The 114,914-nt window shown below is 30.8% G+C and carries 104 protein-coding genes, 1 pseudogene and 2 riboswitches; of the genes and pseudogenes, 33 read left to right on the forward strand and 72 right to left on the reverse strand.

Going from position 1 to position 114,914, the window contains the following annotated elements:
- Positions 1-218: 218 nt before the first annotated feature.
- Entirely contained in the window at positions 219-635 is a 417-nt protein-coding gene (locus tag Ctaglu_RS13645) for a hypothetical protein (protein ID WP_233439785.1), read from the reverse strand.
- A 139-nt stretch (positions 636-774) separates the two neighbouring features.
- Here Ctaglu_RS13645 and Ctaglu_RS13650 point away from each other — a divergent pair, with 139 nt between their 5' ends.
- Positions 775-1,797, forward strand: a complete 1,023-nt coding sequence (locus Ctaglu_RS13650) for an ABC transporter substrate-binding protein (RefSeq protein ID WP_125002584.1) — start codon at positions 775-777, stop codon at positions 1,795-1,797.
- 600 nt (positions 1,798-2,397) lie between these two features.
- On the opposite strand, the gene Ctaglu_RS13655 is transcribed toward Ctaglu_RS13650, so the two are convergent.
- A complete protein-coding gene (locus tag Ctaglu_RS13655) occupies positions 2,398-6,678 on the reverse strand; it encodes a 2-hydroxyacyl-CoA dehydratase (RefSeq protein WP_125002586.1) in 4,281 nt (1,426 codons plus the stop codon).
- 711 nt (positions 6,679-7,389) lie between these two features.
- On the opposite strand from Ctaglu_RS13655, the gene Ctaglu_RS13660 reads away from it, so the two are divergent.
- The 3 genes from Ctaglu_RS13660 to Ctaglu_RS13670 all read left to right on the forward strand — a co-directional run bounded on the left by Ctaglu_RS13660 (position 7,390) and on the right by Ctaglu_RS13670 (position 9,562).
- Entirely contained in the window at positions 7,390-8,166 is a 777-nt protein-coding gene (locus Ctaglu_RS13660) for an ABC transporter ATP-binding protein (protein WP_125002589.1), read from the forward strand.
- A complete protein-coding gene (locus Ctaglu_RS13665; protein WP_125002590.1) occupies positions 8,147-8,947 on the forward strand; it encodes an ABC transporter permease in 801 nt (266 codons plus the stop codon). Before Ctaglu_RS13660 ends, Ctaglu_RS13665 begins: the two co-directional genes overlap by 20 nt.
- Before the next feature lie 258 nt (positions 8,948-9,205).
- Entirely contained in the window at positions 9,206-9,562 is a 357-nt protein-coding gene (locus Ctaglu_RS13670) for a tetratricopeptide repeat protein (RefSeq protein WP_125002592.1), read from the forward strand.
- A 32-nt stretch (positions 9,563-9,594) separates the two neighbouring features.
- On the opposite strand, the gene Ctaglu_RS13675 is transcribed toward Ctaglu_RS13670, so the two are convergent.
- The 3 genes from Ctaglu_RS13675 to Ctaglu_RS13685 are packed head-to-tail and all read right to left on the reverse strand — an operon-like array spanning position 9,595 to position 12,931.
- Complete coding sequence (locus Ctaglu_RS13675) at positions 9,595-10,761, reverse strand: transglutaminase domain-containing protein (RefSeq protein ID WP_125002594.1); 1,167 nt, start codon at positions 10,759-10,761, stop codon at positions 9,595-9,597.
- Positions 10,762-10,820: 59 nt separating this feature from the next.
- The gene (recX, locus tag Ctaglu_RS13680) at positions 10,821-11,678 is read right to left on the reverse strand and encodes a recombination regulator RecX (RefSeq protein WP_125002596.1); all 858 of its coding nucleotides are present in this window, start codon (positions 11,676-11,678) and stop codon (positions 10,821-10,823) included.
- Positions 11,679-11,680: 2 nt separating this feature from the next.
- A complete protein-coding gene (locus Ctaglu_RS13685; protein WP_125002598.1) occupies positions 11,681-12,931 on the reverse strand; it encodes a M16 family metallopeptidase in 1,251 nt (416 codons plus the stop codon).
- A gap of 392 nt (positions 12,932-13,323) precedes the next feature.
- Here Ctaglu_RS13685 and Ctaglu_RS13690 point away from each other — a divergent pair, with 392 nt between their 5' ends.
- On the forward strand, positions 13,324-13,848 hold the full coding sequence (locus Ctaglu_RS13690) for a QueT transporter family protein (RefSeq protein ID WP_125002600.1): 525 nt from the start codon (positions 13,324-13,326) through the stop codon (positions 13,846-13,848).
- A gap of 118 nt (positions 13,849-13,966) precedes the next feature.
- On the forward strand, positions 13,967-15,544 hold the full coding sequence (locus tag Ctaglu_RS13695) for a DEAD/DEAH box helicase (RefSeq protein WP_125002773.1): 1,578 nt from the start codon (positions 13,967-13,969) through the stop codon (positions 15,542-15,544).
- A 220-nt stretch (positions 15,545-15,764) separates the two neighbouring features.
- On the opposite strand, the gene Ctaglu_RS13700 is transcribed toward Ctaglu_RS13695, so the two are convergent.
- From Ctaglu_RS13700 to hcp, 19 genes are all read right to left on the reverse strand, one after another.
- Positions 15,765-16,469, reverse strand: a complete 705-nt coding sequence (locus tag Ctaglu_RS13700) for an MgtC/SapB family protein (RefSeq protein WP_125002602.1) — start codon at positions 16,467-16,469, stop codon at positions 15,765-15,767.
- Between the two features lie 64 nt (positions 16,470-16,533).
- Positions 16,534-17,100 carry a glycerol-3-phosphate responsive antiterminator gene (locus Ctaglu_RS13705; RefSeq protein WP_125002604.1) on the reverse strand — a complete coding sequence of 189 codons (567 nt, stop codon included), beginning with the start codon at positions 17,098-17,100 and terminating at the stop codon, positions 16,534-16,536.
- 24 nt (positions 17,101-17,124) lie between these two features.
- A complete protein-coding gene (locus Ctaglu_RS13710) occupies positions 17,125-17,616 on the reverse strand; it encodes a UPF0158 family protein (RefSeq protein WP_185732715.1) in 492 nt (163 codons plus the stop codon).
- A 156-nt stretch (positions 17,617-17,772) separates the two neighbouring features.
- Entirely contained in the window at positions 17,773-18,015 is a 243-nt protein-coding gene (locus tag Ctaglu_RS13715) for a DUF1292 domain-containing protein (RefSeq protein WP_125002608.1), read from the reverse strand.
- A gap of 147 nt (positions 18,016-18,162) precedes the next feature.
- On the reverse strand, positions 18,163-19,161 hold the full coding sequence (locus Ctaglu_RS13720) for a biotin--[acetyl-CoA-carboxylase] ligase (protein ID WP_373861679.1): 999 nt from the start codon (positions 19,159-19,161) through the stop codon (positions 18,163-18,165).
- A gap of 45 nt (positions 19,162-19,206) precedes the next feature.
- Positions 19,207-20,076, reverse strand: coding sequence for a radical SAM protein (locus Ctaglu_RS13725; RefSeq protein WP_125002610.1), 870 nt, complete (start codon positions 20,074-20,076; stop codon positions 19,207-19,209).
- A 370-nt stretch (positions 20,077-20,446) separates the two neighbouring features.
- Positions 20,447-21,076, reverse strand: a complete 630-nt coding sequence (locus Ctaglu_RS13730; RefSeq protein WP_125002612.1) for an HD domain-containing protein — start codon at positions 21,074-21,076, stop codon at positions 20,447-20,449.
- A gap of 136 nt (positions 21,077-21,212) precedes the next feature.
- Entirely contained in the window at positions 21,213-21,389 is a 177-nt protein-coding gene (locus Ctaglu_RS25235; RefSeq protein ID WP_185732716.1) for a hypothetical protein, read from the reverse strand.
- 24 nt (positions 21,390-21,413) lie between these two features.
- The gene (locus Ctaglu_RS13735; RefSeq protein ID WP_125002614.1) at positions 21,414-21,650 is read right to left on the reverse strand and encodes a DUF1292 domain-containing protein; all 237 of its coding nucleotides are present in this window, start codon (positions 21,648-21,650) and stop codon (positions 21,414-21,416) included.
- A 213-nt stretch (positions 21,651-21,863) separates the two neighbouring features.
- Positions 21,864-24,305 (reverse strand): PEP/pyruvate-binding domain-containing protein, encoded by a 2,442-nt coding sequence (locus Ctaglu_RS13740; protein WP_125002616.1) that lies wholly within the window; start codon positions 24,303-24,305, stop codon positions 21,864-21,866.
- Positions 24,306-24,502: 197 nt separating this feature from the next.
- Positions 24,503-25,837, reverse strand: coding sequence for a CCA tRNA nucleotidyltransferase (locus Ctaglu_RS13745; RefSeq protein WP_125002618.1), 1,335 nt, complete (start codon positions 25,835-25,837; stop codon positions 24,503-24,505).
- A 109-nt stretch (positions 25,838-25,946) separates the two neighbouring features.
- Complete coding sequence (locus Ctaglu_RS13750; RefSeq protein ID WP_125002620.1) at positions 25,947-26,810, reverse strand: DUF6414 family protein; 864 nt, start codon at positions 26,808-26,810, stop codon at positions 25,947-25,949.
- 90 nt (positions 26,811-26,900) lie between these two features.
- Positions 26,901-28,103 carry a Y-family DNA polymerase gene (locus Ctaglu_RS13755; protein ID WP_125002622.1) on the reverse strand — a complete coding sequence of 401 codons (1,203 nt, stop codon included), beginning with the start codon at positions 28,101-28,103 and terminating at the stop codon, positions 26,901-26,903.
- Positions 28,104-28,235: 132 nt separating this feature from the next.
- Positions 28,236-29,945, reverse strand: coding sequence for a phosphoenolpyruvate--protein phosphotransferase (gene ptsP / locus Ctaglu_RS13760; RefSeq protein ID WP_125002624.1), 1,710 nt, complete (start codon positions 29,943-29,945; stop codon positions 28,236-28,238).
- Positions 29,946-30,006: 61 nt separating this feature from the next.
- Complete coding sequence (locus tag Ctaglu_RS13765; RefSeq protein ID WP_125002626.1) at positions 30,007-30,267, reverse strand: HPr family phosphocarrier protein; 261 nt, start codon at positions 30,265-30,267, stop codon at positions 30,007-30,009.
- Positions 30,268-30,280: 13 nt separating this feature from the next.
- Positions 30,281-30,808, reverse strand: coding sequence for a PTS sugar transporter subunit IIA (locus Ctaglu_RS13770; RefSeq protein ID WP_233439786.1), 528 nt, complete (start codon positions 30,806-30,808; stop codon positions 30,281-30,283).
- Between the two features lie 248 nt (positions 30,809-31,056).
- Complete coding sequence (locus tag Ctaglu_RS13775; RefSeq protein ID WP_125002628.1) at positions 31,057-31,893, reverse strand: PRD domain-containing protein; 837 nt, start codon at positions 31,891-31,893, stop codon at positions 31,057-31,059.
- Between the two features lie 416 nt (positions 31,894-32,309).
- On the reverse strand, positions 32,310-32,468 hold the full coding sequence (locus Ctaglu_RS13780) for a polynucleotide phosphorylase (RefSeq protein ID WP_125002630.1): 159 nt from the start codon (positions 32,466-32,468) through the stop codon (positions 32,310-32,312).
- 115 nt (positions 32,469-32,583) lie between these two features.
- A complete protein-coding gene (gene hcp, locus Ctaglu_RS13785; RefSeq protein ID WP_125002632.1) occupies positions 32,584-34,227 on the reverse strand; it encodes a hydroxylamine reductase in 1,644 nt (547 codons plus the stop codon).
- 333 nt (positions 34,228-34,560) lie between these two features.
- On the opposite strand from hcp, the gene Ctaglu_RS13790 reads away from it, so the two are divergent.
- Both Ctaglu_RS13790 and Ctaglu_RS13795 read left to right on the forward strand, forming a co-directional pair.
- Positions 34,561-35,097 (forward strand): ECF transporter S component, encoded by a 537-nt coding sequence (locus tag Ctaglu_RS13790; protein ID WP_125002634.1) that lies wholly within the window; start codon positions 34,561-34,563, stop codon positions 35,095-35,097.
- A gap of 246 nt (positions 35,098-35,343) precedes the next feature.
- Complete coding sequence (locus Ctaglu_RS13795) at positions 35,344-36,951, forward strand: Na/Pi cotransporter family protein (RefSeq protein WP_125002636.1); 1,608 nt, start codon at positions 35,344-35,346, stop codon at positions 36,949-36,951.
- Between the two features lie 37 nt (positions 36,952-36,988).
- Here Ctaglu_RS13795 and Ctaglu_RS13800 read toward each other — a convergent pair whose 3' ends face one another.
- Positions 36,989-37,723, reverse strand: a complete 735-nt coding sequence (locus Ctaglu_RS13800; protein ID WP_125002638.1) for a lysophospholipid acyltransferase family protein — start codon at positions 37,721-37,723, stop codon at positions 36,989-36,991.
- A 306-nt stretch (positions 37,724-38,029) separates the two neighbouring features.
- Between Ctaglu_RS13800 and Ctaglu_RS13805 the strand changes: the two genes are divergently transcribed.
- Both Ctaglu_RS13805 and Ctaglu_RS13810 read left to right on the forward strand, forming a co-directional pair.
- Positions 38,030-38,521, forward strand: coding sequence for a YtxH domain-containing protein (locus Ctaglu_RS13805; protein ID WP_125002641.1), 492 nt, complete (start codon positions 38,030-38,032; stop codon positions 38,519-38,521).
- A 26-nt stretch (positions 38,522-38,547) separates the two neighbouring features.
- Positions 38,548-38,889: a hypothetical protein gene (locus tag Ctaglu_RS13810; RefSeq protein WP_125002643.1), complete on the forward strand. Its 342-nt coding sequence runs from the start codon at positions 38,548-38,550 to the stop codon at positions 38,887-38,889.
- Positions 38,890-38,918: 29 nt separating this feature from the next.
- Here Ctaglu_RS13810 and Ctaglu_RS13815 read toward each other — a convergent pair whose 3' ends face one another.
- The 3 genes from Ctaglu_RS13815 to Ctaglu_RS13825 form a co-directional block, all read right to left on the reverse strand.
- A complete protein-coding gene (locus Ctaglu_RS13815; RefSeq protein WP_125002645.1) occupies positions 38,919-40,244 on the reverse strand; it encodes a replication-associated recombination protein A in 1,326 nt (441 codons plus the stop codon).
- A gap of 128 nt (positions 40,245-40,372) precedes the next feature.
- Entirely contained in the window at positions 40,373-41,473 is a 1,101-nt protein-coding gene (locus Ctaglu_RS13820) for a toxic anion resistance protein (RefSeq protein WP_125002647.1), read from the reverse strand.
- 100 nt (positions 41,474-41,573) lie between these two features.
- Positions 41,574-43,220 carry a YceG family protein gene (locus tag Ctaglu_RS13825; protein WP_125002649.1) on the reverse strand — a complete coding sequence of 549 codons (1,647 nt, stop codon included), beginning with the start codon at positions 43,218-43,220 and terminating at the stop codon, positions 41,574-41,576.
- Positions 43,221-43,623: 403 nt separating this feature from the next.
- On the opposite strand from Ctaglu_RS13825, the gene rsxC reads away from it, so the two are divergent.
- Genes rsxC through Ctaglu_RS13855 form a run of 6 tightly spaced genes read left to right on the forward strand, consistent with a single transcriptional unit; the run spans position 43,624 to position 48,606 of the window.
- On the forward strand, positions 43,624-44,946 hold the full coding sequence (gene rsxC, locus Ctaglu_RS13830) for an electron transport complex subunit RsxC (RefSeq protein WP_125002651.1): 1,323 nt from the start codon (positions 43,624-43,626) through the stop codon (positions 44,944-44,946).
- A 15-nt stretch (positions 44,947-44,961) separates the two neighbouring features.
- Complete coding sequence (locus Ctaglu_RS13835) at positions 44,962-45,882, forward strand: RnfABCDGE type electron transport complex subunit D (protein WP_125002653.1); 921 nt, start codon at positions 44,962-44,964, stop codon at positions 45,880-45,882.
- Positions 45,883-46,455, forward strand: coding sequence for an RnfABCDGE type electron transport complex subunit G (locus tag Ctaglu_RS13840; protein ID WP_125002655.1), 573 nt, complete (start codon positions 45,883-45,885; stop codon positions 46,453-46,455).
- A complete protein-coding gene (locus Ctaglu_RS13845; protein WP_125002657.1) occupies positions 46,455-47,147 on the forward strand; it encodes an RnfABCDGE type electron transport complex subunit E in 693 nt (230 codons plus the stop codon). The genes Ctaglu_RS13840 and Ctaglu_RS13845 overlap by 1 nt, the downstream gene beginning before the upstream one ends.
- Positions 47,148-47,181: 34 nt before the next feature.
- Positions 47,182-47,769, forward strand: coding sequence for an electron transport complex subunit RsxA (gene rsxA, locus Ctaglu_RS13850; RefSeq protein ID WP_125002659.1), 588 nt, complete (start codon positions 47,182-47,184; stop codon positions 47,767-47,769).
- Entirely contained in the window at positions 47,770-48,606 is an 837-nt protein-coding gene (locus Ctaglu_RS13855) for an RnfABCDGE type electron transport complex subunit B (RefSeq protein ID WP_125002661.1), read from the forward strand.
- A gap of 576 nt (positions 48,607-49,182) precedes the next feature.
- On the opposite strand, the gene Ctaglu_RS13860 is transcribed toward Ctaglu_RS13855, so the two are convergent.
- The 4 genes from Ctaglu_RS13860 to Ctaglu_RS13875 all read right to left on the reverse strand — a co-directional run bounded on the left by Ctaglu_RS13860 (position 49,183) and on the right by Ctaglu_RS13875 (position 51,641).
- Positions 49,183-49,695 (reverse strand): Gx transporter family protein, encoded by a 513-nt coding sequence (locus Ctaglu_RS13860; protein ID WP_125002663.1) that lies wholly within the window; start codon positions 49,693-49,695, stop codon positions 49,183-49,185.
- Positions 49,696-49,719: 24 nt separating this feature from the next.
- A complete protein-coding gene (locus Ctaglu_RS13865) occupies positions 49,720-50,106 on the reverse strand; it encodes a NusG domain II-containing protein (RefSeq protein ID WP_125002665.1) in 387 nt (128 codons plus the stop codon).
- Positions 50,093-51,100, reverse strand: coding sequence for an FAD:protein FMN transferase (locus Ctaglu_RS13870; RefSeq protein ID WP_125002668.1), 1,008 nt, complete (start codon positions 51,098-51,100; stop codon positions 50,093-50,095). Before Ctaglu_RS13870 ends, Ctaglu_RS13865 begins: the two co-directional genes overlap by 14 nt.
- A 334-nt stretch (positions 51,101-51,434) precedes the next feature.
- Complete coding sequence (locus tag Ctaglu_RS13875) at positions 51,435-51,641, reverse strand: hypothetical protein (protein ID WP_125002670.1); 207 nt, start codon at positions 51,639-51,641, stop codon at positions 51,435-51,437.
- Between the two features lie 317 nt (positions 51,642-51,958).
- On the opposite strand from Ctaglu_RS13875, the gene Ctaglu_RS13880 reads away from it, so the two are divergent.
- The 8 genes from Ctaglu_RS13880 (at position 51,959) to Ctaglu_RS13915 (ending at position 61,868) form a co-directional block, all read left to right on the forward strand.
- On the forward strand, positions 51,959-53,791 hold the full coding sequence (locus Ctaglu_RS13880; RefSeq protein WP_125002672.1) for a peptide ABC transporter substrate-binding protein: 1,833 nt from the start codon (positions 51,959-51,961) through the stop codon (positions 53,789-53,791).
- A 118-nt stretch (positions 53,792-53,909) separates the two neighbouring features.
- Positions 53,910-54,839, forward strand: coding sequence for an ABC transporter permease (locus Ctaglu_RS13885; RefSeq protein ID WP_125002674.1), 930 nt, complete (start codon positions 53,910-53,912; stop codon positions 54,837-54,839).
- Positions 54,840-54,843: 4 nt separating this feature from the next.
- Complete coding sequence (locus Ctaglu_RS13890) at positions 54,844-56,127, forward strand: ABC transporter permease (protein ID WP_125002676.1); 1,284 nt, start codon at positions 54,844-54,846, stop codon at positions 56,125-56,127.
- Positions 56,128-56,139: 12 nt separating this feature from the next.
- Positions 56,140-57,192, forward strand: coding sequence for an ABC transporter ATP-binding protein (locus tag Ctaglu_RS13895; protein ID WP_125002678.1), 1,053 nt, complete (start codon positions 56,140-56,142; stop codon positions 57,190-57,192).
- A gap of 1 nt (position 57,193) precedes the next feature.
- A complete protein-coding gene (locus Ctaglu_RS13900; protein ID WP_125002680.1) occupies positions 57,194-58,168 on the forward strand; it encodes an ABC transporter ATP-binding protein in 975 nt (324 codons plus the stop codon).
- 261 nt (positions 58,169-58,429) lie between these two features.
- Positions 58,430-59,917 carry an exo-beta-N-acetylmuramidase NamZ domain-containing protein gene (locus tag Ctaglu_RS13905; RefSeq protein ID WP_185732717.1) on the forward strand — a complete coding sequence of 496 codons (1,488 nt, stop codon included), beginning with the start codon at positions 58,430-58,432 and terminating at the stop codon, positions 59,915-59,917.
- A 572-nt stretch (positions 59,918-60,489) separates the two neighbouring features.
- A complete protein-coding gene (locus Ctaglu_RS13910; protein ID WP_125002682.1) occupies positions 60,490-61,071 on the forward strand; it encodes a 5-formyltetrahydrofolate cyclo-ligase in 582 nt (193 codons plus the stop codon).
- Positions 61,072-61,139: 68 nt separating this feature from the next.
- A complete protein-coding gene (locus Ctaglu_RS13915) occupies positions 61,140-61,868 on the forward strand; it encodes an HAD-IB family hydrolase (RefSeq protein ID WP_125002684.1) in 729 nt (242 codons plus the stop codon).
- A 138-nt stretch (positions 61,869-62,006) separates the two neighbouring features.
- Here the strand turns inward: Ctaglu_RS13915 and Ctaglu_RS13920 are convergent, their stop codons facing one another.
- From Ctaglu_RS13920 to ribD, 6 genes are all read right to left on the reverse strand, one after another.
- Complete coding sequence (locus Ctaglu_RS13920) at positions 62,007-62,309, reverse strand: hypothetical protein (RefSeq protein ID WP_125002686.1); 303 nt, start codon at positions 62,307-62,309, stop codon at positions 62,007-62,009.
- An 89-nt stretch (positions 62,310-62,398) separates the two neighbouring features.
- The gene (locus Ctaglu_RS13925) at positions 62,399-63,313 is read right to left on the reverse strand and encodes a CobW family GTP-binding protein (RefSeq protein ID WP_373861680.1); all 915 of its coding nucleotides are present in this window, start codon (positions 63,311-63,313) and stop codon (positions 62,399-62,401) included.
- Positions 63,314-63,615: 302 nt separating this feature from the next.
- The gene (gene ribH / locus Ctaglu_RS13930) at positions 63,616-64,077 is read right to left on the reverse strand and encodes a 6,7-dimethyl-8-ribityllumazine synthase (protein WP_125002690.1); all 462 of its coding nucleotides are present in this window, start codon (positions 64,075-64,077) and stop codon (positions 63,616-63,618) included.
- Between the two features lie 45 nt (positions 64,078-64,122).
- Positions 64,123-65,325, reverse strand: a complete 1,203-nt coding sequence (locus Ctaglu_RS13935; protein WP_125002692.1) for a bifunctional 3,4-dihydroxy-2-butanone-4-phosphate synthase/GTP cyclohydrolase II — start codon at positions 65,323-65,325, stop codon at positions 64,123-64,125.
- 49 nt (positions 65,326-65,374) lie between these two features.
- Positions 65,375-66,022 (reverse strand): riboflavin synthase, encoded by a 648-nt coding sequence (gene ribE, locus Ctaglu_RS13940; RefSeq protein ID WP_125002693.1) that lies wholly within the window; start codon positions 66,020-66,022, stop codon positions 65,375-65,377.
- A 24-nt stretch (positions 66,023-66,046) separates the two neighbouring features.
- Positions 66,047-67,144, reverse strand: coding sequence for a bifunctional diaminohydroxyphosphoribosylaminopyrimidine deaminase/5-amino-6-(5-phosphoribosylamino)uracil reductase RibD (gene ribD, locus Ctaglu_RS13945; protein WP_125002695.1), 1,098 nt, complete (start codon positions 67,142-67,144; stop codon positions 66,047-66,049).
- A gap of 254 nt (positions 67,145-67,398) precedes the next feature.
- Positions 67,399-67,511: riboswitch (FMN riboswitch) on the reverse strand.
- Between the two features lie 260 nt (positions 67,512-67,771).
- Between ribD and Ctaglu_RS13950 the strand changes: the two genes are divergently transcribed.
- The 3 genes from Ctaglu_RS13950 to Ctaglu_RS13960 are packed head-to-tail and all read left to right on the forward strand — an operon-like array spanning position 67,772 to position 70,043.
- Positions 67,772-68,572 (forward strand): amino acid ABC transporter substrate-binding protein, encoded by an 801-nt coding sequence (locus Ctaglu_RS13950; RefSeq protein WP_125002697.1) that lies wholly within the window; start codon positions 67,772-67,774, stop codon positions 68,570-68,572.
- A 37-nt stretch (positions 68,573-68,609) separates the two neighbouring features.
- Positions 68,610-69,251, forward strand: coding sequence for an amino acid ABC transporter permease (locus Ctaglu_RS13955; RefSeq protein WP_125002699.1), 642 nt, complete (start codon positions 68,610-68,612; stop codon positions 69,249-69,251).
- 51 nt (positions 69,252-69,302) lie between these two features.
- Positions 69,303-70,043: an amino acid ABC transporter ATP-binding protein gene (locus Ctaglu_RS13960; RefSeq protein ID WP_125002701.1), complete on the forward strand. Its 741-nt coding sequence runs from the start codon at positions 69,303-69,305 to the stop codon at positions 70,041-70,043.
- 87 nt (positions 70,044-70,130) lie between these two features.
- Here Ctaglu_RS13960 and megL read toward each other — a convergent pair whose 3' ends face one another.
- The 5 genes from megL to Ctaglu_RS13985 all read right to left on the reverse strand — a co-directional run bounded on the left by megL (position 70,131) and on the right by Ctaglu_RS13985 (position 76,259).
- The gene (megL, locus tag Ctaglu_RS13965; RefSeq protein WP_125002703.1) at positions 70,131-71,333 is read right to left on the reverse strand and encodes a methionine gamma-lyase; all 1,203 of its coding nucleotides are present in this window, start codon (positions 71,331-71,333) and stop codon (positions 70,131-70,133) included.
- 328 nt (positions 71,334-71,661) lie between these two features.
- The gene (locus Ctaglu_RS13970; RefSeq protein ID WP_125002705.1) at positions 71,662-73,233 is read right to left on the reverse strand and encodes a sigma 54-interacting transcriptional regulator; all 1,572 of its coding nucleotides are present in this window, start codon (positions 73,231-73,233) and stop codon (positions 71,662-71,664) included.
- A 189-nt stretch (positions 73,234-73,422) separates the two neighbouring features.
- The gene (locus Ctaglu_RS13975) at positions 73,423-75,402 is read right to left on the reverse strand and encodes a DUF4153 domain-containing protein (RefSeq protein WP_125002707.1); all 1,980 of its coding nucleotides are present in this window, start codon (positions 75,400-75,402) and stop codon (positions 73,423-73,425) included.
- Positions 75,403-75,454: 52 nt separating this feature from the next.
- Complete coding sequence (locus Ctaglu_RS13980; RefSeq protein ID WP_125002709.1) at positions 75,455-75,664, reverse strand: helix-turn-helix domain-containing protein; 210 nt, start codon at positions 75,662-75,664, stop codon at positions 75,455-75,457.
- A gap of 100 nt (positions 75,665-75,764) precedes the next feature.
- A complete protein-coding gene (locus tag Ctaglu_RS13985) occupies positions 75,765-76,259 on the reverse strand; it encodes a DUF2975 domain-containing protein (RefSeq protein ID WP_125002711.1) in 495 nt (164 codons plus the stop codon).
- 224 nt (positions 76,260-76,483) lie between these two features.
- Here Ctaglu_RS13985 and Ctaglu_RS13990 point away from each other — a divergent pair, with 224 nt between their 5' ends.
- Together Ctaglu_RS13990 and Ctaglu_RS13995 are read left to right on the forward strand one after the other, a co-directional pair.
- Positions 76,484-77,068, forward strand: coding sequence for a phosphatase PAP2 family protein (locus tag Ctaglu_RS13990; RefSeq protein WP_125002713.1), 585 nt, complete (start codon positions 76,484-76,486; stop codon positions 77,066-77,068).
- Positions 77,069-77,196: 128 nt separating this feature from the next.
- A pseudogene (locus tag Ctaglu_RS13995) lies at positions 77,197-77,858 on the forward strand (sulfite exporter TauE/SafE family protein).
- Positions 77,859-77,929: 71 nt separating this feature from the next.
- On the opposite strand, the gene Ctaglu_RS14005 reads toward Ctaglu_RS13995, so the two are convergent.
- The 14 genes from Ctaglu_RS14005 to Ctaglu_RS14070 form a co-directional block, all read right to left on the reverse strand.
- On the reverse strand, positions 77,930-79,729 hold the full coding sequence (locus tag Ctaglu_RS14005) for an ABC transporter ATP-binding protein (protein ID WP_233439788.1): 1,800 nt from the start codon (positions 79,727-79,729) through the stop codon (positions 77,930-77,932).
- 88 nt (positions 79,730-79,817) lie between these two features.
- The gene (locus Ctaglu_RS14010) at positions 79,818-81,575 is read right to left on the reverse strand and encodes an ABC transporter ATP-binding protein (protein WP_125002717.1); all 1,758 of its coding nucleotides are present in this window, start codon (positions 81,573-81,575) and stop codon (positions 79,818-79,820) included.
- A gap of 108 nt (positions 81,576-81,683) precedes the next feature.
- Positions 81,684-82,751, reverse strand: a complete 1,068-nt coding sequence (locus Ctaglu_RS14015; protein WP_125002719.1) for a serine hydrolase domain-containing protein — start codon at positions 82,749-82,751, stop codon at positions 81,684-81,686.
- Positions 82,752-82,774: 23 nt separating this feature from the next.
- Positions 82,775-83,614, reverse strand: a complete 840-nt coding sequence (locus Ctaglu_RS14020) for a class I SAM-dependent methyltransferase (protein ID WP_125002721.1) — start codon at positions 83,612-83,614, stop codon at positions 82,775-82,777.
- Between the two features lie 41 nt (positions 83,615-83,655).
- Positions 83,656-84,882 (reverse strand): alpha/beta hydrolase, encoded by a 1,227-nt coding sequence (locus Ctaglu_RS14025; RefSeq protein WP_125002723.1) that lies wholly within the window; start codon positions 84,880-84,882, stop codon positions 83,656-83,658.
- A gap of 138 nt (positions 84,883-85,020) precedes the next feature.
- Complete coding sequence (locus Ctaglu_RS14030; protein WP_125002725.1) at positions 85,021-88,110, reverse strand: GNAT family N-acetyltransferase; 3,090 nt, start codon at positions 88,108-88,110, stop codon at positions 85,021-85,023.
- Between the two features lie 1,010 nt (positions 88,111-89,120).
- Positions 89,121-89,462 (reverse strand): hypothetical protein, encoded by a 342-nt coding sequence (locus Ctaglu_RS14035; RefSeq protein WP_125002727.1) that lies wholly within the window; start codon positions 89,460-89,462, stop codon positions 89,121-89,123.
- 274 nt (positions 89,463-89,736) lie between these two features.
- On the reverse strand, positions 89,737-90,258 hold the full coding sequence (locus Ctaglu_RS14040; protein ID WP_125002729.1) for an ECF transporter S component: 522 nt from the start codon (positions 90,256-90,258) through the stop codon (positions 89,737-89,739).
- Positions 90,259-90,447: 189 nt separating this feature from the next.
- Positions 90,448-91,980: a glucose-specific PTS transporter subunit IIBC gene (gene ptsG, locus Ctaglu_RS14045; RefSeq protein WP_207669480.1), complete on the reverse strand. Its 1,533-nt coding sequence runs from the start codon at positions 91,978-91,980 to the stop codon at positions 90,448-90,450.
- 198 nt (positions 91,981-92,178) lie between these two features.
- The gene (locus Ctaglu_RS14050) at positions 92,179-92,442 is read right to left on the reverse strand and encodes an EAL domain-containing protein (protein ID WP_307720491.1); all 264 of its coding nucleotides are present in this window, start codon (positions 92,440-92,442) and stop codon (positions 92,179-92,181) included.
- A 144-nt stretch (positions 92,443-92,586) separates the two neighbouring features.
- Positions 92,587-93,606, reverse strand: a complete 1,020-nt coding sequence (locus tag Ctaglu_RS14055; RefSeq protein WP_125002733.1) for a hypothetical protein — start codon at positions 93,604-93,606, stop codon at positions 92,587-92,589.
- On the reverse strand, positions 93,596-94,171 hold the full coding sequence (locus tag Ctaglu_RS14060) for a sigma-70 family RNA polymerase sigma factor (protein ID WP_307720489.1): 576 nt from the start codon (positions 94,169-94,171) through the stop codon (positions 93,596-93,598). Before Ctaglu_RS14060 ends, Ctaglu_RS14055 begins: the two co-directional genes overlap by 11 nt.
- 441 nt (positions 94,172-94,612) lie before the next feature.
- On the reverse strand, positions 94,613-95,755 hold the full coding sequence (thiI, locus tag Ctaglu_RS14065; RefSeq protein ID WP_125002735.1) for a tRNA uracil 4-sulfurtransferase ThiI: 1,143 nt from the start codon (positions 95,753-95,755) through the stop codon (positions 94,613-94,615).
- 38 nt (positions 95,756-95,793) lie between these two features.
- A complete protein-coding gene (locus Ctaglu_RS14070; protein ID WP_125002737.1) occupies positions 95,794-96,939 on the reverse strand; it encodes a cysteine desulfurase family protein in 1,146 nt (381 codons plus the stop codon).
- Positions 96,940-97,176: 237 nt separating this feature from the next.
- Between Ctaglu_RS14070 and Ctaglu_RS14075 the strand changes: the two genes are divergently transcribed.
- Both Ctaglu_RS14075 and Ctaglu_RS14080 read left to right on the forward strand, forming a co-directional pair.
- Positions 97,177-98,229, forward strand: coding sequence for an HD-GYP domain-containing protein (locus tag Ctaglu_RS14075; protein WP_125002739.1), 1,053 nt, complete (start codon positions 97,177-97,179; stop codon positions 98,227-98,229).
- Positions 98,230-98,296: 67 nt separating this feature from the next.
- A complete protein-coding gene (locus Ctaglu_RS14080; protein ID WP_307720490.1) occupies positions 98,297-99,199 on the forward strand; it encodes a DMT family transporter in 903 nt (300 codons plus the stop codon).
- A 56-nt stretch (positions 99,200-99,255) separates the two neighbouring features.
- Here the strand turns inward: Ctaglu_RS14080 and Ctaglu_RS14085 are convergent, their stop codons facing one another.
- From Ctaglu_RS14085 to Ctaglu_RS14110, 6 genes are read right to left on the reverse strand one after another with little or no spacing between them, the layout of a single operon-like run.
- Positions 99,256-99,852 (reverse strand): metallophosphoesterase family protein, encoded by a 597-nt coding sequence (locus Ctaglu_RS14085; protein ID WP_233439790.1) that lies wholly within the window; start codon positions 99,850-99,852, stop codon positions 99,256-99,258.
- A gap of 42 nt (positions 99,853-99,894) precedes the next feature.
- Complete coding sequence (locus Ctaglu_RS14090) at positions 99,895-100,125, reverse strand: hypothetical protein (RefSeq protein WP_125002741.1); 231 nt, start codon at positions 100,123-100,125, stop codon at positions 99,895-99,897.
- Positions 100,115-100,849: a BMP family ABC transporter substrate-binding protein gene (locus Ctaglu_RS14095; RefSeq protein WP_125002745.1), complete on the reverse strand. Its 735-nt coding sequence runs from the start codon at positions 100,847-100,849 to the stop codon at positions 100,115-100,117. The genes Ctaglu_RS14090 and Ctaglu_RS14095 overlap by 11 nt, the downstream gene beginning before the upstream one ends.
- Before the next feature lie 10 nt (positions 100,850-100,859).
- The gene (locus Ctaglu_RS14100) at positions 100,860-101,069 is read right to left on the reverse strand and encodes a hypothetical protein (RefSeq protein WP_125002747.1); all 210 of its coding nucleotides are present in this window, start codon (positions 101,067-101,069) and stop codon (positions 100,860-100,862) included.
- A 35-nt stretch (positions 101,070-101,104) separates the two neighbouring features.
- Positions 101,105-101,983: a PH domain-containing protein gene (locus Ctaglu_RS14105; RefSeq protein ID WP_125002749.1), complete on the reverse strand. Its 879-nt coding sequence runs from the start codon at positions 101,981-101,983 to the stop codon at positions 101,105-101,107.
- Positions 101,980-102,438, reverse strand: coding sequence for a PH domain-containing protein (locus Ctaglu_RS14110; RefSeq protein ID WP_185732718.1), 459 nt, complete (start codon positions 102,436-102,438; stop codon positions 101,980-101,982). The genes Ctaglu_RS14105 and Ctaglu_RS14110 overlap by 4 nt, the downstream gene beginning before the upstream one ends.
- 336 nt (positions 102,439-102,774) lie before the next feature.
- Here Ctaglu_RS14110 and Ctaglu_RS14115 point away from each other — a divergent pair, with 336 nt between their 5' ends.
- Positions 102,775-103,215: a CBS domain-containing protein gene (locus Ctaglu_RS14115; protein ID WP_125002753.1), complete on the forward strand. Its 441-nt coding sequence runs from the start codon at positions 102,775-102,777 to the stop codon at positions 103,213-103,215.
- A 62-nt stretch (positions 103,216-103,277) separates the two neighbouring features.
- Here the strand turns inward: Ctaglu_RS14115 and nagB are convergent, their stop codons facing one another.
- Genes nagB through Ctaglu_RS14135 form a run of 4 tightly spaced genes read right to left on the reverse strand, consistent with a single transcriptional unit; the run spans position 103,278 to position 106,894 of the window.
- Positions 103,278-104,003: a glucosamine-6-phosphate deaminase gene (nagB, locus tag Ctaglu_RS14120; RefSeq protein ID WP_125002755.1), complete on the reverse strand. Its 726-nt coding sequence runs from the start codon at positions 104,001-104,003 to the stop codon at positions 103,278-103,280.
- 32 nt (positions 104,004-104,035) lie between these two features.
- Positions 104,036-105,211 carry an N-acetylglucosamine-6-phosphate deacetylase gene (gene nagA / locus Ctaglu_RS14125; protein ID WP_125002791.1) on the reverse strand — a complete coding sequence of 392 codons (1,176 nt, stop codon included), beginning with the start codon at positions 105,209-105,211 and terminating at the stop codon, positions 104,036-104,038.
- Between the two features lie 22 nt (positions 105,212-105,233).
- The gene (murQ, locus tag Ctaglu_RS14130) at positions 105,234-106,109 is read right to left on the reverse strand and encodes an N-acetylmuramic acid 6-phosphate etherase (RefSeq protein WP_125002756.1); all 876 of its coding nucleotides are present in this window, start codon (positions 106,107-106,109) and stop codon (positions 105,234-105,236) included.
- 53 nt (positions 106,110-106,162) lie between these two features.
- On the reverse strand, positions 106,163-106,894 hold the full coding sequence (locus Ctaglu_RS14135) for a GntR family transcriptional regulator (RefSeq protein ID WP_125002758.1): 732 nt from the start codon (positions 106,892-106,894) through the stop codon (positions 106,163-106,165).
- A 322-nt stretch (positions 106,895-107,216) separates the two neighbouring features.
- Here Ctaglu_RS14135 and glcT point away from each other — a divergent pair, with 322 nt between their 5' ends.
- Positions 107,217-108,065: a glucose PTS transporter transcription antiterminator GlcT gene (gene glcT / locus Ctaglu_RS14140; RefSeq protein ID WP_125002760.1), complete on the forward strand. Its 849-nt coding sequence runs from the start codon at positions 107,217-107,219 to the stop codon at positions 108,063-108,065.
- A gap of 100 nt (positions 108,066-108,165) precedes the next feature.
- On the opposite strand, the gene Ctaglu_RS14145 is transcribed toward glcT, so the two are convergent.
- The 5 genes from Ctaglu_RS14145 to Ctaglu_RS14165 all read right to left on the reverse strand — a co-directional run bounded on the left by Ctaglu_RS14145 (position 108,166) and on the right by Ctaglu_RS14165 (position 114,199).
- Complete coding sequence (locus tag Ctaglu_RS14145; protein WP_125002762.1) at positions 108,166-110,304, reverse strand: heavy metal translocating P-type ATPase; 2,139 nt, start codon at positions 110,302-110,304, stop codon at positions 108,166-108,168.
- Positions 110,305-110,359: 55 nt separating this feature from the next.
- Positions 110,360-110,722, reverse strand: a complete 363-nt coding sequence (locus Ctaglu_RS14150) for an ArsR/SmtB family transcription factor (RefSeq protein WP_125002763.1) — start codon at positions 110,720-110,722, stop codon at positions 110,360-110,362.
- 209 nt (positions 110,723-110,931) lie between these two features.
- Complete coding sequence (locus Ctaglu_RS26375; protein ID WP_125002765.1) at positions 110,932-111,792, reverse strand: methyl-accepting chemotaxis protein; 861 nt, start codon at positions 111,790-111,792, stop codon at positions 110,932-110,934.
- 95 nt (positions 111,793-111,887) lie between these two features.
- Positions 111,888-112,640 carry a 5'/3'-nucleotidase SurE gene (gene surE, locus Ctaglu_RS14160; RefSeq protein ID WP_125002767.1) on the reverse strand — a complete coding sequence of 251 codons (753 nt, stop codon included), beginning with the start codon at positions 112,638-112,640 and terminating at the stop codon, positions 111,888-111,890.
- Positions 112,641-112,909: 269 nt separating this feature from the next.
- Positions 112,910-114,199 (reverse strand): hypothetical protein, encoded by a 1,290-nt coding sequence (locus Ctaglu_RS14165; protein WP_125002769.1) that lies wholly within the window; start codon positions 114,197-114,199, stop codon positions 112,910-112,912.
- Between the two features lie 450 nt (positions 114,200-114,649).
- A riboswitch (glycine riboswitch) is annotated at positions 114,650-114,747 on the forward strand.
- The last annotated feature ends 167 nt before the right edge of the window (positions 114,748-114,914 follow it).

The raw sequence follows: 114,914 nt of genomic DNA on the forward strand, positions 1-114,914 counted from the left end.
AAAATAAAGCATTTAGTAGGGGTGTATTAAACTTACCCAAAATTATGGTTTTAGAAAAATAAAGCACCAACGGTTAGTTGGTGCTAATGTTTCACTTATTTTGGGACATTTTCAAAAATGCTTGACAGACAATATATTTTAATTTGATATGATATTTAAACACTTTTTTTGATATGAAAGCAAAAATAAGAGCACTCAACCTTAATGGTTCAATGCTCTTAATATATCTCTTTTACAGCTTTTAATTTTACAATATCTGACCAATTACTAGCAGTGATAAGTTCTACATTACTTAAGTCTTTTCTTATACCCTTAACGTCACCTTTAATCTCTGCTACTTCGTGCTTTAGATTCTCTTGTTCCGCAGAGATAACATCAGTTTTATGTTCTAACGCTCTTAATATTTGCGTATGCTCTTCCTGTGTTGTTTTTACGGATTTGACATCTTGTTGTATTGATATGACATCAGTTTGCACTGATTTTATATCAGTTTGCACTGATTTTATATCAGTTTGCATTGATTTTATATCGGTTTTCACTAATTTCATATCAGTTTGCATTGATTTTATGTCAGTTTGCATTGATTTTATGTCAGTTTGCATTGATTTTAAAATTTCTAAAATCTCTTTATCCATATATTATCACCACCTAAAGTATATTATATCAAAATATTTATTTAATATCTATAGGAAAATATATACTTTATTTTATAAACACATTTCTTATAACCCTCATATTATATAACCATAACAACTTTATAATATGGAGGTATCCATGAAGCTTAAAAAAATCTCGTTTTTTTCCCTACTCTTATCTCTTGCCTTAATAACCACTCTATTTTCCGGATGTAAAAAGGCCAATAATGAAGCACTGGCAAAGGTGAAATTAAATGAAGTAGTTCGCTCTATTTTCTATGCTCCTATGTATGCAGCTATTTCGGAGGGTCTCTTTAAAGAAGAGGGTATCGAAATTGACCTTTCTACGGGCCAAGGAGCAGACAAAACTATGCAACAAGTTTTAAGCAATGCTGTAGATATAGGTTTCTGTGGACCTGAACAAGTTATTTACATCTACAATCAAAAGCGGGCAGACTATCCCGTAATTTTTGCACAACTAACACAGAAAGACGGGGCTTTCTTAGTAGCTAGAAATGCTGAAACAAACTTTAACTGGGAATCCTTAAAAGGTAAAACCTTAATAGGTGGAAGACCTGGTGGAGTACCTGAAATGGCTCTAGAATATGTTTTAAAAAATCATGGTATTAAACCCGACGAAGATATAAAACTTATTACTAACCTGGCTTTCACAGCTACTGCTGGAGCTTTTAAGGGAGGCACAGGCGATTATGTTACTTTATTTGAGCCTACTGCTAGTATGATGAGCAAAGATAATTCTGGACATATTGTAGCCTCCATAGGAGAGTCCGCTGGAACCATGCCTTATACTTGCTTTTTTGCTACAAAATCTTATATAGAGAAAAATCCAGTAATAATAGAAAAAGTCACTAGAGCAATTTATAAAGGTCAAAAATGGGTAAGTACCCATTCTGACGCAGAAGTATGTAGTTCAATTAAGTCTTTCTTCCCTGGTGCAGATGAGACTGCCCTTGTTGAATCTATTAAAAATTATAGAAAAACAAATGCTTTTTCACCAAATCCAATATTAAAACCCGATGACTTAACTAGACTTATGGACATAATCCAATCTTACAAAGCAGATTTAATCCCACAAAGACCTGCCTTTGATAAAATTGTAAATAATACCTTTGCGCAAAAGGTAGTAAAAGATCTAAAATAAAATTTAAAGCTATACACTGAAGGTTCGAAATTTAGGATGCTCGGATAGTTGATAATTCATTAACAGAATCTAAGTTTATTTCATGAACTAAAATTCTGTAAAACTCATTATATACTATCTTTCACACTCCTAAATTCCGAACCTTCATAATTATAATTTGCTTATACATATTTATTTAAATTTCCGTTGTAATCAAACTTTCTGTAATCCTCCCAGGAGACATAACAATTATTCATTGTTATGTCTCCAACCCCAAGAAATCTCCAGGGGGTCTGCTTAAATTATGTAAGCGTAAAATTTGTCCAAAGTGATTTGTAATACGATGCGAAGAAACTAATAAAATTTAAAATTAGGTATTTTTCTTAGATTATGCTAACAAAAGTATATATTGCGCAGAATGCATTCGAACAAGCCTTAGTAATTCAAAACTTATTTTATTTGCAGGTGCGTAAAGAAAAATGCATGTTTGAGCGATAGCGAGTTTGCATTTTTTAGCAACTGCGAATAAAATAAATTTTAGAATTACTTAGCGATGTGAGAGCATTTCCAGCAATATATACTTTCGTTATAGCATAATATAAGAAAAATTTCATACTTTCTTTAATCTATCTTTTTATCACTAGCCACTTCTTCATGAGCATCTTCAACCTTTACTTCATTCTCAAGATTTTTTAAAGCAACAGACATCATGAGCTTTATTCTATTAATTTGATTTACTTCACTAGCACCTGGGTCATAATCTATAGCAGTTATATTTGCACCTGGGTACCGTCTTTTTAATTCTTTAATCATTCCTTTACCTGTCACATGATTAGGAAGACAAGCAAAAGGTTGCATGCACACTATATTTTTTGTACCACTTTCAATAAGCTCTACCATTTCACCAGTCAAAAACCAGCCTTCACCTGTTTGATTACCCAAAGATAAAATAGGTGCTGCACCCTCTGCCAATTCATATATAGTTTTTGGTGCGTGAAATCTTTTACTATGGCCAAGCACTAATTTCATATGTTTTCTAAAACTTTCTATATATCGGATTGCCATATTATTTAATATTTTATCCTTCTTGCTCTTGCCCAAATATTCGTATTTAAACTTAGCATCAAAAGCACAGTATAGGAAAAAGTCTATTAAATCAGGCATAACTGCCTCTCCGCCTTCATTTTCAATAACATCTATAATGTTATTGTTAGCTGTAGGATGGAACTTAACTAAAATCTCTCCTACTAGCCCTATCTGAGGCTTTTTAATGTTTTTAATTTCTAAATTATCAAAATCAGCCACTATAGAAGAAATATTGTTTTTAAACTCTTGGCTTTTACCCCTTATTACTGCCTCTTTACATATTTTTACCCATTTTTGATAAAGTAAATTAGCTGAACCAAGTATCTGCTCGTATGGTCTAACCTTGTAGAGCACCCTCATTAGCAAATCTCCGTACACCAAGGACATTATTGATTTTTTAACCAATGAATGCGAAAATTTAAAACCTGGGTTTGACTCAAGACCAGCAGCATTTAAGGATACTACTGGAATTTTCGGGAATCCTGCTTCCTTTAATGCTTTCCTAAGGAATCCAATATAATTTGTAGCTCTGCATCCTCCCCCAGTTTGAGAAATTATAACAGAGGTGTTTTCTATATCATATTTACCTGATTTTAATGCAGCAATTATTTGTCCCACTACAATTATTGTTGGATAGCAAGCATCATTATTTACATACTTTAATCCTTCTTCTACAGCCTGAGTATCTACTGAAGGTAAAATTTCTAAATTGTATCCTGAGCAGTTAAAAGCTTCCTGTACAAATTGAAAATGTATTGGAGACATTTGTGGAGATAAAAGCGTGTGTGTTTTTCTCATTTCTTTAGTGAATATAACCCTGCTGTGAACCTCGCCCTCTTTTTTTGGCAAAATTCCACTTTTATCTCTTTCATTAAGTGCGGCCTTTAAGGACCTTATTCTAATCCTCGCTGCTCCCAAATTATTTCCTTCATCAATTTTCAAAGTTGTATATATCTTGCCACTACTGCCTAAAATCTCTTGAACTTGGTCCGATGTAACTGCATCAAGTCCACAACCAAAAGAATTTAGCTGAATAAGCTCAATATTTGGCTCGCACGCTACAAAACTAGCTGCAGCATATAATCTTGAATGGTATACCCACTGGTCTACTATTCTTAAAGGTCTTTCAACTATACCTAAATGAGCCACAGAATCCTCTGTAAGTACAGGCATATCAAAATCAGTTATTACACTAGGTATACCATGATTGATTTCTGGATCTATATGATAAGGTCTACCAGCTAAAACTATACCTTTCTTTCCAGTCCGCCTAATATATTCTACTACTTCCTCGCCCTTATTTTGAATGTCCAATTTTACCTTTTCAGTTTCAGCCCATGCCTTTTCAGCAGCTTTCACAATTTCATCTTTATGGATGGCAAAACATGCTAACTCATCAGTTAACCTACTAACTAATTTTTTGTTATTGTCTAAAGAAATAAAAGGACTTAAAAACCTAATATTTTTTTCCTTCAATATATCCATATTATTTTTTATTACTTCAGGATATGAAGTTACGATTGGACAATTATAATGATCATCTGCTCCCGCCTGTTCTTTTTTTTCATAAGGAATACAAGGATAGAATATAGTGTCTATCCCATTATTTATAAGACTCATTATATGTCCATGAACTATTTTAGCAGGATAACAAGCCGATTCTGATGGTATAGTATCTATTCCCATTTCATATATCTGCTTAGATGATCTTTGGGACAATTCTACCCTAAATCCTAAAGCTGTAAAGAAAGTAAACCAGAATGGGTAATTTTCATATATGTTAAGTACCCTTGGAATACCTATTGTACCTCTAAATGCTCTATCCTTCTTTAGTGGAATATAATTAAATATTCTTTTATATTTATAGTCATAGACATTAGGAATGTCTTCTTTTTTACCACTGTGACCTAGTGCTTTTTCACAGCGATTACCAGATATAAATTCCCGACTCTTATCAAATTTATTAATAGTAAGAACACATTTATTTGCGCACTGATTACATCTTCCCATTGAGGTTTCTACATTAAAGCTATCCAATTGTTCAAGTGTTAATAATGTAGAAATTTTTCCCTCATCTGTTCTTTCCTTTGCAATAAGTGCAGCCCCAAAGGCTCCCATTAGACCTGCAATATCTGGTCTAACTGCTTCTCTTCCTGAAATAAGTTCAAAAGCCCTAAGTACTGCATCATTATAAAAGGTTCCGCCTTGAACAATTATCTTTTTGCCCATGTCCTTTGGGTCTCTTATTTTAATAACCTTTAGTAGTGCATTTTTTATGACTGAATAAGAAAGACCTGCTGATATATCACCTACAGAGGCACCTTCCTTTTGAACCTGCTTTACTCTTGAATTCATAAACACGGTGCATCTTGAACCCAGGTCCACCGGGCTTTTAGAACTTAAAGCTACATTTGCAAATTCTTCTATTTCCATGTTTAAAGAATGAGCAAAGGTTTCTATAAAAGATCCACATCCAGAGGAACAAGCTTCATTTAGCATTATACTATCAATAACACCATCTTTTATTTTTAAACACTTCATATCTTGTCCACCAATGTCTAATATAAAATCTGCTCCTGGCAGAAAAAATTCTGCTGCTTTGTAATGAGCTATAGTTTCAATTTCTCCAATGTCTACTTTTAATGCTGCCATTATTAATCCTTCACCATAACCTGTTACTGCTGAGTTTCTAATAATTACATCCTTTGGCAAAATAGTATATATATCTTTTAATATTTTTCTAACTAAAGTTAATGGGTTACCTTCATTACTTCCATAATAAGAGTATAAAAGCGCACCATCTTCATCTATGAGTGTAGCTTTAGTAGTAGTAGACCCTGCATCTATTCCCAAGAAGCAATCTCCTTTATAGTTTTTTAATTCTTTTCTTGCTACCTTATATTGACTCTGCCTTTTATTAAAAACTCGCAACTCTTCCTCATCTGAAAATAGTGGTCTAAGCCTTTGAACTTCTTGCCCAGATGCTTCCCTAAGCTTTGGAAGTTGCATATTTAACTCTTCAAAGGAAATAGGGTACTCATCCTTTGATGCCATAGCAGCACCTAGTGCAACAAATAATTGAGAATCCTTTGGAAAAATAATTTCTTCCTCTGTTAGTTTTAAAGTTTCAACGAATCTTTGTCGTAGTTCAGATAAGAAATACAATGGCCCACCTAGAAATGCAACATTACCTTTAATTGGTCTGCCACAGGCAAGTCCACTAATTGTTTGATTAACTACTGCCTGAAAAACTGATACTGCAATATCTTCTTTTGCAGCTCCTTCATTTAATAAGGGTTGAATATCAGTTTTTGCAAAAACTCCACATCTAGCTGCAATAGGATATATTGTTTTGTGGGCCTTTGCAAGTTCATTAAGCCCTGTGGCATCCGTTTGAAGCAGTGATGCCATCTGATCAATAAATGCACCAGTTCCGCCGGCACATGTACCATTCATTCTTTGATCAATTCCCCCATCGAAATAAATAATCTTTGCATCTTCTCCACCTAGCTCAATAGCCACATTAGTTCTTGGAATAATATTTTCTATGGCATAGGTGCTAGCTACTACTTCTTGGATAAATTTAATATTCAGCCACTTAGATAAAGCTAGTCCACCAGATCCTGTCACCATTATAGTAATATTGCAATCTTTAAAATTATTATAAGCCTCATATAACATGTCAGCTATTGTACTTTTTATATCAGAAAAATGCCTCTGATACTTACTATATATTATTTTTTCCTGCTGATTTAGTACTACTATCTTAACAGTAGTAGATCCTACATCTAATCCAACATTTAATATTTTTTTCATAATTATCTTCTCTTTCCCCGCAAGTTTGGATTTATTCTTATTCTTATTTTTAACCTAATAATTAATTATATATGTTTATGCAATAGGATTCAATCTTCATATTTTTTTAAATTATTTAATATTTAACTAAATAACCTAATTGTTCCTATACCAATATCCTTAGTCTTCAAAAACTAAATTTATTTTCTGCAATATACCCCTCCATATTATAATTCGTATTCATTACATATTATTCAAAATTTCTGTAAATATCAACTACATTTACAGAAAATTAACATGTAATTATATTATATTATAACTTAATAGTAACAGTATTTCAAAGCCCCCACAAACTTTATTTATAGTATATCTCCTATTTATAAAAATAGGCACCCTCCCTTCTGAAATGTCGTTAATCATCATCTTCGATGCTGCAACATTAACGACTTCAGAAGGAGATTTATCCCCCCACTGAAATTTTATTTTTATCCTAATATATATCTCCCATTTATAAAAATAGGCACCCTCCCTTCTGAAATGTCGTTAATCATCATCTTCGATGCTGCAACATTAACGACTTCAGAAGGAGATTTATCCCCCCACTGAAATTTTATTTTTATCCTAATATATATCTCCCATTTATAAAAATAGGCACCCTCCCTTCTGAAATGTCGTTAACAATACATTATTAAAACTCATATACTAAAGTATAACTTTCAAGGAGATGATAAAGTGATTAAAGTAGAGATTAATAATATATCCATGAATTATCATTCTCAAGTTTCAGAAACTCCCGCTTTAAAGGATATCTCGTTTACTGTGCAAGAAGGTCACTTTTTAAGCATTGTAGGTCCTTCTGGCTGTGGTAAATCAACACTATTAAATATAATAGCAGGCTTAATTAATCCCTCTAATGGAGAAATCGCAATTAAAAATTGTGATGATTGTTCAAGCTTTTCAAAAATTGGATATATGTTTCAAAAGGATCAATTATTCGATTGGTTAACTATATGGGACAATGTGCTTTTAGGTCTTAAAATTAACCATTGTATTACTGATGACAATTTGGAAATGGTGAAAAATCTATTAACACGCTATAATCTCTGGGAATTTAAAAATCATCATCCTAGAGAATTATCTGGAGGTATGCGTCAAAGAGTTGCTCTAATTCGTACCTTAGCGCTAAAACCTGAAGTACTTCTTTTAGATGAGCCTTTCTCCGCACTAGACTATCAAACTAGATTAAACATTAGTGATGAAGTTTATGAAATTATAAAAAAAGAAAAAAAGACTACTATAATGGTAACTCATGATATATCTGAAGCCATCTCTATGTCAGATGAGATTATTATTCTTTCAAATCGTCCTGCTGTAATTATTAAAAACATAAACCTTAAGTTTGAAGAAAATTTTTCTCTTCCTTTAAAACGTAGAGAAGCTCCAAATTTTAGAGTTTATTTCAATGAAATTTGGAAGGAGATGAATCGTAATGCTGATTCAAAGCGATGAACACAAAAATTATATTAAAGGTGTAAAAAGAGAGAAATATCTTGTTATTCTTACGAGACTCGTAATACTAATTGCTTTTTTTAGTTTATGGGAGATAGCTGGCAGATTAAAATGGATCGATTCTTTTTTAACAAGCACACCTTCAAAAATGTATGCCTCATTTATACAACTATATAGTGAGGGTACATTGCTATATAATATCTTTATAACCTGTTTTGAAACAGTGATAGGTTTTGTACTTGGGACAATTTTAGGTGCTTTAATTGCGATTCTCTTATGGTGGTCAGATTTTGTTTCAAGAGTTTTGGATCCCTACTTAATAGTATTAAATGCACTACCTAAAGTAGCTCTTGCACCTATTATTATATTTTGGGTAGGCAATGGAATAAAGGCAATCATAGTAATTGCTCTTTTAATATCCATAGTTGTCACTATAATAAGCATACTGAGCGGCTTTAAAGAAGTGGATGAAGATAAAATTAAGCTTTTAAAAACCTTCGGAGCTTCTAAATTCCAAATCTTAATTAATCTAATTATTCCTGCATCCATCGGAGCTCTTATTTCCGCATTAAAAATCAATGTAGGGCTCTCATGGGTAGGTGTAATAATGGGTGAATTCTTGGTGGCTAAAAACGGTTTGGGTTTTCTTATAATTTTTGGTGGACAAATTTCTCAGCTAGACATGGTAATGATGAGTATAGTCATACTTTCCCTCTTAGCGTACCTCATGTATGAAATGGTTGCATTTATCGAAAGAAAAGTAGTAGGCAAAAATAAATAAAATTTTAAGTGAATATATTTATAATCCTTGGGTAGTATTTATATGGAATATTCTTTGCAAAATAGTAATATCATTATTTAAGAACATTAAAATAAATAACACCCTGTATGCTAGTCTATTTTACATCTTTGACTTGTCATTTATTCTTATGTGCATTAGGGTAAAAAATCTATAACTTGTTAGAGAACTACAACTCGTTGGAGAACTATAACTTGTTAGAGAACTATAACTCGTTAGAGAACTATAAGGAGGAAAATAATGGACTACTTTCAAAAGGCTAACGACATATACAATACTAAGGATTACAACAGAGCAATCGCTCTATATAAAAAAGCTGCAGAAATGAAAGACAATGAAGCGGGATCTCTTTATAATAGCGCAGTATGTTTTATTCACCTAAAGGAATATGAAAAAGCAATACCCTTATTTCATAGTGCTATAGATCTACGCCCTGAAAGCAAATATTTCTTCAACTTAGCTTATTGCTATGCCATGTGTCTCAACAAGCCAAAGGCATTATATTACTTCAATACCGCTTGGACACTAAACAATGAAGACGAAGATTGCGAAAAAGCCATTAACTTATTATTAAAAAGTTACAGAATAGCTCCCTAAAACAAAGGGAGCTATTCTATAATAAATCATTTTTACCATTCTCCAGCTATACTCTCTTCTTTATGGTCTATAACAAATCTTTTACTATCAAAATAGTCCCCACCAATTAAAAATGTAGGATCTACATTAATCCATTTGTTTTCGTCTTTTACATATACCTGATTCCAAGCATGACTAACCCAATTATTCCCATTGAATCCCTGACCAGTTATAATTCTTACCTTTATATTATTAGCCCTGCACATAGCTACAAATAGACATGCATAGTCAAAGCATATTCCACTTTTGGAGTCAAAGGTTGGAACAGCTCCAGATTTCACTTCTAAATCATTATTTAATACTCTATTTGCCTTTGCATCATCATAAACTACTTCACTACCTACCCAATTGTATATAAGCTTTGCTTTTTCCCTTGTTGCATTTTTATTTCGCACCAGATTAATTGCAAACTTATCAATTTCACCATTAGATTGCACCCCTTGGTCCAAGGTAACACCATTATAATAAGTTATAACCTTTTGCTTATTTTGTACATTAGTATCCTTTGCACTTGCTTCTTTTACTACAATTTTAAAGGAGTTATTAACAATATTGGGAAGTTGTTTTGCAAGCTTTGAATTAGTCAATGGAATAACTACCTCTTTGGATATATAATTATACAATTGTGATCCTTCTAAATATTTATTGTATGAATCAGTTATCTTAAGGAGTGATAGAAAATTCAGCATCAAAGTAATAACAATTAAATAGCATATTGATTTGGGTACTTGAAATATCGCCCCTACTACTCTTTTAAAAATATCGCTTTTATTTTTCAACTTATTTTCTATGCTATCAAACAAAGGGTAAATAGTAATGTGACTAATAAGATTAATAACAAAATTTATCACTGTATAGATTATTAGCACCACAAGTGGCATCAATAATACATAAATCACTAGTGGTTTATTATTAATAAAATCTATAGCTTTTAAAGGTATATTTTTGTATATTTTTTCATAAATACCCTCATTATGCTGAATAAAAATTTTTTTGGTGTAATAAATGCCTAAAAATAGTGCACTTAAAAAAGAAATACTTTGAAAAGCTCCCTGAATAGATCCTTTTAAATTTTCAGAAGAAAATTTAAATATAAACCCTTTAATTACTGGATATATAAAAAGCAATAGTAAAATTAAAGTCACAGGCTCCCTAAACAACTCTACCACCCTCTTTCGTTATTATGCAATTATAAGCGAAGTTGCAATCCGCCACGCTCCTATAAATCCTCCACACCATTAATTAAATCTCCTAACACTTTTTTGATTTCATCCCACTTATAGCCCCGCCTTAAAAGATAGTCTCCCAGCTTTTTATACAGCTTTATTTTCGATGGCTCTGACTTAATTAATATGTTGTATCTTTTACTAGCAAGTTCCTGTAATTTTTTATAATCTTCTTCATAATTATCTTCAGAGTGTTCTTCTTCACTAGGTTGCTCATTATTATCATTCTCAGTTATTTTATCTAAAACCTCATTTACTATTCCAAAATCGTATCCATTTCGAACTAAATAATCCCATGTTTTTTTATAAAGTTTTAATGCATTTTTTTCACTCTTAGCTAATGTAGCCATTTTTCTTTCACCGAGTAGCAAAGCCACTTGTAACTGTTCCTCCGAAGTTATTTTGTTAAGAGCTTCTTTAATTAATTCTTTTGGAAGAGACTTTTTTAGTAATGTGAACTTAATTTTATTTTTCCCAGTGGATTTAATTTTTTCTTTTATAAATAAGTCAACAAATCGCTTATCATCCACAAAATCATACTGCTTTAAAAACTCCATTACTCTATCTATGGTTTTAATATCAAATTCTTTTATTGTCAATTTATCTACTACTTGCTTGGCTGACTTAAAACTTCTTTCTAAAAAATGAAGAGCGCAATTTTTCCCCTTTATATAATTATCCTCATCAATTATATCTTGCAGCCCCTCTTTTTCAATGGTTGCTCCTTTTGTAATATTATGAATATACACAAGTGCTGCATCACAAGCAAAGGCGAATTCATCATTCATATAAATGTTAACTCTATCCTTATTTTTTTTTTGAATTTCAATTTTTGTTATAATACTACTCAAAACTACCCTCTCTTTTCCGGTAAAAAGACGTGAATTGTTGGCTTTTGCAATACTTTTCTAGAAATATTATATAAGTCTTCACTTTTAATATTTCCCATATTTTTCATATCCTCAGTAAACTGATATATATCTTCATTTTCCATGGCCTGATGAATTACATAATTACCAAGATCCGTAGAATCCTCTAAGGTTGATGCTATAGCCGTTTTTAATATTTTCTTCATAAGCGCTATGGTATTATCATCAAAAACTATTTTTTCACTTTTAATATCCCGGATGGCAGAATCAATTACGTCTATTGCTTCTTCTACATCTTCTTCTGAAACCGATGTATAAATATATAGTGTTTTAACGTTATTTGAAGTATCTAAATGAGTATACACATCATAGGACAAGCCTCTTTTTTCTCGGAGTTCTCTAAATAATATAGAATTAGAACTTTCTCCGAATTTATAGTTTAGTATTCTAAGTGCTAATTCCTCATCGTTAGATAGTCCATTGAAGGTATATAAATATAGTATAGTACTTTGCTCAATTTCTTTTTTATATGAAATTTCTTTTACAAATTGGTGATGCTCATACATTATTTTTCGCTTCTCAAACTTCTTTTTAGTCCAACTACCAAGATACTTCTTCACCATATTTATTATGTCCTCATGTTCAAATGGTGATACAATGGATATAAACGTATTATTTGGCACGTAATACCTATTATAAAAATCAACAAGTTGCTTTCTTGCAACTTTTTTTATTATGTTTTCACTACCAATAGTATCCTCCCTAAGTGGACTATAAATAAATGCAATCTCATTAACTCTCTTAAAGCTTAAGTCTTCAATGTCATCATTAATTGTTCTAATTTCAGCCAGTATTACGCCCCTTTCCTTCTCAATTTCATCTTTTGGAAAGGTTGAATTTAAGAGCATATCAGCAATCAATGCTAATGCATTCTCTAATTCTTCATTTAAAATTGTAGCGCTATATACTGTACAATTAAAATCCGTATAAGCATTATATTCCCCACCTAGATTTTCCAAATCACTATTTAATTTTTCGTTAGTTTTACTAACCGTGCCTTTAAAAAGCATGTGCTCTATAAAATGGGCTATTCCTTTTTCATTTTTTTCTTCATAAAATGAACCTATATTTACTCCAGCATGAATTGCTGAAATCTGACTATCCTTTTTAATAGTAATAAGATTAATACCATTACTTAATTCTGTTAATTCTGTATTAAAAATTTCTTTACTCATAATATTCTCCTTTAAGCAAAAACTGCGTTATTAAACTTTTATTTTGAGTCATTTACTGAAATCAAAAAATAAAATTATATATAGATAAACTATATCATACTTTTAACTATTTTAGACTATTTTCTTATCAATATTCTTTTATCCCTTAATTGTAGCAAAAATAAATTCTTTCATTTCTTTTTTACTTTAGTTTAGAACTTTGCATAGATACCAAAAATATACTTAGCGACAATATAGTTTATAACAATTTAAAACTAGAGTAAATTCCCTATGCAATAAGATAAATATATTTGACTAATCCTAAATTATATAGTAGAATTAAAGTTCGGGTCGAATACGTATAGACAGTTCGTAACCATCCTGTCTCAAAACAAAACTACGGAGGCATAAAAATGAATATTAAATTAAATGAAGGAACCATATCTGTAAAAATAAGAAGAATTGTTTTTGCAGCAATGGTAGCTGCTATTTATGCAGCTTTGACTCTAAGCTTGTCGTTTTTCAGCTTTGGAGTTATTCAATATCGTATTGCTGAAGGACTTACTATCCTACCTTACTTTGCATCTTTTTCTATTCCAGGGCTGGTAATTGGTTGTATAGTCTCTAACATCATAAGTCCACTAGGTATTATGGATATGATTTTCGGTTCCCTCGCAACATTTATAGCCGCGATTTCAACTTACTATATTGGTAAAAGCAAACTGAAATTCAAAAGAATACTTGCTCCATTACCAGCCGTAGTAGTTAATGCCATTATTATAGGCATAATGTTAAAGCTTTTATATTTTAAAGACATGCCCCTTCTACTTTGTATGCTACAAGTTGCATGGGGAGAATTAGTCTGCTGTTATGGAATTGGATTACCTCTTATTTATGTTATTGAAAAGAACTCAATTTTGAGGAATTTTTTTAAATAATTGAAAAAAGCAATTTAATTTTGCTTTTTTGGTTTAATATTTGTTATTCTGTATATACTTAATAATATGAGATGTATTTGATACTTTATGAGAAGAAAGAGGAATTTTAATGAACAAAATTGAAAAACTTAAATTTGAAGAACTAGGACTAAACGAATCTGTACTACAGGCTATACAGGATTTAAAATTTGAATATCCATCTGATATCCAATCAAAGGCTATTCCAGTTGTATTGGAAGGCTTTGATATTATAGGTCAAGCTCAAACCGGAACTGGTAAAACATTAGCCTTTGGTGCACCTATTTTAAGCTTAATGGAAAAATCAAATGGAAAAGTTCAAGCAATAATAATGTCTCCAACAAGAGAACTTGCTGTTCAAGTTGCTGAAGAACTTTCACGTATTGCAAAACATGAAAGAGTTAAAATATTGCCAATCTATGGTGGTCAATCTATCGATAGACAAATATCTGCCCTAAAAAGAGGAGTAGATATTGTTGTTGGAACTCCAGGAAGATTACTAGACCATATTAGAAAAGGCACTTTAAAACTTGCCAATGCTAAGTTTCTTGTTTTAGATGAAGCTGACGAAATGTTAAACATGGGCTTTATTGAAGATATCGAAAGTATTATAAGTAATTTAAGTGAAGATAGACAGACTTTACTTTTCTCAGCTACTATGCCAAGAGCTATTAAAATATTGTCTAAAAAATATATGCATCCTGAAACAAAGATTATTGCAATAGAAAAGAAATCTTTAACAGTTTCTAAGATTAAGCAATATTACTACGAAGTAAATCCAAAAAATAAATTTGAATCATTATGTAGAATTCTTGATGTAGATGCTCCTAAGACTTGTATACTATTCTGTAAAACTAAAAAAGGTGTAGATGAATTAGTTGATGCATTACAACCAAGAGGTTATACTGTTGAAGGTATGCACGGAGACATGAAACAAAGTCAAAGAATGAACACTCTAAAAAAATTCAAAGATGGTAATTTAAATTACTTAATTGCAACAGATGTAGCTGCAAGAGGAATAGATGTTGAGAATGTTACTCATGTAATAAATTACGATTTACCACAAGATAGTGAATCATATATCCATAGAATTGGAAGAACTGGTAGAGCTGGTAAAGAGGGTACTGCTTATAGTCTTATTACAAGACGAGAAGCATCTGCTATAAGACAGATTGAACGTGATACTAAAAGTATAATCACTAAAAAAACTGTCCCTACTATAACAGATATTTTTGCAGCAAAATCAGAAACTATTTTAGATTCTATAAAATTAGTTTTAGAAGAAAATTTATATGAGAACTTCCTTCCACTTGGAAAAAATCTTATAAAAGAATTTGGTGCTGAAGACGTAGCTGCTTCTCTAATAAAAATTATATTTGATAAAGAAGTTAACTACAACTATTCAGATGATACTACAACAACAACACTAGTAACAGATAATGTTAGACTATTCCTTTCTATCGGAAGAATGGATGAAGTTATGACTAAAGATATTATATCTTTCTTATGCGAGACAGCTAATATTAACAAAAATGAACTTGGCCGTATTGATATTTTAGATAAATTCTCATTTTTAGATGTACCTTCAAACCTAGTTGATGCTATACTAAACAATAGTTCTGGTAAGAAGTTAAATAGTAGAAAAGTAAATATTGAGGTTGCTAAATCTAGAAGATAGATTTCTTAACACAAAAGAGAGACCTTATTTTATAAGGTCTCTCTTTTATTTTGAAAATTTCAAAACATATTTTTTGCCTTTAATTATTTTATTACCCCCTTTAACATACAATATAAATGGGGTGATAATTATGAATAAATTTAAAAAATTACTTTATACACTAATTTTTATCTTATTAATTGAGGTATTTCTAATATATATAATATCTAAATAACTATTTTTATTCTACTATATTTGCCTTGTATATTTCTTCAAAAGTACATAATCTTTGTACGATTTTATTGCTCTTAATATGTCTCGGTGCTAAAATCGTGTAAATTGCTGTGCTATAATCTGGATTTTCATCATCATCCTCAATAGAAAAGTCTATAGTCTTAACTTTTATTCCCATATCATCAAAGTACTGTGCTAATTCCTCTACCATATTTTTCTTATTACTATATTGAATTTCAATTTTCAGAATATTTATATTCTTAAAAAGCTTAGCTTCAAAGGTCTTAAAAAATACTAATACTATAAAAACACATACGGTTGCTAGTATAGTTAAAGTGTAATAACCTAGTCCAACTGCAAGCCCAATACATGCCACTGTCCATATACTAGCTGCCGTAGTAAGCCCTTTTACGGATCCCTTCTCATGTATAATAGTCCCTGCCCCTAAAAATCCAACTCCAGTTATAACTTGTGCCCCCAGTCTCCCAATATCTGCTTTCAAAGCATTTTGGAGTTCTGGATGCTGAATTATCATATTGGTTGCATCTTGAATTGAATATAATTGTATCATTGAGGTAACGGCAGCACCTAAGCATACTAGAATATGTGTTCTAAAACCAGCTGGTCTATTTTTAAATTCTCTCTCATATCCAATTAAGCCACCAACTATAACTGCAAGGGCAAGCCTTATTGCTACTTCATATGCTAACATGTAAGTACCTCCAAAAATTCGTCATATCCTATTATAATTAATTAAAATCTGATATATGCATAATTTACATATACCAGATTTCCTCTTTGCTTGTAGAAACTCCAATAGCCCCTGCTTTAATACTAGCAATTACATCTTCCTTATCTGAAATTAGCCCACCAGTAATTATAGGAATATTTACTTCTGTACTAATTATCTTTGTTACTCTTGGCATAATCCCAGGTAATATTTCTACAGCATCAGGTCTTATGGTTTTAATAGAACTAATGCCACTTTCCAGTGACAATGCATCCAACATGAAAAGTCTTTGTATTGAAAATAAACCCATTTCCTTCGCAGCTCTAATAAGGCTACTTTTAGTAGTTATAATTCCGTCTGGAACAATGTTTTCATTTATATATTTTAAAGCACAAATATTTCTTGAGAAACCTTCAATTAAATCCAAATGTACATATACATGTTTACCCTGGGTTTTTATACGATTAACAATCTCTTTTAAATTAAAAATACTTCCTGTAAGCAAGAAAATAATTTCGCAGGGGGATTCTATGGCCTTATCTAACTTTTCCAAATTATTTACCGCTGCAATTATTGGATTTTCTCGAATTTTATTATAAAATTCATTTTCCACATTTCTCACTCCTATTATCATAATTTAATTTAGGTACTTTAGCTCAATGCCAATTGACTTTAACCATGTCCTCGCAAATTCATTTATACAATTATCTTCATATTTATACCATTCTTCTGTTTTATTTGGTTTATCCATTAAAACGTGTTTAAATTTTTTAATAGGTTCTTTACCATTTAATACCTTGCGTAATTCTTGCTTTAAATCTGAATCACCAGCTAAACTATTAACATATTTATTCATTGTGCTTGTATAAAAATCTTCATCTAGAAGAGGAGTATTTAAGTATCTATTAACCGTATCTTCACTAATAAGTATGGCTACACTAACAAATTCTTTTAACCAATTATCAAAGATATCCTCTTTTAAAGTTCCCTTTTCTAAGGCTAAACTAACTTCTGTGGGAATATATATAACCTCACCAGTATATGTGTCTAAAAAACTTTTTCCTAAATTGTCATCTTCCTCTGAAATCGTTTCTATAAGTGCTTCTATATCAATATCTATTATTTTCAAAATTTTACCTCCTAATATTTAAAATACATTGGAATAAATCAATATACCAATGTATTTTCATATGCACATATCTATGATTTATAAACTAAAACCCAATAAACCTTACAGTTTATTGGGTTTTGACCAATAGCCCCTTAAGGTTTATTGGTAAATTATTTACTCATCAAAAGTTGATTCGTATTCTTCTAGTACTCTTTCAAACTCTTCCTCATCTTCTACTGCATTATATTCCTCTTTATCATTTACTGTTGTGATTTTATAGACAAAAGCATCCTCTTCATCTCCTATAGGAGCTAATAGCGCATATCTATTTTCATCTAATTCAATGATTTCTATTAATTCAAAATCGACCTTTTCTCCATCTTCATCCATCATTGATATAATTTTATTTTCTTCCATAAACAATCTCCTTTCAAACTTAATACTCACATTATACCGTTAATCTAGCTAATATGTCTATATGAAAATTTGATTTTAACAACATTTTAAACTTAATCATACTTAAAGTGTGTTAGTCTATTTTATTTCAGATATCCTAACATATATTCATTCACCATATCCATAAATTCCACTTATAGAAACTTCCCCTGAAACAATATATTCTGTAATTCCTTGTTGATTTTCGATAACTAATTCTCCACTATCACTGATATCTATTACCTTAGCTTTTACTTGTTTTCCTCTGTTTTTCAATTGGATTTCTTTCCCTATAAGCAAGGAATTTTCTCTACAAATTTCCATAGTTTCGGATACATTTCCATTTTCCACAAAATCATTATATAGTACTTCAAAAATGTTTAATACATTTGCAAGCAAAAGCTTCCTATCTATATATTTGCCAGTCTCTATTGTAAGTGAAGTAGCCACACTTTTTAAATCCATTGGTATATCTTTTTTTTCCAAGTTTACATTTATACCTATGCCCATAACTAGGTAGTTAATATGATCTATTTCTCCAGTCATTTCTGTTAATATACCACATACTTTTCTACTATTAATTACTATATCATTAGGCCATTTAATACTAGTTTTAATGCCCATTTTCATTATAGCCTGCTGAACAGCAGCTGCTCCAATTAAAGTTATTTGAGATATATTTTCTGTGACTATGTTTGGTCTAAGTATTATTGACATCCATATACCCTTATATTTAGGAGATATCCAATTTCGTCCTAGCCGTCCACGGCCTGTGGTTTGCTCCTCACTTATTATAACTGTTCCATGTTCTTCTCCGGCATCTGCTAATTTTTTAGCAATAGAATTGGTTGAGCCTATAGAATCATAGTGAATTACATTTTTACCTATGTACTGCGTACTTAGAAAGTCTTTAATTTCGTCCAAGGTAAGTATATCTGGTGAGGATATTATCCTATACCCTTTTCTTGAAATTGCTTCAATTTCGTAGCCATCTTCTTTAATTGTATTTATATATTTCCATATAGCAGCACGACTAACTCCTAGCTCTTCACTGATTTTTTGTCCTGATATAAAATCATTTCCACTTTCCTTAAGTAGCTTAATAATTTTCTCCTTCGTAATGTCCACCCCCTTTTTATTTTACCAAAACATGAGTAAGGTATTTAAATCATGTTATAATCTTCTGTATTCTTCTTGTTTATATCTGTGTTCACCTTTTAGTGCAAGGTCAATGTCTTGTAATAGCTGATTTTTATCTCCTGGCAATATCCCCGAAAGTGCCAGGTAATTTGAAGCATGATTGCTTCTAAAAACACAACCATCAACTTCTACATTTTGCAAAAATTCTCTTGTCTCATACATTATTTCTTCTGGCGTTAATATATGAAAATCACCTTTTTGCACATCTTCATATATGGGAGTTCCACTTTCTAACATTAAAGTTAAAAACCCTAGATAATCTGGGTTTATAGCACTTATAAGTTTTGCGGATTCTATTGCATGCTCTCTTATTTTTGCCCTGCCTCCTATTCCTGAAATCAATGTAGCAGATAACTTTATTCCACTTTCTTTAACCTTGCGTCCTGCCATAATCATCTCGCATGCAGTTACTCCCTTATTTATACTTTTTAATATTTCATTACTTCCAGATTCAACACCTAGATACACAATACCAAGGCCAAACTCTTTAAGCTCTCTAAGTTCATCTAGCGATTTTGATAAAATATCATTAGATGTTCCATAAATGCCCACTCTTTCACACTCAGGAAATAATTCTCTTATTTTTGATAATATAGATTTTAATTTATTAGTTTCAAGGACTAGCGCATCTCCATCCCCTAGAAATATCTTTTTAATTAGTCCATAGTTTAATTTAGCCTGCTCCAAGTCCTCTATAATCTCTTTTAAATCACGTATTCTAAACTTCTTTTCTTTGTACATCCCACAAAAGCTACACCCATTATGTGAACATCCAATAGTAACTTGTACTATAAGACTATGTGCCTCACTGGGTGGTCTATATACTACACCTTCATATCTCACCTAATCATCTCCAATTGTCTAATTCTCCTCATAGCCACCGGCCTATGGGTTTCTTTTGTACTCCATAAGTATACCACAGGTTTTCATTAGAAAAATGTAGCCTTATTTAGATAATGTTTAATTGTAGATGGATTTTATGTATTTTAGTAGTTTTTGAATTTTAAGTTTTATTAATAAAAGTATATATTGTGTAAACTGCATTTGAACAAGCCTTAGTAATTCACAATTTATTTTGTTATAGCTACGTTAAGAAAAACGCATGTTTGAGCGTCAGCGAGTTTGCGTTTTTTAGTAGCTATAACAAAATAAATTGTAGAATTACTTGGCGACGTGAATGCAGTTGTAACAATATATACTTTTATTTATTAAACTACTTCGAACTCTCTAAATACTCCTCACACTTGCGGATAAAAGCTTTAATATTCTCCTTCTCCTCTTTGATTTTACTCTTACTTAGTTCACCCCTACCAAGTCTATCACACTCTGATAACAGTGCAATTTCTTTAATAGATATTTCTTGCGCCATGCCTTTAACATCCCCGAAAGGTAAATCTTTCATTACAAATAGAGTTTGCATATGCCACCTAACTAAGGCTGTAACTCGCTTAATAAATTCTTCCTCCTCTGTAAATGTTCCAAGAAATTTTCTACAAAGATCTGCGCCAACCGTATCATGGTCATAAGATGTTATTTTGCCTTTTCTAATTTTTGTAGTAGGTGCTTTCCCCAAATCATGTAATAATGCACCCCACATAAATGCTCTTGGATTTTCGCTTAATCCTTTTACCTTTGCTGCATTATCTACCACGAGCATTGTATGTATCCATACATTTCCTTCTGGATGATGCTCTGGAGATTGGTCAGTTTCTACTAAGCAGCTCAATAATGTATAGGGATATTCAGTAAATATGCTCTCATTACTTATTATTTTATTGAAATATATAGACGGCTTCTCGTCTTCCATTAAATGCTTTTCAAATTCTTCAAACATTTTCTTCATATGCTAATTCCCTTCTTTTTATTATTCTTATTTGTATAATCTTCTATTATTATATTATAACAAAAATAACAGATGTTTATTATCATATTTTAGATAATAAACACCTGCCCCTTTTATTTTAGTATATCTCTATTAGTTATTCTGACTTAGCTCCACCATACTCGCTTTTTTTAGTTTCAAAAACACTTTCATTAATTGCACTTTCTTCAACTGATTGAATTATTTGATTTTTAGAATGTGCATTTTTTGACTTTGTGTCTTTTTTAATATAATCACGCAAATTTTCCTTGCTGGCTTGCTCCTGATCCTTCATATAAAAACCTCCTACCAATTATTACTAATCTTCCTGCTCATTATACTTGTCTAATACTTTTTTAAACTCAGCTCCAAGACCTATAGACAAGTATTCTGTTTCACCATTCTTAACAACTGACCTGTAAGCATAAGCCTCATCAGAATCCTTGGGACCAACTATTACATATTCATTTCCGTCCAATTTAATAGCATCAATCAATTCTAAATCTACTTTCTTGCCATATTCATTTAGTACAGTAATTGTTTCATTAGTTTTCATGTAAATACCTCCTTTCACTTAATCAAATGAAAATAAATAAAAAACTATAAGGTATCTTTATTTATTTTCATGTACCTTATTAGGTTGTGCCTAAGTGAAGGTTTTATACTAAATTTTTATAATAACCCAGCACGGAATTTTCCTTAGGACAAATGTACAAGTTATACGAAGACATCGCCAAAAGGTGTTTACTAAGTTATAAAACAATACAAATCACTTTTTTACTACTCTAACTTCACCTACAAACCCATCTAACAAAGCCTCATCTCCATCTTTAAGAATACTCATTGCATTTTTAACATTATATATAACTGGTATATTCATTTCTCTTGCAAGGATTCCTAGATGATCAAAGGGAGAACCAGACTCTACAATGACACCTTTTACATGATTAACTATAGGCTCAAACTCTCCACAACGTGTAAACGGCACTACTAATATACAATTCTCCTCTAGATAAACAGGCATTCCCATTTTGACTTTTGCCTTAACCTTTTTTCTTAATCCTGAAAGCCCCTTTAAAATTACAATGTGTTCCTTAAAATCACTTTCACCTTCTTCATTACTCTCATCTATGCCTTCCATGTTTTGAGCAACCTCTTTTCCAATAGTAGGTGGTGCAAATAACTTTTTCTGATAATTAAAAAGCTGCTTTCTTTCATTTATAATATTGTTAAAATCACTAATGTTTGTTAATCCTTCTTTAATTTCACTTAAAGTAAGAAAATATATATCTTCTTTATGTTGTATTTGCGTACTTCTAGTTAATATCTTTTCAGCCTCTACTAATGCTAAACGTAAATATGATTTTGCCATACGTTCAAAATAATAATGATGGTCATCTCTTGCTAAGTACGCTTTTTCAGCTAAATTGAATTTTTTTAAAAATTCTTCTCCTTTTTCTGTATCTAATGTGCTTAATATACTGGACTTAATTGTGTTTTTATTTTTTAAAGAATTCTCTCTAGAATTTTTGAAATTTTCAATATCAAGATTTAGAAATCCTCTTATATGTCCTATTATTTTAGAAGGTGCTTCCATCAATAGTGGATTAAAATATGCACTGTTAACATCACTATCTAAATAACAAATTCCAAACTGTGCTATATAATCTTCCATTAACTTTTGTAAATTTTCACTTTTCGGAACCTTCTTAAGCCTTGCATACAAAAGCTCATCATAAGGGCAAGCTTTAAACATTTCATTTAAAATTTGATTTGAATTTACCTCACTTGCCATACCAATATAAAGTTCTCTTTCTTTATTTAATATACTAACATTAAACACTAAGTCGTAAAAATCATCTACATTAAAATCACTAATTATATTTTTACAGTATTCCATAAAAGTATTTACATAATCACATCCATGAGTAACTGGCCAATGATTTGAAGCTATAAATTTCATGTATTCTACTGATTTTTCTAAAAATACTAATGCTTCACCTTTCGTTAAATCTCTTGACATATATGTATCTAATTCTTTTTTAAGAAGCAATAATTCTGGCAATACAACATCTTGAAATATGTTCTTATATTCATTATGTAGCTCTTCTAATATTTTTAGAAAGTTTCTCTCTTGCTGCTCTTGATTTACCATTTCTTTATCCCTATAAAAGAAGTAACCATTTTGGACACAATATTCAGTATAAAAATTTTGAAATCCTACAACATAAAACCCCTCATTTAAAGCCTCTCCTTGTATAAAGTTTAATTCATTAATTAGAGGTTCATAGGGCTTGTGACATTCCCTTCTCCAAGTATAACTTCCAGCGTCTTCCTTTTGCCACAGTAATTCAAAATCTTTAATTTTAAAGGTTGTGATAGTTCTTGCTTGAAGTATATAAATTTTATTGTACCTAATAGTCCATTCTATATCCTGGTATTTTCCAAATATTCTTTCTATCTTTAAAGTGATTTCATATAATCTATCTATCATATCCTTAGATGGTTTAAGAAAATTCTCTGGAATTCTTTGCTCTAGTATCTCACCAGTTTTTTTATTGATTTGATAAAAAGCTGAACTTACTTTACCACTAACATACTCATCACATATTCCATTTACAACATTAATGTGCATTACATCTTTATCCATATCAATAGTATCCACTGAAAAGTTAACTCCAGAATATTCTCCTACAACAAATTGCTGGATAATTACACACATTTTTAGATCTTTAAAATTCAAATCATTATTTACGAAATATGCTATAACCCTATCATTAAATAATGAAGCAAAACACTTTTTTATAGAAACTTTAACTTCTTCAAAAGAATTTAAATTTATAAATGAAGAAAACATACCTGCCATACTATATGCATCATTATCTTCACATAAGGCAGAAGATCTCACTACATATTTCCCTCCACCTTCTTCATTTTGTATATTATTGAAAAACCTAAGGAGCTCTACCTCCATCTCAAAAGAAAATTCCCCATTTAATATAAAATTACATATCTCTTCATTATAAGCTAAATAATCTTGAGCATTATAATGAAAATTATTATACTCAAGAAACTTCATAAAAAACTCCGAAGACAATGCAAAACCATTTGGAACTTGCACCCCACTTTTTATTAACTCACCTAATGCACTTGCTTTAGTACCGTATTTCCCTTTGTCAGTTAAACATAAATCTAATAACATTGATAACATATTTAACCCCCCATTTCATTTTGTAATGTTGTTTTTTATGTAAGTTCTTAACATTTATTATACAAATTTACTTATAACTTTACAACCATAATAAAGAAAGCGCCACTCAGCTATTAAAGCCAGGTGCCACTTTTTATCTAATGATCTTAGTAATATGCATCTTTGCATAAACAATGCTGTGTATTTCCATAGCATTTTCACTCCATATATTCATCATAAATCATAGCTAAAAGTTCATCTTTGCTATTTAATTCCGGATTTTCTAATACTTTATCCAAAAGAAATTTAAGCATAGCCCCTATTTCTTTACCTGGTTTAAGAGAAAACTCACTAATTAAATCTTCTCCCTTTACTGCAATATCTTTTATAGATATTGGAACCTTAGATTCTAAAATAGCCAATGTTCTTTCTTCCATTTTATGAATTTCACCTAAACGAATTTCAGGTAAATATGAACCAAGTGCATCTGCTCTTTGCAATGCGAATAGGTCACCTAATAAATCCACACCAACTCTATTTATAAGGCGTTTTACAGAAGCATCTGTTGGTTTTGCAAGTACATTCATATGTTCTTTTACTAAAATCCTGATTTTACATACACTTTGATTGTCAAATTTAAGTCGCTTAAGTATTTGTTCTGATAGTATAGCACCTTTTTTATCATGACCGTAAAAATGACCTATACCATTCTCATCCATAGTAAAACAAAGTGGTTTAGCTATGTCGTGCAGTAATCCTGCTATTCTTAAATTTAATGACCTCGGGCAGTTTTCCACAACAGCTAAACTGTGCTGGAATACATCCTTGTCATGGTGAGGATTTTTCTGATTAAAGCCTACGGTTTTTTGAAGTTCTGGTAGTATAAACTCCAATAGCCTAGTCTCCTCAAGTAACATTAATGCTTTTGTTGAACTATTAGATACCAGCATTTTGCATAGTTCATCGCGAGTTCTTTCACTACTTATATTTAATATAAGATTGGAATTTTCACTTATAGCCTTAAGCGTTTTTTCTTCTATTTCAAAATCTAACCTAGCTGCAAAACGAATTGCTCTAAGCATTCTTAGTGCATCTTCTTGAAACCTTTTATTAGGTTCCCCTACAGCTCTAATCGTTTTATTATTTAAATCTTCTATACCACCAAAATAATCTATAACACCTTGCTGCTCATTAAAAGCCATGGCATTTATTGTGAAATCACGTCTAGCCAAGTCTTGTTTTAAATTTGAAACAAAGATAACTCCCTCAGGTCTTCTATTGTCCAGATATTCACCATCTATTCTGTATGTTGTAACCTCAAATCCTTCACCACTTATCATAACAGTAACAGTGCCGTGTTTTATACCTGTAGGCACTGTTTTATCAAATAGTTTAATGACATCCCCTGTCAGGGCATTAGTGGCTATATCATAGTCTTTAGGCAGCAATGTTCCATTTATAAAATCACGTATGCTTCCCCCCACTATATAAGCTTCATATCCATTACTTTTTAAAGTATCTAAAATCATTTTCACATCATTTGGTATAAACATGATACCTCCGCTTAATATTAGGCTTAATTTATTTTTTTTCGTCAGAAAAAATTTCTTTTACTCTCAACTGTAGAAAGTTGACTTGTTATTCGTTTAAATGTGGTAAATTCTAAATATACATTGCTATAGGTATAATTTCAATTACAGGTTCATTGATTTCTATTTGATTTTTATCATAATCCCTAATTAAATTTGTATTTTTTAGAAATCTATTTTTAAATTCTTGAAAATATTCCTCATCTAAATAATCAAAATATGTGCCGCTGAGCAAACTATTGCTATTGTTTTCATTTTCCTTCGAGATCCTTACCACTTTACCAAGCACAGTGATCTTAGCACCTTCAATATAATCTAAATTATCTGCCATATATTTTATTTCTAAAGGCACTATAAACTTTGTATTGTTAGTGCCTATGCTACTACTAATAAATTTTAAACATTTTTCTCTTTTACAGTTTTCCATATCCTGTTTCAGAATTTTTAAAACTTGGGTCTTAACTTTATTTTCATTACTTTCATCAGCGCTACCTATATTTTCAGGTGAAAAAGCCAATTGCATTTCCATCACTCTTATTATATCTTCTATATACTCTATAACTGGATTTTTATACAATTGACCCGTAAATTGAACAAAATCAAATTCTACTATATTCTTTACATCATTCTCATTATTTATAATTTTTAACATACTTTGATCATTTAATATGTTTTTTAACCTTGATAGTATTGTTATTACAATTGAGACTCTTTCTTCAATCCTCTGGGATGAAAATTCATTAACAAGTTGAACATTTAAGTCACCTTGCATTATTTTACCACAAGTAAGTTCATATAACGGTGTAATTGTACTAATAGTTAATTGCTTTCTAGTGGTTTCACTTTTAATTTCTGCAAACTCTTGTATTACAATGGTATATAGATTATTTATCATATCTCCATTAAGGTATAGTGGTATCAGTGCTCTATTGTCCATGCCTCTTATGCCCTCCACAAAAATAGTACTTCTTACCTATCTTATATTACTTTTTTTATGATTTAGAACAGTAGCTTGGAATAAATTTAGTTATTTTTTTAGAAATACTGATTTCATAACTATATTCTCACCATACTTATGTCTCAGGCTATCCATGGTTTTATCTATGGATCTTTGTTTTTCATCACGGGCATTATCCGTATCAAAAATTGATGTTTGCTTAAAATTATCCTTACATAAATTATTAAGAGAAACTCCTAGTAACCTTATTGGTTCGCCCTTCCATAATTCATCAAAAAGCTTTTTAACAGTTTCAAGTATTTCCTGAGTTGAATCAGTAGCATTGTTTAAAGTCTTACTGCGAGAATAATCATTAAATTCCTGATTTCTTATAGTTACACAAATACAATAAGAGCACTTTTTTACATTTCTTAATCTAGTTGCTGTGTGCTCTACCAATGTTAATAATACTTTATAGGCTTCACCTTTACTATTAATATCCTCCGATAATGTAGTGGAATTGCTTATTCCTTTTAATTCGTATTTATTCCATTTCACCTGCGAATTATCTATACCATTTGCATATTTCCACATAGTACACCCACTACTTTTAAAGTGATATTTTAAAATGGAAGCATCATACTGAGCTAAATCCCCTATAGTAAATATATTTAAATTATTAAGCCTAGGAACAGTCCTCTTTCCAACCATGAATAGTTCTCCTACTTGCAAATTCCACAATTTTTTTTCTATCTCATTTTTAAAAAGTGTATGTATTTTATCAGGCTTTTCAAAATCAGATGCCATCTTAGCTAGAAGCTTAACATCTGATATTCCAATATTCACTGTAAATCCTAATTCTATCTTTATCCTATCCTTAATTTCAGAGGCCAAGGCAAGTGCAGCTTCTTTTGAAGTATTATAACTTGTTACATCTAAAAAGCACTCATCTATAGAGAACTTCTCCACATAAGGTGTATAATCACTAAAAATCTCTCTCATACTCCTACTACATCTTTCATATAAACTAAAGTCAGGTGATATAACTACAAGGTCTCTGCATTTCTTTCTTGCATTAAATAAACTTTCCCCTGTTATTATTCCATTTTTTTTAGCTAACATAGATTTTGCCAGTACTACGCCTCTTCTCGACTGCTCATCCCCGCCTATTACTGAGGCAATTTCTCTTAAATCAACCTCTTCGCCTTGCATAAGTTTATCTGCAGCGCTCCAAGAAAGAAAAGCTGAATTAACATCTATATGAAAAATAAGTTTCTCGTTAAATTTGACCATCTAATCTCATCCTTTATAAAATGAATATTTTATACATACATATATTATATAGAATTTTAAAGCAAAAAAGCAACCTATCTTTAATTAAGAATAGATTGCTTTTTATTATATATTTATACCTTAGTATAAGTCTTATGCTTTAGTACTAACTTTTAGAAATTCTTTTATCTCATCTGAATCCCCAAATGATAATACTGGTACAGAGAGCTTTACGCAGTCTTCGTAATTAGAATTTGTAACGGTTTTCCGCGCTCTTAATATTGAAGAGGCACTCATGCTTAATTCATCTAGTCCAAATCCAAGTAATAAAGGAATAAGTTTTGTGTCTCCGGCCATTTCTCCACACATACCTACCATTATCCCTGCTTTATGTCCATTATCTATTACAGTTTTAATAAGTCTTAAAACCCCTGGATGATAAAAATCATATAAATATGATATTTTCTCATTCATTCTATCTACTGCTGTAGTGTACTGAATTAAATCATTAGTACCTATACTAAAGAAGTCTACCTCTTTAGCTAATATATCTGATATTAATGCCGCTGAAGGTATTTCTATCATAATACCCACTTGAAGGTTCTCATCAAATACTACGCCCTCTGATTTAAGCTCATTTTTGCACTGCTCTAATATTTTTTTAGCCATTCGAAGTTCCTGAAGACAAGATATCATAGGAAACATTATCTTAAGAGTGCCATGAGTAGACGCTCTGAGTAAAGCTCTTAATTGGGTTATAAATATATCTGTTCTATCAAGACAAAGTCTTATAGCTCTATATCCTAAAAATGGATTCATTTCTTCCTTCATAGGTAGATAATCTAATTTCTTATCTCCACCAATATCCAAAGTTCTTATAATAACAGGTTTTCCACCCATCTTTTCAAGAACTGACTTGTAGGTCTCAAATTGTTCTTCCTCAGTTGGAAGAGCAGTTTTTGACATATATAAAAATTCTGTTCTAAATAATCCTATAGCTTCTGCACCATTTTTGAGTACAGATTCTAAGTCTTCTACAGATCCAATATTTGCAGCTAGCTCTACTGCTTTGCCATCTAATGTATTAGATTTCATAGTTGCATATTTAAGTAGCTGATTTTTAGATTCAGTAAATTCAATTTTTTTAGCTTTGTAATCATTTAGAGTTTTCTCGTCAGGATTAATAATAATTAACCCTTCTTCTCCATCTACAATAATTAAATCGCCATCTTTAATCTTACTTATGCTAGCACCAACACCTACAACTGCAGGTAGCTCTAAAGAGCGTGCGATAATGCAAGTATGAGCCGTTTTTCCTCCTATTTCAGTTACTAGTGCCAAGACTTTAGTTTTATCAATCTGTGCTGTATCTGAAGGAGTAAGATCTTTTGCTATTAATATACATTCTTCTTGAATTTCTGCAATTGAGGCTATTTTTATGCCCATTAGTATATTTAGCACTCTTTTACTTACATCTCTAATATCTGCTGCTCGTTCTGTCATATACTTATTTTCCATAAGTTCGAAAATAGCTGCTGTTTCATCCCCTACAGTTTTTAGTGAATATTCCGCATTGAATTTATCACTGGCAATTTTCTTTTGAATAGAACCTATAAATTCTGGATCTTTAAGCATAAACAAATGCGCTTCAAATATTTCTGCTTTTTCACTGCCTAGTTTTTCTTTCACATCTTTGTTTATTTTTTCTAGTTGCATCATTGCTTCTTCCACTGCATTATTAAACCTAGCTATCTCTCGCTCTGAGTCCACAACTTTACTTTCTTTTATTTCTACAACTTCTTCGCTAATAACTAATGCTCTACCTATAGCTATTCCAAAGGATGCACCTATTGCTTTTAACATACATTAATTCCTCCTAGTAGTTCTCTTAGGAAGGTAACAATTATCAATTGCTTTCCTGTTATTATACAAGCCCTTCTTCTATAAGTTTTACCATAGCTACTGCTGCTGCTTCTTCATCATCACCAGTAGTTTTTATTGTTATTTCATCATTTTTAACAGCTGCCATACACATTATAGCTACTATACTTTTCGCATTATACTCATTACCATCTTTTACTATAAGCACTTCTGATTTAAACTTAGAAGCCTCTTTAACTACTGATAATGCTGGTCTTGCATGTATTCCTGTTTCACTTTTAACTATTGCTTTTTTTTCCATCATAATATACGCACCCCTATTTTTTTAATTTTATTATTATTACTTCATTATTTTTATCTACAGTGCCTAGTTTAAATTCTACCGATTCCATTATTTCATTATCTGTAATCACCAATACAGATAAATTGGATTTAGCCTTAGCTTTTATTAAGTCGTTATTAAAAGTTAATAATTTATCTCCAACCTTAACTTGTTGTCCTTTTGAGACAAAAGCTTCGAATCCTTCACCCTTCATTTCCACTGTATCAATACCTATGTGAAGTAATATTTCTATTCCATCTTTACTCTTTAAAACCATAGCATGTTTTGTAGGGAAGACTTGAAGAATTTCGCCATCAACTGGAGCATATAAAATTCCTTCTGTAGATTCAAATCCTATTCCATTACCTAACATTTTTGTAGAAAAAACCTCATCTGGTATTTCTGATATGTCAAAGCATCTTCCCACAACTGGAGATTTTATAATTATACTATTTTCTTCTTTATTTTTTTTGAAAAAACCAAACATTTTTATCATCCTCGCCTTCTCTAAGGTAGATAACAATTGTTATCCTCCTAAAATTACTTTATTATGATATTTTACTTTGAATTTTAACTTATATATAAATATTAGTTTGTGCATTGTTTAGCATTTTAAATACATTTATTAAGAATCTACCCTAGTAGCTTAATATTTACTATTGAAGTATTCTTTAAAAAAAAAGACACAACCTAATAATATGCATGAAAGCATTTTATATGGTTAATGCCTGATCTAATCAGTGACACACCTAATAATATAAACATTATTTTTTAATTTGATTGCTTTAATCTATAGATATGCAATGACATATATCCAATTTCATCTTCACAAACTTCTTTAAAAAGCTTTTTTGATATAAACTTACATACCTTCTTAGAAATTTCAAACTCTTCACTCATTGAAGTTTTAATGGATTCTAACATTACATTTTTTAAAACCTTATCATTTTCTATTCTATCTAGCGCATATCTTAAATGAGACACTAGCCGAGCATACTCCATAGATTTTTGATTAGTGTTTATTCCAAGTATCTCTTGAATATATTCCATTACTTCTTTAATGATTTTAGTATATTTAAGACTTTGAGACACTTCCACATTAGCTCTAGCAGAATGTATATGAAGAGTAATAAAACCGATTTCACTTTCTGGGAGCTCTACATTTAATTTTTCTTTAATAAGTTTTGAACCTTTTTCTGCTATGCTATATTCATCAGGATAAATCGTCTGTATTTCATTCAAAAAAGGATTAACTATATCGATTTCAAGTTCCATTCTTTTCATTGCAAAACTAATATGGTCAGCCAAGCCAACATGTATACGTGAAGTTAACTTTTCTTTTAAAATATCTTCTGCAAGAGAAATTATTTCTTCTGTTACTGCTAGAATTTGACCTTCTACATTCTTAACAATTTCAACATAGTTATCTTTTTCACTATCGTCAATTTTAATAAACTTCTGCTCTATGGTACTCTCTTTAGTTATACGTTCACCAGGTTTTTTACCAAAACCTATGCCTTTACCAAAAAGAACATAGACATTACTATCTTTTTCAGAAACAACAACATTGCTACTAAGAGATTTTAATACTTTATAATCAATATCCATATTAACATTACCTCTTCTATAGTTTAAAATACATTTTGAAATTATTCAAGCGTTTTTTTAAATATATTCTTAAAATTTAAAATATTAACCCTTATTCTGTCGTTTTTTGTTAACTATACTCTTTAAATCACAATTTTCTTCTTTAAATTACCATATTCTCATTTTAACATTGTATAATATAACATAATTATTATTCATAAGGAATTTTTATACATATGAGCTGTTTCACACTTAAACATATTAAATCATCTCCTGCGGAGCTGTAATTAACGACTTCAGAAGGAGCTTTAGACTCCCACGGAAGTTTTCTTTTTGTTGTAGTATGCGACCCCCACTTATAGAAGTGGGAGACTTCCTTCTGAAATGTCGTTAAATCACTAATGTTTACTATAATTTAAATAAAATCCTGACTTTTGTCAGGATTTTATGCTGTGGTCTTTCATCACCATAAGATAATAATCACATTGAAATTCATTATTAAAAGTTCTCTCTAGTTCTTTTAATTTTTCTGTTTCTCCTTGTGATAAATTAGCATATGCTATATTCTTAGAATCTTTTAAGTGCTCTTTATCCATTAAAATCACCTCATAATTATTTTACCCTTAAAAGTTATTCTTATGTAAAATTATTAAGCCATAAAGCTAATTATGAGGGAGCACCCTAAATTAATTAGAGCGCCCCTTAAAATTTTTAAACCATAAACATTTTTATGTCTTCTTCTACAGTTCCTATTCCAGCTATTCCAAAGTTCTCAACTAACACATTAACAACATTTGGAGACAGAAATGCGGGTAATGTTGGTCCTAAGTGGATATTTTTAACGCCTAAGTGTAATAATGCGAGTAGAACTATTACGGCCTTTTGCTCATACCATGCGATATTGTATGTTATTGGTAATTCATTTATATCATCTAGACCAAATACTTCTTGAAGTTTCATTGCTATAACAACTAATGAATATGAATCATTACATTGTCCTGCATCTAGAACTCTAGGAATGCCACCAATATCTCCAAGTTCTAATTTATTGTATCTATATTTTGCACATCCGGCAGTTAAGATAACTGTATCATTTGGTAGTTCTTTTGCAAATTCAGTATAATATTCGCGACCTTTCATTCTTCCATCGCAACCAGCCATTACAAAGAATCTTTTGATTGCTCCTGTTTTAACAGCGTCTACAACTTTATCAGCTAGTGCCAGGACTTGATTATGAGCAAAACCTCCCACTATTTCTCCTCTTTCAATTTCAATTGGTGCACTACATTTTTTAGCATGTTCAATTATAGCTGAAAAATCTTTTGCATTTCCGTCTTTTCTATCTGGTATATGCTTCATACCATCAAATCCAGCTGCTCCTGTAGTATAAACTCTATCCTTATAAGAATTTTTTGGAGGAGTAATACAGTTTGTTGTCATGAGTATTGGACCATTAAAACTTTCAAACTCTGAGTCTTGTTTCCACCATGCATTTCCGTAATTACCTACAAGATTACTATACTTTTTAAAAGCTGGATAATAGTTTGCTGGTAACATTTCGCTATGAGTATATACATCTACTCCGCTTCCCTCTGTTTGCTTTAATAATTCTTCCATATCTTTTAGATCATGTCCACTAATTAATATAGCAGGGTTATTTCGAACTCCGATGTTCACCTTTGAAATTTCAGGATTTCCATAAGTAGTAGTATTAGCTTCATCTAGTAGTGCCATAGCATCTACTCCATATTTACCACACTCTAGTACCAAGGCCACCAATTCATCAACAGATAGACTATCATTGGTGGTTTGTGTAAGCCCCTTTTGCATATATGCATATATATCGTTATTCTCATACCCTAAGTTATATCCGTGTTCAGTATAAGCTGCTATTCCTTTAATACCATAAATTACAAGTTCCCTTAGTGATCTTACATCCTCATTTTCTGTTTTAAGTACTCCAACATTCATAGATTTACTCTCAAACTCTGAAGTATTACCTATCCATGTTGCACATTCAGGCAAATTACCCTCTATTACTCCACCAGCATTTAATAGTTCACTCTTAATTACTTCACGTAATTCTAATGCTTTTGTTATTGTTTCTATAAATCTAGTTTTATCAAAATTTGCATTTGTTATAGTCATAAATAATCCATTTGCTACAAATTTATTTATTTCCTGATTTTCCACTCCTAATTTCCTTGCTCTTGTAGCGTAAATTGATATTCCTTTTAAAACATAAATTAATAAATCCTGCATATTAGCTAAATCATCCGTTTTACCACAGACTCCTCGTGATGTACAACCTGTTCCTTTTGAAGCCTCTTGACATTGATAACAAAACATACCCATTGTAAATTCCTCCTAATATTTTTTCGGAATGACAATAATTTTGTATAATTGTCTTCCATATATTTTAAATTTATTGATTTGAATAATTAATAGATCTATAAACAATTTGATACTTATTTTTGAACTACCTTTAGTATACTTTTATAAAGATGTAAAGTCGGTAACAAATGTTACACAAATATAATTTTTATAATTTATTTATATATGCCCCTGTACATAATAATAAATTCAATATGAATTACTTATAACTATACAAGTCCTAACCCTTCCATTGAATATTATGTATTAATATGGTATTATTATATAAGAATAATAGGAATGGGAGTAAATATCATGAAAAATTTAAACATTAATAAACTAGTAAAAGCTAGCCTCTTTCTTGCCATAGCTATAGTTTTTCAAGTAATAGGAAAAACTGCACCTCAAATAAGCCAATTTTTTGTTGGACCAGCTATTAATGCAGTACTTATACTCACAGCTGCAATTTGCGGAGGTGTTTTTGGAGTATTAGTAGGTTGCTTAACTCCACTACTAGCCTGGTTAACTGGACAACTTCCTAGCGCTTTTGGACCATTTATCCCCTTTATAATTATTGGTAACATATTGTTTATTCTTAGCTTTGTAATTATAAGTAAACGAGGTAAATATGGAAAATACTTAGGAATTATAATTGGTGCTTTTATAAAATATATATTTTTATGGATTTCTGCATCAAAGCTTATCACATTATTCCAGCTAAATATACCTGCAAAAATAGCCAATAAACTTGTAATTGGCATGGGTATACCACAGCTTATAACTGCACTCATTGGAGGAGCTTTTGCATTACTACTAATTGAAATTTTAAGAAAGAGAAAAGTCTACGTATAGACTTTTTTTTCTTAAGGGGCATTTAATTACTTCATTAAGCACATCACATCAGATAGTTTTTAACTGTCACCTCTCTCCCTCTTCAAATTTAACCTAAACTTAACCTTTTGTAATGTTTCTTAAAATATTGTTCAAAGTTGTAAAACAATTAACATAAACTATAAAAAACTTAACGCTAACTTAACATTGCTGTGATAAAATTTCATAGGAAACATGAGAAATATTCTTTTTAAAAGGAGAGTTAATATGGATTATAAAATGATTTTTCAACTTTTAGGTGGTTTAGGACTATTTGTATACGGCATGAAGCTTATGGGGGATGGTCTTCAGAAAGCTGCTGGAGAAAAATTAAAAAGAATGCTGGAAATTCTAACTAGCAATAGATTTTTCGCTGTACTTGTGGGTGCAGGGGTTACTGCAATTATTCAAAGTAGTAGCGCAACTACAGTAATGACTGTGGGTTTTGTAAATGCAGGGCTTATGAATTTATTCCAAGCTGCTGGGGTTATTATGGGAGCAAACATTGGTACTACAATGACAGCTCAACTTATAGCCTTTAAACTTACAGATATAGCACCCTTCATTCTTGCCATAGGTGCCGTTTTAGTTATGTTCTGCAAGAAGAAAAAAACTAGAGATATTGGCGAAATCGTTTTAGGTTTTGGTATATTATTTGTAGGTATGACAATGATGGAAAGTTCTATGAGGCCTTTAAGCGAACTAGATAGCTTTAAAAACCTTATTCTAGTACTCGGGAAACATCCACTCATGGGGGTTCTTGTTGGTCTTGGTATGACAGCAACAGTTCAAAGTAGTAGTGCTACTATTGGAATACTAATGGCTCTTGCTGCAAATAGTAGTATCACACTTGGCGTTGCACTCCCTATACTTTTTGGAGATAACATCGGAACTTGCGCTACTGCTCTCCTTGCAAGTATAGGAACAACTAAGAATGCTAAGAGAGCTGCACTTATACATTTGATTTTTAACGTTACAGGCACAATAATGTTTATGCTAGCTTTCAAACCAGTATTAAAAATTGTTCCAATGTTTGGTGGAGATATTCAAAGACAAATTGCCAACGCACACACATTATTTAATTTAACAAATGTATTTATTCAAGTTTGGTTTATAGGTGTCTTAGTTAAAATTGTTAATAAATTAGTACCTGGAGAGGATGAAAAATCAACTGCTCTAGTACTGGAATACTTAGATGTAAGACTACTCGAAACTCCTTCTATAGCAGTTGGACAAGTTATTAAGGAAGTTAGTAGAATGGGGAAGCTTGCCTCTGAAAATCTTTCTAATGCAATGGGAGCCTTTTTAAATTCCGATGAAAATTTGATGAACTCAGTTAGTGAGCATGAGGTTACCATAAATTATCTTGAAAGAGAAATAACTGGTTATATGGTATCCCTTTCAAATACACCACTATCAGAACATCAATCTGAGATCATTACTTCATTATATCATGTAGTAAATGATATAGAGAGAATCGGAGATCATGCTGATAACTTAGGTGAGCTTGCTAAATTGAAAATGGATAGTAAACTCACTTTTTCAGAAAAAGCAATATCTGATGTTACACATATGTTCGAAACTGTAAAATACTGTGTGGATAATGCCATAGTAGCACTGGAAAATTCTGATTTAGAATCTGCTCACAAAGCCATGGAAGTAGAAGAAAATATAGATGACATGGAAAAACAATTTAAAAGTGATCATATAACTAGATTAAATAATCTTGAATGCACGCCAGCTGGTGGCTCTGTTTATCTTGAGCTATTAACTAATCTTGAAAGAGTTGGAGATCATTCAAATAATATTGCACAAATGGTGGTTAATTCCAAATAAATTTAGAATAGAAAAAAGAGTAGGAAATTAGTTTAAACTAAATCTTACTCTTTTTTAATTTACATATATTGTTTAATTCTTCTTCTATTATATTCTGTACATATTCTCCTAAATTCTGCTGCTCCTCTTTACTTAATGAATTAAGATAAATAGGTTTATGTATAACCATACTTATTTTGTTTCCCATTACTTTTCTGCCTACTTCCAAAACATTATAAGTTCCATCTATGGTTATTGGTACTATACAAGCTCTAGACTTTGTTGCCAGTTTCATACTCCCTTTTTTAAATGAATTCATTTTAGATTTTAGACTTCTTGTGCCTTCCGGAAAAATCATCATAGAATATCCCTGGTTTATCTTTTCCACACCTTCTTGAATAGTTTTAATTGATTCTCTAGGACTTTGCCTATTTATATAAATTGATCCTATTGCTTTTAACCAACTACTAACCAAGGGTATTTTTTTTATCTCTTTCTTAGCAACAAACCCAAAAGGCTTATTAATATGAGCAAGCAATGCAAACCCATCAAAAATAGCTTGGTGATTTGCTATAAAAACACAATTCTCCACTGGTATATTTTCAGTACCACTAACTTTCATACTAGTCTTAGTTACCCTCAAAACAAATTTTGCAATATTTTGCAATGCTTTATATGCAAGTATTTCAGCATCATTAGGTGATTTTTTTTGTATATATTTTATTTTAATTAAGCTAAGAGATGAAATACACAAATATATGGAAAAATATAAATACCATAATAATTTTATCATAAATTCCCCCCTAGTAATTTGTTCAATTATCATCAGATTCTATGGACACTAAACTGCTAAAAGCAAACTACTTATACTTACTAGTTTATTTTTCAAAACCACTTATACACAAATATATCTTTTGTATTCTATCAAATATAACAAAAAATTGATATAACTTTGTAATAATTTATGCTTAGCAGTGTATTTTTTTTACATTTAGGTTACATTTCTGTTACATTTTTCTTTATAGATTGACAAAAACTAGATAAAGTATATTATTATAATATGGTATAAAGTTTTCTATCCTTAAAGGAGGCAACAATTATGATACTTACAAAATGGTATGAAAAAAAGAAAAAAGAAAAACAAAGAAAATTAAGAATTCAAACTGCAAAGAAAATACTTATTGGAACTGCAGCTGGTAGTGTAAGTGGTTTATTAGGTGGTCTACTTTTTTCCCCTAAATCTGGTAAAGAAAATAGAGAAGATATTGCGAGCTCTACAAAAGAGATTACAAACAATATTAAAGAAAAAACTATAGAACTTAAAGGAACTATTAATGATAATGTAACAGATGCTAAAGTCAAAATCAAACAAAAAAGTACAGAACTTAAGGACGCTATAAACAATAAAGTTTGTGATGCTAAAGATAATGTAACAGACGCTAAAGTTAAAGTTTCTCAATATCTAAATGAAAAAAAGACAGCAAACGCAGTTTTTGAAACAGCGGATAAACTAACTTCTACTGACAATGAAGACTTAAATTCCATTTTAGGACAAACCGATCTAGTTGAAAAAGATACTAAAAATAACTAAAATTTTAAAGAATAGTGGTGCTATTAATGTATGTTGACTTTTTTAAATTAGGACAAGGCCTATTAATTTTTCTTGGTATAATCATTTTAATTATACTGATAATAGGACTTCTAAAACTTATTAAAACTATATCAAGCGTAAATTTAATCATCAAGAACAATGAAGGTAGTATTGGTGAAATATTAGAATTTCTACCAAAAACCTTTAAAAATTTATATGAAGTAACTGACAATATAAAAGATGTTACTGAGGTAGTAGTGCAGACAACTGCCACTGCTCTTGGAGCAACCGAATCTATTGAAAAATATTTAGTATACGTAGTAGATATTTTAACTATTATAAAAAAAATATTTTCAAATAAAAAGTAGGAGTTTTACTCCTACTTTTTTTAAATGCCTTATTTCTCTTTATTTTTTAATATCTTAAGTCGCTCTTTAATTTTCTTTTCATATCCATTATCAAGAGCTTCATAATATACTGTACCAATTAGTTCATCAGGCAAATATTGCTGCTTCACATAGTTTCCTTCATAATCGTGAGGGTATAAATATCCTACCCCATGCCCTAATTTCTTTGCGCCACTATAACTTTGATCCCTTAAGTAAGGTGGTACACCGCCTATGTTTTTTTCTTCTATATCTTTAAGTGCTTTATTAATTGCCATATAAGATGCATTGCTTTTAGGAGCACAGGCTATATATATTGCAGCTTGTGATAAAATAATCCTTGCTTCTGGCATCCCTACAAACTGAACCGCCTGTGCTGCATTATTCGCTACAAGTAGAGCAATAGGGTCTGCATTTCCAACGTCTTCCGCTGCTGCTATTACAATTCTCCTAGCGATAAATTTAGGATCTTCTCCAGCATATATCATTCTAGAAAGATAATGAATTGTAGCATCAGGATCAGAGCCTCTCATGCTTTTAATAAAGGCAGAAACCACATCGTAATGTTCATCTCTATTTTTATCATATTTTATATGTTTTTTTTGGAGGCATTCCTGAGCGACTTCTATTGTTATGTTTATTATGCCTTGCTCATCTCTATCGGTAGTGAGTATTGATAATTCCAAGGCATTAAGTGCGCGCCTAGCATCTCCATTTGCCATATTTGCAAGATAATCCACAGCAACACTATCCATACAAATATTAGCATTTCCAAATCCTACTTCTTTGTCTTTTAGTGCACGCATAATAATTTTTTGAATATGTTTTTCTTCCAGGGGTTCTAGTTTAAATAACATAGACCTAGAGATTAATGCATTATTAACTTCAAAATATGGATTTTCTGTGGTTGCCCCAATTAACACTATTGTACCCTTCTCCACATAGGGTAATAATGCATCCTGTTGAGCTTTATTAAATCTATGAATTTCATCTATAAATAAAATAGTTTTAATATCGTACATTCCTAAATCATTCTTTGCCGTAGCCACCACTTCTCTTAATTCTTTTAGACCATCTGTAACTGCATTAAGTCTAACAAAATTAGATTTTGTTGTATTTGCAATAACTTTAGCCAAGCTAGTTTTGCCTGTGCCTGGTGGACCATAAAGTATTAATGAAGTTATTTTGTCAGCAATAATCGCCCGGTGCAAAAGTTTTCCCTTGCCTAAAATATGCTCTTGCCCTACATAATCTTCTAATTTTCCTGGCTTTAATCTTTCCGAAAGTGGTGCATCTTTTAATAAATTTTTTTCAGCTTGTAATTCAAATATATCCATATGATCACCTATTAGACACATTTAAATAAATAACAAGTCAATAGGTTAGACTATTTGACTTGTTATTTCTTTTCATGGGTCCAAATCCTTTATTTTGTTTTTCTAACTTATTATAATTCATAAAACTATTATCTTATTGATTTCTGCTTTAGTTTTTCTGTCATCTCATGTAGTTTAACTATTCCAGCTTCTCTTAACCTCTTATTTTCATCTTCAATGCTCCTTGTTTCTTCAATACCTTGCATAATTGTATTCCAAGTTTTCTCTAAAGTTTCAATTTTTACGCTGGTTCCCCCAGAGAGTTTTGCTATATCCACACTTTGACTTCTTATATTTTCTGCATTTTTCATTAATAACTCATTAGTAGTTCTATCCAGCTCTGCTAGTGAATCCGCTACCAGCTTTTGTTTTTTTAATGCAATGGCTTGAATTATTCCATTTTTAAATACAGGTATAGTTATGATAAACGCTGAATGCACTTTAGATATCAATTTATAATTTCCTCTTTGAATCATTTTAATCTGAGGTGCAGTTTGTAATGATACCATTTTAGCCATTTCCAAATCATAAATTCTCTGTTTTAACATTTCAAGAGTAGCTTTAAAATTTTCGTAATTAATTATATTTATTTGTTCTCCATTATTTGCTAAAGATTCAAGTTTAGGAAGATCTCCACTTTCACTTTTTTCAACAATCATATTTCCTGCAGCAATATATTTTTCTAGCTCTCCATAATACTCAAAATTTTGATTATATAAGTTTTCAAGCATTAAATTAGAGTTATTTATTTCCACCTTATATCCACTAAGCTGGGTATAAATTTTATCTATTTCTCCCCCAATAGTTTTATACTTACCCATCATTTTATCTATGGCCTTAGCTGGTTTACTAAATAACTTTCCAAGGAAACTAGTTTTACTTTCTTCAAAATCTTGTTTATCAAATTTTTTCATTATGCTTGTAAGTTCCTTTATCATAACACCTGAATCTTCAACACTACTGGTTTTAATAGAGTTTAATATTTGATCTGCAAATTTTGATATTTGCTGCGCTGGTTCATTTCCAAATTCTAATATGGCATTTGCATCTTTAATATTTAAATTTGATGCAATTTGCATCACTTGTGGTGAGACTTTAAGCTGATTATTTATGCTAATAGCCTTTTTCTGTATATCCTCATTTTCAATGTTCTCGTCTTTGATTATAAGTACTCCATTACTGTTTTCCATGTTTTTCACTCCTCTTATCTATTTTCCTGATTTATTTTGAAATTTTTATGCCCTAGCATAAAAATCAAAATTAACTTTCCACTCCTAACTGCTTTAAATATTAGCTACGGAAAAACTTTTCAAAAAAACCTTTTTTCTTTTCCACATATTTTTTAAAGGGCAATTTGAAGCTCACATTTTCTAATCTGTGAATATCGTATTTATGTTGATAAATAAAATTCTCTATGTCATTGTATCCTGATGGGTTATATATGATTATATCTACTCCCATAGAATTCATAAAGGTAAGCATTATGCAGTCTTCAAAAGATAGATTCCCATTTTCTTCATTATTATAAACTATAATTTTAGGAACTTCCTCTGGGTAATCATAGGATTGCAATAATTCAAGTACTTCTCCATCTAGATTTATAAGTACTGAGAAAATGTCCACTTGCAAATCCCTTAAATCTTCCTGTTCAACATTTATTATTACAGGACTTAAGCATAGTTCTTTAATTTTCTGAGCCATATTTTTTTGAAGTCCAAATCTTAACTCCTTATATTTCCACCAAGATGAATTAATCATTTCCTCTATGTTAAATTCTGAAAAAGCATTATTAGGATATATTAGATTAAACTTCCCATATTCCAAATGAACTACATCCATTATAGGTAATTCATTATAAAACTTTGTATGTTCTTGAGTTAGTACATCATTAATTTCTTTCCAATAAATATCAATATCCTCATGAGTGCCACATACTTTTGAAAACATATTAGGCACGACTACAGTTGATTCTTTAACTTTCCATCCTTCCCTTATATATGCTTTTTCCTTCATCCATATATATATTTCTTCATAGGTAGTATTAAGGGTTACCACCTGCAAATTATAATCTGCAAATTGCCAAGGTCTGTAAAACCCTGAATCATCTGTAAACAGTGTTTTATTAAGCTCTTCCTTAGCATTGTAAGCACTTGTCTTAATCCTATCTTCCGTACCAGTAGGAAAAGGTTTTATTTCCTCTTTATAATTATAAACAATTTCCTTAGAAAAAGCATTGTATTTATCAATTTCCTGGAAGGTTCCAGAATCCTTAGGATTAAAATATAAAACATCACAGCCCAAAGTTGATAGTAAAATTAAATAAAAAACCTCTGTTTTTGAAATTTCTCCATAAAATACCACTTTAGGATTAATACTCGTATATTCAAATTTTTGAAATAGCTCTTTGGAATAAATTTTTATCCAATGAATCATATAATTTATAATAAGTTTAATATCCTGATTGTCCATGGTGTCGTTGCTCTTAATATAATATTCTATTAGCCCCTTCAAATTGTTTTTAACTTGCCTTAGCAAAACTTTATTAGGTAAATCCGGAAAAAGTCCATTATCACTTATTAAATTTATAATTGTAGACACATCTATACTTTCCACATGACCTGCCTTTGACCAAATATCATTCAATACATTTTGAAGTCTTATGCTAATGTTTTTATCTAACCCCTCACTAAATCGAATGTAACCTGCTCCAATTCTTTTTAGTTCTTTATCTAATTTATATAAATTATCATAGTAATCAATCTCACTGTTTTTTATACCTATAAATCTATAAAAATAATTTGGAATATCTACAACATTGGAATTATATTTGAATTTGTTTCTTTTATAAATCTCTGTTTTTAAACTATTTAAGATATCTTCATCCATGTCCAAATTCACACTGTGTATCTCTAGATTATTTAAACTATTCTTCTCCATATTCACCTTACCTTTTTAATTGTTTACTCTCGTAAATATAGTTTTTTCTATTTTAATTATACCATATTAATCTCCTGTTGTTCATTATAATATATTGAAAAAATCCCAATTTAATATAGATTAATTAGAATTTTCAGAATAATATAACTTTATTTTCCTCATTTTTTTTCTTAAAAAGCATACTTTTATACTAACAAATGGTGTAATATATATGTTAAAGTGCGTTTTAAATACACTTTAACAATAAAACCATATCATTTTTGCATTATTTTATATAATTTTGTTATATAATAATAATAATTATAAGGTAACTATCGATTTATTACTGTTATTTACCCTATAAATACAAGGGCATAACAATTTATAATTGCTAGGTCCAAAACGAACTACAAGGAGGTTTATTATGGGACTTTTGACTTTCAAAAAAGGTATTCACCCTGGCGACAAAAAAGACTTAAGTATGCACAAAGCAATTCAAGATTTGCTTCCAAAAGGCAATTTAGTATTTCCTATGCAACAACATATAGGAGCGCCTTGCGATCCACTAGTAAAAAAAGGTGATAGAGTATGCGTCGGACAAAAAATAGGTGAATCCAAAGCTTTTGTGTCTGCACCAATATATTCAAGCATATCTGGGACAGTATTGGATGTCACCCCTAGACTACATAGTAATGGAACTATGGTATCTTCAGTTATTATAGAAAACGATAACATTTACGAAGAAGTACTTACTATGGTTCCTCACAGTGATTATGAAAAGCTATCCAAAAATGAACTATTGGCTATCATTAAAGAAGCCGGCATAGTAGGTATGGGTGGAGCAGGTTTTCCAACACATATTAAGCTTAATCCACCGGAAGGTAAAGTCATCGACAGCATTATAATAAACGCTGCAGAATGCGAACCTTATTTAACTTGTGATTACAGAATGCTATTGGAAAAAACAGATGAAATTGCTGAGGGATTAAAAATTATTCTTCAAATGTTTCCAGGTGTAAAAGGATATATTGCAATAGAAACTAATAAACCTGATGCAATTGAGGCTATGAAAAAAGCCACAGCAAACATCAATAATGTAGAAGTTACTTCCATGCTTACAAAATACCCTCAAGGCGCAGAAAAACAATTGATTTACGCAATTACTGGTAGAGAGCTATCTTCTGGAAAGCTTCCTGCTGATGTTTCCTGCATAGTTCAAAATGTTGATACAGTATTTGAGATATTCAACGCTGTAGTAAATGGCAAACCCCTTATAGAACGAGTTTTAACTGTAACTGGCGAAGCAATTAAAGAGCCTTTAAATTTAAGAGTTAAATTTGGAACTTCTATGAGTGAAGTTATCGAAGCTGCTGGTGGATTCAAAGAGGATCCTGTTAAAGTAATTTCAGGTGGACCTATGATGGGAACAACCCTAAGCTCTTTAGATGTCCCTGTAATAAAAGGAACCTCAGGGATTCTTTGTTTAACAAAAGAACAAGCTAAATTAGAGCAAGAATCTAGTTGTATAAGATGTGGAAAATGCATGAGTGTCTGTCCTATGTTTTTAAACCCTACAAAACTTAACTCTTTAGTTTTAAGAGGAGAATATGAGGTCTTTGAAGAATATCATGGAATGGATTGTATTGAGTGTGCTTGTTGCTCTTATGTATGCCCCGCTAAACGTCATTTAACTCAAACTTGCCGTGAAGGCAAACGAACAATAAATATTAATAGAAGAAAAAAATAGATAGAGGTGAATTATATGTATACAGTATCTTCATCCCCACACATAAAATCAAATGATTCTGTGCAGGGTATAATGAGAGACGTAATAATAGCATTAATACCTGCTACCTTTGCTGGAATATATTTTTTTGGAATGAAAGCATTTTTAGTTACATTGGTATCTGTGCTATCATGTGTTGCAGCAGAAGCACTATGGCAAAAGCTTGCTCACAGAAAAGTTACAATTGGTGACCTTAGTGCTGTTGTAACTGGTTTATTAATAGCTTTTAACTTGCCAGCTGCTGTTCCACTTTGGCTTCCTGCAATTGGAGGTTTTTTCGCAATAATTATTGTAAAACAATTTTTCGGCGGAATTGGACAAAATATAATGAATCCCGCTTTGGCTGCTAGAGCATTTTTACTTGCTTCTTGGCCAGTTCATATGACTAATTTTACTGTTGATGGTGTTTCATCTGCTACTGCGCTTGCAATACTTAAAAGCGGTGAAGGTCAATTACCTAGTCTAACGAACATTTTTATTGGTAATGTAGGTGGTTGTATTGGTGAAACCTCTGTACTTGCATTGCTAATTGGCGCAGCTTACTTACTATATAAAAAAGTAATAAGTTGGCATACACCAGTTTCATATATTGGCTCAGTATTTATTTTAACCCTTATATTAGGTAGAGGTGGCTTCATGAATGCAGATGCATTATATGAGATTTGTGCTGGTGGCTTAATGCTTGGTGCTTTCTTTATGGCAACAGATTATACAACTTCACCAATGACAAAAAAAGGACAACTTATATTTGGAGTTGGTTGTGGACTTTTAACCACAATTATACGTTTATATGGTGGTTATGCTGAAGGAGTATCCTATTCTATATTAATAATGAGCTTATTTGTTCCATTCATAGATAAGTTTACTGCTCCACGTATTTTTGGGGAGGTGAAATAATTGAAAGAGAATATAAAATTAGGTCTAATTTTACTTTTAATTACAGGAGTTGCAGGATTCTTACTAGGTGGTGCCTATGAAATAACTAAAGCACCTATAGCTGCCTCCATTGAAGCTGATAAACAAGCTGCTATGAAAGCAATACTACCCACTGCTGATAAGTTTGAAAAAGCAGATGTAAAAATTGAAGGTAATGAAAAAGTTTCTGAGGTTAATGCAGGACTTAAAGGTACTGAAATAGCTGGATATGCTATAAAAGTTGCACCAAAAGGATATGCTGGCCCTGTAGAGATCATGGTTGGAATATCAACTGAAGGAAAAGTTACTGGAATTAAAATTTTATCTCACGCTGAAACCCCTGGTCTTGGTGCTAACGCTCCACAACCTAAATTTTCAGATCAATATAAAAATAAACCTACAAAAGAAAAATTAGAAGTTGTAAAAACGGTTCCTTCAAAGGATACCCAAATAGAAGCTATTACAGGTGCCACTATTACATCGAAAGCCGTAACACTTGGCGTTAACGATGCTGTTAATTTTTACAACTCTTCATTGAAAGGAGAAAAAAAATAATGAGCACATTTTCTGAAAGATTAAAAAATGGTATAGTAACGGAAAATCCATTATTTGTACAAGTGCTAGCTACCTGCCCTACCTTAGCTGTTACCACCAGCGTAGAAAATGCCATAGGTATGGGACTAGCATCTACAGCAGTGTTAATCGGTTCTAATCTTTTTATATCAGTACTAAGAAAAGTAATTCCAGATAAGGTTCGTATACCTGCTTATATTACAATAATTGCTGCTTTCGTTACATTGATACAGTTTTTATTACAAGGTTTTGTTCCTTCTCTATATAAGTCACTAGGAATTTTTATTCCACTTATAGTTGTTAACTGTGTAATTCTAGGACGTGCTGAAGCCTATGCTTCAAAAAACAAAGTACTTCCTTCAGTTTTTGATGCTATAGGAATGGGACTTGGTTTTACAGTAGCATTAGTAATTGTAGGTGCCATAAGAGAATTACTAGGGGCTGGTTCAATATACGGATTAAAATTGTTTGGAACTTCCTTTGAACCTGCTATAATTATGATTTTAGCACCTGGAGCTTTTATTACCCTTGGAATTATAATGGCTCTATTAAATCAAAAGGCAATAAATGAAACAAACAAAGTTAATAATAAAATTGCACATTTTCATGAAATTAATCCAGAGACAGGTGAGTGTACTGGGTGCGGGTCTTGTGCTCATAGTTGCAAAAAATAATTTTATTTAACTTTATTAAGAAAGGTGGATGGAAATGAAACTTTTTTCAATTTTTATAAGTGCATTTTTAATTAATAACTTCTTATTAGTTAAATTCCTTGGAGTATGTTCTTTCCTTGGAGTTTCTAAAAAGACTGAGACTGCAAAGGGTATGGGCCTGGCAGTAGTGTTTGTTATGTTCATAGCTTCATTTATGACCTATGGAGTCTATAACTGGATTTTAGTTCCTCTAAACATAACCTATTTATCAACATTAGCATTTGTTCTAGTTATTGCAGCACTAGTGCAATTTGTTGAGATGGTTATTAAGAAGACTCAACCAAGTCTCTATAAAGCACTTGGAATATATCTTCCATTAATAACAACTAACTGCGCACTTCTTGGTATGGCAGTTATAAATATAGGTGAAAAATATAACCTAATAGAATCTATGGTTAATGCCCTTGGAGCTGCTCTTGGATATATGCTTGCTATTGTACTTCTTTCTGGTTTAAGAGAAAGAATGGAAGAGAGTGACAATATGCCATTATGCTTTAGAGGTCTTCCTATTTCACTAGTTACAGCAGGACTTATGGCTATTGCATTTTTAGGCTTTAGCGGTTTAAAATTGGGGGGTATTTAAATGGATGTTAACAATTTAATTTACCCAATAATAAGTATTGGTGGTATGGGACTAGTATTTGGAGTAGTACTTGGCTATGCTAATAAAAAATTCCATGTACCAGTTGATCCTAAAGTACCACTAGTTAGAGAAGCATTACCTAGTGCAAATTGCGGTGCATGCGGATTTGCTGGTTGTGATGCTTATGCAGCAGCTGTAGTTGAGGGAGATACACCATTAAATTTATGTTCAGTAGGTGGAGCTTCTGTTGCCGAAAAAATAGGAGAAATACTTGGTTTAAGTGTTGAAACTGCTAATCCTCAAGTTGCCTTTGTTAAATGTAAAGGAACTTGCACTGTTGCAAAAGAGAAATATGAGTATGATGGAATAAGAGATTGTCGCCAAGCAGTTATTGCTCCTGGTGAAGGTCCTAAAGCTTGCTCAGATGGTTGCTTAGGTTTTGCAAGTTGCGTAAGGGCTTGTGAATTCAGTGCTCTTCACATCATAGATGGTGTAGCTGTAGTATATAAGGATAATTGTGTAGCTTGTGGCGCCTGTATTAAAGTATGTCCTAAAAACTTAATAGAGCTAGTTCCAGCTACTCAAGAAGTACTTGTTGAATGCAACTCAAAATCCAAAGGTAAATCAGTAAAAGAAAATTGCGGAGTTGGATGTATCGCTTGCACCATGTGTGTAAAAGTTTGCCCATCTGAAGCAATTACTATGGTTAATAACCTAGCTACAATAGACTTTGAAAAATGTACACAATGTGGCCTATGTGCTACTAAGTGTCCAACAAAAGCTATCTCAAAGCCCCTAAAAGCTCATGAAACCATGAGTGATGCATTAAGTAAATAGCAAAATAAAAAGGTACTAAGATTATAAAATCTTAGTACTCTTTTTGTTTCCACTCGCGGTATAATAATAGGGTAGGATATTTAACCTTAGTGACTTGCAATAAGAAGCGACTAAACTATTGAAATTGAATTTAGAAATTCTTCTTTTGCGAATATAAAATTCTCGTAAGCCTGACAGCACTCATAACAATTAAAAATAGGATAGAAAGTTTTTCCTGCGTGACTTGCAATATGAAACGTAGAAACAATTGAAATTTTATTTAGAAATTCTTGCTTTGCGAATGTAAAATCCTCGTAAGCCTGCCAGGATGTCATAAAAATTAATAATAAGATAGAGTATTGCTCCGGAGTGACTTGCAATAAGAAGCGAAAAAACTATTGAAATTCAATTTAGAAATTCTTCTTTTGCGAATATAAAATTCTCGTGAGCCTTCCAGGAAGGAAGGCTAGCGAACCTGAGCCAGGACGGCGAATGTGAGCGCCAGAGAATTTTATATTCGCAAAAGATTAGAATTTCTTAATTGAATTTCCAGTTTCGAGCTCGTTTGCAAGTCACGGTGGAGACTTCCTATCCTTTTTACAATCTTTTATCTAGTGTTAATATTTTTTCTAATCTATTCTTCAATACACTAGCTAAAGTTCCAATAAAATACCCTGTAATAATAGCTGAAACTAGTAATACGGGTAAATACAAATATATTCTCAAATCTTTAATTATAAAGGCAGCTACCAGTAATTGCCCTACATTATGAAAAATAGCACCACATACACTAATTGTAGGTAGGCTTAAGTAATTCTTAAGATACTTGTATAGTAATATCATTACTATATTACTAAGTAATCCACCAGCAATGCTGAATAAAAGCGCTGATAACCCGCCTCCAAAAATGGAACCTAGCACAGTTCTTAGAATCATTATTAAAATTGCTTCCTTCCATCCAAATAAAATTAATGCAACTAAGGATATAGAATTAGCAAGTCCTAATTTTATCCCCGGAAATAGCACTGGAATTTGAGCCTCGATTAAATAAATAACCAAGGCTATTGCCACGAGTATACTAAGTAAAACCATTTTTTTAGTCTTTTTCATATTATCACCTGCATGTTTTTCATTTTAGAATGTCCCAGCATCAATACTGTTATTGCTTTGTCCATTAATATTAATTATAAGTTTAAAAGGTAAACATACAATCATCTCACCTGGTTTTGAAATCCATCCACTTTTAACACACTCTTTATGTGGGCAATCTGCATCTTTAATACTAATACTATTATGCTTAACTGATATAGTATTAAAATGGCCATTTGATGTCTTAAAAGTAAAATCTTCTGGCTTAACTATCTTACTCAAATCAATAGTTTTAATAACCTTGCCTTCACGTTTAATAACTGCAATATTTTCCGACCCCTTAATTGAAGTTTTATATATTGAAACTACTCCTACTGCTATTACTACAATAAATAAAAGTACTATACCAACTATTTTATCACCTTTCTTCATAAGTAAACTCCTTATTCGTTAAATTAAAACTATCTTTAAGACCTGCTGTAACATATACTTTTTTATCTGATGTAACAAAAATAGCTTCCACACCTTTAATAGACTCTATCAATTTAATTCCCTTTGAAAGTCCCAATATATATGTACTAGTAGATAGTGCATCTCCATCTATTGAGTTATCTGATACTATGGTCGTACTTATAAGACCAGCCTCTGATGGGTATCCAGTTTTCGGGTCAAATATGTGATGGTAACGCTTGCCGTCCACAATAAAATATCTTTCATAGTTTCCTGATGTAACCATAGATTTATCAGTAACACTAATTGTTCCTAAGTATTGCCCCCGTGTATCCAATGGATTTTGTATCCCTATATTCCAGCTGGTTCCATCTGGTTTACTTCCTACAGCAAAAACATTACCACCTAAATTTATAAGTGCACTGTTAACCTTATTATCAATTAAAACTTTCTTTATCTCATCAGCTGTATAGCCTTTTGCTATAGCACCCAAATCTATAGCTTGCCCTTTTCGCCTTAACTGTACTGTAGAATTCTTACTATCTAGAATAATATCCTTATAGTCGACTAGCTTTAACTTTTCCTCGATTTCACTTTTGGAAGGAATTCTCGCCTTATCTGTACCTATGCCCCACAGCTTTACAATTGGTTCTATTGTTGCATCAAGTGATCCATCTGTTAATTTACTATACTTAACAGCTTTTTCTATTACAGAGTAAGTATCCACACTAAGTTTTTCACCTGAAACCCCTGCCTTAGCATTTAATTTTGTAATTTCAGAAGATTTAATATTAACAGACATTTTGCTTTCTATGTCACTAATTCTTTTTAAAGCTAGCTCTGCTACTTTTTCTGAATTTTTACCATAAACCTTTAATTGAACAATTGTCCCCATCATATAGGTCTCTTTTTCAACGGATTTAGTATTACTTTTGCAAGATACTAAAAATATTGGAATGGACAATAATAAAACCATATACCATGCTTTTCGTGAACTTTTTATGATATCTCACCCTTCCTAGCTTGTTTTTAAATACATTATATCATATATATACTTTAAGTAAATTACTTACTATAGCATGAATAACAGAAATTTTTAGTCCAAACTAAAAACGCCGAAACAAAGTCTCAGCGTTTTTAGCCATTATGAAACATAACAATTTAGTAATAAGAAAAAAGTTAAGATTAATGATATTTTTTTAAAAATAAAAAATCATTTTTTCACCAATCTAATCTTATTTAAATTTTTAAAAAGGTCACAGGATTATTATTCTACACCTTCTTCTAAAAAACAATAAATTTATTTAATCCTAATAAGCCCTTTGATCTCCATTTAAAATATTCTCAATTTCTACTGCTATTTCACGACCTTTTTTATAGGAGTTAAGCCTATCTTGTGGTATGGAGTCTTTATATCTGTCTTCACCAGAAAGAAAATCTATTATTCCTTTTTTTGCACTTGGCACATCTCCAACGTGTTCTATTCCATTAACTTCTTTTACTTTTGAATAATCCATGAATATTCCTCCCTATATGTCTTGCAAATACTGAGTACTTATTAATGCTCCAGTATCGTAAGTATTGTAGTTATAGCTTTCCCAATTTAGAATTTTTAATGTATTAATACATCCCTTAAGATCAACAAAAGTATATATTAATCACATGAAAATTATTACTCTTGATTTTTCGAATGCCTTTTAATTCTAAATAATTTGTTACATTATAATATAAATCTCCTTAATATTTATTCAAAATATTTACATATAAAAAAAATAATGGTCATATTATATAACAGTACTTTAATTTTTAATGATTAGATAAGGGGGGGTATGTAATGAAAAAGAAAAAATTAGTTGCTTCTTTGCTATTAGCTTTGTTTGTATCCACAAATGTACTTTCTGGATGCTCAAAAAAACCTAAAGTTGTAGAAAGCAAAGCACCACAAGTTTTAAATTATTATACTGTAGATGAACCAGAAACCTTGGACCCACAACAGATGACCGGATCACCTGACTTTCAGATTGCAAATATGTTTATTGAAAGTTTAGTTCGTTTTGGTAAAGAAGAAGGTAAATACGAACCAGGAGTTGCTAAAAAGTGGAGTTTAGATACTTCAACCAATACTTATACTTTTGAGTTAAATAAAGATGCGAAATGGTCTGATGGAACAGCAGTTACTGCAAATGATTTCTTCTTTGGATGGAAGCTTGCGCTTGATGGAAATAGTCAGTACGCATTTATGATTAGTGATTACATTGTAGGAGCTCAAGATTACGCTGCTCTTACTAGTGAGGGGTTTTACGGCGAATCAAATGCTAAGTTTAAAGCTTTAGTTGATAACAGAGATGCGCAAAAAGACAAAGATAAAAAATCAGCTTTGGCTGCTAAGGTTACCGATGCTTTAAAGGCAATGCCAGCAGATCTAAAAACAGCATTTGAGACAAAGAAAAAAGATTTATGGTCAAAAGTTGGAATCAAAGAGAATAATGGAAATATTGAAATTAAACTTTCAAAAGTATGCCCATACTTTGTGGGATTAACTGCCAATTCTGTTTATTGTCCTGTAAACGAGAAATTTTACAATGATCATAAGAGTGACTACACTCTTGAAGCTGCAGGGTTAAACAGTAATGGACCATGGATGGTTAAAGAATGGAAACACAAAGATAGCTTTACTTTACAAAAAAATCCAAATTACTGGAATAAGAGTAATATAAAGATCGATACAATTCAGTTGAAAGTTGTTATTGATGTTGCTACAAGAACAAATCTTTTAAAGACAGGTGCTTTAGATGGTTCAGCTATTCAAGCTAATGATTTGAAGACATTCCAAGATAAAGCAATACTTGATCAATACAAACTCCAAGATTTAATTGATATGCCTGATTATACTGTATTCTATCTTGAATTTAACCAATTTAACAATCCAATAACTTCTAATGTTAATATTAGAAAGGCTATATCCTTAGCTATGGACCGCAAGGGTTTAGTTGAAAATGTTTCACAAGGCGATATTGCTGCACTTGCAGTAGTTCCGGAGTATTTCCCAGGTCTTAGTAAATCCTTCCGTGAAGAAAATGGCAAGACTTTGTTTGAAGATAATCAAAAGGATAAGGCTAAAGCGGCTTTAGCCCAAGGTTTATCAGAGTTAAAACTAGCTAAATTACCTACTATAGATGTTTTAACAAATCAGTCTGATATCGGTAAGAAACAAGGCGAAAAGTTACAATCAGATTTAAAAGAAATTGGAATTGACATTAATCTTGTGCCAGTTGCATGGGGTGATAAATTAACTAGATTGAAAGCTGGAACATTTGGTATTTGTGCTAGTGGTTGGGGACCTGATTATATGGATCCAATGACATATCTTGATTTATTTGAATCAAAAAATGGAAATAATCATGGTAAATATAATAACCCAAATTATGATAAATTAATTAATAATGCTAAAACTGAATCAGATGCTAAAAAAAGAATGGGTTATTTATATGATGCTGAAAAAATATTAATTAGCGATATGGTTATTGCACCTCAATATTATAGAACACTTCATAGCACATTTAAAAATTATTTAAATGGAGTTGTTATTAGAGGAGCTGGCCCAACCGTAGATTTTTATTGGGCTAATGTAGATATGACAAAGAAGAATGTTGAGAAAGCTAAGTAAATTTAATTTTAATTATTAATAGGTAAGGTGGGGTATATGTTATTTAAACGTATATCTTTCCTTTTATTAATAAGTAAATGGGTAACTTAGTATTTTTCTATATAGAGGAGGCTTACGAATGGTTAAATACATTTTGAAAAGAATCTTTTACGCAATAATCACAATTTTATGCATAGCAACTATAACTTTTGCATTAATGAAAGCTCTACCAGGAGATCCCTTCCATAATGAAAAAATGAAACCTGAATTAAGACAAGCTTTGTTACAAAAATATGGATTGGATCTACCGGTTTCCCAGCAATATTTAAAATATATGAATAACTTAGTTCATGGGGACCTTGGACTTTCTTATAAATACGTTAATCGTCCAGTATCTCAAGTAATTAAAAGTAGTTTTCCTAAATCCTTTGCTTTAGGATGGAGGGCCATGGCATACTCATCTATTTTCGGAATCCTTTTGGGTATAATAGCAGCCTTAAAACATCAGAAAACGCAAGATTATATTATAATTTTTATTTCTATTGTAGGAGTATCTGTTCCAAGTATTGTTATGGGGCCACTGCTCGCATACTATTTTGGCGTTAATTTAGGGTGGTTGCCAGTTACCGTAACTAGCAGTGAACTTTCTATGCTTTTACCATCCTTTACTTTAGGCCTTGGTACTCTGGCATTTGTGGCTAGATTAATGCGTTCAACTACCCTTGAAGTACTGGGTCAAGATTATATACTAACTGGAAAATCTAAAGGACTCGCCACTTCTAAAATTGTATGGAACCATGTAATTCGCAATGCCGTAATGCCAGTTATATCAGTACTTGGACCATCTTTTGCTGCTATTATAACAGGCTCCATTGTTATTGAAAATGTTTTTGCTGTTTCAGGGCTTGGGGGATATTTTGTATCCACGATCACAGACCAGGATTATTCTATGACTATGGGTATAACACTATTCTATGCAGTGCTTATAATAGTATCTATTCTTTTAGTTGATATAGCATATGGCTTAGTTGATCCAAGACTTAAAGTATCAAGTAAAGGGGGCGAATAACTAAATGGATAAAATTGAAAAGGAGCAATTTAATCATGTTGGTAAGAACCTAGAAGCTGCTCAGAGTATAAAACGCCCAAGTATGTCATATTTACAGGATGCCTTTAGGAGATTAAAAAAGAGCAAGCCATCTATAATATCCTTTTGGATTTTAGTTATATTGATTATTATGGCAATAGTTGGCCCAATGATTTCAAAATCACTTTATGGACATACTTATAGATCTCAAAATTTAAAGTTGCAAGACCAAACCTTTATTCTTTCAAATCAGCGGAGTTTAAAGCTATCTTCTAATTCTGTATTTTCCTATGGAAAATATAAACCTAACCTTAGAAAAACAAAATTGGAATTTAAAAATGTTAAATTGAAAAACCAATCTGGAAAGCTAAGCTTTTACATTGGTGATAAATCTGAGGAATCCTATCAAGGGGATCAAAAGGAATATAAACTGGAGATAACAACAACTTCATCCGATAATTGGGATTCAATTATAAAGAAATTAAATATTGAAGCAGAAAATATTTTAAAACAAGACCCAGATTTTAGAGGAATCTCTTTTAAAAAAAGTCATAACAATATAACTGTAACAACAAAAGGCGAAAAAAACTTCAACAGTAAATATTGGCTTGGAACTGATGACCTTGGTAGAGATCTATTTACTAGGTTATGGGAAGGCTCAAGAGTTTCTCTCCTGATTGCAGTAATATCAGTGTTGTTTACAATTTTATTTGGTGTTGTTTATGGAGGTATATCTGGATACATTGGCGGAAGAGCTGATACTATAATGATGAGAATCATTGAAATTATCATGGTTATTCCAGATATGTTATATATCATGTTATTATCTATTGTATTTCCCAGAGGAGTTGTAACCATTACCCTTGTTCTTGCATTTACAAGCTGGATGGGAACTGCAATATTGGTTCGTGGAGAAGTTTTAAGATTAAAACACAGCGAATATGTGATTGCATCACAAATTCTAGGTGCAGATTCAAAAAGAGTTATTTTCAAACATTTGATTCCAAATTGTATGGGGCCAATTATAGTTAACATGACTATGATGATTCCAAGGATGATTTTTGCAGAGGCATTTTTAAGTTTCATAGGTTTAGGCGTACCAGCGCCATATGCGTCTCTCGGAGTTCTAGTTAATGATGGAGCAAAGATTTTTTATCAATACCCACATTTACTTATAATACCATCAATTGTTTTATGTTTAATTATGCTTTCATTCAATATGCTTGGTGATGGACTACGGGATGCACTTGACCCTAAACTTAGGAAATAGGAGGTTAATAACTTGGAAAAAAAGATATTAGAAGTGGAAAATTTGTATGTTTCTTTTGATACGTATGCAGGTGAAATTCAAGCAGTTCGTGGTGTTTCCTTTGAATTATTTGAAGGTGAGACTTTAGCTATTGTTGGAGAATCTGGTTGTGGGAAATCTGTAACTGCTAAATCTATAATGAGACTTAACCCAGAGCCGCCTGCACGTTTTAAAAGCGGAAAAATTATTTTTAATGGTGAAGATATAATTGCTAAGTCTGAAAAAGAAATGAGAGAAATTAGAGGTAAAGAGATTGGTATGATATTTCAAGACCCAATGACTTCTCTTAATCCTACAATGACAATTGGAAATCAGATATCAGAAGGTTTAAGGACACATAATAGTACTCTTACAAATAAACAAGCCCATAAAGTAGCTCTTAATATGTTAAAGTTAGTTCAAATACCAAATGCAGAGCAGCGTATTAGCGAATATCCACATCAGTTTTCTGGCGGAATGCGTCAACGTGCTATGATTGCAATTGCACTAGTGTGTAATCCTAAGCTTCTTATCGCTGATGAGCCTACAACTGCTCTGGATGTAACAATTCAAGCACAAATATTAGAATTAATGAAGGATTTGCAGAAAAAGATAAACACTTCTATTATAATGATTACTCATGATTTGGGTGTAGTCGCTAATATTTCACAAAGAGTGGTAGTTATGTATGGTGGAAAAATCGTAGAGTATGCAAGTACTAATGAGTTATATTATAATCCAAAACATCCATATACTTGGGGACTTTTAAGTTCAGTACCAAGAGTTGATATTGTCAAAAGCCAAAATAGATTATCATCAATAGAGGGTACACCGCCAGATTTATTTGCGCCTCCCTCTGGATGCCCATTTGCAGATAGATGTGAATATTCAATGAAAATTTGCAGGGAAAAGATGCCTCCTCATTTTATTATTAGTAAAGGACATGGAGCTGCCTGTTGGTTAAATCATCCGGATGCTCCAAAAGTAAATTCACCTAGTCTTTTTATAACAGCAAAGAAACCTACTGAAAAGAGAGGTGGAAATTAAAATGGTTGAAAAAGATAAAAAAGAAATACTTCTTAGCGTAAAAAATTTAAAAAAATATTTTCTTGTGGAAAAAAATCAATATTTAAAAGCTGTTGATGATATAAGTTTTGATATTTATAAGGGTGAAACACTAGGTCTCGTAGGCGAATCAGGTTGTGGAAAATCTACCTGTGGGCGAACTATTTTAAGAATTTATAACCCTACAGCAGGTACTATTGAGTTTGAAGGTAAATCTGTTCATAGCCTGAAAGGAAAAAACTTAAAGGAATTTAATAGAAGAGCACAAATGATTTTTCAAGATCCATATGCTTCTTTAAATCCTAGAATGCTTGTATCCAATATTGTTGCAGAAGGTATTGATATTCATAATCTTAGCCATGGAGACGAGCGAAAGAAAAGAATTGACGACCTTTTAGAATTGGTTGGACTTAATCGGGAACATGCAAATAGATTTCCACATGAATTTAGTGGTGGGCAGAGACAGAGAATAGGAATAGCTCGTGCGCTTGCAGTAGATCCTGATTTTATAGTATGCGATGAACCTATATCAGCGTTAGATGTTTCTGTTCAAGCTCAAGTAGTAAATTTACTTCAGGAATTACAAACAAAATATGGTTTAACCTTCTTGTTTATCGCACATGATCTTTCAATGGTTAAATATATTTCAGACAGAGTTGCAGTAATGTATCTTGGTTCCATGTCAGAGATTGCTAAAAGTGATGAATTATACAAAAAACCACTTCATCCTTATACGGAGGCGTTACTTTCATCAATTCCACTACCTGATCCAATTATTGAAAAAACTAGACAAAGAATAGTCCTTGAAGGTGATGTTCCTAGTCCTATAAACCCCCCTAATGGATGTAAGTTTGTTGATAGGTGTAATAAAGCTATGGATATTTGTCGCGAAAATAGACCTAAGATGGTAGAGATAGAACCAGAACATTTTGTTGCATGCCATTTATATGATAAATAATATAAGATATTAACAGCCAAAAACTGAGTACTGTGATATTACTGCAAAAATAAGCACTATGGAAACTTATTCAAATTCAATAAGTTTCCATAGTGCTTTTTATATTTAGCAATTAAAAAAATACATGAATTTTATCTTTGATAGATTCCCTTTTTATATACTAAATTATAAAAATATAATATAATCAATTTAAAGTAATATTCCATAAATATTTATTAATTGTATAATTGTTATTTATAAGCATATAAGGGGGGTTTCATATTGAAACGCAATTTTAAAATATTTGTATTTTTACTATTTTCCTGTATTTTCATGGCTTTCACAAGTACAACTTTTTCCACTGAAAAGTATATTTTCTTATCTTCAAAACAAAATACTGATTCAAATAAAATGTGGACTATAAAATTTAACACCACCCTTGATAAAAAAACTATCACGGATGAAAACATTTGGGTTTCTGATTCAAAAGGTAATAAGCTAGATACAGCGCTAGCTTTAGCCGAAAATTTGAAATCTGTAAAAATATCTCCACTTAAAAAGAGTTATAATTTAAATGAAACCTACTTTTTAAATATAGAAAATGGTGTACAAGCATTAAACGGCAATAAATTATCATCGGCTGTTGCAATGCCTTTTACCATCCCTAGTTTTAAACTTGGAGATGAATTATTATTCACAAATCATAGTGAACTTATAGAGGGCAAAAAAATAGGATTTATTACAAATCAGACTGGAGTAAACAGTTCAGGTGAAAATATGATAACGCTACTAGCTAATTATAAAGGCGCAAAACTTACAGCTTTATATGGACCAGAGCACGGTATTGATGGTAAAGCTAAGGCTGGTGACGATGTAAAATCTTATATTCATCAAAGCTTAAATATTCCTGTTTATAGTCTTTATGGAGATACTAGAAAGCCTACTAAAGAAATGCTATCAAACATAGATGTACTTATTTTTGATATTCAAGATATTGGCTCCCGGTCTTATACTTATATGTCAACATTAAACTATTGTATGCTAGCTGCTGCAGAGTATAATAAACCAATTATTGTTTTAGATAGGCCTAATCCATTAGGTGGTAAAATTGTTGATGGCCCAGTGCTTGAGGATAAATATAAAACCTTTGTTGGCGTAGATAATTTGCCCATATGCCATGGCATGACAGCTGGAGAGTTAGCTAATTTTTTCAATCGTAAAATTAGTGCTAATCTTACTGTTATACCTATGGAAGGCTATAGCAGAGATATGATTTTTGAAGATACAAAATTAAAATGGGTTCAAAGTTCCCCATACATTCCAGATATTGCTTCAGTGTTTGGTTATTCTGCTACTAGTCTTGGATCCGAAACCTCTATTTTTCAAGACGATTCCTTTAAATGGGTAGGTGGTCCCGGTATAAACTCAGATAAGTACGCAAAGCTATTAAATGACGATAAACTACCTGGAGTAAAATTTATTGCTAAAAGTAGAGGCAGTTCTGGAGGTGTAAAACTTTTGATAACTGATTATCGCATGTTTAACCCAGCTAAAACAGGCATATACACTCTTGCACGTGCACACTCATTAAATAATTTCAAAGTACCTAAAAGTAATGAAACCATTGTAATGTTTGATAAAATCATGGGCACAGATAAGATTGGGATGTATTTAGAAAAAGGATACACGCCTCAGCAAATAGAAGCGACCTATAAAGCGGATTTGGAACAATTTAAGAAAGAGAGACAAAAATATTTAATTTACGAATAAATCCGAAGTTAACGCTTTTTTCTTGGATTATGCTATAACAAAAAGTATATATTGCTGGAATGCTCTCACGTCGCTAAGTAATTCTAAAATTTATTTTATTTACAGCTACTAAAAAGTGCAAACTCGCTATCGCTCAGACATGCATTTTTCTTTACGCACCTGCAAATAAAATAAATTGTGAATTACTAAGGCTTGTTCGAATGCATTCTGCGCAATATATACTTTTGTTAGCATAATCTAATAAAAAAATAGTTAATTCACAATAAAAGATTAATGTGACATGACATAAACCTAAGCCTAACCTACTATCAAACCCTCTGCATTTATCATAGGATATATAGGATTTAGAATTAATCAGTCCCATTTATCACTCTTTTTCATATGATATTTTAAATAGCTTTAATGTTATTAAGAATTATTTTCTGAGTAAAATCATATTTTTACCAAGTTCTACAAATTGCATATATGAGAAACATATGTTATACTAATTAAAATTTTGTAGTATATAAATACTTTTACCACAATAGCTTTCTTTGTTTGTACTGATGTAATAATTTCTGGGAGGGATCTCTATGGAAAATAATCTTAAAGATAATTTAAGGAAAAATATGCTTAAAGAAAGAAAAAGCATGAAAACAGAGACTGTAAGTGCTTTTAGCCATATAATTATGGACACAATTATAAAATTACCTGAATTTTTAAATTGCAAAAATATCATGTTATACTTAAGTTTTAATAATGAAGTTGATACATATGCTCTTGCTAAGTGGTGTTTAGATAACGGTAAAAAAGTAATTGTACCTTATTGTATAAAAGAAACACGAGAAATTATACCTTTTGAAATAAATAATCTTACAAATGATCTTACTAAATCTTCTTTTGGTATTATGGAACCCAAACATGATATATTAAAAAAAGCTAATACTTGCGATATAGATTTAATAATAGTTCCTGGCGTAGTATTTGATAAGCATGGAAATAGGATAGGCTTTGGTGCAGGTTATTACGATAGATTTTTACCTAAAAGAGTAAAAAATACTCCTACTATAGGTATAGCCTTTGACTATCAAGTAATTAGTAAAATCCCCACTGGTACTTATGATGTGCCTTTAGATTTCATAATCACGGAAAAAAGAATAATATTTCCTGATTAAGTCCTTATACCTTTTTATAATTAAACAATTACAGAAACAAAATTATACTAGTATTGGAGGTGACCCCTTTGGAAAAAAGAATAGCTGCTTTCTTTGATATTGACGGTACTCTCTATAGGGAAGGTTTAATAACAGAGGTATTTAAAAAATTAATAAAAAGCGAACTAATAGAAAATGATAAATGGTACAAAGAGGTAAAACCATTTTATGTTAAATGGGACAAGAGAATAGGAAATTATGATAATTACCTACTTAAGATGGCTGATATTTACAGTGAAGCCATAATTGGCCTTCACAGGACTCAAATTGAGTTTATTGCTAGCCAAATTATAAAGCAAAAGGGAGATAGAGTATATACCTATACTCGTGATAGAATTAAATGGCATAAAGATCAGGGTCATTTAATTATTACTATATCAGGTAGCCCCATTGAACTTGTACGTGAAATGTCTATAAAATACGGTTTTGATGATTATATAGGAACAAAGTATATATTAAATGAAAATGATGTTTACACTGGTAAAATTATTCCTATGTGGGATAGTGCTAGTAAACAAACTGCCATAGAAACTTTCGTTTCTAAATATGATATTGATTTGCAGCAAAGTTATGCTTATGGAGATACTTCTGGGGACTACACTATGTTAAAGTCAATTAGTAACCCCACAGCAATAAACCCTACTAAAGAACTGCTACTAATGATTTTAAACGATGATGAATTAAAAGAAAAAATAAATATAATGATTGAAAGAAAAGATGTGGTATATAAGCTGCGCCCAGAACACATAGACATATAATATCTTTGTTTTTTCTAAAAAACTACTATAATAATATTATATAGTAGTTTTTTAATTAGAATTATCATAACATATTTTGTTTTGAAAGGTGCTCTCTAATGTTAAGAGATTTATTATGATCATAATTTAATATTTGCTTTACTTGTTCTTCTTTGAAAATCTTTTTTTTGATATAAGTGAATATCCAATCCATATTATAAATAAACTCCCAATGGTTATATTTGTTATAATGGCTTTTAATGCTGGCATACCTTGTGCTAGAAAGGTTCCAATTAGGATTAACCCTCCCATTAAAATTAAAATAAACTTGTTTAGTTTTATATATTCCGCTTTGTTTTCGCCGCTATAATTTTTACCTTGCTTCTTCTCAAAATTTAAGCCAGAAACAACAGCGGAAGCTCCCATCATAACAAATATAATAGTAAAAATACTATCGCCCATTACTAATACCCCCTATGCTACCTAACTAATACTAATACTAATACTAATACTAAAAATATTATATCATAAACATATCTGCATATTATCAATTATCTAAGCTTCATTTCTTGCCCTGTAATTGTCTTCCAATTATCTATAATTGGTTTTATAATATTAGGTCCTATCTTTGATATGAAAACTAATTTGGATTCTGATTCTCCTAAGGTCAATAATTTATAATCAATTTTTCTATTAACTACATCTACTTGATTCCATCCATCCTCTAATTTGAAAAACCCTTTAATTCTATAGCTACTTTCTGAAACACTGTTTAGAAATTCAGTTAGCTCTTCTTTAGTTACTTGTCCATTAAAAGTTAAATTTAAACTTTTAGGTTTGCTTTCAGGAGTATTAGTAGTTTCTTCATCTTCGGTCCATTGATTTTTCATTAAATCATGGCTTAAGAAATCATATCTAAGTTCACCAAAGCTACATTCCTTAATTTCCACTTTAGAATTAATATCTATAATTTTATTTTTAATTTGGGAAAGTGTTTTTTCGTTAACTAAATCTATTTTATTAATTACAACCAAGTGACAGTGTTTAAGCTGTCTTTCTACTGTTTCCAAATCTTCTATTTGATCTAGAAAGTGCAGAGCATCCACAAGGCATATGGCTCCTTTATACTCATAAACGTTGCCCACTGCAACCTCTACCCCACTTAATACATCCCCAATATTAGATGGATCTGCAAGTCCAGAACTTTCTACAAATAAATATTTTAATGAACCTTTTGACATTTCAACCATAGCATGAGCAAAAGATAATTTCAGGCAAGAACAAAATATAGACCCTTTGTTAATTTCAATTAACTCCACGCCTTCTTTTTTGATAATTTGTCTATCTATACCTATTTTTCCAAATTCATTCATTATCACTCCGACTTTTTCCTCTGATAAATTATTAAGTATATTTGTTAGTAATGTTGTCTTACCTGAACCCAAGAAACCCGTTAATAAATACAAATTTATTTTATTTTATTTTCCAATTGTCTCCCTCTTTTCTAATAATTAAAATCTATTATAAATTCGCTTTTTATCTTATAACGTGAAATTTAAATATGTATATAGTTAAATTATAAATTTATAAGGTATAAAGGTCAATAAGAAACTAGCAAATTGTGTAATATACGTTATGTCTATTTTACATTAATTACATATCTTATATATTAAGGAAGGTACTTTCTAATTTATAAAAAAAGGAGAATTTAATATAGTTACCCACATTAAACTCTCCAATATTTATTTCATTTTTAAAATTACAAATACTAAATTTCTTTTAATAGATTTGCCATTTCTATTGCAGATACTGCAGCATCATAGCCCTTGTTACCAGCTTTAGTCCCTGCTCTTTCAATTGCTTGCTCAATATTCTCAGTAGTAAGCACCCCGAAAATAACTGGAACTCCTGTTTCTAAGGATACAGATGCAATTCCTTTAGTAACCTCACCAGATACATATTCATAATGAGATGTAGCCCCTCTAATAACTGCTCCTAAACATATTACCCCATCATACTTGCCAGATTTTGCCATCTTCTTTGCAACTAATGGTATCTCAAATGCCCCTGGCACCCATGCAATTTCAATGTTATCTTCTTCCACACCGTGACGTTTTAGACCATCTAGTGCTCCTGATAATAATTTACCACCTATAAACTCATTAAATCTAGCTACTATAATTCCGAATTTTAAACCCTCTGCTATTAATTTACCTTCATATGTTTTCATGTTAATTCCTCCTATTAATTTATGATATTTTAGCTTTTAATATATTTATTTTAATTTAAGTAAATGGCCCATTTTTTTCTTTTTAGTTTCTAAATAAAACTTATTTCTTTCATTATGATTCATCTCTATAGCTACTCTTTCAACTATATCAATACCATAACCTGAAATACCTGTTATTTTTTTAGGATTGTTAGTCATCATTCTAATCTTTTTAGCTCCCAGCAGTTCTAATATCTGAGCCCCTATACCATAATCTCTCATATCTACCGGAAATCCTAAAGCTACATTTGCTTCCGCTGTGTCCATGCCTTTATCTTGAAGATTATAAGCCTTTAGCTTATTAATTAATCCTATTCCTCGACCTTCCTGCCTCATGTAAACCAAAATTCCACACTCTTCTTTTGATATCGCTTTCATGGCTGCATCATATTGCTGCCCACAATCACATCTCATAGACCCCAATGCATCTCCAGTAAGGCACTCAGAATGCACCCTGACAAGAACAGGCTTACTACTGTCTATTTTTCCTTTGACTAATGCTACATGATGTTCTCCATTTATCTTATTAACAAATCCATAGATTTTAAATTCTCCATACCTAGTTGGCATTTCAGCTTCTGTAACCATTTCTACCAGACATTCAGTTTTTCTTCTATATGCAATTAAATCTACTATAGTAATTATTTTTAAATCATGCACTTTAACATATTCCATAAGTTCAGGGACCCTAGCCATGGATCCATCTTCATTCATAATTTCGCAAATTACCCCTGCAGGATATAATCCTGAAAGCCTTGCCATATCAACTGCAGCTTCTGTATGTCCAGCCCTTTTTAACACTCCACCCTCTCTTGCAGCTAGTGGAAATACGTGACCCGGTCTATTAAAATCCTTTGAAGAAGCCTGAGGATCTATCACTTTTAATATAGTGGTTGCTCTTTCTGCTGCTGATATTCCTGTAGTAGTATCGATGGCATCAATAGAGACTGTAAACGCTGTTCCATGAACATCAGTATTGTTTGTCACCATCTGCTTTATATTTAATTTATCTAATCTTTCTTTAGTTGTAGGCATGCATATAAGTCCACGGGCATAAGTAGCCATAAAATTTATATTTTCCTTAGTAGCTTTTTGTGCAGCTATTATTATATCTCCTTCATTTTCCCTATCTTCGTCATCTACTACCACAATCATTTTTCCATTTTTAACATCTTCTAGTGCTTCTTCAATAGTATTAAATTTAAACATCTTTACACCCCTTAATTTTTATTATTACTTTATACTGTGAAACGATTTATTAAAATCCATGCTCTATAAGAAAATCCCTACTAATAGCTTTCTTTTCTTTTGGAGCTTCACCATATTTCAATAGTTTTTCAATATACTTTGACATAATATCACTTTCAAGATTAACCACATCACCTATCTTGTTGTTTAATAAAGTAGTTTCACCTTTTGTATGAGGTATAATTGATACTTTGAATTTTTGGGCGTCCACATATGCAACAGTTAAACTAATTCCGTCTATGGCTATTGAACCTTTATGTACAATATACTTTAATATATACGCTGTAGTTTCTATAGCCACCCAAGTGGCATTGTCTTCTTTATAAATATCTAGAATAGTTCCTATTCCATCGATATGTCCACTTACTATATGACCCCCTAGTCTATCACTAGCTCTAAGTGCTCTTTCTAAATTAACAAGGGAGCCCGGTTTTAATTTCCCTAAATTACTACTTCTAATAGTTTCAGCCATAACATCTACACTAAAGCTACTTTTATTAAATTCTGTTACAGTAAGACACACTCCATTGGTATTAATGCTATCTCCAATATTTGTGCCTTCTAAAATTTTTGTGGCTTTTATGGTTATTCTTGCAGACCTGGCACCTTTTCCTATGGATAGTATCTCACCAATTTCCTCAATCAAACCTGTAAACATCTATTCACATCCTTTATAATAACTTTAAACTTTCACTACATAAGCCTCAATCATAATGTCCTCATCAAATCTAGTTACTTCGGCATCACAAAGCATAATAGAATCTTTCACCTGTTCTACGCCCTTGCCACCTACTGATGTTTTACCAGAAGTCCCTCCAAATATTTTGGGAGAAATAAACGTTATAACTTTATCCACGATGCCTTCCTCCATTGCAGAATAATTTAAAGTACTTCCACCTTCGAGTAGAATACTATCTATTCCCATTTCACCTAGCACTATCATTAAATACTTCAAATCTACCAAATTATTTTTACTAGGAGTTACAATAACCTCTGCGCCCTTTTGTTTTATAGCTTCGATTTTACCCTTATTCGCAAATTCTGTTGTAACTATAATGGTTTTTGTTTTTTCATCACATTGTAATACCTTTGCCTCTAATGGTATTCTTGCCTTACTGTCTATAACTATTCTTGTGGGGTTTAGGCTAAGCAAACCATCTCTTCTTGTAGTAAGCTCTGGGTCATCCGTAAGGATTGTTCCAATCCCCACCATAATTCCAGATACCATTTGCCTTAATTCATGCACATAGGCTCTAGACTTTTCATTACTTATCCACTTTGAATCCCCACTAGACGTGGCTATTTTTCCATCTAGAGTCATAGCAGTTTTCATTATACAAAAGGGTTGTTTCGAACTTATGTACTTTATAAAAATTTCATTTGTTTTCATTATTTCTTTTTCCATTATGCCAGTAGTCACTTCTATACCGCTACTTCTAAGGATTTCTATACCTTTGCCTGCCACCAGTGGATTTGGGTCTATCATTCCAATTACCACTTTAGATATTTTGTTTTTCACTATAGCATCAGCACAAGGTGGTGTTTTACCATAATGAGAACAAGGCTCCAAAGTTACGTACATTGTTGCACCTTCTACGTCTTCCTTTGAATTTTTAAAAGCATTTACTTCTGCATGTGCTCCGCCAAAATATTCATGATATCCTCCACCGATTATTTTATTGTCTTTTACAATAATAGCACCCACTAGTGGGTTGGGATTTACAAAACCAACTGCTCTTTTAGATAATTCAAGTGCTCTATTCATATAATAATTGTCCAATATACCACCCCTAATTCTATAATTGTAGTGCAATTTTTGCTGGGTATCTCTTTTCTTAGTATGCATAATTTTCAAGAAATAAAATCATATAAATTAATGGCTTGTTATTTGTTTTAATATGCCCAAATTAATAAAAGCCCTGAAAACAATGTTTTCAGGGCTTAATAAGCTTAATATATTTAATATCAAAATACAAAAGCATCTTCACAACTATTTTCATAGTTAATAAATAAAACTCTCTTATATCTATCATTACTCTCCTTCTCTCATCCAGACTTTACTGTCGGCTCTGGAATTCAACCAGATCTACCTTTCGGCTCGCGGGCTATACCGCCGGTTAGGAATCTCACCTACCCTGAAGGATCTATTCAATTTTCAACTTAAGAATAGCACTTTGTGATTTTACTGTCAAGTGAATAAATCTATAATAAAAATAAAGAAACATTTATATTTTCCACTGGGAGAGAGATTTATACTACTATTATATTTATTTTCGCTTTTTTACTTTACAAAGCTAACGTGTTAAAGTAAAATGATATTTATAGGATTTATAACTTGTACAAAAGATAAATAGCTTGTACACAAGATAAATAGCTTGTACACAAGATAAATAAAGGAGTGTTGAAAATGAAAAATAAATTGAAATTTTTAATGGTAGCAATACTTTCCACTGCTATTTTAACGGCTTGTGGAAGTACACCTTCCGCAGATAACTCATTAAGTGATATAAAACAAAAGAAAGAACTAATAATTGGTCTTGATGATAATTTCCCACCAATGGGCTTTAGAGACAAGAGTGGTGAAATTGTAGGCTTTGACATTGATATGGCAAAAGAAGTAGGCAAGCGAATGGGCGTAAAAGTAACCTTTAAGCCTGTTGAATGGGATGGTATTATATTAAGTCTAAATAATAAAGACATTGATGCTATATGGAATGGATTAACCATAACAGACAAGCGAAAACAGCAAATTGCTTTTTCTAAAGTATACCTTCAAAACAAACAAATAATTATTGTAAAAAACAAATCAAAGGTTTCGAGTAAGGTTGATTTAAAGGATAAAATTGTGGGTCTTCAAATGGGTAGCAGTAGTGAAACTGCTCTAAGTTCAAATTCCCAGCTTTCTAGTTCATTAAAAGAGGTGAAGAAGTACTCAAACAATACAGAAGCTCTACTGGATTTAAATGCTGATCGTATTGATGCTGTTATAGTAGATGAAGTAGTTGGTCGATACTACACTAATCTAAAACCAGGTGATTATAAAGTTCTTAATGAAAATTTAGGTGTAGAGGATTATGGCGTAGGCATGAGAAAAGCTGATGCAAAGCTTACTTCCGAAATAGATAAACTAATAGGCGAAATTAAAAGTGATGGAACTGCAAATAGTATATCCCAAAAATGGTTTGGGAAAGATATTATAAATAAATAAATAATAAGTATGAATTTTTCGGAAGTGGGTGTTATATTTGGCTAATTTTATAGACATTACAACTTATATTTTAAAAGGGAGCCTCTTTACAATTGAATTGTATTTTGCAACCATAATCTTTTGTTTGCCTCTTGGAATAATAGGCGCACTAATTAAAGTCTCAAATTTAAAAATACTTGGTAGGATTGTGGACCTCTATACTTGGTTTTTTAGAGGAACACCCTTACTTCTTCAACTTTTCTTCACATATTTTGGGCTACCCATTATTGGCATTAAGTTTTCTCCTTTTACTGCAGCTGCTCTTACCTTTTCTTTAAATTATGGTGCTTACTTTACTGAAATATTCAGATCTGGCATTCAATCTATTGATAAAGGACAATACGAGGCAGCCAAAGTATTAGGTATGAATTATAGACAAACTATGTCAAAAATAATACTGCCGCAAGCCTTTAAACGAATAATTCCTCCCACCTGTAATGAGGGAATTACTTTAATAAAAGATACGGCTTTAGTAGCTGCTATAGGATTACAAGATTTACTAAGAGCTGCTAGAGAAATTGTGACTAGAGATTTTACAATCGCTCCTTTTTTTATTGCCGCAATAATATATTTAATCTTTACTTCACTTATTGTCATGGCTTTTAAAAAATTAGAAAAAAAATATTCAGTTTACGAATAGACAATAACTGACTCAATAAGAATAACCTGTTAAATTAAGGAGGGTGCTACTATGAATTTACTTACGCTAAGTAAAATAAATAAAAGTTTTGATGAAAATGAAGTTTTAAAGAATGTATCACTAAGTTTAAAAAAGGGTGAAGTAATCTCCATTATTGGTCCTTCTGGCTCGGGGAAAAGCACTCTTCTTAGATGTATAAGTGGGCTTGAGCAGATGGATAGTGGCCTAATTGAATTTAATGACATAACAATAGCCGCGGCTAAAAAGAAAATTATTAATATTAAAGCAATTGATGCACATAAAAAAATAGGCATGGTTTTTCAAAACTTCAATTTATTTCCTCATAAAACAGTTTTAGAGAATATTATTGAAGCTCCCATTATAGTAAATAATATAGATAAAAAAGATGCTATAAACATAGCAAAAAAACTACTAACAAAAGTAGATTTATTGGATAAAATAAATTCTTATCCTTGTACTCTTTCAGGTGGTCAAAAGCAGAGAATTGCTATTGCTAGGGCTCTTGCAATGAGTCCTGAGTTAATTCTTTTTGATGAACCAACTTCTGCATTGGATCCTAAACTCACCAGCGAGGTTTTAAAAGTAATTAGAAATCTTGCCCTTGAAAAAATATCACTAGTAGTAGTTACCCATGAAATGGAATTTGCAAGGGAAATTTCAGATAGAATTATTTTTATGGAAAACGGAGAAATACTAGAGACCTCCACTCCTGATTTATTATTCTCAAATCCTAAACATCCAAGAATTAAGCAGTTTTTAAATCTTGCCTAAAAATAATTTATTATTATAAAAAGCAAGTAAAAAAGGTTATCTATATGCTAACATATAGATAACCTTTTTTAGTTATTATAGTAGTTACTATTTAACCATTAATTTAAGAGCCTGGTCTAAATCAGCAATAATATCTTCAACATTTTCAAGCCCTACTGCTAGTCTTACTAAACCATCCGTTATACCAGCTTCTAATCTTTCTTCTTGTGAATATGGTGAATGAGTCATGGAAGCAGGATGTTCAATTAGTGTTTCAGCATCTCCTAAACTAACAGCTATACTGCAAAGCTCAGTAGAATTTAAGAATTTTTTACCTTCTGCAATTCCGCCCTTAATTTCAAAAGCAATAATTCCACCAGAAAGACTCATTTGTTTTTTTGCAAGTTCATATTGTGGAAAACTTTTAAGTCCTGGGTAATATACTTTTTCAACTAATGGATGAGCTTCTAAAAATTCAGCTACAGCCATTGCATTTTTGCAGTGTTTTTCCATTCTTATTTCTAGTGTTTTCATTCCTCTTATAATCAAGAATGCATTAAAAGGACTTAATGAAGCTCCTGTCATATCTTTAACACCAAATAATCTAACCTGATCAATAAATTCTTTAGATCCAACAGCAAAACCAGAAATTACATCGCCATGTCCATTAAGAAATTTTGTTCCTGAATGTACTACAACGTCTGCACCGAGTTCTAGAGGCCTTTGTGTGTATGGAGTACTAAATGTATTGTCCACTACAACCATACAATCTCCCTTAGCATGAGCAATCTTTGCTATTGCTTCAATATCTGTTATAAGCAATGTTGGATTTGCAGGTGTTTCTAAGTAAATAACTTTTGTGTTTTCTTTCATAGCATTTCTAACATTTTCTAAGTTTGAAACATCAACAAAAGTAACTTCAACACCATATCTAGAAATACCATGAGCCAAAAATGCATGAGTACAGCCATAAAGAGTTTGTGCTGAAATCACATGGTCTCCAGCCTTTAATGCTGTCCACATAACTGAAGATATAGCTCCTATGCCTGATCCCATGGACATACATGCTTCTCCACCTTCAAGCATTGCCAATTTTTCTTCGAGTACTGTATTAGTAGGATTTCCTAGTCTTGTATAAACATATCCATCTTCTTCTCCCGCAAATCTTCTTCCACCTTGCTCAGCTGAATCAAAAACAAAAGTAGCTGTTTGATGTATTGGAGTAGCTAGTGATCCGTACTGATCTTCTTTATTTCCACCATGTATAGCAATAGTCGCAAATCCACTATTTCGTAAATGTTCTCTATCCATCACAATTCCCCCTAGTATAATTTTTTCTTTATACATATATTAGCAATTATGATGCCACCTTTTAGTAAAAGCTTTTTAAAATTAACATTATAAAATCCTTTAGGCATATGAAATAAATAGCTTTTTATTTATTTCATATGCCTATGCCGTTTAACTACAGTTTTTTATATGAATTCTAATATTTATATTGGGAAAATCAAAATTAAATTGATATTATAATAGCCCTAGATTAATTTTTATTTAATGCAGTGGAATTTTTTATAACCATTAAGGTCATAAAAGTGTAAAGCTTTCTTTCCACTTGGAAATTATTCTTTACACCTTTGATTTATTCTTCATATATTCTGTATTTTTTAATTTTATTAATAATAGTAGTGTGTGAAACCCCTAATTCCTTTGCTGTTTTTCTAAGACTTTTGTTTTTTGAAAGAGCAATTACTATTGCCTGTTTTTCACAACTTTCCACAAGTTCTTTAAGTTTTAACGCTTTATGCACCTCCAAATCAATTTTATTTTCCATCTTACTCCCTACCCCTATGTCCATAATAAGATTTCCTAAAGATATATATTTCCCATCACACAAATTCATAGCCCTTTCAATTACATTTTGTAATTCACGTATGTTTCCTGGCCAATTATATGCCAGTAATTTATTTATAAAGGATAGCTCTGTGCCCTTTATTTCTTTGTTTAATTTTTTATTGAATTTGCTTATAAACAGAGTAACTAAGGATGATATATCCGAAAGTCTATCTCTAAGTGGTGGAATAGTTATTGGAATAACATTTAATCTATAATATAAATCTTCTCTAAATTTTTTCTGCTGGATCATCTCTTCTAAGTTTCTATTAGTAGCCGCAATAATTCTCACATTTATATTTTCTTCTTTTGTACTACCGATCTTTCTAATAACGCCTTCTTGAAGAACCCTTAAAAGCTTTGCCTGCAGCACTATAGACAATTCGCCTATTTCATCTAAAAACAAGGTTCCACCATCTGCTTCTTTAAAAAGGCCTTCTTTTCCGCTATTCATGGCACCTGTAAAGCTTCCCTTTTCATACCCAAATAGTTCACTTTCAATTAAATTATCTGGAAGAGCCGCACAACTTATAGTTACAAAAGCATTATTTTTCCTACTACTTAAACTTTGAGTGGCCTTTGCAAATAACTCTTTTCCAGTACCACTCTCTCCTCTAAAGAGTATAGTAGAATCACTCTTAGCTACAGTTTCAACTATTTTTTTGACGGTCTCAATCTTACTACTATTTCCTACGATTTCCTTAAATGCACCTTCTGTAGTTCCAGCAATAACATTTGCAATCTCTATAGCTTTATGAATATCTTTAATAGATGCAACTGCACCAACTGTAATATTATTATCATCTACAATTGGTCTACCTGTGGTTAGGTAGTGTACCTCTCCTCTTTCTGTTTTAACATTAACTTCTACATTATCATACTTTATCCCACTATTTATGAGTTCTACAGCTGGCGCATCTCCACCTATTAATTTTCTAATATCCATACCTATAGCTTCTTCTTTTTTACAATGAAAGACTTTTTCGCAATAATTATTGAAGATGTCTATTTCAAATTTTTTATTTACAACCATTATTCCTTCATCTACTGAATCCAAAATAGCTAAAAGCTTTCTTTCATTTTCCTCATAATTAAGTAAATCCATTTCATTAACCATAACAACGTCTTCTATTGCAGAAATCTGTTTTTTTAGCGCTTCCTTCTCTACGTCATCCATATTTTGCATCTTAACACAAATTTTTTTAGGAAAAACTTCCACAGAAAGGAGGTTTATTGCTGCCTTATAAATTTTCTCTAATATCATTACAGTTATTCCTAATCTATCTTTAGTTATTATTTCAAATCTAGTGTTTTTCTCCACGCTTATACCTCCTTACTTTCTCTTTTGCCTAAAATCCTAGCATACAAATAGATATACTTGTATGCTAGGATTTCTTTATTTCTATGTTATATGTTAGCCCTCATTATATTTTTTCTATAACCAACAAAAACATATCCACAAAGACATAACTGAATTACACTTAAAATCAGAAATTCCACAGGTATTTGGTTAATTTTGATCTATTATCTTTTTAGCCCTATATTTAGAATAGTTAAACTCGTACCATGAATTTTCTTGTGATAAATCTTTCTTCAAATCCTCTAAATAACTATTAATTTGCTTTGCAATATCCATGTTAGAATCCTCTTTTAACTTTAATATCTCTGGAATAGCATCATAGGATAAATTCCTTAAATATTGCACATCAATTTTCTGTGTTTTATAATATATATCTATATTCTTACTTGCAATTATTTTATCCACATTAATGTAGTTTACTAATACATACATACTCAAAACAATTATTATCAAAATCTTGTTAAGTGATATTTTCCTGTTCCAAATCCCTATTAATGACACCACAAATAGCATAAATAGCATAAACATAAATATATGAACAAAAATCCTTAAATAAGTAAATCCATAGGTTTGTTCGTATAGTGACATCTTATAATGAGCTGAAAATAGCATGTTAAAAGTAAATGCTACAAGTATGCTTAAAAATACATTGGATATACTATTTATCCTCTTATTATCCTTTTTAATAAATTTCATGCTGCTAAGTAATATAGTAAAATTAATTATTGTAACAGCCACAAGCTCAAAAAAACCTTTCCTTGCATATTCTGAGTAAGTAAATCCACCAGCAGTAAAGTTATTACCTCCACCATAAAGATAGGAAAACTGAACTATTGAAAATGAAAGATATACTAAATTTATCATGAAAATAATTGTTAAAATAGTAACTGGCTCCCATTGTATATCCTTCTTGTTACTTTCACCTTCATCAAATGCATATTTAAAGCTCCATATATATGAAAATATAATTATAAAAGCTATTATAATAACCAAGAAATGCCCTGTTATTTTTCCCAGGCTTATGTCTTCAAATCCAATAGAAAAATTTGTTATATAGTTTTTGAATACCATATCTGCTGATGTTAATAACACTAAAATAACAATTAATAAGGGTATAGAAATAATTACTCCTTTTAAAATATTTTTCTTTGTAGAGCTTATTTCTTTTTTATTTCTCGAAGTTATATTCCCTTTTATAAATATAAAAGGCTTATAAAAATTCTCTGAAATAGATTTAATACCTCTCTTAAATACTTTTCTTATTAAATTCGAACTATCCCATTTTATGTTCTCATATCTAATTAATACCGTGCTTACTAGCGTGAGTAGCAATATCATTATCCCATTAAAAGAGTTTAAAATAACATTAGAATGAATAGAATAATTTAATGCTATTAATACTGTCGGAATAATCATAATATATCCAATGCTTTTTTTAACATAAACCTTTTCCCGAGCACTCCATAAGAAAAACCCCATAAACATAAGATAGAAAATAGGAATAGAAATACCAGATTGTTTACCTATAAAGAACCTTTCATAAATTATTGCCAAAATAAGAGCAACACCAATAATATAAATTTTTTCATTCATGCCAATTTGAGCATCTATGTTTTTTGTTTCTTTCATACGTTTTTTTTCTAATAACCTTATATTGTCATACTTGTAATTTGGAAAAGAAAAAACTAAACTTTGGACTGCCTTTAACCAATTTTCACTGTAATCTTGATCTATACATTCTTCTACTAAAAGTCTTAAATAATTTATATTATTTCTATGAAATTTTTCTTTTTCAGATAAAGAAGTCCATCGAAGACCCTCCATATAAAAATTCCCTATATACTTTTTAATTTCTTTTGTTGAAATATCAAATTTATCCTTTACACTTTCTATATTAATTAAGTAAGTTTCTATGTCTGAAGATAACTCTTTTTTAAATTTAAAAATAACTTTATAATGCATATTAATTTGCTCTGTGATCGCGCGAGCAATTGCATCACTCGGAGTCTCCCCATCATTTATTTCTCCTCTTACAAAAAAATTAATAGGTTCGCTATTTTCTTTATGACCATATGCCATAAGAACCATATTATCTTTTACAATAATAGCTTGAACATACTTACTCTCCATTTTCTAAATTCCTCCTACTATTACATATTTAAATACACTAGATTTCATAATTTTAATCATCTTCACTATATTCAAGTATATCTCCTGGTTGGCAATGCAGTTCTCTACAAATAGCTTCTAAAGTACTAAATCTAATGGCCTTTGCTTTAGAAGTCTTTAATATAGATAAATTTGCATTTGTGATTCCAACTCTGCTTGATAACTCTTGCAAAGATACCTTCCTTTTTGCCATCATAACATCTAAATTTACGACAATTGCCATATTCATCCTCCTAGTAGTTCACTAGCTACATAACAATTATCAATTGTTATGTACTCCAGTATTTTGGGATATAAATAACATTTATTCTCGTTATTTATCCTTATATTGTGAATTCATTTTCTTCTTTAGCTTCAACAGCTTGTTTAAACACCTGAGATAAAATTAGAATAAAACACCCAGCAAAAAAGAATATTAAGAATTCAATATCAGTATGTATTCCACTATTGTCAACATAGGCAATTTTAAAGTTTTTATATTGGCCATTTATAACAAAATTTATAGCATAGCAAATTGAGATTACAAAACTTAACAGAGATATCCTTTTCAAACAAAGTACATTATCATTAATAAAAGGTGTTACATTTATTAATGAGCTAACTATTTTTCTAAGATTAAATAAGATTAGTATAACGGCAATTCCTCCTAGACTAAATAAAATGTATGTGATAATAAATCTACCCCATGACATCTCTACTACCTTTTCCATTAATATTCCTTTTGACAATGTAAAATAAACAACTATTCCAATAATAATCATAATATCTAATGATATTTTTAATAATGAAGCTAAAGACATTTTCCCATAATATTTCATTTAATATTCCTCCTGTACTAATATTTCTTTCAATTTCAATATTACTACCAATTGAATTGTTTTTCAATGTATTTTTATTGTTTTTCAATATATTTATTTAAAAATTTTGTTAACAAATATTATAAATGTATCTTTTAATTATAGCTTTTGATATAATAAATTGATATTTATGAATTAATTTGAGTTTTATATTTTTGTAATATCGAGAGGATGATTAAATTAAGATGCTTTATTATTTAATAAATTCTATGCATTGGGCATGGGTTCAATTTTTTATTGCTATATCAAACTCTTCTGACCCCGCGCCTCAGCTTTTACTAACCTTTGTGGTTTTCATAATATTATATCTTTTGAATAACAAATTAGAAGCTATATGTTGCGTATTCAATATAGGCATTACTGGTTTCACCAATTTAATACTTAAAAACACAGTGAAAAGATATAGACCCATGGAAATAAGATTAATTGACGCTCATGGCTACAGTTTCCCTAGCGGTCATTCTTCAATTTCTACAGCTATTGGTCTTGTACTTATTTACTTTATACTTAAACGAATAAAGAATAAAAAAATTGCCTATACATTAAGTGGTTTAATATTTACTTATTTAATTCTTGTAGGAATTAGTAGGGTTTATCTAGGTGTTCACTATCCAACAGACGTTCTTGGTGGATGGGTTATAGCTATAATATGGTCCTACATTACTATTTCCGCTTATAAATTTTGTATGAGCAAAGGCGTAAATAAATTTTTAGACAAATATTTTACTATTAAACTTAATATTTTTAAACATAAGGCAAAATCTATTTAGTTTTACTGTACACTTAAAGCCCTAATTATTCATTTTTGAATAATTAGGGCTTTTTATCTATAATCGTTGTGGTTAAAAAGTATCCTTTGTCAATGGCAATTTGAAAACTTCTTTACAATTAAAAACAATTGTTTTATATTGGTACTAGCCTTTTCGTAGATGTAATAGCATCTTTAACTGTATCTTACTCATATTATAAAAGTGGAAATATCGAACTAAAATCTGGTATATGGATAGCTATAACTTCTATTTTTGGTGCTCAACTTGGAGCAATGCTCGCAAGCAACATGGGAGATAGTACACTTAGTTCAAGCTTTGGTATTGTGCTTCTTTTAGCAGGTTTTGCTATGTTACGTAAGGGCCTTAAAAATAAGAAAGCTGAATCAAATTCTCCAAAGAAATTTATTAACTTTAAACATGAGTGGCAGAAAATAGTAGTTGCTTTAATTATTGGGTTAGGTATAGGAATATTAAGCGGAATATTCGGAGCTGGTGGAGGCGTTATGATCCTTTTAGCTTTAATAATGATATTATCTTTTCCTCTTCATAAAGCAATAGGTACTTCTACCTTAATAATGGCCATAACAGCTCTTTCCTCTACTATTGGTTATGGGCTAGAGGCAATATAGATTTCACTTTAGGAGTTATAATAAGTGTAGGTTCAGTTATTGGTGGTGTAGTAGGTTCACGCTATGCTAATAAATTCAATGAAAATACTTTACAAAAAGTTGTAGGTATATGCTTTATGGCTATGGGCATAATTATGACTGTTATTGCACGTATATCATAAAATTTCTGAAAAAAACACACCCCTAGGTGGGTGTGCTTTTTCATATGACTTGACTTCACTTGATTTTATTTCTATGAAGCCCAAATCTGCCTCATTTCCTCACAGTTTTCTAATAACTCATCTAAAGTTCCTTGTGCTTGCACATGTCCATCTTTCATAACTATAATATTATCTGCCTTTTGAAGTGCAAAACGTCTGTTTGAAACTACTAAACAGGTTTTATCTTGCTGCTCAAAAATTCTATTCCAAAGTTTCATTTCCGTTTCTACATCAAGCGCACTTGATATATCATCAAAAATTAATAGCTCTGGGTTTCTTACAAACATACGAGCAGCTGCTACTCTTTGGATTTGTCCTCCTGATAATTTAACTCCTTTAGGACCTATAACTGTATCAAGTCCATTTTCTAAGGTATCTAAATCATCCTTAAGTATTCCTGAAGCTATGGCACTATCTAAGTCTACTTGATTTTCTGGAAGCCCTAGTAATATATTATTTCGCATGGTGTCACTAAATAAATTTGGTACTTGCGCTGTATAAGCACTAATTGGTGGCACAAAAAATTCTGAAGGTTCCTTTACTCTTTCACCATTCCAATATATTAAGCCACTATCTGATGGAAGTAGCCCCAGCAAAGTCTTTAGTAACGTGGTTTTTCCTGAGCCTATACGCCCTGTAATTACTGAAAAAGATTTTTCCTTCAACATAAAATTAATATTTTTTATCCCTCCACCTGAATTTTTGTATACATAAGTTAATCCTTCTACTTTTAATTTTTTTAATTTTTTCCCTTCTATATTTAAATTGAACTTTGGCTTCTCAAGTTTTCCCTTCAAATATAATGGATTATGCTTTACTAAAGTTTCTTGTGGTTCCCCCTGTAAAAGTTCATGCATACGTTTAAAAGCTACACCTGTTTGCTGATAATCAGATATAAAGGTTCCAAAGGAGTGAGTAAAATCAGCTACAAATGTTAAATAATATATAAACAATGCAAAATCCCCTACAGTAAAGCTTCCCACTTTCATACTTTGCCCTACTAAAAGCAAAATAAATCCTGTACCTATGCTCACTGTATTGGTAAATACTGAATCTAAAAGCTGACTTAATACACTATCTCTAAGTACTATTTTATGTCTCTCTTTATTAAGCTTATTTAGGTGATTCATAATATAATCTTCTGAACCTGAAACTTGAATAGCTTGTACCGACCCAAATATCTCTCCAAGAGCGCCTGTAACTTTTCCTGTAGCTTCTCTAGAAGCCCTTCTATATTTTTCTACACGCTCACTAGCAATCTGTGCAATAGCTACTACTGCTACTAAAGGCGTAAATACAAATATAGTAATCCTAGCATTTATTCTTAATAAGATAACTATTGCTACTATAGCAAAAACTGCTGTTCCAATTACATCTAAAGTCCAACTAATTGCATCCTCTGCTTGCTCAGCATCATCACGAAAACAGTTAACAGCCTCACCTACTGAACAAGGTATTGAATTTGACCCTGGTTTTTGTAGAATACATTGGAGCAAATTTCGTCTAATAAGTGCACTCATAGTAAATCTATGAACAATATCAGTTCTGGCTCCACAAAATATCCCCATAATAGTCACAATTGCCGTAACTGCTATTAAGACTATAAGCCCCCAAATGCCAACATTAAGAGTTGCTTTCCCACTAAGAGTGTCAAAAAATTCCTTAGCTATAAGTCCTGGTATTACTGGAGATACAAGAATAAAAATCCATATTAAACAATTAGCAAAATAAAGCCACGGTCTATATCTTATAAGCTCCCACATAAGTCGAAAGGTCTTCATATCCCCTTTATTTTCTTTTTTCATTGGTATTTCATTTATGCTATTTTCCATTTATTTATCACCCCGTATTCCTTATATTTTAAAATTCTTAATTCTTAATTTTTAATTTAACTTTGCATTTTCATTCTCAACTATTTTTCTACGCAATTATGGATTCTTCCACATCTTCCATACCTTTTTGAAGTAAATTGAAGAATTTGGATTCTTTATCCCTTAATAGTTTTTCCCTATTACCATATTCTACAACACTTCCATTTTCTAAAATCAAAATATCATCTGCTCTCTGAACTGTCCATAAACGATGAGCTATAATAATACAAGTTCTATTTTCTAAAAGTTTATTTAAAGCTCTTTCAATTAATTGTTCTGTTATAGGATCTAGCCTAGAGGTAGCCTCATCAAGTATAACAAAACTTGGATTTTTTAGAAAAACTCTAACAAAGGCAAGTAACTGTGCTTCTCCAGCTGATAAACCACCTCCACCAGCATCTAGAATAGTGTCTAGTCCATTAGGGAATGAATTATACCATTCCTGTAATCCTATATCATACAGTGTAGCTAGTATTTCTTCATCTTTAATATTGGAATTGAAGAAAGTTAAATTCTCCCTAACTGTAGCATTAAAAAGTTGAACATCCTGTGTTACAAAAGCCGTATTCCGCCTAAGTTCCTTCAGTGATACTAAATTTAGTTTTTTACCTTCAATATAAATATCACCGGTCTTTGGATCATAAAGTCTTGCTAGCATACGAGCTAGAGTTGACTTTCCACTACCTGTACGTCCTAAAACTCCAAGAACCTTTCCTTTAGGAATATTAAAAGAAACATCCTTTAATACCGGAACCCCCTCTTCATATTCAAAAGAAATATTCTTAGCTTCAACAGATATTGCTCCACTACTAAGTAACTTTTCAGTACCATCCACTATCTTTGATTTCATATTTAAAAGTTCTTGAACCCGAGCAACACTTGCTCCAGCTTTTTGTAAATCCTCAAGCTGAGTTCTTATTTCTTCAATAGGCTTACTTAAGGATTCTGTATAATTAAAAATCAAATAAACTGTTCCAATAGTAATTAGCCCTCTACTCCATAGATATCCACCCACACCAAAGGCGATAATATTTCCTATAGCAAAAATACCTAAGGTACTTGCCCACATAAGATAATATCTTAATTTAGCTTTTTTCGTAATTGGAAGCCAATTTCTTATTTGCTTATAAAATTTATACATAACATACTCTTCAGCACCACTAGAACGAACATCCTCTGTATTTCCAATCTCTTCTCCTATAAAACCATAGAACTTAGCACTAGTTTCTCTTTCCTTAACCCATTTGTCCACAGAATCCGCTTGAATTTTCCAAAGAGTATACATAGCAGCACCAGCAAAAATAGATAAACTTATACCAACTCTAAAATCTTCTCTAAATAAAAGAATTAATATTCCTATAACCAATACCCCATTAGTTAAAACATTTATCATAAATTTTGAGAAGAAATTAAATAATGCCGTAACATCCCCATCTACTCTTTCAATAATTTCTCCTGGTTGATGACTTTTATGAAAGCTCATATCTAAACTAATACAATGCTCCACGAGTTCTGACCTTAATGCATTAGTAGCTGTCCATCCCACATTTTGACTTACATAGGTTGCTATAATGGCAAGTACCTGCTGAATTAATGCTGCACCTATAAATATAAGAGCAGCTATAGTTAGCATTTTAGCCGACTTTCCTTCCGTCGCTGCATCTATAAAATAACGTAAAATCTGAGGATTAACTAATTGAAGTGCCACACTACTACCTAAAATTAAGGTAAGCAAAAATACTCTAAATTTTTGTGGCTTTAAAAATTTCCATAATAATTTTATATATTGTTTAAATGGTGTATCCATTTTAATTCTCCTTTCCTGGTGACAGTTAACAACTTATTGACCTATTTAAGCGATTGAATATTAATCGTCCCCATATTTGGTAAAAATCACACCCCAGGGGTGCAATTTTTAACTTATCTTACCTATTAATATCTTTTCAACTTTCCCAGCTAAATCCCAAACATTACAATCTTGATTTGCAAGAACTACAAGTGTTGTATCTATGGAAGGATAATAATTAAATTTACATGCTACGCCAGGGTTGCAACCATCTTTAGTTATATATATCACTTCATTATTATCATTGCTAACAATGAATTCATAGCCATAGCCCATCATATGTGTGATTTTTTCATACTTTGTGTGCACTACTTTTGGTGTAAATAAATCCTCTGTAATTGCTTTAGACAATACCCTACCATTGTAAAGCTGGCGCACAAACAAATCTAAGTCTGCAACCGTTGTGAAAGCCCCACTATCTGGTGATCCTATTGGTGGATATGCATATATATTTTTTCTCCAGCCAATAACTTCATCTTTTTCATTGCATATTTCTGCATAACCCTCTGCAACATTTTCATTTACTCCATCCATACTATAAAAGCCAGTATCCTTCATACCTATTTTTTCAAAAACATTTTCTTTTATATATTCACGATATTTTCGCCCTGTAATTTTTTCAATAACGAGTCCCAATAGAACAAAGGCAACATTATTGTACCTACAACCCTTTCCTGGTTCAAAATTAGGTTTTTTATTAATAAATTGTGGTAGAAAATCAACTGTTTCTCTTACAGAATAGTTTGGCTTTTCCCTCCAAATATCTTCATACTCTTCTCCTGCTTCTTCATCTGCATCATCGCCAATTCCGGAGGTATGCGTTAGAAGATGATAAATGTTAACCTCTTTTGATATATTAGTGTCTTTGATATCTAAAATATCTAATACCTTATCTTCAAAGGATATTAAATCTTTATCAATTAGTTGAAGTATTCCAACGGTAGTAAACAATTTAGTAATAGACGCGGTATCAAATTTTGTTGTAATTGTATTCTTAATTCCAAAGCCCTTATGCGCATCTCCGTATGCCTCATGAAATAGAGTTAACTCTCCTTTTTTAACCAGTGCTGCACCAGAAAAGTTATTCTCTTTTGCATATTCATTGAAAATTTGTTTTACTTGTTCTTGTATATTCATAATGCATATCCCCCATTTTAAAATTATTTATCCCCAAAAGCATATAAAACGGACATTGTAGCAACTATCCCTTCTGGTTCTTTAATTTCTCTAAGCTTTCCAAAAACTTCTGTTTTAAAGTCTTCCATCCTATCTTCTGGTATCATTTCTAACACCTTTATATAGCCATGAGTCCAAAGTTTGTCCCACCATTCTTGTTCATCTTTATATATGAAGTCTTTTTCTTCACTTATAACTTGTATGTTTTTAAATCCAGCGCCCTTTAAAATTTTATATAAGCCTTCTTCTGTGTGAAATTCAGGACTATCCTCCTCTTGATATTCATCTAGTTCATCTTCAAATTCTGGTAAATATTTTTGGACTAAATCATCTAACCACATAAATTTTTCATCTTCTTTTCTTAAAAAGGTAGTGAATGAAAATCTGCCACCATTTTTTAGAACTCTCATGAATTCATTGAAGGCAATTTTATAATTTGGAAAGAAGAATACTCCAAATCCACATAGTATATGATCAAAATTCCCACTATTAAAATCTAAGTTTTCAGCGTCCATTACTACTACTTTCGTATTCTTAATAGCTCGTTTTTGAATTTGCAAATTAGTTTCATTAACCATGCCTTCTGCTATATCAATACCTATAACTTTTCCATTCGCACAAACTTTCTCTGCTGCTAAAAAAAGTGAAGCTCCTTTTCCTGATGCAACATCCAGTACTTTTTCACCTTCCACTACACCCGCAAGTTGGACCAATCGCTCTCCAAAGTATGCAAAAATTCTTGGCCCACTACTATCAAAAACTGCTGATACCTTGTTGAATAAATCTGTTATATTCTTCTTAATTTCTATATTTTTGTTTTCCATAAATATATCTCTCCTTTTTCTAACTAAAAATATACATCTTTCTATATGCCTAACAAATGCATAAGACCCTTAGCTAGGTTAATCTTTACATCCATATAGGTATGTCCACCCATAAATTCCTCATATTTAAAATTATAGCCTTTACGCTCTAATATTTTTACAAACTCTAGATTAGCCTTATAATGTTTCTCTGCTTCCTTTTCAAATTCACCAAAAGTAACATAAAAATCAAGTGGAAGCTTTTCATTCTCTTCATATTCTCTAAGTATAAGACCTCTTTCATTTTCGTCACCTTCTACTTTCCAATAAAGACCCCCAGAATGACAAAATACCTTTGCAAACATTTCCGGATGTTTTAATGCTGTATAATTAGCAGTAAGTCCTCCATAACTAAAACCAACAATTACATTTTTTTCTCTATTCCTTGTGATGTTATATTTCTCATGCATCCAAGGAAGTATCTCCTCAATAAGAAAATCAATAAATTTATCTGAGCAAGTAAGCTCTATATCTCTCTCTTCCTGAGTTTCAATAAATACAGCACACATAGGCGGAATTTTTCCCTCTGCAATTAGATTATCAATAACTATTGGTGCTTTAGATATATGAACATATTCCCATCCATCTGTAAATATTGCTAATCCATAAGGCTCTTCATTGTTACTATAAGCTGCTGGCGTATAAACCCATACTCTTCTTTTATTATTTAAAATCTTGCTTTCAAAATCATTAAATAGTTCTAGCTTACCTTTAGGTACGTCTTCTTTCTCAATTGTCCATATATTCTCTTTAAATTCAGGTAGACTAACATAAGACTCCTCCTTAGATAGCAAATAACATTCATCAGGGTATTTTTCATCCTCAATACATACATATTTATTGGGATTAAGTAGATCCACTCTAAAATCACACTCTTCCCATTCCTGCCCTTCACGTTCTTTAACTACAAAAAAATATACTGACTGAGCATCTCCTCTTCTCCTCCATGTCCTATACCATAAATTAGTGTCTAATAATTGCTCAAATTTGGTATTTTCTTCATCATAACCAAACATTTCACCAATTGCACATACATCATCTGTACGCTCCGTTGCTTTCCAAATTAACGTAACCATATAGTTTTCATCATCACCCTCAATTTTTTCAATTAAAGGTGATCCATTTTTCTCGATTTCCTTCCAAAATACTTCTAAAGCTCCCACTCTTCCAGCTTGTAAAACATCATATAATTTTCTTAATATCGGACTTACTATTTTATTATTTTCCATTATTAATCTCACCCCTTATTCTAAAATCATTAAAAATTTATTTTAGGTAAAACATCCATATAGTCCAGTGCTAACTGTTCTTTCGCAATTTGTAGAATTTCAGTTTTTGTGTACATATTATTACCTCCATTTATATCCCTAAAAATTAATATTCCTTAAATCCTTTAAAAGTTCGTCTTCTATATAATCCTCAGTAAATATATAAAAATCTGGTGACGTAAACCTTACCGCCCCATCTTCTAGCGTTATATGTCTTAAACTTAAAGCTGCAGTGTCATTTAGATTTACAAATCCACAGTTTCTTGCTTCATCCTGGTTTGAATAAAGTTGTATCTTATCTTTTAGATTGTTAGTTCCATATAATAGTGAAGAACTTGCTAAAATATCCATGGCTTCTCCACCTACTTTGTATTTGTCAAAGGTTCCTTTTAGATTTTTTAATTTTATCCAATTATTCTTAGGGTTTTCATCAAAATTAAAGAAGGAAAAACCTTCAAATGCTTCATAATTTATAAGCTTGCCTGTATTTTGAACTATTTCTGCTGTATGGCATAATACAGGTACTCCAGGTAGCATTAAATAATATTGATTTACATCTAAGCCTTTATAGTACTCATTGTTTTTTACATGAAGCTTTACTTTAATCCCTTGCCATTTATTTTTAAAATTATCTTCAATGGTTACAAAATCAGCTTGTATATTTTCTTCTAAAACTGATCTAAAGCTTAAATCTTCTGGAAGTGTACCTATTCCTCCAAACCATGGATTAAACCATGATTTTGGTCTTGGTGTTGGAAAAGAATTTTCAAGCCATTCATGATTATTGTATTTTAAAGAATATAGTGTATGGCTAAAAGTATCGCATGCTTTAATTTCCATAACACCGTTGCATGCGGAGTATACTCTATGGCCTTGCTCCTGAATTATTTTTACATCACATAAATTATTTTTAATTTTAAATATCATTTTATTTTCTTCTGAATAAATATTGTCAGTATCTATTTCTAAATTTAAAATATCCCTATCAATATCTTGGCTTAAAGAAGGTGTAAATTCTGTTTCAAAAGTTTTCTCTTCCTTACTTACACTATTACTGATTTTCTCAAAATTCTTATTTTTAGAGCTTATAGAATATTCACCATCTAAACAACAAGCTTCATACTGAGAAATTTTAACGGTAAAATCTTCTTTAACAAAAGGATTACCATCATTAACCATCATCCCAAGAGAATTGCTTAGGACTATATTATTTGTATCACTTTTCTCTAAAGCAAAATTTCTAAAATCTTTCCAATCTCTAAAAGTATCTAATGCCATAAATACAGGTTTTGTAACCTTTTTCTCTTTAGCTTTCATTTTCCCAAGTTCATGTTCAAATACTACCTGCCATCCGTTTGATTTAGCTTGTAGCTCACTATTCCAGCATAATCCCAGGCTCTCTCCAGTATTTCTGGCATATATCCAGTTTTCTGTTAAATCCTCAAAATTAAAATCTTCTATCCATTCAGAGCTAGAATCTGTACTTTCAATAAACTTGCCTTTTAGTGGCAAAATAGCCTTAGTAAGTTTCATAAATAAATTTTGAGATAAACAAATTTCGCTGGTTGTTTCATCCATTCCATCATTATAAACTTCATAATGATGCTCTGCTATTCCATTTTGAGAAAGTTTTAATATAGACTCTATCCTTATATTTTTATAAGTTTCAGATACAAAGGTTGTTTTTAATACTATTTTTTCATTTTCCTCATAATGTACTATCTCCCTCGGACTTGCATTTGAAAATTCTTCTGAAAAAGGTCTTCCTAGCATTGGATAGCATATATTACTGCCTCTCTCGTGTATTCCAAAGGCTTGTATTGATATTTTATTTTCTTCATTTAGCTTTGCTGAATACACTCCATTGATAGCTATATAGAATTCCTCTGTTTTTCCACCTAATCTTCCCTCTTTACCTTTTAAGGCTGATATTAATTCTTTTTTAAATACTACCTTTTTTCCATTTTCAAGCTTTGCTTTTACCTGAACTACTTCATTATAGAAATTAAAGTTATTTAAAATGTATTGGAGCTTTACAGATTTTCTTTCACTGGCTTCCATAGGTATGCTTAGGCTTTTATTTACAAATTTAATATCCTTATTTTCTACAAGCTCTAATTCAAAAGTAACAGCTTGTTTATAATTATTTTTTATATCTAAATACATAACTGAATTTAGATTTTTATAACATTCTTTTCTTGGAACCTTTAGTGATAAACTCCCTGGATACTGAGCATCTACACCTATTTTAAATTCTACTTTCTTATCATTTATTAAAATCTCCGATACTACCGATGGGTAAGTATTAAATTGACCAACCTTTTTTTCAGGTTCATTAACTAAAAATTCACCTTCAATAATTTCTTTATCTATTACTTCAATTTCTGCGCTAAATGAATATTTTATATTTTTATCATCTCTGCCCTTTACTTTAATATTCAAAGGCTTTTTAGATTTATTAATAACTTCATATTTAATCTTATACTTCCCACCTAATATAAGCTTTTGATCATCCATATTAGCCTTTATTAAATAATCCTCAGTTTCAATTAATGTAATACCTCGACTTTTATTTTCAAACTGTACTCTTAAGATTTTTTCTTCTTTTCCCCAGAGGTATTCATAATAAATAAACTCATTTTCCTCTATACCATCTGGCTCCATATTTATAGTTCTTTTTAAGTCCTTGTACCAATGAACATTTTCAAAATACTCTTTAAATGCTAACCCATTTACTACTCCCGGTATAAAATTCATTAAATGTGTTGAATCATCTCTTTTTTCTAAGAAGAATCCACATCTTTTATAAAGTGGAAGTGATTTTGTATTACCTGGCCATGTATAAAGGTCAATTCTTGGCCATGCTAGTTCTGTAGTTCTTTCTATAGATTTACATACTAATGTTCTTCCAATTCCCGTACCGTGAAGGTCGTATCTTACATTTAAAAGTCTTACATAAAGTGTGTTATCATCATACTCATATTTAGATAGTCCACAATATCCTACTATTTCCTCCCCCTTAACTGCCAAATAAGTGTTTAAATCTGTGCTACTTTCATGTGATTTTAAAACACTTTCCTCTGTTTCCGTAGCCCAATTTCCATTCCACCCTTCCGAACTTTTTCTCCACATATCTGCAATAGCTTTTGCATAAGAATTGTTGTATTCTACTAATTTTAAATCTTCCATTTTTATCTGCCCCCATTCTATTCTATTTCTATTTTCAGTGGGGACAGTTAACAACTTATTATACTTATTTACAAAGTTTTTGCTTTTAAGAACCGCCCCTTAATTGAAAACTTAATAAAGTTGTTAACCGTCCCAGGTTATTTACTCACCCTCATTAACAAAATACTTCCCAATAGAATTTTCTTTATTATTTCTTAACTGTCCCCTTTCAAAAAATTAAGGACATAGATGAACATACATTCATCTACATCCTTTTAATACCTCACCTAAAGTGCCGGAATTCCATTATTATATATGCTTTCATCCAATTTTCTTTACTATGGATAAATATCTAACATATATATTAATTTAAAATAAAAAGCTATGTTGTCAAAAACAACACAGCTCTAATTTCAAATTATTATTAAGCAAGATAACGCTAAGCTGTAATTACTTTTTATAAATCTAACATTAAAGTAGAAACATACTTCCTAGCACTTTTATAACTTACTGTAATATTAACGAAAATCAAAGAATTGTAATTGATGTTGTTCAATCAATATATTTAAAATTCTAAAATCCACAGCAAATAAACCTAAACTATTAAAAATATAATCTTTAACATTATAGATTACTATATACTTTGAGTATTTCAAATAAACCTAAAATATAGATTTTATAAAAACACTTATACCTATAGTATTTCTGCTATGATTTTACTGTTAAATTTTAAATTTATTATAATTGTAACAACATAATAATCATTCTTCAGTTCCCCTTTCATAGTAATTTTTTGAATATACCGACTCTGTTAAACTGTCGATATATTGATTATATTGTACATTTTCCCATTAGTCAATGTTTTTATAAATATAATTTTCTGAACTTTCTATCAAATTATAAATTTGGATGCTATATTTAAATAATTAATAGCGTTTTAATTTTAATTTAGATTAACATTCATACTTAAGAAAATAATCTTGTTCAAAATAAAAAAAGACACCTACATAAGTGTCTTCATATATCATTTACTATTTTGCACATTTTAGATATGCAATATCTGTTATATTCTTTCCTGTAGCAAGTTCTACAAAATTTAAGTCTTTAGCAATTATATCTATTTTTAAATTAGTTTCTTTTATTTCAGCCTTAAGTTCACCAGAGATATTTACAACTTGATGCGTTAAATTATCTATATCCGCTTTGTGAAATTCTGCAACGACTTTTAGTGAATTAAGTATTTCACCATGTTCTTTTAGCTGAATTTTGATTAATCTCATATCACCCTGCATGTTTTGCATATCACCCTGCATGCTTTGCATATCGCCTTGCATTTGTCCTAATATCTTTAATATTTTATCTTCATTATTCATTATATCAACTCCTTTTTACTTACTCAGTTTGGTCTTATTATAGAAACTCTAATTACTTACACTATATTTATAGTATTTCAAGTTATTCTTAAAAGTAAAAACCATCATACTATTATAAATTCTATCTAATTTAAATCGTTAGATTACTTACAAATTAATTTCAATATCTATGATTATTCTAACAGAAATAAATTCTAAGGTAAAGTGGTATATTAATACATTTTTTTACATGACTTATTTATTAGTTCAGATATCAGAAAAAGTGTCCACATACCTACTTAGCTAAATGCAAGCCACTTCTTTCTAATATTGGTTTAATAACAATTGCTAAAGGTATAGCTATGGCAACTCCTAGTCCCGTTGTTATTAAAGATGATACCATTTTCACTACTGCAACCTTAAAGCCTACAAATACAAACCAGTTAACAATAAAATATCCAAGTAATGATACTACTCCACCAGCTATAAAACCAATAACGTTTTGTGTTATACTTCTGCCTTCTTTTCCTCTTGCAAAAGCAATGCTTCCTGCTGTATATCCCGTTAATCCTTTTATTATTAATGTAGGTAAAACCCAAGCTATATAAGCAGGATTTGTTGCATCAAATAATGCACATCCAATGCCTCCTGCAAAAGCTGCATCCTTACCAATTATAACTGCTGTAAGAAATATAACTGTTGTTCCTAAATGAACCATTGTGGGACTTCCACTTACATTTATAGGAATATGTAACCAAGTTCCTATAAAACATAATGCTGCAAAAAGCCCACAAAGTACTACTCTTTTAACTTTCATAAATTATCCCCCTCTTACCTGTTGTTGTAATTATTTACAATATTTATTATACTAGTAAACTTATATCAGTCAAATGTATGGGTACATCCTTTAATTTGCTTTTTAATATATAAAAAGCCATTAGATAAGTATCATACTTATCTAATGGCTTTTCATGTTAAAATCTATTAGCAGTTAAGGACATACATATTATTTATCTAAACCCTTAGCTATAACTTCTTTAATTTCTGTTTTTATATGCTCTGCTCTTGTTCCAAATATTGCTTGAACACTGTCTCCAACTTCAAGCACACCAGCAGCTCCTAATTTCTTAAGTTCCGCTTTATCAACATTTTTAGAATCCACAACACTTACACGTAAACGAGTAATGCAGGCATCTAAATTTGTGATATTTTCTTTTCCACCTAACGCTTTTAATACTGCTATTGCGTGTTCTTGACCTTTAAGATTAGTTTTTGAAGTACTTGCATCTTGCTGCTCATCTACTTCACGACCTGGGGTTTTAAGGTTCCATTTTCTTATAGCAAAACGGAATCCAAAGTAGTAAAGTGCTGCAAATACTAAACCTACAGGGATTACTAGCCACCAAGCTGTTCTATTTGGAATTACACCAAATAGTAAGTAATCTATAAGTCCACCTGAGAAAGTCATTCCTATTTTAACATTTAAAAGTTGCATTGTCATAAAGGATAATCCTGCAAATACACAATGAATTCCAAATAATACTGGTGCTACGAATAAGAATGAGAATTCAATTGGTTCTGTAATACCTGTTAAGAAAGAAGTTAAAGCTGCAGATATCATAATACCAGCTACAATTTTTTTCTTTTCAGGTTTTGCTTCATGAATCATTGCAAGTGCTGCTGCTGGAAGTCCAAACATCATAAATGGGAATTTACCAGCCATAAATGTACCTGCTGTAAACTTTACACCATCTTTTAACTGAGCCATAAATATGGCTTGATCTCCATTAACCACTTGACCAGCTTTGTTTATATACTCACCAAATTGATACCAAAATGGATTATAGAAAATATGATGTAATCCAAAAGGAATTAATGATCTTTCTATTACTCCAAATACAAAAGCTGATAATGTTGGATTAGCCTCAATCATACTTTTTGAAAATACATTTAAGCCATGTTGGATTGGAGGCCAAACGAAACTCATTGCAATACCTATTCCAATAGCCGTTACTGCTGTAACAATAGGTACAAATCTCTTACCTGAAAAGAACCCTAGATAAGAAGGTAATTCAATGTTATAATATTTTTTATATAATTGCGCCGCTACAATACCTATTATAATACCACCAAATACTCCCGTTTGAAGTGTTGGTATACCTAATACGCTTGCAAATTGTGGATGTGTTCTGTTTATGAGCTCTGGAGTAACTCCAGCAACAATACCTAGTGTTTTGTTCATTATTAAGAAACCAACTATTGCTGCAAGTCCTGCAACTCCTTCGCCCTCAGCGAGTCCTACTGCAACTCCTACTGCAAATAATAATGCAAGGTTACCAAAAATAACATCCCCTGATTGTTCCATGATTTTAGCTACCATTTGGAACCAACCAGCATTAAATATTGGAGCATTTACTAAGAACTGTTCACTTTGAAACATGTTACCAAATCCAAGTAGTAATCCTGCCGCTGGTAAAAGTGCTACCGGTAGCATTAAAGCTTTTCCTACCTTTTGTAAAACACCAAAAGCTTTTTTCATTTATATTCCCCTCTCCTTTGTGGCATGTTAGCAAAAATAAAAGGCATAAGCAAAGTCATATCAATAGCTTTAGCTATTAAACTATAATGACTTATGCTCATGCCTGATGATATCAGTAACACGCAAATTTAATTATTAAATTAATTTTCCACTGTAAACTTTTACATTTAATTACACATCATAATTAATATGTACATATTAATTACTTACTATATACATATTATCATGTATTATTACTTTTTTCAACATTTTTTTATGATTTTCTAAAATATTTTTTAATCTTCTTAATATTGTTATTATTCTTTCTATTAAGCTTTTAATTTCCTTGGCATGTATTTGTTTGCCAATCAAATACCCTTGAATTGCATAACTTTTTAATTCCTTTAAAATAATGAATTGCTCTATATCTTCAACACCTTCTATCACAACTTTTATATTTATACTTTGTGCCATTGCAATTATGGCTTTATAATTGCAATTTTTTGTGTACCTTCAGCAATGTTTATAATTAGCGACCTATCTATCTAAAGTGCATATAAAAAGGTTAACAAAATATCACTATATTTTATTAACCTTTTTACATATTCCAATATGCTTTATTTAATTTTAAAATACAATATAATATGCAATATTAATCAGTTCTGCCCATGGTGTATTTCCATCAATACTGTACTTTTTACCCTCCTTTTCCCAAAATAACTTAACATAAGGTAGTTCCTTATTATCAATGCTTGGTTGTAAAATATATTTAACTGAAATTTTATTTACATTTATAATCATAACATTTTCCTCTGCTACTTTTGATTCTAGACCACTATTTTTTATGTTTTTATACTCAGTTATCTTAAAGTACTGAGAATTATTGCTATAAATAATTTCATATAATTCGCATGAATCATCATATTTCTCTGGTATTAAAATCTTTTCCATTACAAAATCTTTAGGTATATAAACCGGAGTTTTTATACTTTCTCCAAAAATATTTTTTGCTTGCTGAAGAGATAGTGTTTTCATTTTAGTTTCTTCATTGAATTTAAAATCACTTTTCTTTTGTAATACTACAGATTTATCTTTATTATCCTCAACTATCAATTTTTCACTATCAACTATAACTTCATTTGTGGCAATAATAGTATCTTTTTCCTTTTTATCATCCGGCACTGCACTTTCTATTTTAAACGGTATTACAGGCTTCTCATTTAAAATAATTGTTTGTTTTTCCTGCTTCTCTTGGTTAGTATTCTTATTAACTACCTTTTTATTTTCTTCCACTATTTTACTAGGTTTGTCCTCAGTAATCTTATCTTCATTAATTTTAGTTTTATCTTTAATCATTACTGTATCTTCATATGGCTCTTTTAATATTTTAATTTCTTGATTTCTAGTATTCATAGTTATTTCTTCATTTTTCATTAAATTGTTTTTATTATATATAGGGTATATTATAAATCCCATAAATAAACAGGCTACCATGGTTAAAGTCATTGGAATAAAGGCTTTGTTTGTTGATCTTCTACTGTTTTTATCCAATTTTTCTAGTGTCTTTAACTTTAGTTCTTCACTTACTTTTATATCCTTTAATTCTATATTAAATATATCTCTTATTTCATCTAAATTATCCCTCATATCCAATCCTCCCAGTAACATTCTTTTTAAGTAATTCTCTACCTCTAAATAATCTAGTTCGTATTGTCCCTTCTGGAATCTTTAACATTTCACTAATTTCTCTAGTATTAAATTCCTCATAGTAATATAAAATAATTACTTCCTTATATTTGATAGATAAATTCATAACCTGGTGTAGTAATTCCCGTGACTCTATAGATTTGATTATAGTATCATCTAAGCTTTCAGCATCGTACTGCTCATTACAAATTTCACTGTCATAATCTCCATGGCTATTTAGGAGAACCCTCTTTATCCAAAAACTTTTAAAATAGTCTTTACACACATTGATTGTTATTTTCATAATCCAAGTTTTTTCACTACTATTACCTTTAAAGGAATCATATTTTTTAAATACTTTAATAAACACTTCTTGAAAAACATCCTCAGCCTTATTCCTATCCTTAACATATAGAAATGCTACTCTAAGAACATCATCTCCATAACAATTAATAAGCCGCTCTATTTCCTTGTGGATATCCTTTTTTTCTTCATTGTCCTTTTGAACTAAAAACGCAATAGGCACCTATATCCCTCCCATCCTAAATATTAGACGATAATAAAATGAATTTTGTTTCATTAATACTATAATAATTTCTTTTAAGTGAAAATAATAGCAATTTATATGAATTTCCATAAAAAAAAATAAGCCAACAAAAATGATAAATCATTTTTGTTGGCTTATTTTTTTAGTAAGATATTCGTTTTTTTATAAAATTGGGAATAAAACCAATATTCCTTTAGGATAATTGGCAGTTAAATATGTTTTGTTTTAACCTACTGTATTGCCCTTTTGATTCTTTTTCTGAGTTTTATCTTTTGTATCTTTAGAACCCGATTTCTTTTCTCCACCTTTTTTAGCCATGTTAATCACCTCTTTAATATATTTTAAAATCATATTTCTTCTAATATTATTTACACTTTATATGATTTAATACATATTATGAGTCTATTAACATGAATATATTTATTTATAAATTTCCATTTCACAAATAGCCTTTTCAACTAGTCCATCAATATCTAAAACTGATTCAGACTTAATTATCTCAATTAACCTTGGCTTTGTTTTTGGATGTTTAGGAACAAAAATTGTACAACAATCTTCATAAGGTAAAATAGAAGTTTCATAAGTTGCTATCTTTCTTGAAACATCCATAATATCTATTTTATCCATAGCCACTAGTGGCCTGAAAACTGGTCTATCAGAAACATCATCACTTACTACAAGGCCTTCCATAGTTTGACTAGCTACTTGACCTATGCTTTCTCCAGTAGTTACTGAATTTATTCCATATTTTTCAGCAAGAGCACAGGCAAGTCTCATCATAAATCTTCTCATAATTATTGTTAATTCATCTTCTCTGCACTTTTCTATAATTTGCATTTGAATTTCAGTAAAAGGTACTACATACAAAGTTAATTTCCCAGTGTATTCTTTTAGAATATCAGTTAATTGTTTTACCTTATCCTTTGCCCTTTCACTAGTATATGGATGGCTATGATAATAAACCGCATGCAGTTCTACACCACGCCTTGCCATCATATAACCTGCTACAGGTGAGTCTATACCTCCAGATAACATAAGCATAGTGCTACCATTCATTCCATAAGGTAACCCACCCACTGCCTTGATCCTCTTAGCATATATGTATGCCTTATTTCTTATTTCTACATTTATAGTACACTTAGGATTATGTACATCTACACTTACTCCTTCATTATTTTGTAATATATAAGCCCCTACTTTTCTACTTACTTCCAATGAATTCATACTAAAGCCTTTATTTGCTCTATTGGTTTGTACTTTAAAAGTCTTAGCGGGATCTTCTTCAAGTTCTATAAGTGCTTGCTTTTGAATTTCCTCAAGGGTTGCTTCAATTTCTGTAACAATGCAAATCTCCATTATTCCAAAAACATTTTTAACCTTTTCAATAATTTTCTCCATATGCTGCGAACATATAAACCATCTTCCTGAGTCCTCAACAAATTCGTACTCTATGTCTGTTAGTACGTTTTTTATATTATCTTTAAGTTTTTTTTCAAATTTACCTCTGTTTAGTCCCTTTAAAAAGATTTCTGGGGCATATTTTACTAAAATCAATTTTCTCATCTATTCGCTCTCCTCTTTTTCTTATATAGACTTAGCCTTTATCTTTTGTTTAGCTTTCTCAAAAATTTTAGTGATTTGTTAAGCTCACATATAACATAGTCTATTTGTTCTTTATTATTATCTTCTGAAAAACTAAATCGTATAGTTCCCTTTTGCTCCTCTAAACTTCTTCCAAGAGCCTTTAATACTTCACTATTTTTATTAGGGTTTTTAGCTGAACATGCTGAACCTGTAGACACATATATGCCCTTTTCTTCTAAGGAATGAAGAAGCACCTCCCCTTTGACACCAATAAATGATACATTTAGTATATAAGGTGTAAAACTATCTTCAAGCTTGCTATTAATTATAGCGCCATCTAGCTCAGACAATTTATCTATGAAATATTTCTTTATCTCTAAAACATTGTTAAAATTTACATGCTGATTTTTACACATAATTTTCACTGCGGTTCCAAATCCAACAATCCCAGCAAGATTTTCTGTACCTGACCTTAAATTTCTTTCTTGTCCTCCACCATTTATTAAGCTAATAGGTATGAGACCCTTCCGTACATATGCAAATCCAATTCCGCGAGGACCATGGATTTTATGTGCACTAGTAGATAATAAATCAATATTATATTTTTCTACATCAATAGGAATTTTCCCATAACTTTGCACTGCATCTACGTGAAATTTAGCTCTATTACTTTTTGTTTTAATTAATTTTCCTATAAGCTCAAGATCCTGTATAACCCCTACCTCGTTGTTAACATGCATTATACTAACAATTTGAGTATCGCGATTTATACTACTGCTGAGCTGCTCTATATCTATTCTACCACTTTCATCTACATCAATATATGTAACCTTTGTTCCTAAATCTTCTAATGCCTTAAATGTGTTTGCTACACTTGAATGCTCAATTTTAGTAGTTATTATATGAGACCCAGGTCTCACAAACCCCTTTATGAGAAAATTATTACTTTCGCTTCCTCCTGATGTAAATATTATTTCCTCGCTTATAGCATTTATACTACTGGCAATATTCACTCTTGTTTCCCTAAGTTTTTGCTCTGCCTTAAACCCTAAACTATGAGCTGAAGATGGGTTACCATAATAATTTCTCATAGTACTACATACATCCTCAATAACCTCTTCATAAGGCATAGTTGTTGCACTATTATCTAAGTATACTTCCATAATTCTATATCTCTCCTCTTCAAACATCCACTAAAATTACTCAATCAATTCTTAGTGTTTTGCTCTGATATAGTTAATTATAAATATTTTAATTATTATTGTCAATAAATAAAAAACATTCATTTGGGCTAATGTCAATTTCTATGGTAAAATAAATTTATCCAAATATATAATTTATCTACTGATATTTCATTAATTTCACTTAATTTATCAATTCATTTTAGAGGGAGTGCATCTATGAGACCAAAGGTTAAAAGTATAAGCATTTACGAGTTAAAGCCAAATATGATTTTAGCCGAAGATTTAATACTAAATGGCTTAAATTTACTTACAAAGGAAAGTGCATTAAATAGTTCCATAATTAAAAAAATACTAGATTTTTATCCATCAAACACTATATCTATTAATGATTTTGAACAAGCAATGGAGGAACCTATTTCGCAACGTTTAACCCAAACTGAAAAAGTACTAAATAATTTTTCAAATCGCATAGATAATTTTTTAAATAGTATAGATAATAATCCTGAGCTCGACTTAACAGAAATACGAGTTATGTCTAAAGAAATTTTAGATGATCTTAATGATTATGGCTCTATTTTAAAAAGTATATCAAGTTCTAGAAATATAGATGATTATCTTATACGCCATTGTGTAAATGTTGCATTTTTAAGTTCTATGCTAGGTAGATGGTTAAATTTACCTAATAGAGATTTAACACTTTTAACTTATAGTGCTTTTCTTCATGATATCGGTAAAACGAAAGTTAGCCCCAGTATATTAAATAAATCTTCAAAACTCACAAAATTAGAGTTTGACCAAATTAAAAAACATTCGGTTTACTCTTATGAATTTGTACGCAATATTCCTTATTTGGACGAGTCCGTGAGTTTAGGTGTTCTTATGCATCATGAACGTATAGACGGTTCTGGTTATCCCTTACATTTGAAAGAAGATAAAATTAGTGTTTTTGCAAAAATAATAGGAATTGCAGATATGTTTGATGCAATGACCGCGGATAAAGTTTATGGCAAAAAACAAAACCCCTTTGTTGCATTAGAAATTATGCAACATGATTGCATGGGTTTATTTGATTATAATTATCTCACTACCTTTATCACACAAATGTCAAACTACTACACTGGTGAAATGGTTAAGCTGAGTGATGGTTCTATAGGAAAGGTAATTAAAATAGACATAAATAATATTGCAAGGCCTCTCATTTCTATTGATTCAAATTTTATTGATTTAAGCATTGAAAAGAATATATTTATTACAGAACTTATAACCTAATCACAATAAACTTCTCATTTTTTAAAAATAAAAAGGCAAAGATGCCTCATATATTAAAGGAGTGCTAATGATGAAAAATACAGACAAAAAAAAGAGTATTCTCGCTGATATGTCTTTACTACTAGTTGCAATTGTTTGGGGTGGCGGATTTATAGCTGTAAAAGGTGCTTTAGATAGTGTTACACCTTTTTATATTATGGCAATGCGGTTTGGTATTTCTGCCATAATTATGCTCTTAGTTTTCAGAAAAAAAATTAAACATATTACTAAAAATCAGCTAGCGGTTGGAACTTTGGTTGGACTTCTCCTTTTTTTAGGCTTTGCTGCTCAAACTATTGGTATGAAATATACAACTGCTGGTAAAAATGCTTTTTTAACTGGAACTAATGTAGTTATTGTACCCTTTCTTTATTGGATAATTAGCAAAAGAAAGCCAGATTCTTATTCTTTAGCATCAGCTTTCCTATGTTTTATAGGAATAGGAATGCTCACCTTAGATGGAGGTATACACATCGGACTTGGAGACGGTTTGACTTTAATATGTGCAGTATTTTTTGCAGCTCATATAGTTTCTGTTGGGTTTTTTACGCAAAAAGTTGGTGCTATAACCCTTGTAATACTACAGTTAGGTTCCGCTGCAGTTTTCTCACTTATAGCTGCTTTAATCTATGAACCAGTACCAGCGCAAATGAATTCAGATACAATTTTTGCAATTGGTTATTTAGCAATTTTCAGTACAATGTTTGCATTCATTATACAAAATGTAGCACAGAAATATACCACCTCCACTCACGCTGCTATTATTTTATGTTTAGAATCAGTTTTCGGCTCTATTTTATCTGTTATAATGCTTAATGAAGTATTTACCTCAAAGATGGTCATAGGTTGTATAACTATATTTTTAGCAATTATAACAACAGAAACTAAATGGGATTTCTTAAAAACAAAGAAAATATCAGCTAGTAGTTAACTTAATTACATAAAAATATAGAAAACCTATGGGCAAAATCATTACCCATGGGTTTTCTATATTTCAACAATATGGTATTTAAATGCGTTTATAAGAGTAGTAGTGTTATAAATCATTTTCCTTTCACCTTTTGCATAATCCAAATGCTGATGACCGTAAAAAAAATATTTCGGAGAGTATTTATTTAAAATATCTATAAACACTTCAAAACCCTGATGACAAGGATCTTTTGCATCCCATATGCCTTTTGCTGGTGAATGAGTTACTAATATATCAAATCCTTTATTCTTCCATAAACTCAATTTTAATTTTGAAGCTCGTTTGCTCATTTCCTTTTGTGAATATTGAAAAGGGCCACTATTATAGTCGATAGATCCTCCAAGTCCTAGTATTCTAAGATTTTTATATACAAAAATCTTACCATCAATAGAGATACATCCAGCTGGTGGGGTTTTTAAGTAATTTACATCATGATTACCATTAACATAAAGCAGGGGTGCTTTAATCATATTAGCTATATATTCTAGATAATCTGCTTTTAAATCTCCACAGGATATTACCAGCTCAATTTCACTAAATCTTTCATAATCAAAGTGATCCGAAATATAACTATCTTCAATATCTGAAACTAATAATACTTTAACTTTAATCACCTACTCATCTTTTGAAATTCTATTCCTCCACAGGAAGTTCTCCTACCACATTATCCACAAAAAACTTACACGTTTAGATTCAGTACTAAATATACCTTTAAAACTACCATTTACAATATTTCTAAGTATTTTCTCATAAAACGCTCCTAAGTCCCATGTAATTAAACCATAGTTTACTTCAGGTATCCATTTTTCCTCCTTTTGGCTATATTCTAAGGAATATAAGCCAAAATCTCTGGAACCCTTACCTAAAGCTGTTAAATCATTTTGCATTATAAATATCTATATATCCTATAATATTTGATTTTGTGATTGTACCTGCAATAAGACCCATTAAAAATCTTGGTTCATGAGAGCGCCCAAAATAAGTGCTTACATTTCTAAAAGCTTTTACTGGAGAACAATTAAAAAACTTAATATTATCATATTTTAAAGCTGCTCTCAAAGTTATATTAAGGTAACATGATTTTCTCTTTGTTTCTATAAATTCATCTGAAATGCCATATATTTTTATATACTCTAGGAATGCATCCCCAGTGGTAATATTTAATTTATCTCCACCTAATTCATAAAATATGTTCCTAAAGGGTGAATAAACATTTTTTAAAAAATGCTTATATTTGTTTGAAAACAAGGTAAGCTTTGGATTATATTCATCCAAATACTTGCCAAGTTGAGTAAAACTACCTTGACAGGTAAACCAAATAGCATTTATCCCTGTGTTATTGTTAAAATCTAAAAATTCATAATATATTTTATTGTTTAAATCCATCTCGTCTCTTTTAGGAACTAGCCTAGTAATTTCTCCTTCTATTGCATAAGCATCTACATATTTTAATACACTTACCCTCTTATTTCCCTCCATAACATAAAACTCATTCATGTACTCATACATTTTTATAGTGTCATTTATTCCATCATTAATATGATGAGCATAGACTGCTTGCCATTTCGTAGAAAACTCACTGTCTTCTCCCGCTAGAGGAAGGAAATTCATTGCAAAATCTCTACTTCTTGTATAAAAGTAAGTTCCTAATATCTTTTTTAATGGAACACTTTTTATTCCTAAGGGAATTTCTGCTACTATGTCTAACTTTTTTTAAAATGCTATCTAAGGATGATATATGCCCTGATTTTCCTTTAGATATGTCCACATAATATCTAAGTTTAGCTAATTTACTAGCCTTTTTAAATTCTTCAACAGCTGAAAAATTCATCCCACTCACTCCTTAGGGTTTTGATAAATCTATCATCAACAAGAAATATTTTCACTAATATATCCAACCTTATATGATTTACATGCACCAGCTATAGTTACTTTATATTTAGCAATAGCTTTTCTCTTTTGCAAAACGTTTTGTTCTTTTTCAAAAGACTGAATACAATCCTTATGGATTATAACTGTTTTCCTATCTAGTTTTCTAAACCTCATAACAACAAAATGCTTACCATAATACAAACCATTGTCTTTAAATCTTATATTGTGCCAAAATAATAAAATAGGTATTAGTAAAAAACCATAGTATCCATAAGGAATAAAAATAGTTATTAGGCCTATTATCATAGCCTCTTTTAATAATCTAAATAATAAAAATCCATTTAAAGCTTTTTCTGGTGAATTCCTTAAGTCATAAGTTATATTCATTTCAGGTAAAATTTCTTCGAAAAATTTATTTAGCACTTTACTCTTGGCTATAGGACAAATCATTTTGCTTTTACCTTTGTTTTTTCCACAACCTATAGTTTCTACCTTTAATGAAAAATACCCTAAGGGCTTTTTAATAATCCCCTCTACTATTATTAAACTTTGAATTCCTTTTATTGGAATAACCATTTCCTTTTTATGAAATAATCCATAGGATAGTTTAATATCATTTGTGTCTCGTATAACTGTAAAATTATAATATTTTATTATAGTTACAACAACACATATTATCCATGAAACAAATAACATAATAAAAATCACTCTATCCTCAATCTTAAAGTAAACAGATACAATTATAAATAATAATACTAAGATACTACTATACATTGTTGCCATCATAAATAAATCTTTTAAAGGTGTAGTGAACTCTTTTGCGCATTCTTGTACTTGATTTTCATTTCCATCTTTATTATTTATTTCTCTCATATACTTCTCTCCTGAACAATTTTTGAAATACTAAGCTGTACTTTTTTTCCTGCTTCACTTTCCAAATAAGGGATTACATAATATCCCCCATCAGTATGCACAGTTAAATTTATAAGCCTATATTTTCTTAAAAAAACTCCTTGCTTCATATCAACGTACTTAACTCTTTTCATAGGAATAACTACATTTTTTTCATTGAATATTCCATATCTTAAAATGATTTTTTCCCTATCTATTTGATATCTATATTTTTCATATCTATATTTTGACATAATTAAAGAATTTATAAAGAAAACTAATGCTAATCCATACATACTACAAATTATCACATATTTCCATAAAATATTGAATTCTAAAGATATATTTAATGCCACAGCAATTGCTAAAAATATCCCAGTTGTTATTAATCCTTTTATTGTCCATATTTTTCGTGAATATGCTGAAATTTTTTTCATACTAACCTCCATACTCATGTTTTTTTCATTTTCCTATATATTATATTAAAATAGCATTACTTAGTTGCTTATTACTATTATACCTTATTGCTAATGCATATTTGATATTTAATATGTTATTTTAGTATTTTAGTCTAAAATTCATGTAAAGTCCATTATTAAATTTATTAATAATAAATAGTTATAAATCTTTTATAACTACTTTACAAATCATTCATTAAATAGCATAAATTTTAATAAATTATCCATCAATAAATAAAAAAAACATGCTATAATGAGATTGTAAGGTCACTGGTAAAATTGGTAAAATAAAAAAATTTAAAGGATGGGTAAAATATGAACATAGCTTTTTTTCTTACGCCTAAAAATGAAGTTATTTATGAAAAGCCAAGCTCTACAATGAGGCAAGCGTTAGAACGAATGGAATACCATAGGTATTCTGCTGTGCCCTTAGTAAATAAAAAAGGTAATTATGTAGGTACTTTAACAGAAGGTGATTTATTATGGAAACTAAAAAATACTCCAAATTTAAGTTTTAATGATACAAGTAAAATTTTAATTGAAGATATCCCAAGACACATCTGTAACACACCAGTATTAATTAATTCAGACATAGAGAGTTTAATATCCCTAGCAAAAGATCAAAACTTTGTTCCCGTTGTGGATGACAATAATATCTTTATAGGAATAATTAAAAGAAGTGATATAATAAGTTATTGTTTTAATTTATTATACGATAAAAATGAAATTAAAAGCTTTAAATTAATAGCAACATAAGATACATGCAAATAAACAAAATCCCTATACTAGCTTAACTAGCTAGTATAGGGATTTTATTTTTATAAAAGGCTGGCAGCTTCCTTGTCTAAAATTATTGTTACATCATTGTGTAGCTGAATAATAGACGCTGGTACTTTAGGACTTATTTTTCCATTAATAGCTTTTGCTATAGCTTCAGCCTTGCCTATTCCATTGGCAAGTAAAAGGATCTTCTTAGAATTCATTATTGTCTTTATTCCCATACTTATGGCTTTTACTGGCACATCCTCTATTGAATCAAAAAACCTAGAATTAGCTTCTATAGTTTGCACGTTAAGATTGACTAAATGCGTCTCTGCCTCAAAATTCACATCTGGCTCATTGAATCCTATATGGCCGTTTCCACCTATACCTAGCACTTGCATATCTATTCCAGAAGCTTGTTTTATTTTATCCTCATAGTCTGAGCATACAGCTTTAACATCTTTTGCCATGCCCCTTGGCACATTAATGTTTTCCATATTTATATTTATACTATTAAATAAATTAGCCATCATATAACTATAGTAACTTTGAGGATTTTCTCTATTAAGTCCATAATATTCGTCCAAATTAAAGGTTGTAACCTCTTTAAAATCTACTTCATTTTTATTATACAAAAGTATTAATTCCTTATACATCCCAAGTGGAGTATCTCCAGTCGCTAGTCCTAATATACTATCTGGCTTTAACATTATTTGACTTGCAATCATCATTGCAGCTTTTTTACTCATTTCTTCATAATTATCTACTACTATTATTCTCATATTTGCACCACCTCATAATAATACTCAAAATCTTACTTTTGAGTTTGGAACACTATTTCCCCTTCAACTATTGTTAAAAGCACATCTATATCTTCATTAAAAATTACTATATCTGCATCTAGTCCCACTTCTAAACTTCCCTTTTGATTATCCATATGAATAACCTTTGCTGGAACACTAGATGCCATTGCCACTGCCTCATAAATTTCTAAATTACTGTGACGCAGCATATTTTTCACAGCCTTATTTAAGGTTAATATACTACCAGCTAAAGTACCATTTTCAAGTTTTGCAGCTCCATTCTCAACTATTACCTTCTGGCCACCAAGCTCATACATCCCACACTTCATACAACCCGCTCTCATGGAATCTGTTATAAGTACAATTTTATCCTTTTGCTTTACATTTATAAGTATATTAAAAATTGCGGGATGAATATGTATCATATCCGCTATTAACTCACAGGTTATATCACTTGTAAAAATCCCACCTACAATACCTGGTTTTCTATGATTCAAGGGAGTCATAGCATTAAATGTATGGGTTGCATGGCTTATTCCACTGTCAATGGCCTTAAGTGTCTCTTCATAACTTGCATCTGAATGACCTATTGATAACGTGATTTTAGAATTACCTTTTATTTTTTTTATAAAACTATGCTCCTTATCTTTTTCTGGTGCAAGCGTTATAATTTTAATAATATCTAAATAATCCACTATAGTATCATAATTGGGTTCTATAATATTATCCGCCTTCTGAGCCCCTTTATACTTTTCATTTATAAATGGACCCTCCATATGTGCCCCTAAAATCTTTGCTCCTTGATTATCCTTGGACATTGCTTCTCTTATAGCGTCTAAAGCACAATATATGCTACCCAGCTCCATAGTCATTGTAGTTGGTAAATATGCTGTTACTCCATTTTTAGCTATTGTAGTACTTATAACTCTTAAGGCCTCAGCCGTACCATCCATGGTATCATATCCTCCGGAGCCGTGAATATGAATATCAATAAACCCAGGTGAAACATATTTTCCTTTAGCATCTATAACTTGTATTTCTTCCTTATACTCTTGTTTATAATCTTTCTTATAATTAAGGAACTCCTCCTTATTTATAATTTTTATGATCTGTTTTTCAAAAATTATAACATTATCATATATTACTCTATCTTTCATTATAAGTTTTCCATTAATTATAGCTTTAATTTTCATCACCCCTTCAAAATTATTATAATATAGCTAAGGCCTTAGCTACGTTTCCCTTAGTCTTATCTAAGGCTTCTTTTGCTTTTTCAACCGTCACATCACTTTTAATTTTAACAATGCACACCTTAGGATCATATTCACAGATTTCTAAAATTTCATTTACTTTGCTGTCATCCACACCTGTGGCAAGCTTCACTATTTCCCGTACCCGCTGTTTTAGTTTTTTATTAATAGGTCGTACATTAACCATTAAATTAGAATAAGTTTTACCCGTTTTAATCATGGCTACGGTACTTAACATATTTAAAACCATTTTTTGTGCAGTTCCTGCCTTCATTCTAGTAGATCCCAAAATAACCTCTGGTCCAACCTCTATATTTATGGCAACTTCACAAATGTCTTTAATTTTACCCTTTGAATTACATATAAGCGCTATAGTTTTGGAGCCCACTACCTTAGCATATTCCATGGCAGCTACCACATAAGGAGTATTGCCACTAGCAGTTATACCTACTAAAACATCTTTTTTATTTATATTTACCATTTTTAAATCATGGATAGCAAGTTCTGGATTATCCTCTGTATGTTCAAGCCATCCGCTTAAGGCTTCTACTCCACCAGAAATAATTCCCTGAACCATAGTATCGGGAGTTCCAAAGGTAGGAGGACATTCTGAGGCATCCATTACTCCTAATTTTCCACTTGTTCCACTTCCAATATAAAAAAGTCTCCCTCCCTCTTCAAAGCTTTGAATGATTAATTCTACTGATTTTTCTATGTTACTAAGCTCTTTTTCAATAGCTATAGCTACTTTTTTGTCCTCATCATTCACCTTTTTAAGAATTTCAAAGATGCTAAGTTTATCTAAATTTGATTCATCAACCTTATTTTTTTCCATAAGAAACCTCCTTGTATAACTCTTTAGATAGACAATAACCCAATTGCTTTCTCTTATTTTAAAATTATTTGATATTTATACTTATCACTTCTATATATAGCTTTAGTATATTCAATAGGAGTTTCATTTTCTAAATAAGTTGTTCGCCTAAATATTAATGCCAGTGCAGAATTTTCTTGATTTAGAAGCTTACTTTCATATTCATTTAGCATTGTGGGCTCAATGGTTTGTTTGGCTTTATCCGGGTAATGCCCATACTTTTCTCGAAAAATCGCATATAGTGATTTATTTTCAATAATATCTCTAGTCATTCCCTTAAATAAATAATATGGAAGCCATGCTGTTTCAATAGCTACTGGTTGATCATCACTAAATCTTAGCCTTATAATTTCAATGATTTTATTTTCCTCTTCAGGCATTTTAAGTTCAAGTTTGTATTTTTTTGTTGCCTCTACAACCTTAAAAGATAATAATTTAGTTTTTGATACAGCTCCATTTTCTTCCATTTGTTCAGTGAAACCTTTGAGCTGTGATATTTCTCGATTAACCTTTGCAATAGATACAAAAGTTCCTTTTCCCTGTTCTCTATAAACTAAGCCCTCATTTACTAAGGACATAATAGCCTTATTTACGGTCATTCTACTAACTCCTTGAATTTCACAAAGCTCCCTTTCTGTTGGAATTGCTTGTCCTGGCTTTAAAATTTCATTTTCTATCATTTCTTGTAGTATCTCTTTTATCTGATAATGAAGTGGTATAGGAATATCCTTTGAAATCTTTTTCAAATCTTTTTCCTCCTCAATTAGTAGTAAATTTTTGTATACATAAGCACAGTTGATATGTTATCATGTTGTTATGTTGTATATATCAATTATATTTCAAATCCATTTTTTTTACAACCTATTTAATTTAATAAATAAAATTTTAACGACATTTCAGAAGGAAAGTCTCCCATTTTTATAAGTGGGAGTTACAAACTATAATAAATAAAAAACTTCAGTGGGAATCTAAATCTCCTTCTGAAGTCGTTAATATTGCAGCACCGCAGGTGATGATTTAGTATTCTTATTATCTAATTTGAAGTAATACGGAGGGGGTATATTGTTTATGAATTTTCTTTTCAAAGCTGATTATACAATACAAAAGGTATTCAATAATAATGTTCTATTAGTTACACAAAAAAATAGTGAAAAAATACTCTTTGGAAAAGGCTTAGGTTTTGGTAAACATTTTGGTGATATACTTTCCTCAAAGACAGAAATAGATAAAATCTTTTCTTTGGATGATAAAACTAATTATCATAATTTTAAAGAACTTGTAACTACTGTGGATAATGAATTAATTGGTCTATGTGAAGAAATTATATTTATGATATCAAAAGAGCTTAATGAAGACTTAAATGAAAAAATACATATTTCACTTACAGACCATATTGCTTTTACCTTAAAAAGACTTAAACAAAATGATGAAATTATAAATCCATTTTTAGTAGAAACTGAAACACTATATAAAAGAGAATTCGAAATAGCTAAAAAAGCTGTCTCTATGCTTGAAAAGAAGCTGAATATAATAATTCCAGATGGAGAAATAGGCTTTATTACACTACACATTCATTCAGCTAGAAATAATGGAAAGTTATCAAATACTATAAAGTATGCTTTCTTATCTAATTCAATTATTGAATTAATAGAAGATAGTTTAGATTTAGAAATAGATACAGGATCAATTGACTATGCAAGATTTATAACTCATATTCGCTTTGCTATTGAACGACTAATTAACAATACCCCTATTAGGAATGAATTAATTGATGTTATCAAAAAACAATACAGTGATTCTTATACCTTAGCCCAAAAAGTTTGTAATCTTTTAGCATCAGAATTGCAGTTAAATGTGATGGAAGATGAAGTTGCATACATCGCTGTGCATATAGAAAAATTTAAACATGCCTCGTGACTATGAAGCAATAGAAAAAAGGTTAATAAGAACTTTCTGTTCTTATTAACCTTTTTTCTATCTTTAGCCTTATATCATCACCTAGTATACTTAAATATGGCTAAACCTTCATGGCCCTCATAGAATTTAGCACTGCAATTAGAGCAACTCCTACATCACCAAAAACAGCTTCCCACATTGTAGAAATCCCGAAAACTGCTAATATTAAAATAGCTATTTTTACACTTAGTGCAAATATAATATTTTGCATAACAATCCGCTTTGTTTTCCTCGCAATGACAATAGCTTCAGCAATTTTTGAAGGTTCATCAGTCATTATCACTATATCTGCAGCTTCTATTGCAGCATCCGAACCTACTCCACCCATTGCTATTCCTATATCTGCTCTTGCAAGCACCGGAGCATCATTAATGCCATCACCTACAAATACTATCTTTCCTTTAGATGATTTTTGCTTTTGAAGCATTTCTAACTTTTCAACCTTTCCATGTGGAAGTAGTTGCGAGTAAACTTCATCTACACCTAGGATTTTTCCAATACCCTCAGCTATATCTTTATTATCACCTGTAAGCATTACTATTTTCTTAATACCCATAGACTTTAAGCTAGCTATAGCGGAAATAGAATCTTCCTTTATCTCATCAGAAATTATAATACTACCTACATATTTCTTATCTATGGCTACATATATTATGGTTCCTACATTTTCAGCTTTATTATAAGAAATTTTCTCACTATCCATTAATTTCGAATTACCAGCTAGCACATATTTTCCTTTTACTTTAGCTCTAATACCCATGCCAGATATTTCTTCCACATCTTTAATATCTTCTTTACATACATCTTTGCCATAAGCTTTTAGTATAGAAGTTGCAATAGGATGGTTTGAATTGCTTTCTACAAAAGCTACATACTCTAATAATTCATTTTTGCTAATTCCCATTTCTTCATGTATTTCTGTAACCACAAATACTCCTTTAGTTAAAGTACCTGTTTTATCAAAAACCACCACCTCAACACTATTTAATGCCTCTAAGTAATTTCCACCTTTTACCAAGATGCCATTTTTAGATGCCCCACCTATTCCTCCAAAGAATCCAAGTGGAATAGATATCACGAGTGCACAAGGACAAGATACTACTAAAAATACTAATGCCCTATATATCCACTCAGAAAAAGTAGCACCAGATATTAAAAGAGGTGGAAGTACTGCAAGGATAATTGCACTTATAACTACAATTGGTGTGTAATACCTTGCAAATTTTGTTATAAAATTTTCAGTGGGTGCTTTTTTACTGCTAGCATTTTGTACTAAATCCAAAATTTTAGCCAAAGTTGACTCTCCAAATTCTTTCGCAACCTCTATAGTCAATAATCCATTTTTATTTATACATCCAGCTAAAATTTCATCACCGCTTTTAACTTGTCTTGGAACTGATTCGCCAGTTAATGCAGCTGTATCTACTAAGGACTTACCCTCTATTACCCTTCCATCTAAAGGTACTTTTTCTCCTGGCTTTACTATTATAATATCTCCAATGTGTACATCTTCCGGATCTACTTTAACAATTTCATCTTTAATCTTTTTATTTGCATAATCTGGCCTTATATCCATAAGTGCAGATATAGATTTTCTTGATTTATTTACAGCTGCTTCTTGAAAAAATTCTCCTATTTGGTAAAAAAGCATAACTCCTACGCCTTCTGGAAATTGTCCAATAGAAAACGCTCCCACAGTAGCCAGGGCCATTAAGAAGTTTTCATCAAACACCTCTCCTCTTAATATATTTTTTATAGCTACTATAAGGACTTCTCCACCGATTAATAAATAGCTTGTAAGAAATAACCAAAATTCAACCCAATAATCTAATTTAAATACAACTGCTATTATAAAAATTGCTATGCCTATAGAAACTGCCATAATTTTATTTTTATTATTTCCTTCTTCTACCTTGGTCTTGCTATGATTATGACCTTTTTCCTCATATTTAAATGTATTTTCTTTTTTTGGTATAAGCACAACATCCGGTTCTATCCTCTTAACTATTTTTTTTACTTCCTCTATAACAATTAATATTTTATCTTCGCTTTGAAACTTAATTACTAAGTTTTTACTAATAAAATTTATATTTGCATCAACTACCCCATCTATTTTTTTGCAATTAGCTTCAATTTTATTCGCACAATTAGCACAACCTAAACCTTCTAAAATGAATTCTCTTTTTATTATAGTCTCCATTTTCTCCCCCTCTTACAATTTTTTTTATGTATTTTTACTTTATAATAATAGAATATTATTTTAATTCTTTTATGTGTATAAGTCCCTGATCAAAAATTTGTTTAACATGTTCGTCATCCAAGGAATAGAACACAACCTTACCTTCGCGCCTATGTTTCACAAGTCTAGCATTTTTAAGTACACGAAGTTGATGTGAAATAGCTGATTGAGTCATATTAAGAAGAGCTGCTATATCACAAACACACATTTCAGTTTGGAATAGCACACAAAGAATTCTAATTCTTGTAGTATCACCAAAAACTTTAAAAAGTTCTGCTAAGTCATACAGTGTTTCTTCTTGTGGTATTGATTTTCTAACTTTTTCTACCACATCTTCATGTATAGTAGAACAAGTGCAAAACTCTATTTTTTTTACCATTTGCTTTCCTCCATTCATATGAACACATGAATTGTTATTCATATGTTATTATATTACATTTATTGATAATTGTCAAACATATTTTAGGTACGGTTAACAACTATTTAAACCAAAAGGTACAAGTTTTCATAAAAAACTTGTACCTTTTGAAATATCGTTAAAGGATAGATAATTGTTAACTGTCCCCATTGATTTCTTTTGATTTATTCCTATAATTTGCTTGCCATTTCAGCCAAAGTCTCTGCACTCTTATTCAATTCTTTTACAGAATGAATTATTTGAGTTAGTTCCTGTTCTTGTTTTTCAGCAGAAGTCATAGCAATACCAATAATCTTTTCTACTTTGCCTACTGAATCCTTAATACTTTTCAATATAGTATTTATTTCAGTTATAGATTGGGTACTAGATCCAGATAATTTTCTTATTTCAGATGCTACAACACCAAATCCTTTTCCAAGCTCACCTGCTCTAGATGCCTCTATTGCAGCATTTAACCCTAGAAGATTTGTTTGTTTTGCTATACCTTCGATAAATTTAATTATATCATCCGTATTATTGCATTGATCTGAAGTATTTTTTACTTCATCTACAACCTTAGTGTTTATTTCCCTAATATTTTGTATATCAGTATTAATTACATTTGCCACTTTTAATATAGATGCAGTTGCATTTGATAAGTCAACAGACATTTTAGTAATTTTAGTACTATTTACTAAATTTTTACCATAAGATATTGCACCTACCACTTTACCCTGCTCGTCCTTCAGTGGAATTGCAACTACTCTAATACTCATATTATTATAATCGTCAACTGTAAAAGCTTTCATTTTACCACTTTCCATAACTTCTCTTAGTGCTTCGCCCTTGGGAATTATCTTTCCTACTTGAGAATAAGCAGGCATATTTTTACTTTCAACAAACTTAACAAATCTTTGCTTATCTGTTAATGTAAAAGCAATCTCGTCCTCAAATAATGCAGGTAATTGATCTAATATTTCTATGAAACTAGTTATTATTATGTGTGTCTCACCTGTATTTTCAGTTTCTTTTGATAATAATTTATTGTTCACTTTTACCCCCGCTCAATATTTTAGTTTGATTTTTTCTTTCATAAAATAAAGTACAATTAATCAGTAATTTATCATAAGCTTGTATTTTTGTAAAATTAAAACCATTCACTTACATCATTTAATATTTTGAAATTAGTTAAATCATAATGAAGTGGTGTTACAGTCACATAACCCTCTTTAAAATATATTGTGTCGGAATCATCCTCATGAACATCTTTTAATTCACCTTTAATTTCATAATGAGTTTCATTATTTTTTCCTATAGTTTCTATATAAGTGTTGTCATAAAATCTGCTTCCAATTTTGCATACTTTAATTCCTTTTATTTCATTCTCCTTAAGTAGTGGAACATTTACATTTAATACAATATCACTTTTAATGTTATTCTCCTTAGCCTTAAGCAATATTTGTCTAGCATATACGGCTGCCATTTCATAACTTTCAATATTTTTATTAATCTGCATAGAAATAGCTATAGATGGCACTTTATGAATAGCTGCTTCAATAGCTGCAGAAACTGTACCAGAATATAGAACATCTGTACCTAAATTTAACCCTTTATTGATTCCTGATACTACCATATCTATTTTACCCTCAATAAGTTTATTTAGGGCAATTTTTACACAATCAGCAGGTGTTCCATCCACACTAAAAGCTTTTGATTTTAATCCTTCTAACACATTTTCTTTCACAATGAGTGGCCTTGAAAGTGTTATTGAATGTCCGCAAGCACTTCTTTCATTATCTGGTGCTACGATAATTACTTCATGATCTTTTTCCAGTTCTTTTGCTAGTGCATATATACCTTTTGCATTTATACCATCATCATTGGTAAGCAACAGTCTCATTTTTATTCCTCCCTTAATTCACTATGATTCTTTACAACTATTAATTTTTAACAGCTCATTTACTTAAGCTATTACAACTTATATTATACATATAATAACAATAGATATCTATGGCAAGTACTAATTTATATTTACACTTAATTATGAGCAATTACTAAAGAACTTTCAAATACAAAAAATACCTATAGCTCAAACACTTTTTGCAAAATGTCAACTCTATAGGTACCGATTTAAATCATCATCTGCATCTCTTCAATATTTTCACATCTTTATTGTTTTAATAAAACAATTTTTTCTGCAAATCCAATTGGTGGTAAACTTCTAGTTAATTTCCCACCATAATATGCTACAACTTTAGAATCTTTCTTAATATCATTTACTTCAAGTTTCGCACCTGTTTTAAAATCTACGATTTTAGTTTTTTCACTTATATTAAGAATAATATTATCAAAACCACTTTCCCCTAATCTTTCACCTTTTATCTCAATTCTATTCTCTTTTTTGTCTTCTGATGTGTAAATATTATATATATCACCAATTATACCCATTTCATTCTTTGGTTCACTAATAACTATTTTTTTAGCAACGCCTATTGGTGGTAAACTTTTAGAAAGCACACCATCATAGTAAACTTTCACATTTGTATCATTTTTAATTGCCTCCATTGTTAATTTATTACCACTCTTCTCGCTTATAATTTCAGTTTTAGAATTTATAATAAAGTTTATGTCAACATAAATATTATCTTTAGATTTTTCTCCCTTAACCAATACCATAATCTCATTTTTGATCCCTTGGACAATATTGATATCACTAATCAATCCAGTAGCTGTAGCACTTAAATCTTTATCCTTTTGGTTAGACAGTATAACAACTTTTTTAGGAGTTGCTATAGGTGGCATACTCATGGTAGTAATATTATAATAAGCTATAACTCTAGTTCCTTTTTTAATATCTTTATAGCTTACCACTTTACCAGTTTTACTATCTACAATTTCAGTTTTTTCATTTATGATAAGATTAGTATCTATTTCACCATTCATAAGTGCTGTGATTTCTTTATTTTCTTTCATTAAAGAAACATCAGTAATTATTCCATAGTTGCATGATTCAGATTCTTCCTGACCTTGCTCTACTATTATCATATTAGCAGTACTCATTGGTGGTATGCTGGCAGTAACCGCGGGTCCATAATAAGCTTTGACTTTTACTCCATCTTTAATGTCCGTTAAATTTAATTTTTTACCATCAGTTGCACTTATTATCTCAGTAGCATCATTTACATTTAGTATAAGCTTATCATTATTTGATTTATTGTTTTTTATAGTAAATCGAGATTTACTTTCAGATGCTTGTACATCTGAAACTATCCCCTCCGTGCTTGTGAAAAATATTTGTGCTTTCTTCTCACTTTGTGAATTCTTCTCAGCGACTGCTTGAATCTTTAAGCTAGTATCATTCTTCAGACTGCTCTTAGTATTTGCAGATGCTAACATAGAATTCCCACTTATAAAAACCCCTAACGTTAATATGGCTATTGTTTTCTTTGTGAATTTCATAATAATCCCTCCCACATTGTAATTTAAATATAAAATCTATTAATATCCCATACAAATTTATACTCTTTCACTTATTAGACGACACATACAAAAAAATGCTTCAGATTTTACTACAGATTTTCAAATACTGTTGTAGAAGATATTTAAAATTGTATGTTTTAGGGCATTTATATTTTACATCTTTAAACTATAAAATCAATAATCTAAAGTATTCCTTTTTAAAGAATAATATTCTAAAAAAATCTTATTGACTAAATTTAAATTTCCTATTAGAATAATATAGAAATAATAAAATTTATATCTATGGATGATAATTATTGGAGATATCCGCATTGGGTAACCGTAGAAGAAAAAAATAAATCTATGCTTATGGTTTATTTTGAAACTTTCAGGTATTAGGCATCTAAAAAACAGACTAATTACTGTTTTACTATGCCTTGTACAATAATTTGACATACCCCTGGAGAGACTACTTAAATGTGGCATCAACGGAGCAACTTAGATGATTATCTAAGGAAACTTTCAGATAAAAGGACAGGGAGTAAAAAGGCATTGTTTTTCTTGCCTTTTTACTCCCTGTTTTTATATGAGCTTTCACGGAAACTCATTAGCTCCTATGATTACTCATTTCTAGTATCATTAATTTTTGTTGATTCCCCCATTTTTTCTGCATAAAACACTTGACAAGTCTGTAAAAATTTGAAAAATACCTCCT

This window comes from Clostridium tagluense, from assembly GCF_003865095.1.
GTDB classification, from domain to species: Bacteria; Bacillota; Clostridia; order Clostridiales; family Clostridiaceae; genus Clostridium_AD; species Clostridium_AD tagluense.

What these genes read in the sequence shown, in the direction of transcription:
- Ctaglu_RS14055 (WP_125002733.1), bottom strand. Translation starts at nt 93,606, where the DNA reads ATGAGGGATAATTTAGATGAAATAAGAGATATATTTAATATAGAATTA.
- Ctaglu_RS13655 (WP_125002586.1), bottom strand. Translation starts at nt 6,678, where the DNA reads ATGAAAAAAATATTAAATGTTGGATTAGATGTAGGATCTACTACTGTT.
- Ctaglu_RS13865 (WP_125002665.1), bottom strand. Translation starts at nt 50,106, where the DNA reads ATGAAGAAAGGTGATAAAATAGTTGGTATAGTACTTTTATTTATTGTA.
- Ctaglu_RS13920 (WP_125002686.1), bottom strand. Translation starts at nt 62,309, where the DNA reads ATGGGCGATAGTATTTTTACTATTATATTTGTTATGATGGGAGCTTCC.
- Ctaglu_RS13795 (WP_125002636.1), top strand. Translation starts at nt 35,344, where the DNA reads ATGGATTATAAAATGATTTTTCAACTTTTAGGTGGTTTAGGACTATTT.
- Ctaglu_RS14070 (WP_125002737.1), bottom strand. Translation starts at nt 96,939, where the DNA reads ATGGAAGTATACTTAGATAATAGTGCAACAACTATGCCTTATGAAGAG.
- Ctaglu_RS13780 (WP_125002630.1), bottom strand. Translation starts at nt 32,468, where the DNA reads ATGGATAAAGAGCACTTAAAAGATTCTAAGAATATAGCATATGCTAAT.
- Ctaglu_RS13800 (WP_125002638.1), bottom strand. Translation starts at nt 37,723, where the DNA reads ATGATAAAATTATTATGGTATTTATATTTTTCCATATATTTGTGTATT.
- ribH (WP_125002690.1), bottom strand. Translation starts at nt 64,077, where the DNA reads ATGAAAACATATGAAGGTAAATTAATAGCAGAGGGTTTAAAATTCGGA.
- Ctaglu_RS13860 (WP_125002663.1), bottom strand. Translation starts at nt 49,695, where the DNA reads ATGAAAAAGACTAAAAAAATGGTTTTACTTAGTATACTCGTGGCAATA.
- Ctaglu_RS13745 (WP_125002618.1), bottom strand. Translation starts at nt 25,837, where the DNA reads ATGTTTATACCAAATGATGTGAAAATGATTTTAGATACTTTAAAAAGT.
- Ctaglu_RS14100 (WP_125002747.1), bottom strand. Translation starts at nt 101,069, where the DNA reads ATGAATTTTTCAGCTGTTGAAGAATTTAAAAAGGCTAGTAAATTAGCT.
- hcp (WP_125002632.1), bottom strand. Translation starts at nt 34,227, where the DNA reads ATGGGTATGTTTTGTTATCAATGTCAAGAGGCTTCAAAAGGAACAGGT.
- Ctaglu_RS13670 (WP_125002592.1), top strand. Translation starts at nt 9,206, where the DNA reads ATGGACTACTTTCAAAAGGCTAACGACATATACAATACTAAGGATTAC.
- Ctaglu_RS13755 (WP_125002622.1), bottom strand. Translation starts at nt 28,103, where the DNA reads ATGGTCAAATTTAACGAGAAACTTATTTTTCATATAGATGTTAATTCA.
- Ctaglu_RS14165 (WP_125002769.1), bottom strand. Translation starts at nt 114,199, where the DNA reads ATGAAATTCACAAAGAAAACAATAGCCATATTAACGTTAGGGGTTTTT.
- glcT (WP_125002760.1), top strand. Translation starts at nt 107,217, where the DNA reads ATGAATTTTCTTTTCAAAGCTGATTATACAATACAAAAGGTATTCAAT.
- Ctaglu_RS14110 (WP_185732718.1), bottom strand. Translation starts at nt 102,438, where the DNA reads ATGAAAAAAATTTCAGCATATTCACGAAAAATATGGACAATAAAAGGA.
- Ctaglu_RS13700 (WP_125002602.1), bottom strand. Translation starts at nt 16,469, where the DNA reads ATGTTAGCATATGAAGTAGCAATAAGGCTTGCCCTTGCAGTTATAGTT.
- Ctaglu_RS14025 (WP_125002723.1), bottom strand. Translation starts at nt 84,882, where the DNA reads ATGGAAAATAATAAAATAGTAAGTCCGATATTAAGAAAATTATATGAT.
- Ctaglu_RS13855 (WP_125002661.1), top strand. Translation starts at nt 47,770, where the DNA reads ATGGATGTTAACAATTTAATTTACCCAATAATAAGTATTGGTGGTATG.
- Ctaglu_RS13985 (WP_125002711.1), bottom strand. Translation starts at nt 76,259, where the DNA reads ATGAAATATTATGGGAAAATGTCTTTAGCTTCATTATTAAAAATATCA.
- Ctaglu_RS13650 (WP_125002584.1), top strand. Translation starts at nt 775, where the DNA reads ATGAAGCTTAAAAAAATCTCGTTTTTTTCCCTACTCTTATCTCTTGCC.
- Ctaglu_RS13790 (WP_125002634.1), top strand. Translation starts at nt 34,561, where the DNA reads ATGAAAAATTTAAACATTAATAAACTAGTAAAAGCTAGCCTCTTTCTT.
- Ctaglu_RS13990 (WP_125002713.1), top strand. Translation starts at nt 76,484, where the DNA reads ATGCTTTATTATTTAATAAATTCTATGCATTGGGCATGGGTTCAATTT.
- Ctaglu_RS13740 (WP_125002616.1), bottom strand. Translation starts at nt 24,305, where the DNA reads ATGTTATCAATGTTATTAGATTTATGTTTAACTGACAAAGGGAAATAC.
- Ctaglu_RS13975 (WP_125002707.1), bottom strand. Translation starts at nt 75,402, where the DNA reads ATGGAGAGTAAGTATGTTCAAGCTATTATTGTAAAAGATAATATGGTT.
- Ctaglu_RS13820 (WP_125002647.1), bottom strand. Translation starts at nt 41,473, where the DNA reads ATGGAAAACAGTAATGGAGTACTTATAATCAAAGACGAGAACATTGAA.
- Ctaglu_RS14145 (WP_125002762.1), bottom strand. Translation starts at nt 110,304, where the DNA reads ATGGAGACTATAATAAAAAGAGAATTCATTTTAGAAGGTTTAGGTTGT.
- Ctaglu_RS14005 (WP_233439788.1), bottom strand. Translation starts at nt 79,729, where the DNA reads ATGGAAAATAGCATAAATGAAATACCAATGAAAAAAGAAAATAAAGGG.
- Ctaglu_RS13870 (WP_125002668.1), bottom strand. Translation starts at nt 51,100, where the DNA reads ATGGTTTTATTATTGTCCATTCCAATATTTTTAGTATCTTGCAAAAGT.
- megL (WP_125002703.1), bottom strand. Translation starts at nt 71,333, where the DNA reads ATGGATAGAGAACATTTACGAAATAGTGGATTTGCGACTATTGCTATA.
- rsxC (WP_125002651.1), top strand. Translation starts at nt 43,624, where the DNA reads ATGGGACTTTTGACTTTCAAAAAAGGTATTCACCCTGGCGACAAAAAA.
- Ctaglu_RS14115 (WP_125002753.1), top strand. Translation starts at nt 102,775, where the DNA reads ATGAACATAGCTTTTTTTCTTACGCCTAAAAATGAAGTTATTTATGAA.
- surE (WP_125002767.1), bottom strand. Translation starts at nt 112,640, where the DNA reads ATGAGACTGTTGCTTACCAATGATGATGGTATAAATGCAAAAGGTATA.
- Ctaglu_RS13845 (WP_125002657.1), top strand. Translation starts at nt 46,455, where the DNA reads ATGAGCACATTTTCTGAAAGATTAAAAAATGGTATAGTAACGGAAAAT.
- Ctaglu_RS13750 (WP_125002620.1), bottom strand. Translation starts at nt 26,810, where the DNA reads ATGGACAATAGAGCACTGATACCACTATACCTTAATGGAGATATGATA.
- Ctaglu_RS13880 (WP_125002672.1), top strand. Translation starts at nt 51,959, where the DNA reads ATGAAAAAGAAAAAATTAGTTGCTTCTTTGCTATTAGCTTTGTTTGTA.
- Ctaglu_RS13875 (WP_125002670.1), bottom strand. Translation starts at nt 51,641, where the DNA reads ATGGATTATTCAAAAGTAAAAGAAGTTAATGGAATAGAACACGTTGGA.
- Ctaglu_RS13890 (WP_125002676.1), top strand. Translation starts at nt 54,844, where the DNA reads ATGGATAAAATTGAAAAGGAGCAATTTAATCATGTTGGTAAGAACCTA.
- Ctaglu_RS13825 (WP_125002649.1), bottom strand. Translation starts at nt 43,220, where the DNA reads ATGGAGAAGAATAGTTTAAATAATCTAGAGATACACAGTGTGAATTTG.
- Ctaglu_RS13665 (WP_125002590.1), top strand. Translation starts at nt 8,147, where the DNA reads ATGCTGATTCAAAGCGATGAACACAAAAATTATATTAAAGGTGTAAAA.
- Ctaglu_RS13935 (WP_125002692.1), bottom strand. Translation starts at nt 65,325, where the DNA reads ATGTTTAAATTTAATACTATTGAAGAAGCACTAGAAGATGTTAAAAAT.
- Ctaglu_RS13735 (WP_125002614.1), bottom strand. Translation starts at nt 21,650, where the DNA reads ATGAAAACTAATGAAACAATTACTGTACTAAATGAATATGGCAAGAAA.
- Ctaglu_RS13950 (WP_125002697.1), top strand. Translation starts at nt 67,772, where the DNA reads ATGAAAAATAAATTGAAATTTTTAATGGTAGCAATACTTTCCACTGCT.
- Ctaglu_RS13815 (WP_125002645.1), bottom strand. Translation starts at nt 40,244, where the DNA reads ATGGATATATTTGAATTACAAGCTGAAAAAAATTTATTAAAAGATGCA.
- Ctaglu_RS13685 (WP_125002598.1), bottom strand. Translation starts at nt 12,931, where the DNA reads ATGAGTAAAGAAATTTTTAATACAGAATTAACAGAATTAAGTAATGGT.
- Ctaglu_RS13805 (WP_125002641.1), top strand. Translation starts at nt 38,030, where the DNA reads ATGATACTTACAAAATGGTATGAAAAAAAGAAAAAAGAAAAACAAAGA.
- Ctaglu_RS13810 (WP_125002643.1), top strand. Translation starts at nt 38,548, where the DNA reads ATGTATGTTGACTTTTTTAAATTAGGACAAGGCCTATTAATTTTTCTT.
- Ctaglu_RS14010 (WP_125002717.1), bottom strand. Translation starts at nt 81,575, where the DNA reads ATGGATACACCATTTAAACAATATATAAAATTATTATGGAAATTTTTA.
- Ctaglu_RS14015 (WP_125002719.1), bottom strand. Translation starts at nt 82,751, where the DNA reads ATGAATATACAAGAACAAGTAAAACAAATTTTCAATGAATATGCAAAA.
- Ctaglu_RS13645 (WP_233439785.1), bottom strand. Translation starts at nt 635, where the DNA reads ATGGATAAAGAGATTTTAGAAATTTTAAAATCAATGCAAACTGACATA.
- Ctaglu_RS13775 (WP_125002628.1), bottom strand. Translation starts at nt 31,893, where the DNA reads ATGGATATTGATTATAAAGTATTAAAATCTCTTAGTAGCAATGTTGTT.
- thiI (WP_125002735.1), bottom strand. Translation starts at nt 95,755, where the DNA reads ATGAGAAAATTGATTTTAGTAAAATATGCCCCAGAAATCTTTTTAAAG.
- Ctaglu_RS13715 (WP_125002608.1), bottom strand. Translation starts at nt 18,015, where the DNA reads ATGGAAGAAAATAAAATTATATCAATGATGGATGAAGATGGAGAAAAG.
- Ctaglu_RS13900 (WP_125002680.1), top strand. Translation starts at nt 57,194, where the DNA reads ATGGTTGAAAAAGATAAAAAAGAAATACTTCTTAGCGTAAAAAATTTA.
- Ctaglu_RS13690 (WP_125002600.1), top strand. Translation starts at nt 13,324, where the DNA reads ATGAATATTAAATTAAATGAAGGAACCATATCTGTAAAAATAAGAAGA.
- Ctaglu_RS14080 (WP_307720490.1), top strand. Translation starts at nt 98,297, where the DNA reads ATGATGAAAAATACAGACAAAAAAAAGAGTATTCTCGCTGATATGTCT.
- ribE (WP_125002693.1), bottom strand. Translation starts at nt 66,022, where the DNA reads ATGTTTACAGGTTTGATTGAGGAAATTGGTGAGATACTATCCATAGGA.
- ptsG (WP_207669480.1), bottom strand. Translation starts at nt 91,980, where the DNA reads ATGAAAAAAGCTTTTGGTGTTTTACAAAAGGTAGGAAAAGCTTTAATG.
- Ctaglu_RS14075 (WP_125002739.1), top strand. Translation starts at nt 97,177, where the DNA reads ATGAGACCAAAGGTTAAAAGTATAAGCATTTACGAGTTAAAGCCAAAT.
- rsxA (WP_125002659.1), top strand. Translation starts at nt 47,182, where the DNA reads ATGAAACTTTTTTCAATTTTTATAAGTGCATTTTTAATTAATAACTTC.
- Ctaglu_RS13730 (WP_125002612.1), bottom strand. Translation starts at nt 21,076, where the DNA reads ATGAAGAAAATGTTTGAAGAATTTGAAAAGCATTTAATGGAAGACGAG.
- Ctaglu_RS13765 (WP_125002626.1), bottom strand. Translation starts at nt 30,267, where the DNA reads ATGATGGAAAAAAAAGCAATAGTTAAAAGTGAAACAGGAATACATGCA.
- Ctaglu_RS13910 (WP_125002682.1), top strand. Translation starts at nt 60,490, where the DNA reads ATGGAAAATAATCTTAAAGATAATTTAAGGAAAAATATGCTTAAAGAA.
- Ctaglu_RS14040 (WP_125002729.1), bottom strand. Translation starts at nt 90,258, where the DNA reads ATGAAAGTTAAAAGAGTAGTACTTTGTGGGCTTTTTGCAGCATTATGT.
- nagB (WP_125002755.1), bottom strand. Translation starts at nt 104,003, where the DNA reads ATGAGAATAATAGTAGTAGATAATTATGAAGAAATGAGTAAAAAAGCT.
- Ctaglu_RS14150 (WP_125002763.1), bottom strand. Translation starts at nt 110,722, where the DNA reads ATGGTAAAAAAAATAGAGTTTTGCACTTGTTCTACTATACATGAAGAT.
- ptsP (WP_125002624.1), bottom strand. Translation starts at nt 29,945, where the DNA reads ATGTTAAAAGCAATAGGTGCATCCTTTGGAATAGCTATAGGTAGAGCA.
- Ctaglu_RS25235 (WP_185732716.1), bottom strand. Translation starts at nt 21,389, where the DNA reads ATGAAGGATCAGGAGCAAGCCAGCAAGGAAAATTTGCGTGATTATATT.
- Ctaglu_RS13885 (WP_125002674.1), top strand. Translation starts at nt 53,910, where the DNA reads ATGGTTAAATACATTTTGAAAAGAATCTTTTACGCAATAATCACAATT.
- Ctaglu_RS13980 (WP_125002709.1), bottom strand. Translation starts at nt 75,664, where the DNA reads ATGGCAATTGTCGTAAATTTAGATGTTATGATGGCAAAAAGGAAGGTA.
- Ctaglu_RS13960 (WP_125002701.1), top strand. Translation starts at nt 69,303, where the DNA reads ATGAATTTACTTACGCTAAGTAAAATAAATAAAAGTTTTGATGAAAAT.
- Ctaglu_RS14020 (WP_125002721.1), bottom strand. Translation starts at nt 83,614, where the DNA reads ATGGAAAACAAAAATATAGAAATTAAGAAGAATATAACAGATTTATTC.
- Ctaglu_RS14105 (WP_125002749.1), bottom strand. Translation starts at nt 101,983, where the DNA reads ATGAGAGAAATAAATAATAAAGATGGAAATGAAAATCAAGTACAAGAA.
- Ctaglu_RS13835 (WP_125002653.1), top strand. Translation starts at nt 44,962, where the DNA reads ATGTATACAGTATCTTCATCCCCACACATAAAATCAAATGATTCTGTG.
- Ctaglu_RS14090 (WP_125002741.1), bottom strand. Translation starts at nt 100,125, where the DNA reads ATGCAAAATGATTTAACAGCTTTAGGTAAGGGTTCCAGAGATTTTGGC.
- Ctaglu_RS14035 (WP_125002727.1), bottom strand. Translation starts at nt 89,462, where the DNA reads ATGAATAATGAAGATAAAATATTAAAGATATTAGGACAAATGCAAGGC.
- Ctaglu_RS14095 (WP_125002745.1), bottom strand. Translation starts at nt 100,849, where the DNA reads ATGAATTTCCTTCCTCTAGCGGGAGAAGACAGTGAGTTTTCTACGAAA.
- murQ (WP_125002756.1), bottom strand. Translation starts at nt 106,109, where the DNA reads ATGGAAAAAAATAAGGTTGATGAATCAAATTTAGATAAACTTAGCATC.
- Ctaglu_RS14030 (WP_125002725.1), bottom strand. Translation starts at nt 88,110, where the DNA reads ATGGAAGATTTAAAATTAGTAGAATACAACAATTCTTATGCAAAAGCT.